General features: G+C 62.8%; 92 protein-coding genes and 5 pseudogenes (2 of these 97 running past the window's edge). 64 read left to right on the top strand and 33 right to left on the bottom strand.

Going from position 1 to position 115,343, the window contains the following annotated elements; all coding sequences use genetic code 11:
- The 14 genes from LQ249_RS18620 to LQ249_RS18555 form a co-directional block, all read left to right on the top strand.
- On the top strand, positions 1 to 8,144 hold the 3' portion of the coding sequence (locus LQ249_RS18620; protein ID WP_232565754.1) for a filamentous haemagglutinin family protein. The gene continues 4,477 nt to the left of window position 1, outside the view; 8,144 of the gene's 12,621 nt are visible here — the last part of the coding sequence; its start codon lies beyond the left edge, outside the window; the stop codon is at positions 8,142 to 8,144.
- Between the two features lie 451 nt (positions 8,145 to 8,595).
- A complete protein-coding gene (locus LQ249_RS18615; RefSeq protein WP_017849144.1) occupies positions 8,596 to 9,189 on the top strand; it encodes a transposase in 594 nt (197 codons plus the stop codon).
- Between the two features lie 59 nt (positions 9,190 to 9,248).
- Positions 9,249 to 10,835, top strand: coding sequence for a ShlB/FhaC/HecB family hemolysin secretion/activation protein (locus LQ249_RS18610; protein WP_046489230.1), 1,587 nt, complete (start codon positions 9,249 to 9,251; stop codon positions 10,833 to 10,835).
- Between the two features lie 24 nt (positions 10,836 to 10,859).
- Positions 10,860 to 12,659, top strand: a complete 1,800-nt coding sequence (locus LQ249_RS18605) for a DUF2341 domain-containing protein (protein ID WP_057004371.1) — start codon at positions 10,860 to 10,862, stop codon at positions 12,657 to 12,659.
- Between the two features lie 11 nt (positions 12,660 to 12,670).
- Positions 12,671 to 13,096, top strand: coding sequence for an ExbD/TolR family protein (locus tag LQ249_RS18600; RefSeq protein WP_017849147.1), 426 nt, complete (start codon positions 12,671 to 12,673; stop codon positions 13,094 to 13,096).
- 3 nt (positions 13,097 to 13,099) lie between these two features.
- Positions 13,100 to 13,804 carry an energy transducer TonB family protein gene (locus tag LQ249_RS18595; RefSeq protein WP_057004370.1) on the top strand — a complete coding sequence of 235 codons (705 nt, stop codon included), beginning with the start codon at positions 13,100 to 13,102 and terminating at the stop codon, positions 13,802 to 13,804.
- A 42-nt stretch (positions 13,805 to 13,846) separates the two neighbouring features.
- The gene (locus LQ249_RS18590; protein ID WP_046383051.1) at positions 13,847 to 15,547 is read left to right on the top strand and encodes a putative porin; all 1,701 of its coding nucleotides are present in this window, start codon (positions 13,847 to 13,849) and stop codon (positions 15,545 to 15,547) included.
- An 18-nt stretch (positions 15,548 to 15,565) separates the two neighbouring features.
- A complete protein-coding gene (locus tag LQ249_RS18585; protein ID WP_017849150.1) occupies positions 15,566 to 16,192 on the top strand; it encodes a hypothetical protein in 627 nt (208 codons plus the stop codon).
- 20 nt (positions 16,193 to 16,212) lie between these two features.
- Positions 16,213 to 16,686, top strand: coding sequence for a YbjN domain-containing protein (locus tag LQ249_RS18580; protein WP_046383052.1), 474 nt, complete (start codon positions 16,213 to 16,215; stop codon positions 16,684 to 16,686).
- Positions 16,683 to 17,633, top strand: a complete 951-nt coding sequence (locus LQ249_RS18575; RefSeq protein WP_232565753.1) for a peptidylprolyl isomerase — start codon at positions 16,683 to 16,685, stop codon at positions 17,631 to 17,633. The genes LQ249_RS18580 and LQ249_RS18575 overlap by 4 nt, the downstream gene beginning before the upstream one ends.
- 51 nt (positions 17,634 to 17,684) lie before the next feature.
- Complete coding sequence (locus LQ249_RS18570; RefSeq protein WP_169864325.1) at positions 17,685 to 18,662, top strand: LysR family transcriptional regulator; 978 nt, start codon at positions 17,685 to 17,687, stop codon at positions 18,660 to 18,662.
- 85 nt (positions 18,663 to 18,747) lie between these two features.
- Entirely contained in the window at positions 18,748 to 19,302 is a 555-nt protein-coding gene (locus LQ249_RS18565) for a histidine phosphatase family protein (protein ID WP_126588320.1), read from the top strand.
- 45 nt (positions 19,303 to 19,347) lie between these two features.
- Complete coding sequence (gene cobF / locus LQ249_RS18560) at positions 19,348 to 20,103, top strand: precorrin-6A synthase (deacetylating) (RefSeq protein WP_108525161.1); 756 nt, start codon at positions 19,348 to 19,350, stop codon at positions 20,101 to 20,103.
- An 11-nt stretch (positions 20,104 to 20,114) separates the two neighbouring features.
- A complete protein-coding gene (locus LQ249_RS18555; RefSeq protein WP_046383057.1) occupies positions 20,115 to 20,834 on the top strand; it encodes an alpha/beta hydrolase in 720 nt (239 codons plus the stop codon).
- A 130-nt stretch (positions 20,835 to 20,964) separates the two neighbouring features.
- On the opposite strand, the gene LQ249_RS18550 is transcribed toward LQ249_RS18555, so the two are convergent.
- From LQ249_RS18550 to LQ249_RS18540, 3 genes are all read right to left on the bottom strand, one after another.
- On the bottom strand, positions 20,965 to 21,519 hold the full coding sequence (locus LQ249_RS18550) for a hypothetical protein (protein ID WP_017849157.1): 555 nt from the start codon (positions 21,517 to 21,519) through the stop codon (positions 20,965 to 20,967).
- 76 nt (positions 21,520 to 21,595) lie between these two features.
- Entirely contained in the window at positions 21,596 to 23,404 is a 1,809-nt protein-coding gene (locus LQ249_RS18545) for a monovalent cation:proton antiporter-2 (CPA2) family protein (protein WP_046383058.1), read from the bottom strand.
- Between the two features lie 143 nt (positions 23,405 to 23,547).
- Entirely contained in the window at positions 23,548 to 24,432 is an 885-nt protein-coding gene (locus tag LQ249_RS18540) for an EamA family transporter (protein WP_232565752.1), read from the bottom strand.
- A 103-nt stretch (positions 24,433 to 24,535) separates the two neighbouring features.
- Between LQ249_RS18540 and LQ249_RS18535 the strand changes: the two genes are divergently transcribed.
- The 3 genes from LQ249_RS18535 to LQ249_RS18525 all read left to right on the top strand — a co-directional run bounded on the left by LQ249_RS18535 (position 24,536) and on the right by LQ249_RS18525 (position 28,327).
- The gene (locus tag LQ249_RS18535) at positions 24,536 to 25,318 is read left to right on the top strand and encodes an AraC family transcriptional regulator (protein ID WP_057004363.1); all 783 of its coding nucleotides are present in this window, start codon (positions 24,536 to 24,538) and stop codon (positions 25,316 to 25,318) included.
- Between the two features lie 94 nt (positions 25,319 to 25,412).
- Positions 25,413 to 26,966 (top strand): DUF726 domain-containing protein, encoded by a 1,554-nt coding sequence (locus LQ249_RS18530; protein ID WP_232565751.1) that lies wholly within the window; start codon positions 25,413 to 25,415, stop codon positions 26,964 to 26,966.
- Positions 26,967 to 27,007: 41 nt separating this feature from the next.
- Positions 27,008 to 28,327 carry an Nramp family divalent metal transporter gene (locus LQ249_RS18525; RefSeq protein WP_046383062.1) on the top strand — a complete coding sequence of 440 codons (1,320 nt, stop codon included), beginning with the start codon at positions 27,008 to 27,010 and terminating at the stop codon, positions 28,325 to 28,327.
- A gap of 26 nt (positions 28,328 to 28,353) precedes the next feature.
- On the opposite strand, the gene LQ249_RS18520 is transcribed toward LQ249_RS18525, so the two are convergent.
- Together LQ249_RS18520 and LQ249_RS18515 are read right to left on the bottom strand one after the other, a co-directional pair.
- Positions 28,354 to 28,731: a type II toxin-antitoxin system VapC family toxin gene (locus LQ249_RS18520; RefSeq protein WP_046383063.1), complete on the bottom strand. Its 378-nt coding sequence runs from the start codon at positions 28,729 to 28,731 to the stop codon at positions 28,354 to 28,356.
- The gene (locus tag LQ249_RS18515; protein ID WP_227778671.1) at positions 28,728 to 29,087 is read right to left on the bottom strand and encodes a type II toxin-antitoxin system Phd/YefM family antitoxin; all 360 of its coding nucleotides are present in this window, start codon (positions 29,085 to 29,087) and stop codon (positions 28,728 to 28,730) included. The genes LQ249_RS18520 and LQ249_RS18515 overlap by 4 nt, the downstream gene beginning before the upstream one ends.
- A 111-nt stretch (positions 29,088 to 29,198) precedes the next feature.
- Between LQ249_RS18515 and LQ249_RS18510 the strand changes: the two are divergent.
- The 5 genes and pseudogenes from LQ249_RS18510 to LQ249_RS18490 all read left to right on the top strand — a co-directional run.
- Positions 29,199 to 29,333, top strand: a pseudogene (locus LQ249_RS18510) (DMT family transporter); the annotation flags it as partial.
- A gap of 89 nt (positions 29,334 to 29,422) precedes the next feature.
- Entirely contained in the window at positions 29,423 to 29,593 is a 171-nt protein-coding gene (locus tag LQ249_RS18505) for a metallothionein (RefSeq protein ID WP_079444133.1), read from the top strand.
- Between the two features lie 76 nt (positions 29,594 to 29,669).
- A complete protein-coding gene (locus tag LQ249_RS18500; protein WP_046383065.1) occupies positions 29,670 to 30,434 on the top strand; it encodes an AraC family transcriptional regulator in 765 nt (254 codons plus the stop codon).
- Between the two features lie 90 nt (positions 30,435 to 30,524).
- Positions 30,525 to 30,698, top strand: a complete 174-nt coding sequence (locus LQ249_RS18495; protein ID WP_017849167.1) for a DUF1427 family protein — start codon at positions 30,525 to 30,527, stop codon at positions 30,696 to 30,698.
- Positions 30,699 to 30,728: 30 nt separating this feature from the next.
- Complete coding sequence (locus LQ249_RS18490; RefSeq protein WP_232565750.1) at positions 30,729 to 31,688, top strand: quinone oxidoreductase family protein; 960 nt, start codon at positions 30,729 to 30,731, stop codon at positions 31,686 to 31,688.
- Positions 31,689 to 31,736: 48 nt separating this feature from the next.
- Here the strand turns inward: LQ249_RS18490 and LQ249_RS18485 are convergent, their stop codons facing one another.
- The 3 genes from LQ249_RS18485 to LQ249_RS18475 form a co-directional block, all read right to left on the bottom strand.
- Entirely contained in the window at positions 31,737 to 32,765 is a 1,029-nt protein-coding gene (locus LQ249_RS18485) for a purine-nucleoside phosphorylase (RefSeq protein ID WP_108525167.1), read from the bottom strand.
- Positions 32,766 to 32,779: 14 nt separating this feature from the next.
- Positions 32,780 to 33,727 (bottom strand): nucleoside-specific channel-forming protein Tsx, encoded by a 948-nt coding sequence (locus tag LQ249_RS18480; RefSeq protein WP_057004359.1) that lies wholly within the window; start codon positions 33,725 to 33,727, stop codon positions 32,780 to 32,782.
- Positions 33,728 to 33,882: 155 nt separating this feature from the next.
- On the bottom strand, positions 33,883 to 34,821 hold the full coding sequence (locus LQ249_RS18475; protein ID WP_057004358.1) for an AraC family transcriptional regulator: 939 nt from the start codon (positions 34,819 to 34,821) through the stop codon (positions 33,883 to 33,885).
- Between the two features lie 268 nt (positions 34,822 to 35,089).
- Here LQ249_RS18475 and LQ249_RS18470 point away from each other — a divergent pair, with 268 nt between their 5' ends.
- Positions 35,090 to 35,863, top strand: a complete 774-nt coding sequence (locus LQ249_RS18470) for an L-iditol 2-dehydrogenase (RefSeq protein ID WP_108525171.1) — start codon at positions 35,090 to 35,092, stop codon at positions 35,861 to 35,863.
- A gap of 1,679 nt (positions 35,864 to 37,542) precedes the next feature.
- Here LQ249_RS18470 and LQ249_RS18465 read toward each other — a convergent pair.
- From LQ249_RS18465 to nirS, 11 genes are read right to left on the bottom strand one after another with little or no spacing between them, the layout of a single operon-like run.
- The gene (locus LQ249_RS18465; protein WP_079444127.1) at positions 37,543 to 38,997 is read right to left on the bottom strand and encodes a cytochrome D1 domain-containing protein; all 1,455 of its coding nucleotides are present in this window, start codon (positions 38,995 to 38,997) and stop codon (positions 37,543 to 37,545) included.
- Entirely contained in the window at positions 38,994 to 39,818 is an 825-nt protein-coding gene (gene cobA / locus LQ249_RS18460) for a uroporphyrinogen-III C-methyltransferase (protein WP_017849359.1), read from the bottom strand. Before cobA ends, LQ249_RS18465 begins: the two co-directional genes overlap by 4 nt.
- Before the next feature lie 44 nt (positions 39,819 to 39,862).
- Positions 39,863 to 41,044 (bottom strand): heme d1 biosynthesis radical SAM protein NirJ, encoded by a 1,182-nt coding sequence (nirJ, locus tag LQ249_RS18455; protein ID WP_017849358.1) that lies wholly within the window; start codon positions 41,042 to 41,044, stop codon positions 39,863 to 39,865.
- Positions 41,045 to 41,056: 12 nt separating this feature from the next.
- Positions 41,057 to 41,557, bottom strand: coding sequence for a siroheme decarboxylase subunit beta (ahbB, locus tag LQ249_RS18450; RefSeq protein ID WP_017849357.1), 501 nt, complete (start codon positions 41,555 to 41,557; stop codon positions 41,057 to 41,059).
- Positions 41,532 to 41,975 (bottom strand): Lrp/AsnC family transcriptional regulator, encoded by a 444-nt coding sequence (locus LQ249_RS18445; protein ID WP_046383070.1) that lies wholly within the window; start codon positions 41,973 to 41,975, stop codon positions 41,532 to 41,534. Before LQ249_RS18445 ends, ahbB (LQ249_RS18450) begins: the two co-directional genes overlap by 26 nt.
- On the bottom strand, positions 41,968 to 42,456 hold the full coding sequence (ahbB, locus tag LQ249_RS18440; RefSeq protein ID WP_057004487.1) for a siroheme decarboxylase subunit beta: 489 nt from the start codon (positions 42,454 to 42,456) through the stop codon (positions 41,968 to 41,970). Before ahbB (LQ249_RS18440) ends, LQ249_RS18445 begins: the two co-directional genes overlap by 8 nt.
- A gap of 23 nt (positions 42,457 to 42,479) precedes the next feature.
- Complete coding sequence (locus LQ249_RS18435; protein WP_057004356.1) at positions 42,480 to 42,938, bottom strand: Lrp/AsnC family transcriptional regulator; 459 nt, start codon at positions 42,936 to 42,938, stop codon at positions 42,480 to 42,482.
- Between the two features lies 1 nt (position 42,939).
- Positions 42,940 to 44,109, bottom strand: coding sequence for a cytochrome D1 domain-containing protein (locus tag LQ249_RS18430; RefSeq protein ID WP_169866072.1), 1,170 nt, complete (start codon positions 44,107 to 44,109; stop codon positions 42,940 to 42,942).
- Entirely contained in the window at positions 44,106 to 44,423 is a 318-nt protein-coding gene (locus LQ249_RS18425; protein WP_017849352.1) for a c-type cytochrome, read from the bottom strand. Before LQ249_RS18425 ends, LQ249_RS18430 begins: the two co-directional genes overlap by 4 nt.
- A 16-nt stretch (positions 44,424 to 44,439) precedes the next feature.
- Complete coding sequence (locus LQ249_RS18420; RefSeq protein WP_046383072.1) at positions 44,440 to 44,754, bottom strand: c-type cytochrome; 315 nt, start codon at positions 44,752 to 44,754, stop codon at positions 44,440 to 44,442.
- A 24-nt stretch (positions 44,755 to 44,778) separates the two neighbouring features.
- Positions 44,779 to 46,320, bottom strand: a complete 1,542-nt coding sequence (gene nirS, locus LQ249_RS18415) for a nitrite reductase (RefSeq protein ID WP_226926353.1) — start codon at positions 46,318 to 46,320, stop codon at positions 44,779 to 44,781.
- 327 nt (positions 46,321 to 46,647) lie between these two features.
- Here nirS and LQ249_RS18410 point away from each other — a divergent pair, with 327 nt between their 5' ends.
- From LQ249_RS18410 to LQ249_RS18355, 13 genes and pseudogenes are all read left to right on the top strand, one after another.
- A complete protein-coding gene (locus LQ249_RS18410; RefSeq protein WP_017849348.1) occupies positions 46,648 to 47,424 on the top strand; it encodes a CbbQ/NirQ/NorQ/GpvN family protein in 777 nt (258 codons plus the stop codon).
- On the top strand, positions 47,408 to 47,971 hold the full coding sequence (locus LQ249_RS18405) for a cytochrome c oxidase subunit 3 (protein ID WP_017849347.1): 564 nt from the start codon (positions 47,408 to 47,410) through the stop codon (positions 47,969 to 47,971). The genes LQ249_RS18410 and LQ249_RS18405 overlap by 17 nt, the downstream gene beginning before the upstream one ends.
- A gap of 7 nt (positions 47,972 to 47,978) precedes the next feature.
- Positions 47,979 to 48,209 (top strand): cytochrome C oxidase subunit IV family protein, encoded by a 231-nt coding sequence (locus LQ249_RS18400; protein ID WP_057004353.1) that lies wholly within the window; start codon positions 47,979 to 47,981, stop codon positions 48,207 to 48,209.
- A gap of 266 nt (positions 48,210 to 48,475) precedes the next feature.
- The gene (locus LQ249_RS18395; RefSeq protein ID WP_232565749.1) at positions 48,476 to 52,819 is read left to right on the top strand and encodes an RHS repeat-associated core domain-containing protein; all 4,344 of its coding nucleotides are present in this window, start codon (positions 48,476 to 48,478) and stop codon (positions 52,817 to 52,819) included.
- Positions 52,804 to 53,478 (top strand): hypothetical protein, encoded by a 675-nt coding sequence (locus tag LQ249_RS18390; protein ID WP_232565748.1) that lies wholly within the window; start codon positions 52,804 to 52,806, stop codon positions 53,476 to 53,478. Before LQ249_RS18395 ends, LQ249_RS18390 begins: the two co-directional genes overlap by 16 nt.
- A gap of 6 nt (positions 53,479 to 53,484) precedes the next feature.
- Positions 53,485 to 53,843: pseudogene (locus LQ249_RS31820) on the top strand (RHS repeat-associated core domain-containing protein); the annotation flags it as partial.
- Positions 53,844 to 53,920: 77 nt separating this feature from the next.
- Positions 53,921 to 54,484, top strand: coding sequence for a hypothetical protein (locus tag LQ249_RS18380; protein WP_232565747.1), 564 nt, complete (start codon positions 53,921 to 53,923; stop codon positions 54,482 to 54,484).
- Between the two features lie 128 nt (positions 54,485 to 54,612).
- Positions 54,613 to 54,711: pseudogene (locus LQ249_RS31815) on the top strand (hypothetical protein); the annotation flags it as partial.
- A 159-nt stretch (positions 54,712 to 54,870) separates the two neighbouring features.
- Positions 54,871 to 56,817, top strand: coding sequence for a type VI secretion system Vgr family protein (locus LQ249_RS18375; protein ID WP_232565746.1), 1,947 nt, complete (start codon positions 54,871 to 54,873; stop codon positions 56,815 to 56,817).
- Between the two features lie 15 nt (positions 56,818 to 56,832).
- Positions 56,833 to 57,267, top strand: a complete 435-nt coding sequence (locus LQ249_RS18370) for a DcrB-related protein (protein WP_057006112.1) — start codon at positions 56,833 to 56,835, stop codon at positions 57,265 to 57,267.
- A 210-nt stretch (positions 57,268 to 57,477) separates the two neighbouring features.
- Complete coding sequence (locus LQ249_RS18365) at positions 57,478 to 57,918, top strand: c-type cytochrome (RefSeq protein ID WP_017849342.1); 441 nt, start codon at positions 57,478 to 57,480, stop codon at positions 57,916 to 57,918.
- A 3-nt stretch (positions 57,919 to 57,921) separates the two neighbouring features.
- Positions 57,922 to 59,343, top strand: coding sequence for a cbb3-type cytochrome c oxidase subunit I (locus LQ249_RS18360; protein WP_046383075.1), 1,422 nt, complete (start codon positions 57,922 to 57,924; stop codon positions 59,341 to 59,343).
- A 65-nt stretch (positions 59,344 to 59,408) separates the two neighbouring features.
- Positions 59,409 to 61,250 carry a nitric oxide reductase activation protein NorD gene (locus tag LQ249_RS18355; protein WP_017849340.1) on the top strand — a complete coding sequence of 614 codons (1,842 nt, stop codon included), beginning with the start codon at positions 59,409 to 59,411 and terminating at the stop codon, positions 61,248 to 61,250.
- Here the strand turns inward: LQ249_RS18355 and LQ249_RS18350 are convergent.
- From LQ249_RS18350 to LQ249_RS18340, 3 genes and pseudogenes are all read right to left on the bottom strand, one after another.
- Positions 61,244 to 61,435 carry a hypothetical protein gene (locus LQ249_RS18350; RefSeq protein WP_057006111.1) on the bottom strand — a complete coding sequence of 64 codons (192 nt, stop codon included), beginning with the start codon at positions 61,433 to 61,435 and terminating at the stop codon, positions 61,244 to 61,246. The two genes, LQ249_RS18355 and LQ249_RS18350, sit on opposite strands and share 7 nt — an antisense overlap.
- The gene (locus LQ249_RS18345) at positions 61,432 to 62,118 is read right to left on the bottom strand and encodes a Crp/Fnr family transcriptional regulator (RefSeq protein ID WP_017849338.1); all 687 of its coding nucleotides are present in this window, start codon (positions 62,116 to 62,118) and stop codon (positions 61,432 to 61,434) included. The genes LQ249_RS18350 and LQ249_RS18345 overlap by 4 nt, the downstream gene beginning before the upstream one ends.
- A gap of 132 nt (positions 62,119 to 62,250) precedes the next feature.
- Positions 62,251 to 62,706, bottom strand: a pseudogene (locus LQ249_RS18340) (hemerythrin domain-containing protein); the annotation flags it as partial.
- A gap of 208 nt (positions 62,707 to 62,914) precedes the next feature.
- Here LQ249_RS18340 and LQ249_RS18335 point away from each other — a divergent pair.
- The 7 genes and pseudogenes from LQ249_RS18335 to LQ249_RS18305 form a co-directional block, all read left to right on the top strand.
- Positions 62,915 to 63,880, top strand: a pseudogene (locus LQ249_RS18335) (sigma 54-interacting transcriptional regulator); the annotation flags it as partial.
- Positions 63,881 to 64,013: 133 nt separating this feature from the next.
- Positions 64,014 to 66,146, top strand: a complete 2,133-nt coding sequence (nosR, locus tag LQ249_RS18330) for a transcriptional regulator NosR (protein WP_232565745.1) — start codon at positions 64,014 to 64,016, stop codon at positions 66,144 to 66,146.
- A gap of 11 nt (positions 66,147 to 66,157) precedes the next feature.
- Positions 66,158 to 68,059, top strand: coding sequence for a TAT-dependent nitrous-oxide reductase (gene nosZ / locus LQ249_RS18325; protein WP_017849334.1), 1,902 nt, complete (start codon positions 66,158 to 66,160; stop codon positions 68,057 to 68,059).
- Positions 68,060 to 68,267: 208 nt separating this feature from the next.
- Positions 68,268 to 69,506: a nitrous oxide reductase family maturation protein NosD gene (locus tag LQ249_RS18320; protein ID WP_057006108.1), complete on the top strand. Its 1,239-nt coding sequence runs from the start codon at positions 68,268 to 68,270 to the stop codon at positions 69,504 to 69,506.
- On the top strand, positions 69,506 to 70,429 hold the full coding sequence (locus LQ249_RS18315; RefSeq protein WP_017849332.1) for an ABC transporter ATP-binding protein: 924 nt from the start codon (positions 69,506 to 69,508) through the stop codon (positions 70,427 to 70,429). Before LQ249_RS18320 ends, LQ249_RS18315 begins: the two co-directional genes overlap by 1 nt.
- Positions 70,426 to 71,256 (top strand): ABC transporter permease, encoded by an 831-nt coding sequence (locus tag LQ249_RS18310; RefSeq protein ID WP_046383080.1) that lies wholly within the window; start codon positions 70,426 to 70,428, stop codon positions 71,254 to 71,256. The genes LQ249_RS18315 and LQ249_RS18310 overlap by 4 nt, the downstream gene beginning before the upstream one ends.
- A gap of 30 nt (positions 71,257 to 71,286) precedes the next feature.
- Positions 71,287 to 71,802, top strand: coding sequence for a nitrous oxide reductase accessory protein NosL (locus LQ249_RS18305; protein ID WP_017849330.1), 516 nt, complete (start codon positions 71,287 to 71,289; stop codon positions 71,800 to 71,802).
- 13 nt (positions 71,803 to 71,815) lie between these two features.
- Here the strand turns inward: LQ249_RS18305 and LQ249_RS18300 are convergent, their stop codons facing one another.
- The 3 genes from LQ249_RS18300 to LQ249_RS18290 all read right to left on the bottom strand — a co-directional run bounded on the left by LQ249_RS18300 (position 71,816) and on the right by LQ249_RS18290 (position 77,957).
- Positions 71,816 to 72,496: a Crp/Fnr family transcriptional regulator gene (locus LQ249_RS18300; protein ID WP_017849329.1), complete on the bottom strand. Its 681-nt coding sequence runs from the start codon at positions 72,494 to 72,496 to the stop codon at positions 71,816 to 71,818.
- 3,014 nt (positions 72,497 to 75,510) lie between these two features.
- On the bottom strand, positions 75,511 to 76,158 hold the full coding sequence (gene narL / locus LQ249_RS18295; RefSeq protein ID WP_017849328.1) for a two-component system response regulator NarL: 648 nt from the start codon (positions 76,156 to 76,158) through the stop codon (positions 75,511 to 75,513).
- Entirely contained in the window at positions 76,155 to 77,957 is a 1,803-nt protein-coding gene (locus tag LQ249_RS18290; protein WP_232565744.1) for a HAMP domain-containing protein, read from the bottom strand. Before LQ249_RS18290 ends, narL begins: the two co-directional genes overlap by 4 nt.
- 350 nt (positions 77,958 to 78,307) lie before the next feature.
- On the opposite strand from LQ249_RS18290, the gene LQ249_RS18285 reads away from it, so the two are divergent.
- From LQ249_RS18285 to LQ249_RS18235, 12 genes are all read left to right on the top strand, one after another.
- Positions 78,308 to 79,525 carry an MFS transporter gene (locus LQ249_RS18285; protein ID WP_017849326.1) on the top strand — a complete coding sequence of 406 codons (1,218 nt, stop codon included), beginning with the start codon at positions 78,308 to 78,310 and terminating at the stop codon, positions 79,523 to 79,525.
- Positions 79,526 to 79,527: 2 nt separating this feature from the next.
- A complete protein-coding gene (locus tag LQ249_RS18280; RefSeq protein WP_169866070.1) occupies positions 79,528 to 80,925 on the top strand; it encodes a NarK family nitrate/nitrite MFS transporter in 1,398 nt (465 codons plus the stop codon).
- Between the two features lie 57 nt (positions 80,926 to 80,982).
- On the top strand, positions 80,983 to 84,756 hold the full coding sequence (locus LQ249_RS18275; protein WP_017849324.1) for a nitrate reductase subunit alpha: 3,774 nt from the start codon (positions 80,983 to 80,985) through the stop codon (positions 84,754 to 84,756).
- Between the two features lies 1 nt (position 84,757).
- On the top strand, positions 84,758 to 86,296 hold the full coding sequence (narH, locus tag LQ249_RS18270; RefSeq protein WP_017849323.1) for a nitrate reductase subunit beta: 1,539 nt from the start codon (positions 84,758 to 84,760) through the stop codon (positions 86,294 to 86,296).
- A 2-nt stretch (positions 86,297 to 86,298) separates the two neighbouring features.
- Positions 86,299 to 87,054 (top strand): nitrate reductase molybdenum cofactor assembly chaperone, encoded by a 756-nt coding sequence (gene narJ, locus LQ249_RS18265; protein ID WP_046383085.1) that lies wholly within the window; start codon positions 86,299 to 86,301, stop codon positions 87,052 to 87,054.
- Entirely contained in the window at positions 87,047 to 87,727 is a 681-nt protein-coding gene (narI, locus tag LQ249_RS18260) for a respiratory nitrate reductase subunit gamma (protein ID WP_017849321.1), read from the top strand. Before narJ ends, narI begins: the two co-directional genes overlap by 8 nt.
- Positions 87,728 to 87,737: 10 nt before the next feature.
- Positions 87,738 to 88,664 carry a peptidylprolyl isomerase gene (locus tag LQ249_RS18255; RefSeq protein ID WP_232565743.1) on the top strand — a complete coding sequence of 309 codons (927 nt, stop codon included), beginning with the start codon at positions 87,738 to 87,740 and terminating at the stop codon, positions 88,662 to 88,664.
- Between the two features lies 1 nt (position 88,665).
- Positions 88,666 to 89,652, top strand: a complete 987-nt coding sequence (gene moaA, locus LQ249_RS18250; protein WP_017849319.1) for a GTP 3',8-cyclase MoaA — start codon at positions 88,666 to 88,668, stop codon at positions 89,650 to 89,652.
- Positions 89,653 to 89,945: 293 nt separating this feature from the next.
- Positions 89,946 to 91,946 (top strand): ribonucleoside triphosphate reductase, encoded by a 2,001-nt coding sequence (locus LQ249_RS18245; protein WP_017849318.1) that lies wholly within the window; start codon positions 89,946 to 89,948, stop codon positions 91,944 to 91,946.
- A gap of 31 nt (positions 91,947 to 91,977) precedes the next feature.
- Positions 91,978 to 92,133, top strand: coding sequence for an anaerobic ribonucleoside-triphosphate reductase (gene nrdD, locus LQ249_RS31535; protein WP_017849317.1), 156 nt, complete (start codon positions 91,978 to 91,980; stop codon positions 92,131 to 92,133).
- Positions 92,130 to 92,825: an anaerobic ribonucleoside-triphosphate reductase activating protein gene (locus tag LQ249_RS18240; protein WP_169850799.1), complete on the top strand. Its 696-nt coding sequence runs from the start codon at positions 92,130 to 92,132 to the stop codon at positions 92,823 to 92,825. The genes nrdD and LQ249_RS18240 overlap by 4 nt, the downstream gene beginning before the upstream one ends.
- A 70-nt stretch (positions 92,826 to 92,895) precedes the next feature.
- On the top strand, positions 92,896 to 94,515 hold the full coding sequence (locus LQ249_RS18235; protein WP_057006082.1) for a methyl-accepting chemotaxis protein: 1,620 nt from the start codon (positions 92,896 to 92,898) through the stop codon (positions 94,513 to 94,515).
- An 873-nt stretch (positions 94,516 to 95,388) separates the two neighbouring features.
- On the opposite strand, the gene LQ249_RS18230 is transcribed toward LQ249_RS18235, so the two are convergent.
- From LQ249_RS18230 to LQ249_RS18215, 4 genes are read right to left on the bottom strand one after another with little or no spacing between them, the layout of a single operon-like run.
- A complete protein-coding gene (locus LQ249_RS18230) occupies positions 95,389 to 96,741 on the bottom strand; it encodes a 4Fe-4S binding protein (protein ID WP_128192651.1) in 1,353 nt (450 codons plus the stop codon).
- Positions 96,738 to 97,577 carry an FTR1 family iron permease gene (locus LQ249_RS18225; protein WP_046383091.1) on the bottom strand — a complete coding sequence of 280 codons (840 nt, stop codon included), beginning with the start codon at positions 97,575 to 97,577 and terminating at the stop codon, positions 96,738 to 96,740. Before LQ249_RS18225 ends, LQ249_RS18230 begins: the two co-directional genes overlap by 4 nt.
- A 15-nt stretch (positions 97,578 to 97,592) precedes the next feature.
- Positions 97,593 to 97,916 (bottom strand): cupredoxin domain-containing protein, encoded by a 324-nt coding sequence (locus LQ249_RS18220; protein ID WP_017849310.1) that lies wholly within the window; start codon positions 97,914 to 97,916, stop codon positions 97,593 to 97,595.
- Positions 97,916 to 98,446: an iron transporter gene (locus LQ249_RS18215; protein ID WP_017849309.1), complete on the bottom strand. Its 531-nt coding sequence runs from the start codon at positions 98,444 to 98,446 to the stop codon at positions 97,916 to 97,918. The genes LQ249_RS18220 and LQ249_RS18215 overlap by 1 nt, the downstream gene beginning before the upstream one ends.
- A 180-nt stretch (positions 98,447 to 98,626) precedes the next feature.
- On the opposite strand from LQ249_RS18215, the gene LQ249_RS18210 reads away from it, so the two are divergent.
- Both LQ249_RS18210 and LQ249_RS18205 read left to right on the top strand, forming a co-directional pair.
- Positions 98,627 to 98,836, top strand: coding sequence for a DUF3079 domain-containing protein (locus LQ249_RS18210; protein ID WP_017849308.1), 210 nt, complete (start codon positions 98,627 to 98,629; stop codon positions 98,834 to 98,836).
- A 76-nt stretch (positions 98,837 to 98,912) separates the two neighbouring features.
- Positions 98,913 to 100,073, top strand: coding sequence for an alpha-hydroxy acid oxidase (locus tag LQ249_RS18205; protein WP_057006080.1), 1,161 nt, complete (start codon positions 98,913 to 98,915; stop codon positions 100,071 to 100,073).
- 193 nt (positions 100,074 to 100,266) lie between these two features.
- On the opposite strand, the gene LQ249_RS18200 is transcribed toward LQ249_RS18205, so the two are convergent.
- Both LQ249_RS18200 and LQ249_RS18195 read right to left on the bottom strand, forming a co-directional pair.
- Complete coding sequence (locus tag LQ249_RS18200) at positions 100,267 to 101,193, bottom strand: alpha/beta hydrolase (RefSeq protein ID WP_057006079.1); 927 nt, start codon at positions 101,191 to 101,193, stop codon at positions 100,267 to 100,269.
- Between the two features lie 122 nt (positions 101,194 to 101,315).
- Entirely contained in the window at positions 101,316 to 102,467 is a 1,152-nt protein-coding gene (locus tag LQ249_RS18195) for a GGDEF domain-containing protein (protein ID WP_046385251.1), read from the bottom strand.
- A gap of 114 nt (positions 102,468 to 102,581) precedes the next feature.
- On the opposite strand from LQ249_RS18195, the gene LQ249_RS18190 reads away from it, so the two are divergent.
- From LQ249_RS18190 to uvrA, 6 genes are all read left to right on the top strand, one after another.
- Complete coding sequence (locus LQ249_RS18190) at positions 102,582 to 103,169, top strand: NUDIX domain-containing protein (RefSeq protein WP_017849304.1); 588 nt, start codon at positions 102,582 to 102,584, stop codon at positions 103,167 to 103,169.
- A 515-nt stretch (positions 103,170 to 103,684) separates the two neighbouring features.
- Positions 103,685 to 104,302 carry a transcriptional repressor LexA gene (gene lexA / locus LQ249_RS18185; RefSeq protein ID WP_017846678.1) on the top strand — a complete coding sequence of 206 codons (618 nt, stop codon included), beginning with the start codon at positions 103,685 to 103,687 and terminating at the stop codon, positions 104,300 to 104,302.
- Positions 104,302 to 104,916, top strand: coding sequence for a translesion DNA synthesis-associated protein ImuA (imuA, locus tag LQ249_RS18180; protein ID WP_126588303.1), 615 nt, complete (start codon positions 104,302 to 104,304; stop codon positions 104,914 to 104,916). The genes lexA and imuA overlap by 1 nt, the downstream gene beginning before the upstream one ends.
- 7 nt (positions 104,917 to 104,923) lie before the next feature.
- Positions 104,924 to 106,339, top strand: a complete 1,416-nt coding sequence (locus tag LQ249_RS18175) for a Y-family DNA polymerase (protein ID WP_057006075.1) — start codon at positions 104,924 to 104,926, stop codon at positions 106,337 to 106,339.
- Positions 106,315 to 109,407, top strand: a complete 3,093-nt coding sequence (locus LQ249_RS18170; protein ID WP_232565741.1) for an error-prone DNA polymerase — start codon at positions 106,315 to 106,317, stop codon at positions 109,405 to 109,407. Before LQ249_RS18175 ends, LQ249_RS18170 begins: the two co-directional genes overlap by 25 nt.
- A gap of 155 nt (positions 109,408 to 109,562) precedes the next feature.
- Positions 109,563 to 112,082 carry an excinuclease ABC subunit UvrA gene (uvrA, locus tag LQ249_RS18165; protein WP_232565740.1) on the top strand — a complete coding sequence of 840 codons (2,520 nt, stop codon included), beginning with the start codon at positions 109,563 to 109,565 and terminating at the stop codon, positions 112,080 to 112,082.
- A 213-nt stretch (positions 112,083 to 112,295) separates the two neighbouring features.
- On the opposite strand, the gene tkt is transcribed toward uvrA, so the two are convergent.
- A complete protein-coding gene (tkt, locus tag LQ249_RS18160) occupies positions 112,296 to 114,350 on the bottom strand; it encodes a transketolase (protein ID WP_232565739.1) in 2,055 nt (684 codons plus the stop codon).
- A 174-nt stretch (positions 114,351 to 114,524) separates the two neighbouring features.
- On the opposite strand from tkt, the gene LQ249_RS18155 reads away from it, so the two are divergent.
- Positions 114,525 to 114,749: a DUF465 domain-containing protein gene (locus LQ249_RS18155; RefSeq protein WP_046383097.1), complete on the top strand. Its 225-nt coding sequence runs from the start codon at positions 114,525 to 114,527 to the stop codon at positions 114,747 to 114,749.
- 174 nt (positions 114,750 to 114,923) lie between these two features.
- On the opposite strand, the gene hglS is transcribed toward LQ249_RS18155, so the two are convergent.
- Positions 114,924 to 115,343, bottom strand: the end of a protein-coding gene (gene hglS / locus LQ249_RS18150) for a 2-oxoadipate dioxygenase/decarboxylase HglS (RefSeq protein WP_232565738.1). The gene runs 957 nt beyond the window's last position; the window shows 420 of its 1,377 coding nt (coding positions 958–1,377); its start codon lies beyond the right edge, outside the window — the gene reads right to left on this strand; it ends in the stop codon at positions 114,924 to 114,926.

Raw genomic sequence — 115,343 nt, 5'->3', positions numbered from 1 at the left:
AGATTTACCCGGCTACGGGGGCCGTTGCCGAGGTCACGGCCGGCTACACGGGGCCTAACAGCGACTTTGACCCGACACGCACCTTGCGCATCGGCCGGGTCGGCAGTGAGGCCCCGGCGCAACCTTATTCAGTGTTTGGCAGCTTACTGCTGAGTGCCTCGACCATCGAACAAGGCGGCGTGTTACGGGCGCCCATGGGCGTGCTGACCCTGGGCATGGATGGCGGCATCGTCCGTTCCACCAAAGTGATCAGCCTGTTGCCTGGCAGCCTGACCTCCGTCAGCGCCGGTGGCCTGGTGCTGCCGTATGGCGGGACAGTCGACGGCGTGACCTGGCAGTACAACGGCAAACAGGTGGAGTTGCTGGGCGTCGGCGGCACCTATAACACGGGCAGTCTGGCCGTTGGTATGCAATTGGTCGGGCGCTCGCTGAATGTGCAGCAGGGCGCGGTGCTGGACCTTGCCGGTGGCGGTGAGTTGCTCGGCGCGGCGTTTGTCTCCGGGCGCGGCGGCTCCACCGATGCGCGCTACAACCCGTTGGTGCAAATCGGTGCGGACGGGCGCTTTACCTTGCCGGGGCTGGCCACCAACCCGATCTATGCGATTGTTCCCGGCGCCCAGCCGGGAGTCGCGCCCAGCGGTGGCGAGCCGGGTGCGACCCAGCCGCTGGTGGGGCAACAAATCAGTATCGGTGCCGGGGTTCCAGGCTTGCCGGCGGGGACCTACACCTTGCTGCCGTCTAGTTACGCCTTGTTGCCGGGGGCGTTTCGGGTCGAGATCAACGGCTTGGCAACGGCGTTTGCCGCAGGTTCGATGCCGAACGCTTCGGCCATGAATAACGGTTCCTGGTCAACCGAGGGCTTCCTGTCGATTGCCCACACCGGCATTCGCGACAGCCTGTCGAGCCAGGTGATCGTCACGCCGGCGGCGGTATTGCGCCGGTATTCCCAGTACAACGAAACCCGTTACGCAGACTTCGTGCGCGCTGACGCTGCGCGCCTGGGCGTCCCGCGTGCGGCCCTTGAAGCCGACGCCAAAACCCTGAAGTTGCAACTGATCGCCGGTCAAAAAGACGTGGGGTTCACCTTTGATGGCGAGGGGCGTTTTAAACCCGCGGAGGGTGGATTCGGTGCCACTGTAACGGTGCAGGGCGACGCTATCGAGGTGATTTCTGACACTGCCCAAGCCAGTACCACGCCGTCGACAGTGGCGGTACGCGCCAGCGATTTGAATGCCTTGGGGGCCGCCCGTTTGGTGGTGGGCGGCTTGACGACGGTGATGTACGGCCAGGGTGGTAATTTTGTCGGGTTCGACACAGGATCCAGCGCGAACTCGGTGGTTGTGCGTCAAGGTGCGAGCTTGGCGGCGCCGGAAGTGTTCTTGATGACGGGTACGTCCTCGGGCGCCATTGAGATCGAACAAGGTGCGTCGATCAACACCCTGGGGCTCGGCAAGGCTGCCTATGACTCGGATGATGGTTTTATCTATCGACCAGGCGCTCATAGTGTCCTGGCAGTGTCCAATGGGCGCTTGCAGATGCTGGCCCCAACCGCTGGCGACAATAATAGAGGACCAGGCAGCATCCTGATCGGCCAGTGCAATCCAGGGGCTTGCAGCGGTGAAACGTCACTGTATTCCGAGGGCTCGATTGCCTTTGCCACCACCAACCGCTTTGCCTTGGGTGACGGTGTGCGCTACGGCACCCGTCATCTGGCGCTGGCGGTGGGTGGGATCAACGTCGGCAGCCCGGAGGCGTTGGCTAAGGCCGCCGCGCGCGGCGTGTTGCCGTCGGGCTTGACCCTCAATCAGCAAGTGATGGATCGCCTGTTGCGCGGCGATACCTCACGCGGCGCACCGGCCCTGAAAAGCCTGGCACTGACAGCTGGGCAATCCTTGAACTTCTATGGCAGCGCCACCCTGAGCACCCTCGACAGCTCGGGTAAGTCACTGCTGGATGAACTGTTACTGACGACTCCGGCGATCTATGGCTATGGCAACGCGGCGGATGTGGCGTTGATCCAGACCGGCACCTTGGTGTGGGGAGGCGATACCAGTGCGCCGCCGGCCGTGATCAACCAAGGTGCGGGCACCGGCAGCGGCACCCTGGAGCTGCAGGCTCGGCGCATCGAATTTGGCTATGGCCGCAATGCCCAGCCCGATGGCCTGACCGAGAATGGCCGCATGACCCTGGGCTTTGCCAATGTCCACCTCAACGCCGACGAACGCATTACGGCCAACCACAAAGGCAGCCTGGCGGTGCATCAGTCCCAGGGCGCTTATGAAGCGGGCAAGGGCTTTGCCTACAGTGGCGGCAACTTGACCATCACCGCGCCGCTGTTGACCGGTGAAGCCGGTTCGGTCAACCGGATCACCGCCGGTGGCGCAGTGACCGTAGTGGCCCCGGCCAACGGTGCGGCCCCGGCGGATGCGACGGCCATCGACGCGTTGGGCGCCGAGTTATTGCTGTCCGGGCGCAGCGTGGCGGTCGATACGGCGGTGGTGTTGCCCAGCGGCAAGCTGACCCTCAGCGCCGATGAAGCGCTGACCCTGGGCGCCTCTTCGCGTCTGGACCTCAGTGGTCGCACCGTGCGGAACAACGACGTGAGCAAATACAGCTGGGGCGGTGACGTCAGCCTGGAAAGCCGCCACGGCAACATTTATCAGGCGGCAGGTGCGCTCGTCGACCTGTCAGCCCGATACAACCAAGGTGGCCTGCTCAAAGCCGTGGCGGTGGACGCCGGAGCAGGGCAGGTCGACTTGCAAGGGCAGATCCGCGCCGGTAGCAGCGGCTATTACGATGCCGGTGGCACCCTGGTACCGTACCAGGCGGGCGGGGTGGACATTCGTGCGCAGCAGATGGGGGATTTCGCCGCGTTGAACCAACGCTTGAACCAGGGACAGGTGTGGGGTTCGCGCAGCTTCCAGCTCAAGCAGGGCAACCTGGTTATCGGCGATGAACTCAAGGCCAATCAGGTCAACGTCTCGGTGGATAACGGCAGTTTGACGGTGGTGGGCACTATCGACGCCAGTGGTGAGCGGGTCGGCAGTATCCGCCTGGCCGGCAAGCAGGGTCTGACCCTCGCCGGCAGTGCGGTGCTGGATGCCCACGGTACGGCGTTGCGGGTCGACAGCTACGGCAAAATCATCGATGCGCCGAACCGGGCGATGGTTGAACTCAACAGCGGTGACGGTCAATTGACCTTGGCCGATGGCGCGCGTATCGACGTGCGCCACGGCACGGCTGCGGTCCTGGGCCGTGGCCCGGGGCAATACGACGGCCTGGCCCGTGGCACCCTGGAACTGAATGCCCCCCGGCTGAATGCCAATGATGTGGCCATCGATGCGCGCGGGCGCGTCGATATCCTTGGCGCTCGCTCCATCGCGCTGAACGCCGTTGCCCGTTACACCGATGCGCCGCCCGGCGTTGAGCCGTCGGTCAGTGGCCGGCCGTATCAGGTGATCGATCAGGAATACCTGAATAAAAAACACGCGCTCAGTGAAACCTTTATCAACAATGCCTTGAACAACCTCGGGTTGACGCAAGGCAAGCTGGCGGGCTTGAACAACAGCCGCTACGCCGACGCCTTCCACCTGCGCCCAGGCGTGGAAATCGTCGCCGAAGGCGATCTGGTGGTCAGTGGCGACCTGGACCTGTCGGGCATGCGCTATGCCAGCCTCAACCGCAATACGCCGAAGACGTCGGTGTATGGTTCGGGCGAGGTCGGCAGCCTGGTGGTGCGTGCCGGTGGCAATCTGGACGTCTACGGCAGCATCAACGACGGTTTTGCCCCGCCGCCGCCCACCCCGGACGACAACGGCTGGGTGCTGACCCCCGGCCTGCAAGGGTTCGGCAGCGATGTGATCGTGCCCGGCCCTGGTGTGGTGCTGGCAGAGGGCAGTGCATTCCCCACTGGCAAGACCCTCAACTACTCGTTACCGATCCAGGCCACCACGCTGGCGCAAGGCACTGTGCTGCCGACGCAGGGCATCCTCGATGCGCCACTGACCCTGCCGGCCAATACCGTGTTGAGCGCGGCGGTGCGCGACAGCGCCGGCAACCTGCTGTATGCCGCCGGCACGTTGTTGCAACAACCTGTGGTGCTCGCTGCCGGTACACGACTGGACGCCGGCACCGTATTGGCGGGCGCTGCCGCCCTGCGCGCGATGACCTGGCCGGCCGGCGTGCCGTTACCCAGCCGAGGGGTGCTGATCGGCAGTGCGACCGACGGTGTTTTGCTGGCTGTGAACCTGGCTCTCAAGGTTGGCGCGCTGATTCCTTATGGCACGGACGTCAAACTGCCGAACGGCGCGATATCGGTGCCGTTGCATACCGTGACCGGCGCCACGGCACGCCAGAACTGGGCTGTGGCGCCGATGTTGGCCGAAGGCTCGCAGTCGTGGTCGTTGCGTCTGGTGTCCGGTGCTGATACCCAGGCGGCCGACACGCGTTCTATCCAGCCGGCCTTTGCCGGCGACCTGACCCTGGCGGACACGCACTACGGCATTTACGAGACTCACAGTAAAACCATCATCCCGGGGCAACCGGCCCGGCCAGGCGGCGCCTGGTACTGGAGTGACTTTGCCGCCGAGCTGTTCGGCGTCACGGCGGGGACTCCGGTGCCGGAGTCCGAGTGGGCTTCTTGCCCGGACTTGTGCGTGCGCGTCAACTACGTGTGGAGCGACTTAGCCGAGTTGTTTGGCTTTACTCCCGGGGCGCCGGTGTCACCCGAAAACGAAAGTATGTGCGACGCAGATCTGTGCGTTTCCTTGGGCGAACCCACTCCAGCAATCCCTGAACAGGTGATCGTCGGTCCGGTCAAACTGGTTTCACCCGTGAGTCAGCATTTCAGTGTGCTGCGCACCGGCACCGGTGATCTGGATCTGATCGCTGCGGGCAACGTCTCAATGCAATCGCCCTACGGCGTGTACACCGCAGGGGCGTCCAGCGCGTCTCGCGCAGGTGGTGCCGCCGCCGACTTCAACCAGGCTCGCGTCACCGCTGAGGATGGGACGGTGCTGGGCAGCGCGGCCAAGGCGTATGAAGCCTTGGTCGATGAAAGCAGCGCCAGCCCTTACGCCGCCTGGTACCCCGACGGCGGCGGCAACGTGTTGCTGCGCACCGGCGGTAGCCTGACGGGCGCTGTCTGGACGTCGATGCAAGATAGGCCAATGGACAATGACGGTCGCAGCCAACTCAACAGTGCGAACCTGGGCAACTGGTTGTGGCGCCAAGGCACAGGCAGCACGGCGGGTGTCACCCCGATACCGACCAGTTGGTGGATCAACTTTGGCACTTATATAAAGGGCAAAAGCGGCACTGCCAACCGGTATTTTGACGACGCTGCACAGATAGACCAGCTGCCACGCCTGGTGGGGTTCACCGGTGTCGGCACGCTGGGCGGCGGCAATCTGACCCTGGACCTGGGCAGCGATGGTGGCATGCAGACGCGCCGTGGCTCCGTGGATGGCTTGAGAGCACCGCGCAGTGAAGGCCTGGTGTTGGCAGTGGGGAGTACCGGGCGGGTGGTGGACGGTCAATTGCTGTTGACGGGGGGCGGCGACCTGGATGTACGCATGGGAGGCGATTTGAACCCTGGGCTGGACGCTCGTGCGACCCGCAGTAATACCGCCAGCTTGCAATCAGTCGACTATAAGGCACAAACACTCAGCCTCAATGGCGTGCTGACCAACCTGCGTGGCGCCTTGAACCTGCAGGCAGGCAGTCTGGGGGGCATTGCCTTGAATTACGGCAGTATGCGTAACGATCAGGATGTCAAGGAAAGCCGAGCCTACTCGCCGTACACCGCAAGCCTGGGCACGGCCACGGGCGGGATCACCTTGATGCTGGGCGACGCCACGGCCACGCTGTCGACGCGAGGTGACCTGGTGTTGGCGGGGACCGGCGACCCTGGACGCGTCTCTACCGAAAATACCCAAGCGTTCAGTTACAACGGTAGCGCTTATGGCAATGGCACCACATGGTTCTCATTATGGACCGAACGTACCGCCATCGACTTGTTCTCCGCAGGTGGCAGTTTGACGCCTAGCGTGCAGAGCATGTCGCTGAGCGCCAATGGCCAGCTGAATCCTCTGCCCGAGCAAAACTACTCCAGTTCGGACGGGCGTTTCATCTTCCCCTCCAAGCTCGGCGTGGTAGCAGCCAATGGCAGTATTTATCTCGGCGCATCCGCGCTGGGTGCTGGCCCGCTGCCTAACAATCCCGCTTATTCGCTGTTATTGGCGCCGTCGAGCAAAGGACGATTGGCCATGTTGGCCGGGGACTCAATTTACGCCAGCGGTTATGCGGTCAACCAGTCGGGTGACAGCCAGGGTGCTATACCGACGCCGTTCGCGCCAGCCTTTGTCGGCAGGAATGGGTTCAGCCTGGTCGTCAACAACCTGGGCAGTGACGCGATACAGGACGACCTTTCCTTGTTCGCCTTCCGCAGCGCGACTGATCTTGCGCGTCCGGCTTCCCAGGCAGAGCCGGCCAGGTTTTATGCCCAGCAGGGCGACATCGTAGGGTTGCGCAGCGGTGAGATCCTGACATTCGGCAGCCCGCGTCAAGGCCAGGTCCGCTATGAGTCCGCAGGCCCGGTCTGGATGCGGGCGGGGCGCGACATTGTCAGTTCAGGTACCGATATGGGCTCGTCGACGGTGCTTCCTAAACTGTTGGGTTACAACGGCGATTACTTGGGTGAAAGCCGCGGCAACCTGTTCGTTCACAGCCGCCCTGAGGACGTGTCAGTGGTTTCCGCCGGGCGCGACATTCTCTACAGCAGCTTCAACGTCGCCGGCCCCGGCACCCTGGAAGTCAGTGCCGGGCGCAACCTGTTGATGGCCGACAAAGCATCCATCACCAGCCTGGGACCGGTGGCGGTGGGCGACTCCCGTCCGGGGGCATCCATCGTGCTGGAAGCCGGGGTCGGGCTCAACGGCCTGGATTACCTGAAGTTCGTCACGCCCTACCTGGACCGCGCTAATCAGGCGGTCGAGGGTGTCGCGCTGGCCGCGCAAGCCGGCAAGGTGGCGAAAACCTACGAGGCCGAACTGTTGCAATGGCTCAACGAGCGCTACGCCTTCAGCGGCGATGCCGAGCAGGCGCGGGCGTACTTTGCAGGCTTGGGCCCCGAGCAGCAACGCATCTTCGCCCGTTCGGTGTACTTCGCCGAAGTGCGCGAAGGTGGTCGCGAATACAACCTGGCCGCTGGCCCGCGTTCCGGTAGCTTTGTCCGCAGCCGCGCGGCCATCAACGCACTGTTGCCGAGCAAGGACGTGGCGGGTAACCCGATCGTGTACAACGGCGACATCACCCTGTACGGCGGTGCCGGGGTGCATACCCTGTTTGGCGGCAATATCCAGATGCTCAGCCCGGGCGGGCAGCAGGTGTTCGGGATTGAAGGCAACGTGCCGCCGGCCAGTGCTGGGGTCCTCACGCAGGGTGCCGGGGATATTCAATTGTATTCCCGGGGCAGCATCCTGCTAGGCCAGAGCCGGATCATGACCACCTTTGGCGGGGCGATTCTCGCCTGGTCCAACGAAGGCGACATCAACGCCGGCCGTGGCTCGAAAACCACCGTGCTGTACACACCGCCCAAGCGGCTCTATGACACCTGGGGCAACGTGACCTTGTCACCCAGTGTGCCAAGCGCCGGTGCCGGTATTGCCACCCTGGCACCGATTGCCGAAGTGCCGGCCGGTGACATCGACCTGCTGGCTCCGGCCGGCACCATCGACGCGGGCGAGGCGGGCATTCGGGTCTCGGGCAACGTCAACATCGCCGCCTTGCATGTGGTCAACGCGGCGAACATCCAGACCCAGGGCAAGTCGTCCGGGGTGCCGGTGACGGCCACCGTCAATACCGGCGCCATGACCTCGGCCAGCGCGGCGGGGGCGGCGGCGTCCCAGGCGGCGGAAGACGCGGCGCGCAGCCAGCAGGCGGCGGCCAAGCAGGGCAGGGCGTCGATCGTGACGGTGGAAGTGTTGAGCTTTGGCTCCGAGCCGGTGCAGCGCGAGCCGCAGGAACAGCAGAAAACCTCGGAGTACAACCCCAACAGCCCGGTGCAGGTGCTGGGCGCGGGGCCGTTGAGCGAACAGGCGCGTGCGCGGTTGACGGATGAGGAGCGCAAGCAGATCACGTTGTAGGTGGAAGGACCTCTCGATGTACGTTTGGGGCAATCAGTGATTGCCCCGTTTTTTTTGCTGTTGGCGCGGCGGCCTAATAGCAGGCTGGTGTTTCATGGCTAACTCGGCTGGAAGGTGGGAGGGGGCTTGCCCCCGATGGCGGTGGATCAGTCATGCATGTAGTGACTGACACACTGCCATCGGGGGCAAGTCGAATCGTCGCACCGCCCCTCCCACATTTTGATCTCCATAGATCAGATATCTCCATGGATCAGAACCCAAAGAAACGGACATGTAGCCGATCACCCCCCTCCCCAAAAAATGCCCCCCACTCAATCCAAAATGAAGCTTTCGTGACAAAAGTTCGGTAGTGCCCGGCCACGCCCGTCTTGCCTATGTAACGCGCTGGAGGCGGCCACAAGTCGTCTCCCCAGCCGTCAGCAGGACGCCAGGAGTGGGGCACATGGGAACTATGGAACGTTACTCGAAAGTCGGCATGCAGGAGCTCGATCAGCGCCTGTCGAAGATCGTCGAAGCCGCGCGCAAGAAGCCGGTTTCGGTGTACCGCTACGGCGCGCCCTGGGTGTGGATCGTTTCGCAGGACGATTGGCAGGGCGCTTTGAAGGAAGTCTCCAGCTACATCCCCGCCGGCCATTCGCTGGTGTTGTTGCGCCCGCAGATCGATGCGGTGTTCGACCGGCACCACGACCTGCTGCAGCCCGCACCCGGGATGCAGATCGCGCCGCGCACCGTGTTGCAGATCCTGCTGCTGCAATTGCTGTACTCCGTGCCCAGCGAACAGCAATTGCACGAACAGCTCAATTACAACCTGCTGTTCCGTTGGTTCGTCGGCCTCGACCTGCACCAGAAGGTGTGGGGCATCCAGGTGCTGCAGCGCGATATCGCCACCCTGTTGAGCAACCCGCGGGCGGTGCAATTGATCCAGACCGTCATCGGTGAAGTGTTTTGTGGCGCCTTGCTGCACATGCCGGAGTTCTCGTTGAACTTCGCCTTGTTGCACACCTGGCTGGCACGGCACAGCCAACTTTCGACAACCCGCAATTGAGCAGGCCAAACGCCGTGCAATCGGCGAGGGCGCAACATTTTAGATATTTAGGGGGCTGTGTGGAGCATCTGTTCAAGTCAACGCTGGCGCTGTGTTGCCTGGCGCTGGGCACCTTGGTGCAGCCGGCGCTGGCCGAAGAGGGCGATGCCCCGGCGCGCCGGGTGGACGTCAACGAGTACTTCGTGCGCGGCAATACCGTGCTCGATGCGGCAACGATCGAAGAGGCGGTGTACCCGTTTCTCGGCCCGCAAAAGACCCTGAACGATATCGAAGGCGCCCGCGACGCGCTGCAGAAGATCTACCAGGCGCGTGGCTACCAGTCGGTGTTTGTGGAGCTGCCGGAGCAGAAGGTCGATGACGGCATCGTCTACCTGCAAGTCAGCGAAACCAAGGTCGGCCGCGTGCGGGTGGTGGGGGCCAAGCATTACTCGCCGGTGGAAATCCGCGAGGAAGTACCGGCGCTCAAGGAAGGCGCCGTGCCGGATTTCGCCAGCGTGCAAACCCAGCTGGCCGGGCTCAACCGCAGTGCCGGGCGCCAGGTCACGCCGCTGGTCCGCGAGGGGCAGCGCCCCGGCACGATGGACGTCGACTTGCAGGTGGAGGACCAGAACCCATGGCACGCCAGTATCGGCCTGAACAACGACTACAGCGCCGACACCGAGAAGCTGCGCTCGGTCGCGACCCTGGGCTACGACAACCTCTGGCAACTGGGCCACAGCATCTCGCTGACGTATTTCACCGCGCCCCAGGACAGCTCGAATGCCAAGGTCTGGTCGGGTTCCTACAGCGCGCCGCTGGATGAGCGCTGGACCGTGCAGTTTTCCGGTTATCAGTCCGACAGCAACATCGCCACTATCGGCGGCAGCAACGTGTTGGGCAAGGGCCATTCCTACGGGGTGTCGGCGATCTACAACCTGCCGCTGGACGGGAACTGGGCCAACTCGTTCTCCTTCGGCATCGACTTCAAGGACTTCGACGAACAGCTGAAATTCGGCGCCAGCAGCGACCAGGTGCCGCTCAAGTATGCCCCGTTCACCTTTGGCTACAACGGCTACCGCTACAGCGAAAAATCCCAGCTGGGCCTGGGCTTGAACCTGGTCGTCGGCACCCGCGCATTCTTTGGCTATGGCAGCGACGCCGAAGAATTCCGTGCCAAGCGCTGGGACTCCAGCCCGAGTTTCGCCGTGCTCAAGGGCGATGCCAATTACACCTACACCTTCGCCAACGACTGGCAGTCGGCGTCCAAGGCCGGCTTCCAGTTGGCCTCGGGACCGCTGGTGTCCAACGAGCAGTATTCCGCTGGCGGCGCCACCTCGGTGCGCGGTTACCTGGCGGCGGAGCGCACGGGGGATGAGGGGTTGCTGCTCTCCCAGGAGCTGCGCACACCGTCTTTGGCCAAGTTCCTCGGCAGTTATGTGCAGGAGTGGCGCTTCTACGCGTTCGCCGAAGGCGCGCGCCTGCGTCTGCACGACCCGCTGCCCGAGCAGGAAGACGAATACAGCCTGGCCAGTGTCGGCCTTGGCACCCGCGCCAGTTTGAGCAAATGGTTGTCCGGCAGCCTGGATTGGGGCTACCCGCTGCTCGACGGACCAAACACCCAGAAACAGGACTCGCGACTGCACTTCAGTGTGCAGGCGACCTTCTGACCCTTTTCCCCGGAGATTCTTCCCATGCAACGCCTATTCCTGAGCCTGTTGATCTGCCTGGGCTTCGCGCTCCCGGCCACCGCCCATGCCTGGTGGCAGGACGATTGGCACTACCGCAAACAGATCAGCGTGGACACCACCGCCCAAGGCGCCGCGATCAACCAGGCCCTGGGCCGCACCGCGCTGCTGGTGCGCCTGCACACCGGCAACTTCACCTTTGACGGGGTCAAGGACGACGGCAGCGACCTGCGCTTTGTCGGTGCCGATGACAAGACCGTGTTCAACCACCAGATCGAAAGCTTCGACCCGCTGATGGGCATGGCGCTGATCTGGGTCGATGTGCCCAAGGTCGAAGGCGCTCAGCGCCAGGACCTGTGGATGTACTACGGCAACCAGAAGGCCCCGGCCACCGCCAACGGCCAGCTGACCTTCGACCCGAATTACACCGCGCTGTATCACTTTGACGGGGCCAGCGGCACACCGCCACGGGACACCACCGCCTACGCCAACACCGCGCTGAATGCCACCGGCAGCAGCATCGACGGCGTGGTCGGGCGGGCCTTGCAGTTCAGTGGCCAGCCCTTGCTGTTGCCGGCCAGCCCGTCGCTGCAACATGCCGCCGGTGGTGCCTTCACGTTCAGCGCCTGGCTGCGCCTGGACCAGGCCAGCGGCGAACAGATCGTCCTCGCCCGGCGTGAGGCTCCGCATAGCCTGTTGCTCGGGTTGAACCAAGGCATGCCGTTCGTGGAAATCGACGGCCAGCGCGCCGTCTCGACCCAGCCGCTGAACCCCGGTCAATGGCAGCACCTGGCGTTCACCGCCGAGGGTGAAAAAGTCACGCTGTATGTCAACGGCCGCGAAACCGCGAGCCTGGCGGTGGCGATGCCGGCGTTCAATACACAACTGGCGATCGGCGCCGATCTGCCGGAAGCAGCCGGCCCGCACTTGCCGTTTGCCGGGGCGATGGATGAGCTGCGCCTGTCCAAGGTGGCCCGCCCGGCGACCGTGTTGCTGGCCGATGCGAGTGCCCAGGGCGCCGAGTCGAAACTGGTCGCTTACGGCGTGGATGAAGAACAGTCGGGCTACGGTTTCGGCAGCCTGGGCTTTCTGCTCAACGCGGTGCCGATGGATGCCTGGGTGATCATCCTGGTGCTGGTGGCGATGATGTTCCAGTCGTGGGTCATCATGATTCGCAAGAACCGTATGGTCAGCCGTGTGAGCAGTGCCAACGAGGCGTTTCGCGAGCAGTTCGCGCAGATCGGCACCCGCCTGGAAATGTTCTACGACGACAACGTACTCGCCGAACGCCTGACCCACTCTTCGCTGTGGCGCCTGTACTGCGTGGCGGTCAAGGAGATCCGCACCCGCCGCGCCCAGGGCGCCGACACCTCGTCGGTGTCGGCGGCCACCATCGAAGCCATCCGTTGCTCCATGGACGGCGTGCGTACCCGCGAAAACCAGGCGCTCAGTTCCAAACTGTCGACGCTGTCCAACGCCATCGCCGGCGGCCCGTACATCGGCCTGCTGGGTACGGTGCTGGGCATCATGGTGGTGTTCCTCGGCACGGCCATGGCCGGCGACGTGAACATCAATGCGATCGCCCCGGGCATGGCGGCGGCCTTGCTGGCTACGGCCATGGGCCTGTTCGTCGCGATCCCCGCGCTGTTCGGCTACAACCGCCTGATCACGCGCAACAAGGAAGTCAGCGCCGACATGCGCGTGTTCGTCGACGAGTTCATCACACGCCTGGCGGAGATGCACGGCGAGAGCCAGTTCAGTGAAACGGCGCACCGCGTGCCGCACCACGCGCCGGTTTCGGCCTGAGGAGAATCGCCATGGCTTCCGTAAATGCCTCCCACGACGATGACGACGATGCCGCCGTCGACAGCATCAACATTACGCCCTTGGTGGACGTGCTGATGGTGGTGCTGGTGATGTTCATCCTCACCGCCACCGCCCAGGTCTCGGGCATCCAGATTCACCTGCCCAAGGCCAGCGCCTCGGTGTCGCTGTCGGAGGCCAAGACCAAGGCCATCTCCGTCAACGACGGCGGCCAGGTGTTCCTCGATGCCTACCCGGTCACCCTCGGCGAGCTGGAGGAGCGCCTGCGCATCGAGAAAGCGCTGAACCCGGATTTCCCGGTGATCGTGCGCGGCGACGCCACGGTGCAGTACCAGAAGGTGATCGAGGTGCTCGACCTGCTGCGGCGGTTGGAGCTGTCCCAGGTCGGGCTGGTCACCGGCAAACCGAGCCAGGGCTGAGTCATGACCGCACAGATCCCGATGCCGCCGTTGCCCGTGAAGAACAAGCCGCCGCTGCGCCCGCTGAAGTGGGGCGCCGGCCTGCTGCTGGGCGCCGTGGCTGCCTGGTTTCTCTGGCAATGGGCCAATGACATGAGTGGGGTACGCCGCGAAGCACCCAAGGTGCCGACCATTATCCCGTTGCCGCCACCGCCGCCACCGCCGCCGGAAAAACCCAAGGAACCCGAGCCCCAGGTGGAAGAAAAAGTACCCGAACCGGTGCCCACGCCGGAGCCCGAAGAGGTGAAACCGGCGGAAGAAGCACCGCCTTCGCCGGCCGACGACTTGGCCAACCCGATGCAGATCGATGGCGATGCGCAGTCCGGTAACGACGGCTTCAACATCGGCGCGGGCAAGGGCGGCGGCATGGCCGGTTCCGGCGGTGGTGGCCTGGGTACCGGCACGTACAAGCAATACCTGGCGGGGGTGTTTCAACGCCTGCTGAGGGAAGACCCGGAGTTACGCAAAAAGGCCTACGCGGTACAGGCGGATGTGTGGTTGAGCGCCGAGGGCCAGGTCACGCGTGTGGAGCTGGCCAAGTCCAGCGGCGACCGCGAGACCGACGCCCAGGTGCTGGCGGCGTTGCGTGTACCGCATGCCGCGCAACGCGTTCCAGCCTCGGTGAGCATGCCGGTGCGCCTGTCCCTCAAGGGTCGGCGTCCGGATTGATCGAACCCATTTTTTGCAGTTTTTTACAGGAGTTGCTTACGAATGATTTCCCCCGTGAATCGCCTGACCCTGGCGGTCGGCATGGTCATCGCGACCCTGGTCGGCCAGGCGACGGCCGCCCCGGTCGCCCCTTCGGAAAACGTCACGATCAACCTGATCCGCCTGCTGGTACAGCAAGGTGTGCTCACCCAGGACACCGCCAATGGGTTGATCGCCCAGGCAGAAAAAGAAGCCCAACAGGCACGCCAGGCCAATGCCGCGCCGGTGGTCGCCAGCGGCCCGACGGCGGCGCCTGGCGACGTGCGCGTGCAGTACGTGCCGCAAGCGGTGCGCGACCAGATCCGCGATCAGGTCAAGGCCGAAGTCATGGCCACCGCCAAGCAGGAAAACTGGGCCCAGCCCAATACCTTCCCGGATTGGGTCTCGCGCATCAGCTTTGATGGCGATATCCGCCTGCGTGACGAGTCGCGCTATTTCTCGGGTAACAACAGCAATGAAATCCTCGATTACGCCAAGCTCAATGAGAACGGGCCTTACGACGTCAACCGCAACTCCAACACCAAGTTGCCGCCGCTGCTCAACACCCGTGAAGACCGCGAAAGCCTGTTCCGCCTGCGTGCGCGCCTGGGCATGAAAGCGGTGATTTCGCCGGAATGGACCGCCGGCATTCGCCTGGGCACCGGCTCTGACAATAACCCGGTGTCCACTACCCAGACCCTGGGCGGTGGCTTCGGCAAGAAGGACATCTGGCTCGACCAGGGTTACCTGAGGTGGAAAACCACCGACTACATGACCTTGACCGGCGGGCGAATCGCCAATCCGTTCTACGCCACCGACATGATGTATTCCAACGAGCTCAATTTCGACGGCGTGGCCGCGATCTTCAACCACAAGCTCAGCAACGAGTGGGGTCTGTTCGGCACCCTCGGTGCATTCCCGGTCGAATACACCGCGGATGCCGCCAGCAGCAACGGCAAGGACAAGGAAGACAGTCAGACCAAATGGCTGTTCGGCGGGCAAATCGGCGCCGATTGGAAGATCAACCGCGGCAACAGCCTTAAGCTCGCCGCGGCCTACTACCAGTTCCAGGACATCCAGGGTGAGCGCTCCAGCCCTTGTTCGCCGTGGGCCGGCGCCCCCGGTTGCGACACCGACGGCACGCGTGTGGCCTTTATGCAAAAAGGCAACAGTGTGTTCCTGCTGCGTAACAACACCACCAACCCGGCTGACCCTGTCAGAACGCCAGACCCGCAGTACGTAGGCCTGGCGTCCAAGTTCGACGTGCTGGACCTCAACCTGGTCTGGGACAGCGAACTGCCCAGCGACTTCAAGTTGCGCACCCAAGGCAACTACATCCGCAACCTGGCCTACGACAAAGGCGAAATGCTCAAGCGCAGCGAAGGCCAGATCGTCAACAACATCAACAGCAAGGGCCAGTTTGAAAGTGGCGGCAACGCCATGATGGTGCAGTTCACCCTCGGCAGTGCGCTGGAGATGCGCAAACGTGGCGATTGGAACGTGCTGGCCGGCTACAAGTACATCCAGCCTGACGCCTTGCCCGACGGTTTCAACGACTCCTCGTATCACCTCGGCGGCACCAACGCCAAGGGCTACTTCATTGGCGGCAACTACGGCATCGACAAGAACATCTACGCCAGTGCGCGTTGGCTGAGTGCGTCGGAAGTGTATGGCGCGCCGTTCGAAGTCGATGTGATGCAACTGGAACTCAACACGCGCTTCTGATGCGCAGGGAGATGCCCCATGAACACGCGAATATGCGCGCTGCTGTTGCTGCTGGTTACCACCGGTGCTTCGGCCGAAGGCATGGAAGAGCGCCTGCGCACGCAACTGCGCAGCACCACCCAGCAGTTGCAGGCGCTGCAAAGCGAGCAGGCCCAGGCCAGTGCCGCGCGCCTGGCGGCGGAAAACCAGGCCAAGCAGGCCCAGGCGCAAATCAAGCAATTGACCGCCGAGCTGGAAAAGGCCCGTGGCGTGGCCGAGCAACTCGCCGGCCAGCAACAGAACCTGCACAGCCAGGCGCAAGCCCAGGCGGCGGCGAGCAACGAGCAGATCGGCAAGTTCAAGAAGGCTTATGACGAACTGCTGGTGTTGGCCAAGGGCAAAGAAACCGAGCGCGCACGCCTGCAGGCGCAACTGAGCGAACGTGACACACAAGTGCAGCAATGTTCAGCCAAGAATCAGCAGATGTACGGCGTGGCTCAGCAGTTGCTTGCGGCCTACGAAAAAATCGACGTGGCCGAGGTGATGAGTATTCGCCAACCCTTCGCCAGCGGTGCGCGGGTCAAGTTCGAGGAACTGGCCCAGGGGTTTGGCGACGATCTGTACAAGACCCGCTTCGATGCGCCCCAGGCGGGCGTCAATCATTGATCCACAAGGAAGAGCAGACCATGAACGAATTGATCACCAGCGTCACCGCCCAGAGCCTCACCGAGTTGCTGCAAGAGGCCGGCTACCGGGTCAACCAGAGCGAGCAGAACGGCATCGTGCAACTGCTCAGCGCCAGCCAGGGCATCGGCTTTGCCGTGCGCTTCGGCAACCCGGCGACGGAGCCGGGCAGCTACGTGGATTTCACCTACAGCTGCGCGCTGCGCGTGCAGGGCGACCTGCCCGAAGGCCTGGCCCAGGTGTGGAACGCCTCGCGCCGTTTTGCGCGGCTGTCGGTGCAGGGTGAATTTTTGCTGATGGAAATGGACGTGGTGGTGGCCGGTGTCGGCGCCACGCACCTGCGCAGCCAGTTGGAACTGTGGGACCGCCTGCTGCAGGAATTTATCGTCTACCTGCGTGAGTACAGCCAGCACGCCGCGCAGTTGCAGGCCCAGGCGGCGGCTGAACCTGTGGCTGAAGAGGTACCGGTGCTGTGAAGAAGCGAACCGTGGTTGTCGGCGCGGGGGCGCTGACGTTGCTGGTGGTGGCGGTGGGGTTGAGCCTGCGACCGGGCAGCGACCCGGTCGCCGCTCAGCAACCGGCGCCTGTCGTCACGTCCTCGCCCAACGAGCGTGGCGCGCCGGCGGTGGCACGCCTGGGCAACCAGCAGATCGACGTGCCTGAACTGAAAAGCGTGCTGGCGAGCCTGCCGGCCGAATCCCGTGAGCAACTGCGCGGCAACCGTGGCGCCCTGGAGGGCTGGCTGCGTTCGCGCCTGGCGCAAAAGGCCGTGCTCGAACAGGCCGACGCCCAGGGCTGGCGCCAGCGCCCGGAGGTGGAGCAACAGACCCGCGCCGCCACCGAACAGATCGTGTTTCGCGACTACATGCTCTCGGTCAGCCAGGTGCCGGCCGACTACCCCAGCGCCGCTGAATTGCAGCAGGCCTACGACGCTGGCAAAGCACAATGGATGACGCCGCCGATGTACCGGGTCAGCCAGATCTTCCTGGCGCTGAATGACCCGCAAAGTGTCGACGCGGTACGTCGCCAGGCCCAGGAACTGAGCCGCAAGGCCCAGGCCGCGCCGGGGGATTTTGCCGCCCTGGCCACGCAATACTCGCAAGACCCGGACACCGCCCAGCGCGGTGGCGACTCGGGCTTGCAGCCGTTGCAGCAACTGGTGCCAGCGGTGCGCGAAGCGGTGTCGCGGCTCAAGGTCGGCGCGGTCTCGGAGGTGGTGCAAAGCCCGGCGGGGTTCCATGTGCTCAAACTCACCGCCCAGCAACCGGCGCGCACCGCCACCCTCGACGAACTGCGCGAGCGCTTGACCCAGGCCCTGCGCGCGCAACGCCAGGAACAGATCGCCAAGGCGTATCTGGAAGGCATGCTCAATACCGCGACCTTGAGCATCGACGGCGCGCAGTTGAACCAGGTGCTGGAGTAACCCGCGTCAACCGCATTGGATGCACAAGACCTACAAGACAGGGAGTCTCCCATGGCATTTCTAGAACCGTCTGGCCCCCAGGGGCCTGCACCCTATCGCGAGCCGAGCCAGTCCCGCAGCGCCTGGTTGGCCCTGGCCAACGACATCGAGCCGGAGGTCGCGCGCTACTTTCTGGTGAGTGCGCGCTGCGGCTGTTTCATGCAGGCGGCGCGCAGCCTGAATATTAAGGCGACGCTGCTGCGCAAACGCCTGGCGCAACTGGAGGAACAGCTGCGCCACGTGTTGTTCAGTTTTCAGGGCAACGGCCTGGTACTCAGCCGCGATGGTCAACTGCTGCAGGCGCAATTGATTGCCCTGGCCCATGCGCGGCGCCTGCCGGTGGTGGAGCAACCGCTGATTCGCCTGGCCGTGGCCGAGCCGATCCTGCACGACATCCTCGGGCGCGACCTGATCGCCTTGCTGCGCCGCAACGCCAGCGTGCGCCTGGAAATCATCTCCATCGACAGCCAATTGTCCCTGCAAGCGGTGGACGTTGACGTGGTGCTGTGGCTCTCCGACGCCGATGGCCCCACGCCCGGCCCGAGTTTCCCCACTGCGCCGCCTCAAGTGCTGGCGCGCTTGGAGTACCTGCCGCACATCGCCAAGCGTTACTCGCGGCTGACAACCCGCCCCGACAGTGTCGAAGACCTGGATGACTACATGCTGGTGCAGTGGCAGCCGGATGGGCAGGTGAACGCCTTACAGCCATGGAACACGGTGGTGGCACAGCGCCTGGCCGCGGTCGTGCATGTGCATGCCTATTCGTTGATGCTCGAGATGATCCGCTGCGGCGCCTGCATCGGTTTGCTGCCGCGCTACATGGGCAGCTTCGACCGTGGCCTGGTGGCCTTGCCGGGATTGCTCGCCGAGCCCATGCAGCGCCAGGTGTGGCTGGCGGTGAAAGCGCAGGTGCAGCATGCCGAGGCGGTGCAGATGATCGTCGAGTTGATCACCAGTACGTTCGAGGGGCGGCGGGAGTGGTTTGATTAGTGCAGGATCCGGCCCCGGACGTTGCGTGATCGCCCCAACTGCGCCAGTCTTGGCGGCCTCATCCTTCCTGTAGCTGCGATCCGCGATGCAAGCCACCCGTTTGACTCTGATCTGCCATGCCGTCACGCCGTTGCAAAAGCGCGGCTGCTTTGCCGATGACGAATCGTTGGCGATGGATTGGCAAAACGCGGCGTTATCCCTGGCCGGTCGCTTCAAGAAAAACGTGCGGCTGCGCTGTGGGCCCGAGGCGCGAACCCGTCAGACAGCGAGCTTGTTCGGCGATCGGGCGCAGATCGAAGAGGCCTTGCGCGATGGCGATGTCGGGCACTGGAAAGGCCAGGACATCGCCGCGCTCGACAGCGCCGAACTGACGACCTGGCTCACCGACAGCGCGAGCGCACCCCACGGTGGCGAGTCGGTGGATCGGCTCTGCGCGCGCGTCGCGCAGTGGATGCAGTCGCTGCAGACCGAATCCGGCCATGTCGTGGCCATCACCCATCCGTTTGTCATCCGCGCCGCGTTGCTCTACGTCATGCAGTTTCCCGTCGCGATGTTTTATCGCATCGATGTGGAGCCGCTGTCTTGCACTGAGCTGCGTTTCAACGGCGTCTGGCGCCTGCGCCTGGAAACTCACGCCTGAGTGCGTGAACATGGCAAAATCCACGCCCCGCAATGAGAGCAACCCATGAAACGCATCCTGATCATCGGCATTGGCGCCGGCAACCCTGACTACATCACGATGCAGGCCGTGAAGGCGCTGAACCGCACCGACGTGTTTTTCCTGATGGACAAGGGCCAGAGCAAAGACAAGCTGATCGACCTGCGCCGTGAGATCTGCGCAACCTACATCACCGAGCCCGGCTACCGCTTCGTCGAGGCCGATTGCCCCGAGCGGGTGCGCGGGGACATCGACTACACCCGCGCCGTGCAGGACCTCAACCGCGATAAGCAGCAGACCTTCGAGCGCATGATCAATGAAGAAATGGCCGACGGCGAAGTGGGGGCTTTTCTGGCTTGGGGCGATCCGGCGTTGTACGACAGCACCATCCGCATTCTGCAGGCGATCCTGGCCAGTGGCCGCTGCGTCTTTGAATTCGAAGTGATCCCCGGCATCACCAGCGTGCAGGCCCTGGCGGCCCAGCACAAAGTGCCGCTGAACCGCATCGGCCGCTCCATCGAGATCACCACCGGGCGCCGCTTGGCGGCGGGGCAGGCGAGCGATGCCGACACCCTGGTGGTGATGCTCGACGCCGAAGACTCCTACCGCACCGTGGCCGATCAGGATCTGGACATTTATTGGGGGGCCTACCTCGGCACGCCGGATGAAATCCTCATCAGCGGCAAGGTGAGTGAAGTCGCTGAAGACATCCAACGGGTGCGCAAGGCTGCGCGTCTGGCCAACGGCTGGATCATGGACACTTATTTGCTGCGCAAACCCTGAGGTCGATCTCCATGTTCAAACTGTTCGCGCTGGTGCTGACCCTGGTGGCCGGTGCCGCCCACGCCGATTCCGACCTGCACACCGACTTGCCGTTGTTGTACCTGGAACAGACCCAGGGCGATGCGCGCAACCAGCCGCTGGTGATTTTCCTGCACGGTTTTGGCAGCAACGAGGAAGACCTGTTCGGCATCAAGGATGCGCTGCCGTCCACCTGGACCTACCTGTCGGCGCGCGCGCCGATGCCGGTGGACGCCCAAGGGTTCCGCTGGTTCACCAAGACGCCGGGTGACGGCGATTACGATGGGATGACCGACGACCTGCAGAGCAGCGCCAGGCTGATCAAGGCGTTTGTCGCCAAGGCTACCGTCAAATACCACACCCAGCCTGACCGGGTGTTCCTGGTGGGGTTCAGCCAGGGCGCGATCATGTCTTACGAGGTGGCGTTACGTGACCCTGAGTTGGTGCGCGGGATTGCGGCGCTCAGTGGCAGCGTGTTGCCGGTGCTCAAGGCGCAGCTCAAGCCGGATGAGCGATTGGGCCAGCTGGCGATTTTCATCGGCCACGGCACGTTGGACCAAGCGCTGCCGTATGCCTCGGCGACGCGGGCGAACGAGGTGTTGTCGGGGTTGGGGCTCAAGCCGCAGTTTCATACTTATCCGGGCATGAACCACACCATCAGCGCAGCGGAAGTGCAGGACTTGAAGGCCTGGCTGGAAACCAATGTGAAGTGAACACCGTTAAAAATGTGGGAGGGAGCTTGCTCCCGATAGCAGTGTGTCAGCCAACACATGCATGACTGATGCACCGCCATCGGGAGCAAGCCCCCTCCCACAGTTGATCGGTGTGGTTTTAACGGTCGGTTTACTTGCCGCCGGTGATCAGTTTCACCAACTGCGCATGCCCCTTCACATCATCCGCCCGCGAAATCGCCTGGATCACCAGTAAGTGATTGCCGGAACCGCCGAGGAAGGTGGAGTTCAAGGTTTTGCCGCCGCCTTGGGTGGCCGTGCTGTCCACCTGGCGCAGGCCGAGGCCTTTGAAGGTCAGTTTCTTTTCGTTCTGTTTCTTGAAGTCGGGCAGGGCGGCGCTCTGGTCCTTGACGAAGCCGGCGACTGCGCCGTCGAGAAACTGCGGGTCATTATCTTTAATGGTCACCCCGTCGTTGCGCACGGTTTCGGCGACGATGACCACACTTTTCGTGGTTTGGTTCGCGTACATCGTACCTTGGGTATCCCCGGTGCCGTCTGCTGCCTTGCCGGCTGGCAGGGTGTCGGCGACATAGGCCTTGGGCAGGTCGAAGCTGAACTTGCCGCCCAAGGTGGAGATGGTCTGATCCGCCGGCTTGGCCGCGGCGAATACGCTGCCGGCGCTAAGCGCCAGGGCCAGCAGGACGGCGGTCTTGGTGAAAGTGGCCATGAAGAAACGCTCCGGTAGATGAACGAAATTGCGCCGTATTCTGTCAGAAAATTCGCAAGATCGTTCATCCGCACCATCACACCTTGTCGGACTCTTCCTCAAGACGGTCCATTTCAAACAACCGCGCCAGTTCCGCACGGGCTTCCTGGGCGGTCTGCATGACCTTGGCCGCGTCGTCGTACACCGCGTGCTGGGCGGCGAGGACCTGCAGGTCGTGGTTCTTGAACCGGGTGATGCGCGCGTCGGCCTGGGCTTGGCTCAGGCCGAGACCCACCAGGGTGCGGCGGCTCATTTCCAGGCTGGAATAGAAGGTTTCGCGCACCGGTGACGCGTCGAGGTCCACCAAACGGTGGACGTGCTGGCGGTTACGGGCGCGGGCGATGATCTTCATGTGCGGATAGAGGCTGCGCACCAGTTCGGCGGTTTTGATGTTGATCTCCGGGTCATCCATCGCGATGACGAAGAACTCCGCCCGGTCGACCTTGGCCGCGTGCAGGATCTCCGGACGTTGCGGGTCGCCGTAGAACACCGGCATGCCGCCGAAACTGCGGGTCAGCTCGATGGTTTCGACCGAGGTGTCCAGGGCGATAAACGAAATGTTCTGCGCGCGCAGGATTCGCGCGACGATCTGCCCCATGCGGCCCATGCCGGCGATGACCACGCGCGGCGCATCGCTTTCGATGGTGCGGTATTCCTCGGGGACTTCCACGGGTTTGACCTTGGGCTTGAACAGCTTCGGGCAGACCAGCAACAGCAGCGGCGTCACGGCCATCGACAGGGTGATGGTCAGCACCAGGATGTCGTACAGGTGCGGTTCGAACAGGCCCTGATCGCGGCCGATCTTGAACACCACGAAGGCGAATTCACCGCCTGCCGCCAGCACCACGCCCAGGCGCAAGGCGCTCTCGCGGTTGAGATCGCCCACCAGCCGGCCGACGGCATACAGCAGCGGCAGTTTCAAACCGATCAACAGCAGGGTCAGGCCGATCACCACCAGCGGCGAGCTGAGCAGCAGGCTGAGGTTGGCGCCCATGCCCACGCTGATGAAAAACAGGCCGAGCAGCAGGCCCTTGAACGGTTCGATCTGGGATTCCAGTTCGTGGCGGTATTCCGAGTCCGCCAGCAGCAGGCCGGCGAGGAACGCGCCCAGGGCCATGGACACGCCGACCAACTCCATCAGCCAGGCGGTGCCGATCACTACCAGCAACGCGGTGGCCGTGGACACTTCGCGCAGGCCGGTCTTGGCGACGACGCGAAACACCGGGCGCAACAGATAGCGCCCGCCGATGATCACCACGGCGATGCTGCCGAGGATCTGCAACACGTGCTGCACGCCCTGGGCCTGGGTGCTTGGGTGATCGCCCCCGGCCAGCAACGGCACCATGGCAATCAGCGGGATCGCCGCAATGTCTTGGAACAGCAGAATCGCAAAAGCCAGGCGCCCGTGGGGCTGGTTCAGCTCCTTGCGCTCGGCCAGGCTTTGCAGGCCAAAGGCGGTGGACGACAGCGCCAGGCCCAGGCCCAGCACGATTGCGCTGTTCCACGACTGGCCGAACAGCCACAGCGCGACCCCGCCCATCACCAGGCCGGTGAGCAGCACCTGGGCCAGGCCGACACCGAATACCGCCTTGCGCATCACCCATAAACGTTTCGGCGACAGCTCCAGGCCGATGATGAACAGCAGCAGCACCACGCCCAACTCCGAGAACTGCGCGACGCTTTGCGGGTTGCCGATCAGGCCCAGTACCGACGGGCCGATGATCACACCGGCGAACAGATAGCCCAGCACCGCGCCCAACTGCAGGCGCTTGGCCAGGGGCACGGTCAGCACGGCGGCGAGCAGGAACACCACGGCTGCTTGTAACAGGTTGCCTTCATGGGGCATTGCGAACTCCAAAATCTTTAAAGCCAATCAACAGGTGGCTATTAGAGCGCTTTTTACATGTCGATAATTGTGTTTTTGCAGTGTGGGATCGTGCTTGGCAGGTGATTTTTTGCTGGGCGACTGCGTTCTCGCGGGCGTGTCTTTCACTGGCTGAGTGTTTTTCCAGGCGCACTGGCGGGCGTGCGGTACAACCCCACGGCCAGTCCCGTGATGATGAGCGCAATCGAGAGCAGGTTGGGCGTGGATATGCGCTCGCCGATGATCAGCATCGAACTGGTCATGCCGAACACCGGAATCAGCAGGGACAGCGGCGCTACGGTGGATACCGGGTATGCCTTGAGCAGTGAGTTCCAGCCCCAGTAGGCAAAGTGCGTGGCCAGGTAGACCTGGAACAGGATGGAACCCGCCGCCGTCAGGTCGAGGTTGGCGCCCACGTTGGCGAACGCTGCGCTGCCGTGCAGCCACCAGGCCATGAGCCACAGCGGAATCGGTGGGAACAGACTGGCCCACACCATGAACGAGAAGATCTCTTTCACGCCCGATTGCTTGATGATCACGTTGCCGACACTCCAGGCCAGCGCGCTGAAGACGATCAACAGAATACCCAGCAGCGCGTGGTCGCCGTGTTGCGTCGCGATAATCCCCGCCAAGCCGGTCATCGCGAGCACGGCGCCGAGCACTTGGGCCCTGCGGATTTTTTCCTGGAACAGCACATAGCCCCAACCCATGCTGAAAAACACGCTGAGTTGGATGATCAGCGAGGCGATTCCCGGGCTGACGCCGACCTGAATGCCGTAGTTGATCACGCCCCACATCCCCAGCCCGAAGATAAGCCCGTAAGCCGCCACATAGTGGAAGCGCACGGCGGGGCGCTTGATGAAAAACACCAGCGGCAGGGCGGCGAGGGCAAAGCGTATGCCGGTGAGGACAAAGGGGTCGATTGCACGCAGGCCCAATTTTGTCAGGGGGAAGTTCACCCCCCAGACCAACGTAACCAGCACAGCAAGCACCAGGTGTTTTTTCTGCATGGGGTTTCCTTTTAGGCAGAGTGCAGCTTCAAAGGCGTCGATGTTAGGCGGCAGGGCAATGGCCCGCTTGCTATGTCAGGTCAACTTTTGACAGAATCGGGCCATGATGCCGACTTTTGATTCCGACAGCCCCGACGCGCTGGTGACGCTGCGCGAATACCCCTCTGGCACCGTGTTTGCGCGGCACACGCACCCGCGAGGTCAGTTCGCCTACGCTTCCACCGGCGCGCTGAAAATGTTTACCGACCTGGGCAACTGGGTGGTGCCGCCGCAGCGGGCGATCTGGGTGCCCGGCGGCGTGCCCCATGAAATGCAGATGCGCGGCGATGTGGTGATGCTCAATACCTACCTGGACGCCGGCGCCGCCGCACGGGCGGGGTTGCAGGCACGCTGCCAGGTGTTTGAAGTGTCGCCCCTGCTCAGGCATCTGTTGCAGGCGGCGCTGGCCATCGAGCCTTCGACCTTACCCAATGCCAGGCAGGCCTGCGTGCTGACGCTGCTGATCGACGAGATCGGAGCGATGCCCGAGTTGCCCCTCAGCGCGCCGTTGCCCCGCGAGCCACGGCTGGCGAGCGCCTGCCAGCGTTTTCTGGAGGCCCCTACGCAACACACTTCGATTGACGAAATGGCCGCGTGGTCGAGCATGAGCCGGCGCACCTTTACCCGTCATTTCCTTGAGAGCACGGGCATGACGTTCGTCGCCTGGCGCCAGCAAGTCTGTCTGCTGGAAGCCACTGCCCGGCTCAGCCACGGCGTGTCCGTCACCGAGGTGGCGTTTGAGTTGGGCTTCAGCAGTGCCAGCGCCTTCACCGCGCTGTTCCGGCGCAACCTGGGCGATACCCCGGCGCGTTATCTGACTAAATCAAAGGCCGCGTCGTTGTTCTGAGGGGGTTGTGGCGTCCGCGCCCGTCAGGATTCACCTTCCTGCGGCTCGCCCTTTGTTACTATCGGCGTCCTTCGTCACCAGGAGTCACCGGCCCATGCAGCACCAGTGGGATGAAATGCACCGTACCCGCAAGCCTACGTTCGTACTGTGCGGCGAGCCTCAGGGGGACGTGCTCAATCTCTATGTTCACGGTTACTCGGCGTTCTTCAACCGGCAGCAACTGGGCAACTTCACGGCGCAACTGGCAAGTATCGAAGGTTCGACCAACCTGATGCTGTTCTGGCCGGCCGGGCATTTTCTGGAAAACCTGTTCGCACCGTTCAAGGACGTGATCACCGCGATGCTCGGCGGCGGCGGCCTGGGAGCGGCGACGGTAGGGGTGGGCAAGGCGATCGGGTATTTTCTCGACCATTACAAAAGTGTCGAGGCGCGGGTGGATGAAGTGGCCCGCAGCCTGTTGCCGGAATTGGCCGAGTTCCTCCACGGCGAGTCGCTGCAGGTGCGGCGCATCAACCTGATCGGGCATTCCCTCGGCGCGCGCATCCTGGTCAAGAGCGTGTTGGCCAACCCCGACACTGCGCGCGAACTGCCGTTGAACCATTTGCTGTTGATGGGCGGGGCGATCTGTACGTCGAGCCCTTGGGATGAAGTGTGCGCAGCGCTTTCGGGGCGGGTGATCAACTGTCACTCCAGTAAGGATTGGGCCCTGGCGATGAAACCGGATACCGAGCGTTGCATCGGTCGCTACGCCATCCCGATCACGCCCGCGCTCAAGGCCAAGGTGACCAACGTTCACCTGGCCAGCTTCGATCACGCGGCCTATTGGCCGCAGTTGCAGACGGTGGTGCAGTACACCGACCTGCTGCAGGAGCGACGCGGCATGATCCGCGCCGACCAGCGCAGTAGCGAGGTGCGCTTTGCCGAAGAAGATGACGAACTGTTCCCGGTGCTGGTGCGGGCGCGCCCGGACGAGCTGAAATTCCTCGCCGAATTGATCGCGCAAAAGCGCAGTGCCTCGATTGATGCCACGGTGCGCGAGCCGCTGAAGTTGGCCATCGAGTTGCAGCGCATGGGCGGCGACAGCTTCATGAACCTCGCCCGGGGGCACGGCGTGGGGTATCGCCAGATCGCCGAGGATGTGGCGCAGCGGCTGGGGATCAAGTTCGATGAGCCGATGGAGACTGTCGTGCTGGCGGACATCGAAGCGCAAGTCGCGGAAAAACTCATCGAACAATACAAGGACAAACTCAGCCACGCCGACCGACAGGCGTTCGACGCCGAGCTTCAGGCGGCGGCGCAAAAGGAGCAGGGCCTGTTCCAGCGCATCGATGTCGGCCGTTCGGCCGCCACGGCGTTGAGCGGTACGGCGTTGGCGGGGCTGACCGGGTTCATCCTGCGGCGCGGCGCGGCCACGGCGATTCCGCTGGTGGGCCAGGCGCTGGCGGCGGCGATGTTGCTGGTGAGCGGGGTGCGTGCGTTTTCCGGCCCGGCTTATTCGATCACGACCTTGGCGGTACTGGTGATCGGGGTGATCCGCCAGCGCATGGAGCGCGAAGCGTTGAACCAGGAAATGGACCTGGTGGTGCAAGTGGTCGAAGCGTTTGACCTGCCGCGGGACACGGTGATGCGAACGGTTGCATCCGACTGATAAGCTACGGGCTTGTCTAGAGTGTTTGCCTGGGATACTGCGTGAAATTCAGCCTGCCGAAAATCGCTACCGCTCCGTTTTGCCCGCCGGAAGTGGCTGGCTCTGTCATCGTCGACCCCAAGGCGTCGTTTTTCAAACGAATGCTGATGTTTGCCGGCCCCGGCTTGCTGATTTCCATCGGCTACATGGACCCGGGCAACTGGGCCACGGCGATCGAGGCCGGCTCGCGCTACGGCTACAACCTGCTGTTTGTGGTGCTGCTGGCCAGCCTGGCGGGCATGGTGGTGCAGTGCCTGTGCTCGCGCCTGGGCATCGCCACCGGCAAGGACCTGGCGCAACTGTGCCGCGAACGCTACAGCCAACGCTCGGCCCGCACCCAGTGGGTGCTGGCGGAAATTTCCATCATCGCCACCGACCTCGCCGAAGTGCTCGGCTGCGCCCTGGCGTTTCACCTGCTGCTCGGTGTTTCGTTGACCACCGGCATTGTCATCACCGCGTTTGACACGCTCTTGGTGCTGGCCCTGCAAAATCGTGGTTTCCGTCGCCTGGAAGCAATCATGCTGGCGCTGGTCGCCACCATCGGCGTGTGTTTCTTCATCGAACTGGTGCTGATCAAGCCCTATTGGCCGGACGTGTTCAGCGGCTTTGCGCCGTCGTTGTCGGCCATCAGCGATGCCGCGCCGTTGTACCTGGCGATTGGTATCCTCGGTGCCACCGTGATGCCGCATAACCTCTACCTGCACAGCTCGATCGTGCAAACCCGGCTGATCGGCAAAGACCTCGCCAGCAAGCAGGACGCGGTCAAGCTGGCGCGTATCGACACCATCGGCTCCCTGGCCCTGGCCTTGCTGGTCAACGCCGCGATCCTGGTGCTTGCCGCCGCTGCGTTCCATAAAACCGGGCATACGGATGTGGTCGAGATCCAGGACGCCTACCATTTGCTCGATCCTCTGGTCGGCGGCGCCTTCGCCAGCATCCTGTTCGGCATCGCCTTGCTGGCCTCCGGACAGAGTTCCACGTTCACCGGCACCATCGCCGGGCAAGTGATCATGGAGGGCTACCTCGACCTGCGCATTCCTTGCTGGCAGCGACGCCTGATCACCCGTGGGCTGGCGCTGATCCCGGCGTTCGTGGGCGTGTGGCTGATGGGCGACGCGGCCATTGGCAAGTTGCTGATTCTCAGCCAGGTGGTGCTCAGCCTGCAGTTGCCGTTTGCGTTGTATCCGCTGATTCGCATGACCGGCGACGCGCGACTGATGGGCCCGTTCGTCAATCGCCTGCCGACGCGCTTGCTCGCGTGGTTTCTGTTTGCGCTGATCAGTGGCGCGAATGCGTGGTTGATCGGGCAGTGGTTGTTTTGATCCAAGGCCCGCGGTGCTGGGGCGATCTACACCAGGACCGCCAGCGATGTGTATTGGGCAACCTGCGGATCGGCCGTCAATAGCTTCATTGGTTCGCTCAGGGCGGTTGCAGCGATGAGCCGATCGAAAGGGTCTTTGTGATGAGGCTCGAGATCCTTGACCGCAATGGCGTGTTCTGACGTGATGGGGAGTTCGACGAAACCGCTTTGCAGGCAGCACTCACGGACTTCATCCAGATCGACAGTGAGTTTCCCCAGGCCGACCTTGATCGCCAGTTCCCAGAATGTGGCGGCACTGACGTAGATCTCTGCGGCATGTTCAATCAGCTTTCGGGCTTTGCTGGAGAGCTTGGGGTCATCGTTCAACGTCCACAATAGGATGTGGGTATCCAGCAGCACTCTCATGAATGAGTGCCCTGGAACGCCGCGATGAGGTCGTCGGACAAAGGCGCGTCGAAGTCATCCGGAATCACCAGCTTGCCTTGCATGGCGCCAATTCGCCGGCCTTTGGATTTTCCAACAGGGACAAGCTGCGCCATCGCTCGCCCATGCTTGGCGATGGTGATGATTTTGCCGGCAGCTGCCTCATCAACCAGTTTTGACAGCGTGTTTTTGGCTTCGCCCAACGGCACTGTAATCATGGGGCTCTCCGCATATTTTGGCCAAATATAGCCAGAACTGCTGGCGCTATCAAAGACAGCCTGACCGCTGGTTGACGCCAACCGTTTTGAGCGCGACGGGTTGCGGTATATGACATCCATGGCATTGCTCCAAACAAGGATTTCGTCGAAGTCTGTCGCAGCGTGCCGGGCTTAGGAATAGTGGCCCGAAAAATCGGAATGGACCTACTTTAACCGCGAGGCGTTTTCCCCATGAGCGTGCTGATCGACCATTTCGGCTGGCTGGGCCACCCGGCCATCGAGCTGTCGGGCAGCCGGATCGTGGCAATGGCCTGCCTGGCGCTAGCGCTGGTGTTCATGTACCGCAGCAACGCCCGCACCGACTGATGGGAGGAACCATCCGCGCCGGCCCGCAGTCACTGCTAAAGGTGTCGGCGCCCGCCGCACCGGGACGACCATAACGAAGGAGTCTGACCATGCCAGATACAACCTGTGCCTGCCCACACTGCAAATGTGTGCTGGGAGTGGAGGCGGTGATGAAAGACGGTAAGGGCTATTGCTGCCAGGGCTGTGCCGAACACCATGCCCATGGTGAGCCGTGTGTGGCGCCGACGGGCTGCGAATGCGCCAAGTCGGCTAAAGGCTGAGCGCGGTAAAAATTCGCTCGGCTTGTCGGGCGCTGGTCATTACCATGGCCGCTCACCCTTGCCGGATGTGTTCCCCATGGCCCTGGCCACGCCCCCCGACCTCAGTGATCACGCCGTGCCCGTGCAGCCGCTGGCGCGGACCTACCCGCGTGGTTGGTATGTAGAGCCCCATCGGCATGACTGGGGCCAGTTGCTCTATGCCATGAGCGGGGTGATGTGGGTCGAGACGCCACGCGAAGCGCTGGTGGTGCCGCCCCAACGCGCCGTCTGGCTGCCGCCGGGCGTGGAACACGGGATACGCGTGGTCTCGGATTTGCAGATGCGCAATATCTACCTGCGCCCGGCGCTGGCCGCGACGCTGGACAGCCAGGTGCAGGTGATTGAAGTCGGCGGGCTGCTGCGCGAGTTGATCGTGACCCTGGTGGAGCAGGGCGACAGTGGCGATGCCGGCTATTACGACGCGGTGGTCGGCCTGGCCCTGCTGGAGCTGCAGCGCGCACGCCGCGCGTCAATCCGCATCGCCATGCCGCTGGAGGCCGACCGCCGCCTGGTCAATGCCTGCCAGGCGGTGATGGCGGCGCCATCCCTGGCGATTCCCTTCGAGCATCACGCCGAGGCCGCCGGTGCCAGTGTGCGGACCTTGGCGCGGCTGTTCCAGAACCACCTTGGCATGGGCTTCGCCGAATGGCGCCGCCAGGTGCAACTGGCCACGGCGGTGGCCGAGTTGATCCAAGGCCAGTCAGTCAGCGCGATCGCACGGTCCCTGGGTTACTCACCCAGCAGTTTCAGCGACATGTTCCGTCGTGAACTCGGCGTGGCACCGTCGCAGTATCGCGGTTGAAGGTTTGGCCGAAATCCTGAAGCACTTGGCCGATGAGGTGGGCGGCGGCTTCCTACACTAAGCGCCATCCAACCACCAGGCGCTGCCCCCATGAGTTACTTGATCTCCCTTGCCATTGGCCTCTTCGTCGGCGTGATCTACGGTGCGCTGGATTTCCGCTCGCCCGCGCCGCCGGCCATCGCGCTGGTAGGCCTGATGGGCATGTTGCTCGGCGAAAAACTGTGGCCGATGGGGCGTCAGTTGGTCAGTGGTTGGTTGTCCTGAATGTCCTTTCCCCTTTGATGGATGCCGCTCATGAAAGCGCTGCAATTTTCCGCCACCGGCGACCTCTCCACCCTGCGTTTCGTCGACGTCACCACCCCGGTGCCCGCCGCCGGGGACGTGCTGGTACAGATCAAGGCCGCCGGTCTCAACCCCAGCGACGTGAAGAATGTGCTCGGTCGCTTTCCCTACACCACGCTGCCGCGCATTCCCGGTCGCGACTTCGCCGGCGTGGTGGTCGAAGGCCCGCAGGAATGGGTCGGGCAGGCGGTCTGGGGCACCGGACGTGACCTCGGTTTCTTCGCCGACGGTTCCCACGCCCAGTACCTCACTGTGTCGGCCAAGGGCGTGGCGCACAAACCCAACCACCTGAGTTTTGCCCAGGCCGCCAGCCTCGGTGTGCCGTACACCACCGCGTGGGACGCCCTGCAGCGCAGCGCGGTCGGCGAGGGCACGCGGGTGCTGGTCATCGGTGCGAACGGGGCCGTCGGCAGTGCGGCGTTGGCCTTGGCGAAAATCCTTGGGGCGCAGGTACTGGCGGCGGTGCGACGCCCTGAGCAGGCCGAAGTGTTGCAGGCGCAAGGTATCGCCGCGATTACCCTGGGCCGACCGGAGGATTTGGGCGCGCAGGTCAATGCCGTGTTCAAGGGCGGCGCCGATGTGATCTTCGACACCACGGGGTTCTGGTTGCCCGCCGCCGTGGCGGGGCTGGCGCCGTTCGGGCGCATCGCGATCATCGCCGCGCCGGTCGACGGTCAGGTGCAACTGCCGGCCCTGGCCCTGTATCGCAAGGGCGGTTCGGTGGTGGGGATCAATTCGTTGCTCTACAACTGCGAACAATGTGCGGTGATGCTGGAGCAGTTCGGGCACTTCTTTGACGAAGGGTTGCTGCCGCTGCCGAGCGGCCTGCGCGAAGTGGCGTTGGCCGAGGGTGTGAAATGCTTCGAGGAGGTGAATGTGGGCAGCGCCGATAAGATCGTCTTGCTGCCCTGACGCGCTTGAACAGGTGGGAGCAAACCCGCTCCCACCGGTGGTTTTTGGCTAGGCGTCGGGCACGCCTTTTTCCCACGCCGACCAGTGCTTCAGGATCGCCTGGACCAACGGGTTGCCCGTGCGGTACAGGTTCTCCAGCGCCGGCACGAAGCCGCCCTGGTCCGCATATTTGAGCAGGTTATCCACCTCGCTGTAGCCCGGATAAGGTCGGTCGAAATCCGACCCGGCGCGCACCACCGCCAGGCGCTGGATATCCACCAGCCCTTCGCGACTGGCGCGCAGCAGGGCTTCATAGGTGGAGTTGTCTTCCTGCTGGGTGGTGCAGTATTCGCCTTGGTTGTCGGTGAGCAACCGCGTCCAGACTTCGGCGCGCTCGCTCAGGCGCGTGCCGGAGAACCAGGTATTGCCCGCCAGGGTGTCGCAGCGGGTGACTTGCGGCGGTTGGTTGGCCGGTGCCGCAGGGTAGTGTTTGCGCCAGGCGCTGGATTCCGGGCTTTCCGTCAGCTCAACCTTCTGCGACAGGGCAAACGCCTTGGCCTGCAGTTTCGGGTTCAGCTCGAACACTTCGGTCTTGTAGTCCAGCGGCGGTTTTTCGTTCGGACCCTTGGTGTTGATACCGATGTAGCCGGTCGGCCAGTCTTTGGGCGCGTCCCGCGAATCGATTTCCCACTGGGTGCCGAACTCCACCAGGTAATGCGCCCAGGCGGTGGTGCCGAGGGTGCCGTGTTTGGGGCTGATGCCAGCAATCCCGGCGATCAGAAAGTAGCTCTGGCGCAAGTCGAATTTGGGTGACAGCGCCAACGCCAGGGTGGAGGCGGCGGCGTTGGTCTGGCCCATGCCGGTCACCAGCAGGCAGACGTCTTCGGTATTGCAACGAATCACCGGGTATTCGGCAGACAAGCCCGGCACGCGGACTTCCTGCTTGAGCGCCAGGCGATCGATCCAGGTTTGCGCCTCGGGGGCGAACATGGTGATCAGCATCACCTTGGGCTTGATCGGCGCAGGCGGCTGCGCCAGTACCAGGTGGGGCAGCAGCGCCAGGCCGACGGCCAGCGAGACACGGGTAAACAGACTCATCTAAAACTCCTTGATCAGAATTGGTAGCCTACGCCGGCGTAGTATCCCCAGCCGTTGGAGCGTGCGCGGAAGTTACCGTCGCCGAAATTCAGCTCGCTGCCATCCTCCCAGTTACCGCCGTTGTGAAAGTAACGACCGACCAGAGTGAAGCGCAGGTGGGTGAACGAGTACAGCAGCACGTTGGTCGCCACCAGCGCGTTGGCGGTGCGCGCCGGGTTGTCCTTGTGCAGGTCCGAGCCGAAATCGTAGTTAGTGAAGCCGATATAGGTCAGCGAGGCGCCGTTGTCGAACGTGTCGATGGGCACAATGTACTTCATCTGCGCGCGGTAGCCGTCCCATGCGTATTCATTGCTGGCGCCATAGTTTTCCCATTGGTAACGCCCATAAAAGTTCGCCGACAGGTTGACCCGCGAGTGGGTGTCGATGTCGGTGCCGAGGCCACTGTATAGCGTGTTGGCACGGTTGGCGGTGTTACTGCCGTGGTCGTAGATCCAGTCAAAGGCCACGTACCATTCCTTGAACGGGCCGATGGCCAGGCTGCGCCCCGCCAGGTAGTCGATGGAGATCCGTGGCTCGTGCTCCATGAACAACGGCGAGCCATGATCCCATGCGCCTTTGTCATTACTGTTACCGATGCCGAGAATCTTCGGCACGTCGATATAACCGTACAGCTCGAAGGGACCCTTGCGGCCGAAGTACTCGTATTCCAGGTAGACGTCATCGGCCGGCTTGGGGCCGAAGCTGATGTCTTTGCTGCCGATCAATGTCAGGTCCTGGTTGAACCAGTCCGACAGGTACACGCCTTTTTTCGCCGGGCTGGCTTCAGGGCTCAGGGTTTCGCCCTGTGCTGAGTCATCGACGGGTTGTTCCTGCGCCAGAATGGGCGGGCTGAGTACTCCCGTAACGGCGCTCAATAGCAGGGAAACACCAAAGGAAGCGGAATGCCTTGAGGTGGAGTGCATTGAAAATCCCTATTCAGTTGCGGTTTAGACCCGATTCTTCGGGTTCAGGTGAACTTGGCGGCCAAGTTCGTTCCGCAAACGTTTGCACAAGCTGTACCAACTTTACTCAATGGGCTGAATAGCTTGGGAAAAATCCTAATTAATCGACCATTTGGTCAGTATTGACGCGGTGTCATTTTTTCGCTGCGCTGGAACAGGTGCATGGCCGTTTCGCGCCGATATTCGCTGGGCGTCTGGTGAATTTCGATGCGAAAGTGCCGGTTGAAATTGGACAGGTTGGCGTAGCCCACTTCAAAGCAGATCGCCGCCACGGACAGCTCGCTTTGCAGCAACAGCCGGCACGCCCGCTGTATGCGGAACTTGCGCATCAGGTCGATAAAGCCGTGGCCGGTGTTGCGCTTGAAGAAGCGTGAGAAGCCCGCTTCGCTCATCTCCAGTTGCCGGGCGATTACCGACAGGCGCACATCGCCGGTCAATTCGCGCATCAGGTAGTCGAACGCCTTGTTGATGCGCTCGGCGCTGCGCGCGTCCAGGGTCGGCGCATAGCACGGGCTGGCCAGGGCCTGCACCTGCGGCGGCGGGGCGTTCTTGAGGGTGTCGAGCAGTTGCAGGAACAGGATCAGGCGTTGCAGGCCGTGGGCGCTGCCGATGTCTTCCAGCAGGCGGGCCGCTTGCACAGCGGTTTCGCCGCTGAATGCCAGGCCGCGCCGGGCCTGTTCGAACAACGGCTGCACGTCGCCGAGTTCCGGCAGGGTCTTGCGCAGGGCGAGGAGGGCGCTGCCATCGAATTGCAGCACCACATCGCGGCCGTTCAGGTGTTCGCCGGGGGCCAGGTCGCCGATCCAGTCGTGGGGCAGGTCCGGGCCGATCAGCGCAACATGCCCGGCACCGAATGCGCCGATGTAATCGCCCGCCACCAACTTGCCGCTGCCTTGGCGGATCAGGTGGATCTCGAATTCCGGGTGGTGATTCCAGCGCGCCAGTTCGTAGGGGTAGTCATGTTCGAACCAGCGAAAACAGTGTTCCGGCTCGGGCAGGATCACTTCGAGTTCGGCGGGGCGGTGTTCGAACAACTCGGCGCGGCTGATGGGCATGGTGATGCCTCTTGTACTTGGGGAATTGCGCCAAAATACGCGTGTTGGCGACAGCCGCGCTACCGAAGCTTTCGCCCGACACTGATACTTTTTTGATTCCGGGCCTGCGGTTAAAAAAGTATCGGTCGGGCATTCGCCACGGGTTTGTGAGGGCCCGGCCAAGCTGCTGTAATCGGCCCTCGACCATAAAAACAAGCGGTGGACACCGCCGAGCACGAGATCAAACGCGCCGGTTATCCCCCATCAATGCCCGAGGGACACGCACCCCATGAAACGACTGGAAGGTAAGAGCGCGCTGATCACCGGATCGGCGCGAGGCATCGGTCGCGCCTTTGCCCTGGCCTATATCCATGAAGGCGCCACGGTTGCCATCGCCGATATCGACCTGCAGCGGGCCCAGGCCACAGCAGCCGAACTGGGCCCGCAGGCTTACGCGGTGGCAATGGACGTCACCGACCAGGCGTCGATCGACGCCGCGATTGCCGCCGTGGTGGCCCATGCCGGCCAGCTGGATATTCTGATCAACAACGCGGCGCTGTTCGATCTGGCGCCGATTGTCGACATCACCCGCGAGAGTGTCGAGCGGCTGTTCTCGATCAACGTCGCCGGCACCCTGTTCACCCTGCAGGCCGCGGCTCGGCAGATGATCCGCCAGGGCCACGGCGGCAAGATCATCAACATGGCCAGCCAGGCCGGACGGCGCGGCGAGCCGCTGGTCGCGGTGTACTGCGCGAGCAAGGCGGCGGTGATCAGCCTCACCCAATCGGCGGGGCTGAACCTGATCAAGCAGGGCATCAACGTCAACGCCATCGCCCCGGGCGTGGTCGACGGCGAGCATTGGGACGGGGTGGACGCACTGTTCGCCAAGCACGAAGGCCTGGCGCCGGGCGAGAAGAAGCAGCGAGTAGGCGACGAGGTGCCGTTCGGACGCATGGGCACCGCTGAAGACCTCACCGGTATGGCGATCTTCCTCGCGTCGAAGGACGCCGACTATGTCGTCGCCCAGACCTACAACGTCGATGGCGGGAACTGGATGAGTTAGGTCATACACCGATCAACATGTGGGAACGAGCATGAGGCTGCGATAGCGGGCTGTCAGCCAGCAAAACTGTCAGCAGTACCGGCCCCGTCGCAGCCTCGCCAGGGCTCGACACCTCCCACAGTAGATCGCCATGTCCGCCCGCACCGCGGTCCCCTTGTGGGAGCTGTCGAGCTTCAGCGAGGCTGCGATAGCGGGCTGTCAGGCAGCAAAAAAGTCAGCAGTACCGGCCCCGTCGCAGCCTCGCCGGGGCTCGACATCTCCCACAGTAGATCGCCATGTCCGGCCGCAGCGCGGTCCCTTTGTAGGAGCTGTCGAGCTTCAGCGAGGCTGCGATAGCGGACGGTCAGGCAGCAAAAAAGTCAGCAGTACCGGCCCCGTCGCAGCCTCGCCGGGGCTCGACACCTCCCACAGTAGATCGCCATGTCCGCCCGCACCGCGGTCTCCTTGTGGGAGCTGTTGAGCTTCAGCGAGGCTGCGATAGCGGACGGTCAGGCAGCAAAACTGTCAGCAGTACCGGCCCCGTCGCAGCCTCGCCGGGGCTCGACACCTCCCACAGTAGATCACCATGTCCGCCCGCACCGCGGTCCCCTTGTGGGAGCTGTCGAGCTTCAGCGAGGCTGCGATAGCGGGCTGTCAGGCAGCAAAAAAGTCAGCAGTACCGGCCCCGTCGCAGCCTCGCCGGGGCTCGACATCTCCCACAGTAGATCGCCATGTCAGCCTGCAGCGCGGTCTCCTTGTGGGAGCTGTCGAGCTTCAGCGAGGCTGCGATAGCGGACGGTCAGGCAGCAAAACTGTCAGCAGTACCGGCCCCATCGCAGCCTCGCCAGGGCTCGACACCTCCCACAGTAGATCGCCATGTCAGCCCGCAGCGCGGTCTCCTTGTGGGAGCTGTCGAGCTTCAGCGAGGCTGCGATAGCGGGCTGTCAGCCAGCAAAACTGTCAGCAGTACCGGCCCCGTCGCAGCCTCGCCGGGGCTCGACACCTCCCACAGTAGATCGCCATGTCAGCCCGCAGCGCGGTCTCCTTGTGGGAGCTGTCGAGCTTCAGCGAGGCTGCGATAGCGGGCTGTCAGCCAGCAAAACTGTCAGCAGTACCGGCCCCGTCGCAGCCTCGCCGGGGCTCGACACCTCCCACAGTAGATCGCCATGTCAGCCCGCAGCGCGGTCTCCTTGTGGGAGCTGTCGAGCTTCAGCGAGGCTGCGATAGCGGGCTGTCAGCTAGCAAAAAAGTCAGCAGTACCGGCCCCGTCGCAGCCTCGCCAGGGCTCGACACCTCCCACAGTAGATCGCCATGTCCGCCCGCAGCGCGGTCTCCTTGTGGGAGCTGTTGAGCTTCAGCGAGGCTGCGATAGCGGACGGTCAGGCAGCAAAAAAGTCAGCAGTACCGGCCCCGTCGCAGCCTCGCCAGGGCTCGACACCTCCCACAGTAGATCGCCATGTCCGCCCGCAGCGCGGTCTCCTTGTGGGAGCTGTCGAGCTTCAGCGAGGCTGCGATAGCGGGCTGTCAGGCAGCAAAACTGTCAGCAGTACCGGCCCCATCGCAGCCTCGCCAGGGCTCGACACCTCCCACAGTAGATCGCCATGTCCGCCCGCAGCGCGGTCCCTTTGTGGGAGCTGTCGATTTCCATTTCAACCCATGCCGGGGGTTCCTCGCTGACGGGCAGGTCCCCAGCGCGAGGTTCAGTGTGATGTGCCTTCGGCAAATTCGACTTTGTTGCCCACGTTGTACTTGCCCGAGGGTTTGTTCATCGGGATGCGCTTGATCTCCTTGAGTGTCTGGCTGTCATAGACGATCAACGCCCCATCGTTGGCCCAGATGCTCAGCAACAGGTAGCGGCCGTCGCGGGTGAATTCCACGTGGGCGGCGGTCTTGCCCGGCATTGGGCGTAGGGTGTGGGCGATTTCCAGGGTCTGTTTGTCGATCAGGTGAATCGCATCGTTGTCCGGCCCGAAAAACACATCGCTCCACACATAGCGCGAATTGGCATGGCTGCGCATGAAAAAGCCCGGGCCGAGGGTGGGGATCTGCTTGATCAGCGTCCAGGTCTTGAGGTCGATCACCGAGATTTGCCCCTTGCTGATATTGGGCGTGGCAAACACCCACTCACCGTTGCGCTGCCAATACGTCCCCGAGCCCAGGTGCGGCATGCCGGACAGTGGGATGTCGGTGACCACGTGGCCGGTGTCCAGATCGATTACCTGGCCGCCGCCGGCCTTGCGTGAGGTGGCGACCAGTTGGCGATAATCCGGGGAAAACGAAAAGTCATCGAGCACGTCCTGGGCCTGGATGCGCCGCGGTTCGAAGCTGGGTCGGGCGGCGGCATAGGACAGTTCCCAGACTTCATTCACGTCCTTGAGTGCCACGATAAAGCTGTTGCGCGGCGGGGCGGTGTACACCGCGCTGACCCGCGACGCGGTGTCGAGGGTCTTGACCAGCGACAGGTCGCGGGCATCCAGCACCACCAGGTTGCCCGGCAGGTAATTGCCCACCAGCACCCAGCGCCCGTCCTTGCTCACCGCGAGGTTGCGGGTGTTGAGCGCCACGCGGGTTTCGGCGATCAGCTTGAGGTTGTGCAGGTCGTACAGGCTGATCCAGCCGTCGCGCGAGGCGAAGTACACAAAGCGCCCATCGGGGGAAAATTTCGGCCCGCCGTGGACCGCGAAATGGGTCGGGAAGCGGTCCAGCACGGCAAAGGTGTCACCGTCGAGAATGTCGATGTGATGGTCGCCGGACTCCACCACCACAAACAGGTTGAGCGGGTCGGCGTGATGCTGAGGCGTAGTCGGCAAGCGGCTCAGGTCTGCCAGCAGGGTGTGGCTGTTATGGATGTCCTGCTCGTTCCAGGTCGCCGGTGTGGCAGGCGGTTGCTGCAGGAAATTCGCCAGGCCGTCGATCTGCGCAGCGCTCAACTGTGGTGCAAACGCCGCCATCTGACTGGCCGGGCGCCCTTGCTCGATGACCTTGCGCACTTCCTCCGGCTTGATCCGCCCCAGGCTTTCCGGCAGTAACGCCGGGCCGCTGGCGCCGATGCGGTTGACGCCATGGCAGCTCGCGCAGTGACGCTGGTAGTCCTCGGCCGGCGTGCCGTGGGCGGCGGCGGCCCAGAGCAAGGGCAGCAGTAGCAGGCGTTTCATACCGCCACCGCTTCGCGGGCCGGCGACAGGCTGGCGGGGAAGTGCAGGGCGGCTCCGGCGAACAGGTTGACCACATGGCCGATCACCGTCAGGGTCGGCACACCGGGTTCGCAGTCGGCGGCCATCGTCGGCAACTGGCGCAGGGTGCCACGGGCCACCTGCTGGTCGGCTCGCGCGCCGTTGCTGATCAGCGCCGCTGGGGTGTCCGCCGGCAGGCCCGCCGCCACCAGGTGTTCGGCGATCAGCGCGAGGTTCGACAGGCCCATGTAGAACACCAGCGTCTGGCTCGGCTCGGCAAGGCTGGCCCAAGGCAGCTTCAACGCGCCGTCGCGTTGCAGGTGCCCGGTGACGAAGCGGCAGGAGTTGACCAGATCGCGGTGGGTCAGGGGGATGCCGGCATAGGCGCTGCACCCGGACGCGGCGGTGATGCCCGGCACCACCTGGCAGGGCACGCCTCGGGCCAGCAGGTATTCCAGCTCTTCGGCGCCACGGCCGAAGATAAACGGGTCGCCGCCCTTGAGGCGCACCACCCGTTGCCCCTGGTCGGCCAGTTCGGCCAGCAGTTCATTGAGTTGATCCTGCGGCAGGCTGTGACAGCCGCTGGCCTTGCCCACGTAATGGCGCGCGCAGGTCAGCGGGATCAGCGCCAACATCTCGGCGCTGATCAACCGGTCGAAGACCACCGCATCGGCCTGCATCAGCAGGCTCCAGGCCCGCAGGGTCAGCAGGCGCGGGTCGCCGGGGCCGGCGCCCACCAAGGCGACTTCGCCGGGGTGGAAGGGGCTGTGCAAACTGGCAGGTAAGGTGGTCGGAGTGTGCATGAGACGTCCTTGATACATCATCAGGTAGGCTGCCCCCGGTTGTGTCACCGGGTGGTCGAGCAAGGGATCAGGTTGCGAGGCTGCAGGGCGATCTCGGCGTCGCTGAGGTGGCAACCCGGATCGGGGCCCCAAAGGTCGCCGTTGGCCCAGGCGCGGGTGCGTGTGTTGCCGTTGCAGATCGGCAGCCAGCGACACTCGGCACACCGCCCGCCGATGGTCCGCGGGTGTTCGCGCAGGCGCAGCAGCAACGGGTCGGGCCGGTCCAGCCAGAGCTGGCGGAACGTGGTGTTGCGCACATTGCCCACCGAGTGCTGCCACCAGTACGTGTCGGGGTGTACCTCGCCGGTGTTGTCGATATTGGCGATGCCACTGCCCGACGCATTGCCGCCCCAGCCGTGCAGCAGGTGTTCCAACTGCGGGTAATGCTCGGGCAGATGCTGGTGGACCCACTGCAGCAACAGCACGGCGTCGGCGTCGTTGTTGCCGCTGACGAAGTCACTGTCGACGCCGTTTTCGATGTCGTGCCAGGCCTGCTGGAAAATCAGCGTCATCGCATCGCGGCTCATCTGCCGGTGCGCGTCCAACTGCCGGCTGCGTTTGCCGCGCCCGCTGTAGTTGAGGTGCGACAGGTAGAACTTCTGCACATCGTAGTCACGCATCAGCGCCAGCAGTTGCGGCAACTGCCCATGGTTTTCCTGGGTCAGGGTGGTGCGCAGGCCCACGCGAATGCCGGCCTCGCGGCACAGACGGATGGCGTGCATCGAGCGCTGGAAGCTGCCCTGCAACTGGCGAAACGCATCGTGGGTCGCCTGCAGGCCGTCGATGCTGATGCCCACATAGTCGAAGCGCGCGTCGGTGATCTGCTGGATATTGTGTTCGTCGATCAGCGTGCCGTTGCTCGACAGCGCGACGAAAAAACCTTTGTCCCGGGCATAGGCGCTGAGCTGGAACAGGTCTGCGCGCAGCAGCGGTTCGCCGCCCGACAGAATCAGCACACGCACCCCGGCCGCGTGCAAATCGTCGATCACCTGGAGCGCCGCCGGGGTGTCCAGTTCATCGCGGAACACGCTGTCGGCGCTGGTGGCGTAACAGTGTTTGCAGGTGAGGTTGCAACGCCGCAGCAGGTTCCAGATCACCACCGGCGGCCGCTCCTTGCCGGGCGGCGAGGTGCGGGGCGGCGGGCATTTTCCGGCCAGGGTACGCAGGTACTGACTGATCCGTAGCATAGGACGCTCCTTCTAAGGTGCCGGCGTCAGGCGCAGGCCGGTTTTTTTCAGGATGCGGCTGCTCACCAGCATCTCGTCGCCGCGGCAGGCATCGCCGAGCAGGAACCGCAGGTGTTCGCGGTAGCTGTCGATTTCCTCGCGGCTACGCCCATGCACCATGGCGAACAGGTTGTAGGGCCAGTCGGGACGGCGCGGGCGGCGGTAGCAATGGCTGACAAACGGCTGCGCACCGATCAATTCGCCCAGGCGCGGCATCTGCACGTCGGCCACGTCCCACACGGTCATGCCGTTGTGGCGATAACCCAGGCGGTAATGGTTGGGCACGGCGGCGACACGCCGGATCGCGCCTTCAGCCTGCAGGTGCTTGAGCAAGTCGAGGGTCGACTCGACGCTGATGCCCAACTGCTCGGCGAGCCAGGCCCAGGGATCGTCCAGCAGCGGCAGGCCACCCTGGGTGAGGGCGACCAGGCGCAGGGCCAGGTGGTGGTCAGACCGGGAAATACAGACCGACATGGTAGGTTTGCTCCTTCGGCAGATTGAGCACCGCCAACCCCGTCAGGGTCTCGATGCGGGACAGCGTGGCGGCCAGTTCGGCCTCGGTGCCGCAGGCCAGCACGAACCACATGTTCCAGCGGTGTTCGCGGCGGTAGTTGTGGGCCACCTGGGGCAGCGCGTTGAGTTGTTCGGCGACCGCGTCAAAGCGCGCGTCGGGTACGGCCAGCGCGGCCAGGGTGAAGGCGCCGCCGAGGCGCTCGACATCGAACATCGGCCCGAAGCGCGTCAGCACCCCGTCTTCGAGCAGGTCGTGCAGGCGGTCGAGCACTTCACTCGGGTGGCTGTGCAGTTCCTGCGCCACCTGCCGCCAGGGTTCGCGCACCAGCGGCAGGCCGTGTTGCAGGCGATTGATCAGGCGCCGGTCGAGATCATCCATGGGCCCATACCTGCGACGACGGCGGCGTAAAGCGCCCGCCGCATTGCTTGAAGGCGTGGGTGCTGAACAGCAACTGGTGCGGCAGGTCACTCAGTTGCTGCTGTTCCAGCATCCGCTGGATATGCGCCGTGACCTCCTCGCGTTCGCGGCCATGCACCATGCAGAACAGGTTGTAGCGCCACTGCGGCAGGCGGCGTGGGCGCTGGTAACACAGGTTGACACCGGGCGCGCGGCCCAGGCGGTTGCCCACTTCGTCCACCAGCGCATCGGGCACGTCCAGCACCAGCATGGCATTGGCGACAAAGCCCAGGGCGCGGTGATTGAGCACCAGGCCGACACGGCGGAACAGGCCCTGGTCCTGCCATTGCTGCATCTGCTGCAACACCTGGTCGTGATGCGCGCCGATCTGTTCGGCGAGGTTGTCGTAGGGCCGCGAGACAAGAGGCAAGCCGCGTTCCAGGCATTGGCGCAGGTCGAGCATTTGCTCTTGGCTCAGCGGGATGATCACGGATGCGCTCCCAGGGAGAACCCGAGGTCGATGCGATAGGCGGTGAGCATCGGCAGATCCAGGGGAATGAGGCCGGTGTCTTGTTCCAGCTCGTCGAGGATCTGTCGCAGGTGCTGACGGTGTGGGCCGGTCAACACGAACCACAGGTTGTACTGATGCTCGCGCGCATAGTTGTGGTTGACTTCCGGGTACTGGCTGACGCGCCGTGCCACCTGTTCCAGGCGTTCGACCGGCACCGCCAGGGCAGCCAGGGTGCTGGCGCCGGCGCGGGTGTGTTCGAACACCGGGCCGACCCGCGACAGCGAACCGGCCAGTTCCAGGCGGTGCAGGCACCTCATCAATTGGGCCTCGCTGCAGCCCAGCACCTGGGCCATTTCGCGATAAGGTTCGGCGCACAGCGGCATGCCGTGCTGGTAACGTTCGATCAATTGACGGCTAAGCAGGTCAAGGTCCATCTCAATACCCCATTTTTTGCGCGCGGCTGCTGAAGAAAATTCCACTGGGACTCAAGGCCGGCAAGGTCTTGAGCAAGGTCATGCGGTACGGGTCCCAGACCTGCACCTGCTCACCGTCGCGCACCGACAGCCAGAGCTGTTCGCCACGCCCGGTGAACTCCATGTGCAGCACCCCGGGACCGGGGCGCAGGTCGGCCACCACTTTGTGGGTCTCGGTGTCGATCACCTGTACGCGGTCGTTGTCCGGGTAGGCGAAATTGACCCACAGCTGGCGCCCGTCGGGGCGTGCGGTGACGAAAATCGGTTGGCCGGCGACATCGATGGCGGCGGTCTGCTGCCAGCTGCGCGCATCCATCACCAGCACCTGGTGATGGCCGACGGCGGGCACGAAGGCTTGGTTGTCGGCCACGGCCCAGCCTTCGAGGTGGGGCATCTTGTACACCGGCAGTTTTGCCTGGCCGCGCCCGTAATCCGCGAGCACGCGTTTGACCCCGTGCTCGGGATGCCACAGGTCGAGCTGGGCCATGCCGTCCTCACCGAACAGCCCGGCCATGTAGTAACGGCCATCGGCAGTGATCAGCGCGTCGTAGGGTTGTTCGCCGATGCCGCGGAACCGGGTGATCTGCGGGGTGTTGCCCTGGCTGAAGTCGGCGCTCCAGATCTCGCCGGTGTCGAACAGGCTGAACACGAAGCGCTGGCCGGGCGCATCCACCAGGCCCACCACCCGCGAGCGTTTGCCGTCGGCCAGGGGCGTGGCGGGAATGTCGGCCAGCTGGGCCAGGGTCTGCGCATCGAACACCTTGACCCCGCCGGGTTGGTAGTTGGACACGGCAATCAGGCGGCCATCCTGGCTGATGGCGCCGCCGATGCTGTTGCCGCCCTGGATGATGCGTTTTTCAACGCGTTGGCGCAGCAGGTCGACTTTGGTCAGGCCGCCATCGCGGCCGAAAATGTAGGCGTAGCGCTGGTCGCGGGAAAACACCGCCGAGGCGTGGGACAGGTCGCCCAAGCCGTCGATCCGGCCCAGCTCCGTCATCCCGCTGGTCTCGATGATTTGCACACTGGCGCTGGCGCGTTCGATCACCAGGCCCAGGTCGCCAGTACCGCGCAGCGGCGGTTGGGCACAGGCACCGAGCAGCAGGCACAGCGATAGAAGAGTGGGGCGCATCATGGTGCGGGGCTTCCTTGCAAGAGGCGTTCGACCAGCCAGGCGATCTCGCTGGAACTGAGCAACGGCGCCCAGCCGGGCATCGCGCGGGCAGGGCGGCCGTAGGTAATGGTGGCGGTCAGGCTGTCGCGGCTTTGCCCGGCGAGGGCCGCCGGGGTGAGGGGCGGGCCCAGGCCGCCGGTGAGGTACAGGCCGTGGCAGGCGCCACAGTCCTGGGTCAGCAGGTGTTCGAGGCGGGCGGCGTCCGGTGTGGCCAGCGCCCACGTGGGAATCAGCAGGAACAGCGCCATGGCCGTACCGATCATCGATGCATTCATGGCGCGCTCCTTGTGCTTATTTCAAGGTCAGGACCCATTCGGCCAAGACCTTGGCTTCGTCTTCCGTCACCATATTCGGTGGCATCGGAACCGGCCCCCAGTTGCCTTGGGTGCCGTTTTTGATGTGGCTGGCGAGGGTCACGGCGGCGTCTTTCACCCCGGCGTTCTTGGCCGCGACGTCCTTCAAGGCCGGCCCCACCAGTTTGCTGTCAACCATGTGGCAGCCGACGCAGGGTTTGCTGCTGAACAAGGCCAGCCCGTCTTGGGCGAAGGCCGGTTGCAGGCTGAATGCGGCGGCACAGGTCAGCAGTGCGAGGAGAGTATTTTTCATCGGAAGTCCTTGTGTTGATGGGGCTCAATAAATGTCGTGTTGGGTGTTGTAGACGTTGAATTTTCCGGTTGGGGTGATCAGGCGCTTGTCCTTGATAACAGCTTTGAGCTTCAGGGACTTGTCGTCGATCACAACCAGCGCCGATTCCTCGGTCTGGCCGTTCCACACCGAGAACCACACCTCGTCGCCGGCCTTGTTGTATTCCGGCTGCACCACGCGCAGCGCGCCTTGCTTGATGCCGGCGTATTCGGCGATCGGCAGCACCGTGTAACCCTTGTCCAGATGGTCGATGTCAAACACCGCGGCCGACTGGCTCAGCTTGGCGTCGGGGTTGAGGGTGGTGTCGACATACAAATGCCGGGAGTTGGGATGGGTCTTGATGAACAGCGAGCCGCCGCCCTGGCCCTTGAGCGATTCCACCTGTTTCCAGGCGTATTGCGGGTGTTTGATCGGGTCGGTGCCGATCACCGAAATACCGCCGTCGCCCAAGTGGCTGGTGGCCCAGACCGGCCCGTAGGTAGGGTGCACAAAGTTGGCGCCACGGCCTGGGTGCGGGGTCTTGCCGACCTCGACCAACGCAGTGAGCTTGCGCTCCTTGGAGTCGATCACCGCGACCTTGTTCGAGTTGTTGGCCGCCGTCATGAAGTAGCGGTGCGTGCTGTCCCAACCACCGTCATGCAGGAACGGCGCGGCGTCGATGGTGGTGATGGTGAGGTTCTTGATGTCCTGGTAATTGACCAGCATCACCTTGCCGGTTTCCTTGATGTTGACGATGAACTCCGGCCATTCGTGGGAGGCGATGATCGCCGCGACACGGGGCTCGGGGTGATATTCCTGCTTGTCGACGGTCATGCCGCGGGTGGACACGATCTGTTTGGGCTCCAGGGTCTCGCCGTCCATGATGGTGAATTGTGGCGGCCAGTAGGAACCGGCGATGGCGTACTTGTCTTCGTAGCCCTTGAATTTCGAGGTCTCCACCGAGCGCGCCTCGATGCCGACCTTGATCTCGGCGACCTTGGTCGGTTCGGCGGGCCATAGGTCGATCATGTCGATCTTGGCGTCGCGGCCGATCACCAGCAGGTAGCGGCCCGAGGCGGAGATCCGCGAGATGTGTACGGCATAACCGGTGTTGATCAGTTTGACGATTTTCTTGCTGTCGCCATCGATCAGCGCAATCTTGCCGTCGTCGCGCAGGGTGACGGAGAACAGGTTTTCCAGGTTCAGATCGTTCAGCTGTTTCTTCGGACGGTCTTCGGGCTTGACCAGCACTTTCCAGGTCTTGAGGGTTTCGGCCATGCCCCATTCCGGCGGGGTTGGCGCGGTGTGCTGGATAAAGCTGGCCATGTGGCTGATCTGGGTTTTGGTCAACGCATTGGAGGTGCCCCAGTTCGGCATGCCGGCGGGGGAACCGTAGGTGATCAGCGCTTCCAGATAGGCCTGGCCACGGGCCTGGGTGATGTCCGGTGTCAGCGGTTTGCCGGTGGCACCCTTGCGCAGCACGCCGTGGCAACCGGCGCAGCGCTCGAAGTAAATCTGTTTGGAGGTGTCGAAGTCGGCCTGACTCATGTCTGGCGCGCCGGCGGTTTTCACTTCGGCCGGCTGGGGTGCGCCATGGGCGCTCAAGGGCAGTGCCAAGGCCAACGCGCAACTCAGTGCGGCGAGGCTCAGGGTGAAGGGTTTTCTGTTGCGAGTCAGCATTCCATTTACTCCTCAGGCGGGACCTTTGCGTTGCCTCGCAACACGGTGCGGGGCGCAGGTTCTTCGTGCGGGGCCAGACTAGGGGGCAGCACCGCAAACTTCGCTTGATCACGATCAAGTTTGTCTCGGGCGGTGCTTGCCAGGTTGTCGCAGGCGCCCTTAGCGTGGCCATCAAACCCGCTGTGGATGCCTGTCATGACTGAGCCCTTCTACCAACCCCTGGACAATGAACACCTGCTGTTCGAACACGCCTGGCGCCACCGCATGCCGGTGCTGATCAAGGGCCCCACGGGCTGCGGCAAGACCCGTTTCGTGCAGCACATGGCGCATCGTCTGAACTTGCCGCTGTACACCGTGGCCTGCCACGACGACCTGAGTGCCGCCGACCTGATCGGCCGTCACCTGATCGGCGCCGAGGGCACCTGGTGGCAGGACGGCCCGCTGACCCGTGCCGTGCGCGAAGGCGGCATCTGCTACCTGGACGAAGTGGTCGAGGCGCGCCAGGACACCGCCGTGGTGCTGCACCCGGTGGCCGACGACCGCCGCGAGTTGTACCTGGAGCGCACCGGCGAAGTGGTCAAGGCGCCGCCGTCGTTCATGCTGGTGGTGTCTTATAACCCCGGTTACCAGAACCTGCTCAAGGGCATGAAACCCAGCACCCGCCAGCGTTTCGTCGCGATGCGCTTCGATTACCCGGCCGTCGAGGGCGAAGCGCGCATCGTGGCGCGCGAGGCCCAGGTGGACCTTGCCCTGGCGACCCAGGTGGTGCGCCTCGGCCAGGCCTTGCGCCGCCTCGATCAACACGACCTGGAAGAAGTGGCCTCCACGCGTCTGCTGATTTTCACCGCGCGCCTGATCGCCGCCGGCATGCCCATTCGCGAAGCCTGCCTGGCATGCCTGGCCGAGGCGCTGACGGACGACCCGCACACCGTGACCGCCTTGATGGACGTGGTCGATGTGTACTTTGCCTGAACCGCGCCGCCTGCCGGGCGACCTGGCGATGTGGTTTTTCATCCTTGCCGAGTTGTCGGTGTTCGCGATTCTGATCCTCGCGTTCGCCGTGACCCAGGTGCTCAAGCCCGAGGTGTTTGCCGAAGGGCGCGCGCAACTGGACACCTCCACCGGGCTGGCGATGACCTTGAGCCTGTTGACCGCCGGGCTGCTCGCGGCGTTGGCATTGCAGCAGGTGCGATTGCAGCGCTGGCGGCGCGGCGCCGGCTTGTTCGTCGCGGCGCTGTTGGTGGCGCTGGTCTACGTGGCGATCAAACTCACCGAGTACGCCCACCTCGGCGCTGCCGGGTTGGGCCTGGAGCACAGCACGTTTTTTACCTTGTACTGGCTACTGACCGGGTTCCATTTCCTGCATGTGCTGCTGGGCATGGTGATTCTCGCGTGGCTGGCGCTGGGCTGCTGGCGCGGCGGGCTGTCGGTCGGCGGGCTGGAGTCGGGGGTGCTGTATTGGCACATGGTGGACCTGGTGTGGGTGGTGCTGTTTCCGTTGGTTTACGTGATTGGATGAGGTACCGATGTCCATTTCCCAAGGGCTGATCGTGTGTTGGGCCACGTTGGTCGTGCTCAGCGTCGGCACCGTGCTCGCTGGCGGCTCCGGGCTGTGGCTGGCGGTTTTGCTGCTGGCGGTGGTCAAGGCGTGGCTGATTGCCGATGGGTTCATGGAGTTGCGGCATGCTCCCAGGTTTTGGCGCGCTTTGGTGCTGGGCTGGCCGGTGGTTCTGGTGTTGGTGGTGGGGCTTGTCTAGGCTCGGGGCGCCCAAGATCAAAAGCCAAAGCGAGGCGGCCTTATAGCCGACTTGATCCTAGAAACCGGGCCCGGTCACGTGTGGGAGCTGGCTTGCCTGCGATGGCATCGCCTGGGTGGACCTGATGGACTGAGATGTCTGCATCGCAGGCACCTCCGCTCCGCCTGCTTTGGGAAAATTCTTACGCCTCCCTCGGAAAGTCTCACCTGAGCAACACGTTAGTCGCGTGATTTGATTCCGGCCTTTTCAGGCAGGGATTGCTGGTCATGACTGACGCGTTTTGGGCCGCCCGCGAAGGCGACGCGCTGCTGCACACCTCAATGATGGTCGATGTTCTCGGCGGTGTGCTGGAAGTCGCCGCCTATGCCGCCATCACGTCCGTGGGCTGCCTGGCCGCTGGCGCGCTGATTACCGCAGCGACCGGCGTGACCATTGCCACAGGTGGCGTTGGATGCGTCGCCCTGGGACTGGCGGTCGGCGCGGTGGTGGGGATCAGCGCCGGGCTCTCGGGGGCTGACGTGAAGATCTCCAGTTGGTGCGAAACCGCCGCCAACTGGGTTTTTCCGCCGGTGATCGAGGCCTTTATCACCAGCGGCTCAAACGACGTTTTCATCAATGGCAAACCAGCGGCCCGGGCCGCCGGACAGATGATGGCTGTGCCGATCGCGCCCAGTGAGCCACCGGCCCCCCGTTTTCTGGACATCGCACAGGGATTTTTCTCACAACTGTGGCGCCCGACGGTCGCCACACCCGCTGCCGGTACCGTGCCGTGTCCGCTGGACACGGTCGCCTGCACCAAGCACCCGCCCATGCCCGAGCAATTTATTGCCGAGGGTTCCAGTTCGGTCTTCATCAACGGGCAACCGGCCGCACGCAGCGGTGACCGCAGCACGTGTGACGCCAAGATCGGCAGCGTCGAGGGGCTGATTTCTGCCGATGTGCGTATCGGTGGCGACCCCGTCGTGGTGCGCGAAATTCGCAGTGGCAAGACACCGGGCGTCGGCTTGGCGATTGCCGCGCTGCTTGCGCTACGCGGCAATGTGAAAGGCTTTTGGAGCAAATTGCCGTGCCTGGCCGGCGGCGCGCTGGCGGGCGGGGCCGTGGCGTATGGAACCGGCAAGCTCACCTCGGCACTCAACAGCGCGGTCAACGGTTCGCCCAACCCGGTGCATAGCCCGACCGGGGCCAAAATCCTCGGCGCCGAAGAAGAACTGGACTTCGTCCTGCCAGGCCTGCTCCCCATCGACTGGCAGCGCTTCTACAGCAGCCTCGATCAACGCCACGACGGCCTTTTCGGCGCCGGCTGGAGCGTTGCCTATGAGGTCGCCGTCGAGATCGATCAAGATGAACACCTCACCTACATCGACGAACAGGGGCGCCGCGTAGACATCGGCTACATCCCGTTGTCAGGCGGCGCCTTCAGCCCCGGCGAAGGCCTTGCGGTCAGGCGCAGCGCCGACGGCGCCATCCTGATCGAAAGTATCGACGGCCTGTATCGGCTCTTCGAGCCCGACCCTCTGAACTCCTTGCGGATGCGCCTGCATTTGCTGGGTGATCGTAACGAAGGGCGCATCTTTCTGGATTACGACGTCCAGGGGCGCCTGTGTCGCCTGCGCGACAGCCATGCGCTGATGCATGTCGACGTGAGCTACACCGTCGAGCATCCGCGGCGCGTGAGCCATATCGAGCGCCGTTACCTGCATCGGCAACATTTTGCTGGGCGCAGCGACGTGCTGGTCAGCTATCGCTACGACACCCACGGCGACCTGGCTGAAGTCCTCGACGCACAAGGCACGAGCCAACGACGTTTTGCTTACGACCGCGCGCGGCGCATGGTCGAACACCAACTGCCGAGTGGCTTGCGTTGCTTCTACCAATGGCACGCAGTGCCTGGCCCGCATGGCGAGGAATGGCGCGTCAGCCGGCATTGGACCGATGCCGGCGATGAATTCACCTTCGACTACGACCTCGATGCCGGTATCACGCGCGTCACCGATGGCCTGAAACGGGTCAGTACCCGCTATTGGAACCCGCAGTACCAGATCACCCGCTACGTCGATAACCTGGGCCATGCCTGGCAGTTCGAATGGAGCGAAGATCGCCAATTGCTCGGCGCGATTGATCCGCAAAACGGTCAGTGGCGCTTCAGTTACGACGAATCCGGCAACCTGAGCGCAGTGACCGATCCACTGGCCAGGATCAGCAACACACAGTGGCTGGCGCATTGGGCATTGCCCGAAGTGGAAACCGACCCGGCGGGTAACCGTTGGCATTACCGCTACGACCGGCATGGCAACTGCATCGAAGAGATCGATCCGCTGGGCAACCGCACCCGCTATGTCTACGACGATTTCGGCCAGCCGGTGCAGATCATCGATGCCACCGACAAAATCCGGAAGCTGCACTGGGACGAGTGGAGCCAACTGATCGAGGAAGTGGATTGCTCGGGCCACGCCACCGGCTACCAGTACGATGCGTTCGGCAATGTGCTGGTGCACACCAATGCTGAAGGTGAGTCGGTGCGCTATCAGTACAGCCCGCAAGGGTTGTTGCTGGAATGCCGACTTTCGGACGGGCGCCTTGAGCATTTCCAGCGCAACGCCAGTGGTTATCTGACGGGCTATGTCGACCCCGCCGGCAACACGTCCCGCTATGCCTACGACCGGCGCGGCCAGGTCAAACAGCGCTGGGACGCGCACAACCGCTGCGTCACCTTCGATCACGACGCCTACGGGCGACTGCTGAAACTGACCAATGAAAATGGCGAAAGCTATCGCTTTGAGTGGGACGCGGCCGATCGCCTGGTGCAGCAACAAGACCTCGACCACAGTCGGCGCTGCTATACCTATGACCCGCTGGATAACGTCGTCGCCGTCGGTTACCTGCCGGGAAGGGAAGGCGAGCCGGTAGACGCGCTGACACACCAGTTCCAACGCGACCCGCTCGGGCGCCTGGTCAGCAAAGTCACCGCCGACGGCACCACCGTTTATAAGCACGACCTGAACGACCAACTGGTCGCGGTTACCTTCACCGCTCTCGACGGTCGCGAGCAAGCACTTGGCTTTAGCTATGACGCGCTGGGGCAACTGCTTGAAGAACACAGCTCGGCGGGGTGTCTGCAACACCATTACGACGAATTGGGCAACCTGACTCAAACCCACTTGCCTGACGGACGCTGGCTCAATCGCCTGTACTACGGCAGCGGCCATCTGCATCAGCTGAATCTCGACGGCCACGTCATCAGCGACTTCGAACGCGACCGCCTGCACCGCGAACTGCAACGCACTCAGGGTCAACTCAGAACAAATACCGACTATGACCGCAGTGGCCGGGTCCGCTCACGCCAGCGGCGCAGCATCGACCAACCGTGGCAGTTGCCGCCCTTGGTCGAAACCCACTACAGCTACGATCCCAGCGACAACCTGATCGGACGCCGCCGTACCGACCGCCAAGAACACCTGGCCTACGACAGTAGCGGACGTATCCTCGTCAGCCAACAGATAGGCCGGATCGAAACCTATGCCTACGATGCGGCGGCCAACCTGCTCGACGGGCCACAACAAGGCGGCCTGGTACGGCATAACCGGCTGCTGACGTATCAAGACAAGCGCTATACCTACGACGCTTTTGGGCGAATGGTTGAAAAGCGCAGCGCTGTGCGAGGTTTGCAGCGCTTTGCCTACGACGCCGAAAGCCGGTTGATTGAAGTGCGCAATGAAAACGGCAGCGTGGTCAGGATGGCCTACGACCCGCTGGGTCGGCGCATTGAAAAAACTGAACATGACAGCGATGGCCATCCGCTGGGCGAAACCCGGTTCACCTGGGATGGCCTGCGGTTGTTGCAGGAGCATAAACACAGTCAGACCAGCCTTTATCTCTACGATGGCGACAGTTACGAGCCTCTTGCCAGGGTCGACGGCGAAGGTGAATACCAACGCGTGCGGTATTACCACAACGACCTGAACGGCTTGCCGGAGCAACTCACCGAGGCCGACGGCCATGACGTCTGGCGAGCGACTTATCGGGTGTGGGGCAACACGCTGGAGGAGGTGCGGGAGCCTTACTTCATTGAAGAGCAGAATTTGCGGTTTCAGGGGCAGTATCTGGATCGGGAGACTGGGCTGCATTTTAATACGTTTAGGTTTTATGATCCGGATGTGGGTCGCTTTACAACAACCGACCCTATTGACTTGATGGGTGGGTTCAACCTTTATCAATACGCTCCTAATCCTTCGGGATGGATAGACCCATTGGGTTGGGCATGCTCCGCTGCACAGCGACGGCAGAATAAGGTCAATGGTTTAGCAGCGGAGAACCTGGTTTATCAGAGGCTCATGAAAAACCCTAATGTTACCGTGCTCGGTAGGCAGGTTTATGTAAGAACGCCAGGCGCAGGGCGGGGCCGCTACGTAGATATTTTAATAAGAAATAACAAAACACAAAAAATCATTTCTGTCGAAGTTAAATCAGGCCGTGCAATACGCTCTAAAGCCCAGCTTGCAAAAGATAAAGTCATCACTAATGGGCAGGGGGTATTTGGGCATTCCGGGAAAAAAGCAACAGGTGTTACTGTGAGTGAGGCTAGGGTGCCACTATGGAGGCTGCCGTAATGATTGGAAGTGTCGAGAATATGTTGAAATTACTGACCTCAGGTATAGCTGAGACGTTTGAAAACCATGGGTTCACGCAAAAAAAAGACCGTTTTTTTGAAAAAGCCGACAATAAGGGTCGAATCAGGCGCTACTCAATGGGGCTTTCCAAGCAAAAAGGATGGTTTTCTCTCCACTTGACGCTGCAGCTTCTCGATCCGACACTGATGGTGCATGTGAATACAGTCCTTGAAAAGGCACTGAGAGATGACAAGTTCGAGTATCCGGAAAGTTGGTCAAAATCAATTATAGAGAAATCTATAAAAACTCGCACATCCAATCAGGTTGTCGCCGAACTGACCGATTGGCGGATACTGAAGGAATCCAGCGAATCACTTCAGCACTTCAATGAGAGGTTTTCGATATGGCTATATTCATTCGAAACTCCGGATGAAAAGCCGGGCTGGAAAGAGCAGTTACTGACCAGCGTTGAGTTAGCACTCAAGTGGTTTGATGAAGTAGATTCAAATGAATGGATTCGCTCCAATACCGTGTACCCTGCTCTATACTTACTCGCTACTGAGGGGCTCAAGCAGAGAGTTGAGGAGCACTACAAGGCGGCGTTAAAATCGCTTGAAGATCCGCATGAGGTCGAGCTTTTTTATCGATATTTAGTTTAAAGGTAACACAAGCACACCCAGACCAGCCTCAATATTTACGAAGACGAAGGCCATGTCCTCCTGGCTCGCATCGACGGTAGTGGGGCGCTGTAGAAAGTCCGCTACTACCCACCGATCTCAACGGGCTGCGTGAACAACTGACCGAGGTCGACGGCCACGACATCTGGCGGGCGACTTATCGAGTGTGGGGCAATACGTTGGAGGAAGTGCGTGAGCCATATTACATTGAAGAACAGAAATTGCGGTTTCAGGAGCAGTATCTGGATCGGGAGACGGGGCTGCATTTTAATATGTTTAGGTTTTATGATTCGGATGTGGGGAAGTTTACCACAATCGACCACATTGACTTGATGGATGGGTTAAATTTTTCCGACAAAAGGAAAGGTGCATAATACAAAGATGCTATTTTTGACTTCTTCACACAACACCAGGGGCTAAAGTAGTGACTCAGTTCTTAACCATTGCCTACAACTTAAGCGCTATAGATAATCACGCGTACTTTTTTGATGGAGCACCTGATAGTATTTTTTGCAAAACCTGTGGTTGCTGCATTGATCAAAGCTATCTGCCTAGAGAACTGAAAACACCAAACAAGGCTGATATTGGTGCAACTTATGATGGGCGCTTCATCGCGTCGCTACGTTTCAAGGAATACATCGAAAATTTAAAATTGAGTGTTGGATTTTCATTAGTCAATGAAAAAAATCAGCTATTCATGATGCGGCCTCAAAAAAACATCAAATACAGTGCTCAACAGTTGGAAAATCTCTGTAGTACGTGTGGTCAATATTTTGACTGTGTGGTTCCCATCCCGAGTTTCTATCAAGAAACTGGGAGGCGTCTAGAATATGGAATGTTTTTCACAAGTATTGGCTTCGGTAGCGGGAAAGAAAAAAGCCCGGCCATTATTCTCGGCATCGAAACCGCACTTGAAATAAAGAGCGCAATAAAATCATTAAAATTAAGAGGCGCTGATATTAGTGAGGTTCTTATGCCTAATGACTAAGACTATCACTCAGCGCTTATCGCCCAGGCGCGTAAGACGGGATAGGTCTATTTGTTATTTAGTCTGTTTATTTTTCGGCCACTTAAGCTAGTGCAAAAAGGCATAAATAAGACGGTTCTGAATTGCATGAATTCCTCACGCGCATGCTCGAAGGCAAGGCGCTGGCAAGTGTGCGGATCAGTAGCCGGGATAATGAATTGCACTACGACTTCAGCGACACCGAATAACGACTGTTGGAATGCGGTTTAAATGTGGGAGGGGGCTTGCCCCCGATGGCGGTGAATCAGTCACCAGATGCATCAACTGACACACTGCTATCGGGGGCAAGCCCCCTCCCACATTTGCAGCCGGTTTCTTCAGCTATTACGCAATTTACGGGTTAACCGATGCTATTCAACCAAACCTCACGCCTGGCCAAGATCACCAGCCCCCTCGGGCCGGACGTGCTGTTGCTCAATCAAATGGGCGGCGGCGAAGAGTTGGGTCGGCTGTTCGCCTATGAGCTGCAACTGACCTCCCTGGACGCCAACATCGACCTCAACCAGTTGCTGGGCAAGCCGATGAGCGTCGGCGTGCAACTGGCGGACGGCGGCGAGCGGCACTTTCACGGCATCGTCGCGCAGTGCAGCCAGAGCATCGACCAGGGCCAGTTCGCCAGCTACCAGGTGACGCTGCGCCCGTGGCTGTGGCTGCTGAGCCGCACGTCGGACTGCAGGATTTTCCAGAACCTGAGCATCCCGCAGATCATCAAGCAAGTGTTCCGCGACCTCGGCTTTTCCGACTTCGAAGACGCCCTGAGCCGGCCGTATCGCGAGTGGGAATACTGCGTGCAGTACCGCGAGACCAGCTTCGATTTCGTCAGCCGCTTGATGGAACAGGAAGGCATTTACTACTTCTTCCGCCATGAACAGGACCGCCATGTGCTGGTGCTGGCCGATGCCTACGGCGCCCACACCACGGTGCCGGGCTATGCGTCGATTCCGTACTACCCCAAGGACGAGCAGCAACGCGAACGCGACCACATGCACAACTGGCACCTGGCCCAGCAAGTGCAGCCGGGCTCGCTGGAGCTCAACGACTACGACTTCCAGCGCCCCAGCGCGAGCATCGACGTGCGCTCGGCGATGCCGCGCCCGCACGCCGCCGGCGACTACCCGCTGTACGACTACCCCGGCACCTACGTGCAAAGCGCGGACGGCGAACACTACGCGCGCACCCGCATCGAAGCCCTGCAAACCCTGCATGAACAAATCGAATTCAACGGCAACGCCCGCGGCCTCGGTTCCGGCCATCTGTTCAGCCTCACCGGCTTCAGCCGCCAGGACCAGAACCGCGAATACCTGATCGTCGGCTGCCGCTATTACATCGTTCAGGAAAGCCTGGAAAGCGGCGGCGGCTCCAACTCGGCGCAGTTCGACAGCAGCCTGACCTGCATCGATGCCCAACAAAGCTTCCGCCCGCTGGCCAACACCTATCGCCCCATCGTCAAAGGCCCGCAGACCGCGCTGGTGGTCGGCCCCAAAGGCGAGGAAATCTGGACCGACCAGTACGGCCGCGTGAAGGTGCATTTCTACTGGGACCGCCACGACCAGTCCAACGAAAACAGCTCGTGCTGGATACGCGTATCGCAATCCTGGGCCGGCAAGAACTGGGGCTCGATGCAGATCCCACGGATCGGCCAGGAGGTGATTGTGAGCTTTCTGGAAGGCGACCCGGACCGGCCGATTATTACTGGGCGGGTGTACAACGCGGAGCAGACGGTGCCCTACGATTTGCCGGAGAACGCGACCCAGAGCGGCATAAAAAGTCGTTCGAGCAAGGGCGGCACGCCAGCCAACTTCAATGAAATCCGCATGGAGGACAAGAAGGGGTCGGAACAGGTGTATATCCATGCCGAGCGCAATCAGGACGTCGTCGTCGAAGTGGACGAAAGCCACTCGGTGGGGCATGACCGCAACAAGCGCATCGGGCACAACGAGACGGTGACGATTGGCGCTAATCGCCTGCGCGTAGTGCGCAACAACGACACCCTGCTGGTGGGCGGCGCCAAGTCTGACAGCGCCGCCACGCGCTATACCATCGAAGCTGGAGACAGTATTCGCCTGGTGTGCGGCGACAGTGTGATTGAGCTCACGGCAGACGGAGCCATCAACCTGACCTGTGGCTCGTTCAATCTGTTTTCCTCCGGCAGCGGCAAGATCCAGACCAAAGGCAAACTGGATATCAACCAGGGCAGTGACAAGGGCACATCACCCGGTCAGCAGGGGGTGCGAACCACTATTCATAACGCCGTCGAATCAACATTTGCGGACAAGCCGGGCGCCGGCCAATAACGAGATGCTTGCACCATGAACTACTTGATCAATGAAGCCCAATTCACCTTGCCCGATGCAGCCGTACAGGATGCCTCGATCAATATTCTCAAGTTCGCCCACCTGGGCACCACGCTGGTCGTCAGCCGTAGCCCGCTGGCGGACGGCGAAACGTTGCAAAGTAACTTCGAAGCGCAGCTCAAGACGCTCGAACAACAGGAGAAGTACCTTCGTTACTCGCCAGTGCAAGCCATAAAGGTGGGGGCCGCACTGGATGTCGATGCCTATGAAGTGCAGAACAGTTTCAACAAAGGCAGCGACAGCTTTTACCAGTACCAGTTGGCGCTGCAACTACCGGGCACACGCCGCCTGATCGCGTTGAGTTACGTCAAGACCCAACCCCTCGGGCCCGCCGAAGCGGCTCACTGGGCAACGCTAAAGAGCACGCTTAGTTTCTTCGCCACACCCTGAATCACACGGAGCCAAACGGGACGGATTTATTCAATATTTTTGAGCCAATGAAAACCCGCTTTAAAAAGGCACTGTCACCGCCGCAACCGACCCAGACTCAATTCCCCAAGAATACTTGACCACCCCGATCAACAATTCTTGATCGCCATCAAGCGGTTTTCACCCCCCACCTTCCTATCATGACCCCCGCCAAGCCATGAGGAAGCGACCATGTCAGAGACCTTCACCAAGGGCATGGCCAGGAACATCTATTTCGGAGGAAGCGTGTTCTTCTTCCTGATTTTCCTGGCCTTGACCTACCACACCGAACAAACCTTTCCCGCCCGTAGCAATGTCGACCAGCTCACTGAATCGGTGATCCGCGGCAAGAGCGTCTGGGAGCGTAATAACTGCGTCGGTTGCCACACCCTGTTGGGCGAAGGCGCGTACTTTGCGCCGGAGCTGGGCAATGTGTTCAAGCGTCGTGGGGGTGACGAAGGGTTCAAGCCGTTCCTGCACGCCTGGATGAAAATGCAGCCCCTTGGGGTGCCGGGGCGTCGCGCCATGCCGCAATTCAACCTCAGCGACCAGGAGGTGGACGATATGGCCGAGTTCCTCAAATGGAGCTCGAAGATCGATACCAATAACTGGCCACCCAACAAGGAGGGCTGAGCCATGCGCAGCGCCAATCCCTATCTGAAATTCCAATCCCAGGCCGTGGCCAAACCCTACTTTGTGTTTGCCTTGATCCTGTTCGTCGGCCAGGTGCTGTTTGGCCTGATCATGGGCCTGCAATACGTGGTGGGCGACTTTCTGTTCCCGTTGATCCCCTTCAACGTGGCGCGGATGGTCCATACCAACCTGTTGATCGTCTGGCTGTTGTTCGGCTTCATGGGCGCCGCCTATTACCTGATACCCGAGGAGGCCGACCGCGAGCTGCACAGCCCCAAACTGGCGATCTTGCTGTTCTGGGTGTTTGCTGCAGCCGGGGTGTTGACCATCCTCGGTTACCTGTTGGTGCCGTATGCGGCACTGGCCAAGCTGACCCATAACGAACTGCTGCCGACCATGGGCCGCGAGTTCCTCGAGCAACCGACCATTACCAAAATGGGCATCGTGGTGGTGTGCCTGGGCTTTCTCTACAACATCGGCATGACCCTGCTCAAGGGCCGCAAAACCACGGTCAGCATGGTGATGATGACCGGCCTGATCGGCCTCGCGGTGTTCTTCCTGTTCTCCTTCTACAACCCCGGTAACCTCGCACGTGACAAGTTCTACTGGTGGTGGGTGGTGCATCTTTGGGTAGAAGGCGTGTGGGAACTGATCATGGGCTCGATGCTGGCGTTCGTGCTGATCAAGGTCACCGGCGTCGACCGTGAAGTGGTGGAGAAATGGCTGTACGTGATCATCGCCATGGCTTTGATCACCGGGATCATCGGCACTGGGCACCACTTCTTCTGGATCGGCGCACCCGAGGTGTGGCTGTGGGTCGGCTCGATCTTCTCGGCCCTGGAGCCGCTGCCGTTCCTGGCGATGGTGATGTTCGCCTTCACCATGGTCAAGCGTCGGCGGCGCCAGCACCCGAACCGCGCGGCGACCTTGTGGGCCAAGGGCACCACGGTGACAGCGTTCTTCGGCGCCGGGGTCTGGGGCTTCCTGCATACGCTGGCACCGGTCAACTTCTACACCCACGGTACCCAGCTCACGGCGGCCCACGGTCACCTGGCGTTCTTCGGGGCCTACGCGATGATCGTGATGACCCTGATCAGCTACGCCATGCCACGCTTGCGCGGCCTCGGCGAAGCGCCCGATGCGCGTTCGCAGACCATTGAAATCTGGGGCTTCTGGCTGATGGTGCTGTCGATGGTGATGATCACCTTGCTCCTCACCGCAGCCGGTGTGGTGCAGGTGTGGTTGCAGCGCTGGCCGGCGGACGGTGTGGCCTTGCCGTTCATGGCCACGGTCGAGCATTTGACCGTCTTGTTCTGGGCCCGGTTGGCCAGTGGCGTGGTGTTCCTGCTGGGGCTGCTCTGCTACCTGTACAGCTTCCGCCAACGCCAAGCCGTCGCCGGTGCGCCGGCGCCGATTGTGTATTGATCGTCAATCCCTAAGAGGGCGGCCCGGCTGGTACAGCGGGCCGTTTTACGTTTGGAGCACGGCTCATGGCCTTTACCCTGGAATTGGAAGAGTGGGTCGGCAGCGTCTGGCACCGCTTCATCACCCGCCGTGCCAATGTCGATTTCCCCGAGGCGCAGGTCGCGCTGACGGACCATCAGCGCAGCCTGGCCCTGTTGTTCCGCGCCCTGGGCGGCGCTGGCGGGATGGCGTTGGAGGCGGCCTGCGAGCGCGACCTGTTGCTGCGCCGCAACCTGTTGATGCGTATCGCCGGCACCTGCAAGCAAGCCCCCCTGGCGTCCTGCGACGGTAACCGCTTGCGCTTGCCGGCACGCCTGGCGGTGTTTCCCGACGCGGCGCTGAATCACGAGTTGTACCGCTGGCTGGCGCTGCTCGCGGCCCACGCCGGGCCGATGAGCCACTGGGCGCGCGACAACCAACGCTGGACCTGGCTGCTGTTGCAGCGCTACCCGGCGATGCTGCCGCGCTACCAACGCCTGGTGGAGGCGCACCTGCAACTGCGCCCCGACCCCGCCAGCCTCAAACCCGACGAAGCCGCCCTGGAGCGGGCCTTGCGCAAGGCCCTGCGCGAACCCGGCAGCGTGCGTCACTTGCCGCGCAGTTCACGGGCCGCCTGGCCGTTGCCGTTATGGCTGTACCCGGCGCTGCAGTTGGACACCGCGCAAAATACCGACCTGGAAGAGGAGGGCGACGACCTCTCAGCCCCGCCCGGCGAGCAGCAAGGCGGGCCCAAGCGTGCCACCCGCGTTGACGACGCGAGTCGCGATGGCGGCCTGCTGGTGGTGCGCCTGGAAAACCTGTTCAGTTGGAGCGAACACGTCGACCTCGATCGCTGGTCCGACGATAGCCAGGACCCGGACGCTGCCCGCGTCGCCGAAGACCTCGACCAGTTGAGCCTGTCGCGCCAGCGCGTGCGCAAGAGCGGCGGGCTCAAGCTGCACCTGGATCTGCCGCCCGCCGATGTCGACGACATCCCCTTGGGCGACGGCATCAAGTTGCCCGAGTGGGACTATCGCCGGCAGTGCTTGCAGGAAGGCTTCGTCAACCTGCAATTGATGCAGCCGCGTTGCGACGCCCCGCAACCCTTGCCCGCGCGGTTGCAGGCCCAGGCCCAGCGCTTGCGCCGGCAATTCCAGAGCCTGCGCACCGACCGCCAATGGCAGCGCCAGCAGCCCCAGGGGTCAGAGGTCGACCTGCAGGCCTGGCTGGATTTTCATGTGCAGCGCCAGCAGGGCGCCTGCGCCGAACGCGGGCTGTTCCTTGAACAACGCCACACCCACCGCGACCTGGCGTGCCTGTTGCTGGCCGATCTGTCGATGTCCACCGATGCCCATGTCAACGATGAGCAAAAGGTCATCGATGTGATACGCGACAGCCTGCTGCTGTTTGGTGAAAGCCTGGCCGGGGCAGGGGATCGCTTTGCGTTGTATGGGTTTTCTTCACTGCGGCGGCACCAGGTGCGCTTGCAGGTGCTCAAAACGTTCCAGCAAGCCTATGACGACCGCACGCGCGGCGCGATCCAGGGCCTCAAGCCGGGCTACTACACGCGCATGGGCGCGGCTATCCGTCAGGCTACCCAGTTGCTGGGCGCCTGCCCGCAGCGGCGTAAGTTGCTGTTGTTGATCACCGACGGCAAGCCCAATGACCTGGACCTGTATGAGGGACGTTACGGCGTGGAGGACACGCGCCAGGCGGTGGTCGAAGCGCGGCGCCAGGGCTTGATTCCGTTCTGCATCACCATCGACAAACAGGCCGGCGACTATCTGCCGTACATGTTCGGCGCCCATGGTTTCACCCTGATCCATCGCCCGGAACAATTACCGCAACGCCTGCCGCAGCTGTATCGGCAGTTGACCGAGACTCAGTAAAAGTCCCTGGGCAACCAGAAGAACATCACCACGCAGAACAGCGTCAGGCCCAGGCAGAACCACTGGAAACGCTTCAGTCGGCGCGCCTGGGTGCTGGCGTGGGCCTCGGGCAGCGGTGTGGCGCAATGCTCGCACAGGTCGCGCTCCACGGCATTGCCGTGCTGGCAGACCAGGCAGGTTTTCACTCGAATTGCTCCAGGCGCGGGCGGTCGAGAATTGCGATCTGCCGGCCGTCCTGGGTGATGATTTTCTCGTCGATCAAGCGTCGGATAATCCGCGAAAACGTCTCCGGCTGGATCGACAGGTGCCCGGCAATCAGTTGCTTGGCCATCGGCAGCTCGAAGCTGCAGTCGGTAGTGCTTTGCAAGCGCACCAGTTGCGTGAGCAGGTAGCGCACCACGCGGTGGGTGGCGTTTTTCAGCGACAGGGTTTCGATCTCGTTGACCCGCTGGTGCAGGCGCACGCACAACTTGCCGAGCAGGGCGAAGGTCAGGCGGCTGTTGCTCTGCAGCAAACGCATGTAGGTGGCATTGGACAGCCGGTACAACTGCGTGGGGCACACCGCTTCGGCGCACGCCACGTAGTTGGGCGTATCCATCAGCATCATGGCTTCGGCGAAGGTCTGCCGTTCGCCAATCACCTCGAACACCTTCTCCTGGCCGTCCGGGGTGAGGCGGTAGATTTTCACCGCGCCGGCGATCACGAAGTAGAACGCATCGGCCGGTTCGCCCTGGCGGAACAGCGGTTCGCCTTTGTCGACACTGAGCAATTGGCTGCTGCTCATCAGCTCGTTCAACTGCGCCTCGTCCAGGGGTTCGAACAAGTGGTGGCTGCGCAGGATCTGGTGATGAACACGATGGAGCACCATCTTGACCTCGGGGAATATCGGGAAGGGATACCCAAGGTTAATCCTGTTGGCGTCGGCCGTACTTGATCTACGACAAGGGCAGCGCACAGGCAACGCTGCACGATCGTCGCAGTGAACGCTTGTGAAAGTGCGCTATGCGCGGGCCGCGGCGAGGCTGGGCGCGGCCCGGGCAAACAATATGTCGTTCTCCAGGCGGATGTGTTCGCGCAGGTCGGCATGAAAGGCGCTCAGCTCGCGGTACAGGCTGCGCCAGGTATTACAGGCCTCGGCCGGCGGGGTGATCTGGTTCGTCAGGCTCAACAGCTGCTCCAGGGCCTCGGCGTGTTGGTCGTGCTCGTAGCGCATCACCTGGATCGGCGTCGACGCCTGCGGCCCCATGCCCATTTGCAGCATCGGGAACAATACCTGTTCCTCCTTGAGCATATGGCTCTCCAGTTCCTGCTGCATGTCGAGCAGCAGGTCGGCCAGGCCGTTGGGGCATTGCAGGTGCTGACCGTGGACCTGTTCGACGCGGCTCGCCATGCGGACCAGTTCCGGCAATTGCTCGCGATGACGTGCGTGGTAGCGCGCCAGCAGATGGTCGATCAAGTGGTCCTGGGTTTGGGTGTTCCAGTCGCTCACGGTCATCGGGCTTTCCTCATCGGCAATACGGGTATGAACCAGTGATTGCAGGCAGCGTGCCAATTTTAACGCATTGAAAAGTAACGATTTATCCCGGAGTAAGGTAATCATGACCACACGCTTCCAGGGTGCTCTGAACCCCAGGAGGGTCGAAATGACCGCGCCGCTCGACGGCATCCTCGGCCAGAGCGCGGTGTTGCAGGAGTTGCTCGACGAGCTGGCGCTGCTGGCCGAAACGCAGTTGCCGGTGTTGTTGCTCGGCGAAACCGGGGTCGGCAAAGAGCTGTTCGCGCGGCGCCTGCATCGTCTGTCGCAACGCGGCAACAAACCTCTGGTGCAGGTCAACTGTGCGGCGCTGCCGGAGGCGTTGGCCGAAAGCGAGCTGTTCGGTCACGTCAAGGGCGCCTTCTCCGGCGCCACCCACGACCGCGCCGGGCGGTTCGATGCGGCCAACGGCGGCACCTTGTTCCTCGATGAGGTCGGCGAATTGCCGTTGAGCATCCAGGCCAAGCTGCTGCGTACCCTGGAGAATGGCGAGATCCAGCGCCTGGGCGCCGATCGGCCATTGCATGTGGATGTCCGCATCATCGCCGCCACCAATCGCCACCTGCCCGACCGCGTGCGTGACGGCCTGTTTCGCGCCGACCTGTATCACCGGCTGTCGGTGTACCCGCTGCCGATCCCGGCGTTGCGCGAGCGTGGCGAGGATGTGTTGCTGCTGGCGCGTCATTTCGCTGAGCTCAGCCGCGAGCGCCTGGGCTTGCATGACCTGCAACTGTCGCCGACGGCGCAACAGGCGCTGCTCGAGTACGCCTGGCCGGGCAATGTGCGTGAGCTGGAGCATGTGATCAGTCGCGCCGCGTTGAAGCAGCTCAGTCGTGGCGAACCGCGCACTTCGGTGATCCGCCTGGAGCCGCACGCCCTGGGCCTGGACACGGCCGCCGTCGCGGTGGAACGAGCCATGCCCGCGTCATCGATCGAGGCCTTCCAACCCTTGGCGGTGGCGGTGGACGAGTGCCAGCGCTGGAACATTCGCCACGCCCTGGAACACTGCGCCGGCAATTGGGCGAGTGCTGCGCGCCTGCTCGGCGTGGACGCGAGCAACCTGCACAAGCTGGCGCGGCGCCTGAAGCTCAAGTAAGAGGTGCGACAACGCGCCAGCCGTGCGTATGCGCCGCACCCTCATCGGACTCGACTTGATCTCGATCAAGGGCCACTTGCCATCGTCGCCCCACTATCGGGGCCCTCTTCAGCCCGACGCCTCAAGGGACTCCATGACTCGCTCCGCGCGCTTGACACGCCACTGGCTGACGCTGCTGGTGGTGTTGCTCATCACCAGCTTCACCGCCCAGGCCCGGCCTTACGGCGAAATCGAACAGCAGCGTATCGAACGCGCTTTCCCCGCCCAGGATGCGGTCTCCGCGCCAGACGGGCCGTTCAAGGTGCGGACCATTTCGACTGCCGGCAAGCCCATCGGCTACGTGTTCCAGAGCCTGGATGTGGTGGCGATCCCGGCGTATTCGGGCAAGCCGATCAACACCCTGGTGATCCTCGACGCCGCCGGGGTGATCCGCGATGCCTACGTGCTGGAACACCACGAGCCGATCCTGTTGATCGGTATTCCCGAGATCAAACTGCACGAATTCACCGCGCACTATTCCGGCGTCGATGTGCGCCAGCGCGTGGTGGTCGGGCGTTCCAGCGATCCGAAGGCGGTGACGGTGGACGCGATTGCCGGTGCGACCGTGACCGCGATGGTGGTCAATGAAGTGGTGATGCGGGCGGCCCATGACGTGGCGGTGTGGCTCAAGCTGATCGACGGCAAGGCCGCGACCGCGCAGAAAGTCGCGCTGATCCGCACCGACCGGTTTGACCCCGCCACCTGGGCACAATTGACCGGCAACGGCGCGATCCGCCGCCTGCATTTGACCCGGGGCCAGGTCGACGCGGCCTTCAAGGACACCGCCGCCGAAGGCGCCGAGGCCGCGGATGAGACCTTCATCGACCTCTATGTGGCCGACATCAACCCGCCGAGCATCGGCCGCAACCTGTTGGGCGAAGAGCACTACCGCAACCTGATGCAGGGGCTCAAACCCGGCGAACAGGCCATCGCCGTGCTCGGCCGTGGGCTGTTTTCGTTCAAGGGTTCGGGTTATGTGCGCGGCGGGATTTTCGACCGGGTGCAGTTGCGCCAGTTCGGCAACGTGATCAGCTTCCGCGACCTCGACCACCAGCGCGTCGACGATGTCTACGCCGAGGGCATCCCGGCCTTCGACGAGATGTCGGTATTCATCGTGCGCCCGCAGGCCGGCTTCGACCCAGGCTCGCCCTGGACCCTGGAACTGCTGGTGCGGCGCCAGACCGGCCCGGTCAGCGGCACGTTCAGCAGCTTCGAATTGCCTTACCAGATGCCCGAACAGTACCTGGAACGGCCGCTGCCCACCGCCGCCGAACAAGCCGCGCTGGATGAGGCCAGCCGCCCACTGTGGTTGAGCATCTGGTACCAGAAACAGGTGCAGGTCATGGTGCTCGGCGTCGCGCTGCTGCTGCTTACCGCGATCCTGTTCCTGCAGGACAGCCTGGCCCGGCGCCCGCGCCTGCTGCACTGGCTGCGCCGCGGCTACCTGGTGTTTACCGTGGGGTTCATCGGCTGGTATGCGCTGGGGCAGTTGTCGGTGGTCAATGTGCTGACCTTCGTGCATGCGCTGGTCCAGGACTTCCGCTGGGAACTGTTCCTCACCGACCCGCTGATCTTCATGCTCTGGGTCTTCACCGCCGCCAGCATCCTGCTCTGGGGGCGCGGGGTGTTCTGCGGCTGGCTGTGCCCGTTCGGGGCCTTGCAGGAACTGCTCAACGAGGCCGCGCGCCGCCTGAAGATCCGCCAGTTCGAATTGCCCTTCGCGGTGCATGAACGGCTGTGGGCGATCAAGTACCTGATCCTGCTGGTGCTGTTCGGCCTCTCCCTGGAATCCATGGCCACCGCCGAACGCTTTGCCGAAGTGGAACCGTTCAAGACCGCCATCACGCTCAAGTTCGACCGCCAGTGGTGGTTCGTGCTCTACGCCGTGGCGTTGCTGGTGATCAACCTGTTCACCCGCAAAGTCTACTGCCGCTACCTCTGTCCCCTCGGCGCCGCCCTGGCGATCCCCAGCAAGTTCCGCCTGTTCGACTGGCTCAAGCGGCGCCAGGAATGCGGTAACCCGTGCCAGCTGTGCGCGAAGGAATGCGAGATCCAGGCGATCCACCCGGACGGCCATATCAACGCCAACGAATGCCACTACTGCCTCGACTGCCAGATGACCTGGCACAACGAAAACAAATGCCCGCCGCTGATCAACAAACGCAAGAAGCGCAACAAGGCGGCGCCCGAACAGATTCCCGTAGTGCAGATCAATCCCAACGCTTGAAGGAGCAACCCATGAACGATACAGACGATAAACATGACGGCCTGACCCGGCGCAGTTTCCTCGGCACCGGTGCGGTGACCGGCGCCGTACTGGCGGGTGCGTCGGCCCTCGGCGGCGCGGTGTTTACCCGTGAATCCTTCGCGGCGGCGGCCAAGGACGCCAAATCGAAAATCCATGTGGAACCTGGCCAGCTCGACGATTACTACGGCTTCTGGAGTGGCGGTCACCAGGGCGAAGTGCGGGTGATGGGCGTCCCGTCGATGCGCGAGCTGATGCGTATCCCGGTGTTCAACGTCGATTCGGCCACCGGTTGGGGCCTGACCAACGAGAGCAAGCGCATCCTCGGCGAGGGCGCCAAGTACTCCAACGGCGATTGCCATCACCCGCACTTGTCCACCACCGACGGCCACTACGACGGCAAGTACCTGTTTATCAATGACAAGGCCAACAGCCGGGTGGCGCGCATCCGCCTGGACATCATGAAGTGCGACAAAATCCTCACCGTACCGAACGTCCAGGCCATCCACGGCCTGCGCCTGCAAAAGGTGCCCTATACCAAGTACGTGTTCTGCAACGCCGAATTCATCATCCCGCACCCCAATGACGGCCGAAACTTCGACTTGCAGGATCGCAACAGCTTCACCATGTTCAACGCCATCGATGCGGAAAAAATGGAGATGGCCTTCCAGGTGATCGTCGATGGCAACCTCGACAACGCCGACATGGACTACACCGGCAAGTACGCAGCGGCCACCTGCTACAACTCGGAAAAGGCCACCGACCTGGCCGGCATGATGCGCAATGAGCGCGACTGGGTGGTGGTGTTCAACATCCCGCGCATCGAAGCGGCGATCAAGGCCGGCAAGTTCATCAATGTGGACGGCGTCAAGGTGCCGGTGGTGGACGGACGCAAATCCGAGGACGGCAAGGACAGCGAGTTCACCCGCTACATTCCGGTGCCGAAAAACCCCCACGGCTGCAACACCTCGCCGGATGGCAAGTACTTCATCGCCAACGGCAAGCTGTCTCCGACCTGCACCATCATCGCCATCGACAAACTCGACGACCTGTTCAGCGGCAAGATCAGCGACCCGCGCGGTGTGGTGGTCGGTGAACCGGAGCTGGGCCTGGGCCCGCTGCACACCACCTACGACGGACGCGGCTTTGCCTACACCACGCTGTTCATCGACAGCCAGGTGGTCAAGTGGAACATCGCCGAGGCCATCCGTGCCTATGGCGGCGAGAAGGTCAACTACATCAAGCAGAAGCTCGATGTGCAGTACCAGCCCGGTCACAACCATGCGTCGCTGACCGAAACCCGCGACGCCGACGGCCAGTGGCTGGTGGTCTTGAGCAAGTTCTCCAAGGACCGCTTCCTGCCCACCGGCCCGCTGCACCCGGAAAACGACCAGTTGATCGACATCTCCGGCGATGAAATGAAACTGGTCCACGACGGCCCGGCCTTCGCCGAGCCTCATGACTGTGTGATGGCGCGTCGCGACCAGATCAAGACCAAGAAAATCTGGGAGCGCAACGATCCATTCTTCGCCGAAACGGTGGCCATCGCCAAGAAGGACGGGATCAACCTGGAAACCGACAGCAAGGTGATCCGCGACGGCAACAAAGTGCGCGTGTACATGACCTCCATGGCCCCGGCCTACGGGCTTTCGGAGTTCACCGTCAAACAGGGCAATGAAGTCACCGTGACCATCACCAATATCGACATGATCGAAGACGTGACCCACGGCTTTGTCATGGTCAACCACGGCGCGAGCATGGAGATCAGCCCGCAGCAGACCTCGTCGATCACATTCATTGCCGACAAGCCCGGGCTGCATTGGTACTACTGCAGCTGGTTCTGCCATGCCCTGCACATGGAAATGGTCGGGCGGATGAAGGTCGAGCCCGCCTGACACGCTGTTTGAGAAACGACACAAGGCAAATGTGGGAGGGACGGTGCGACGATTCGACTTGCTCCCGATGGCGGTGAATCAGTCACAGATGCATCAACTGACACACCCTCATCGGGAGCAAGTCGAATCGTCGCACCGTCCCTCCCACTTTTAGCCGCATTTCCTTTAAGAGGACATCATCGTGGCTCGATCACTCGTCATCCTGGTGATGCTGATAGTGGCTTCGGCGGGAGCGGTCGCCGCCGTTCGCCCCATCACCGACTTACCCCTGCAAGCCGACGGCCCCAACCGTTGGCGCTTGCCTGCCGGCGAGTACCGGGGCTCGTTCCGCATCGACCAACCGCTGCAATTGACCTGCGCCCCCGGCGCCATCTTCCAGGCCGAAGGGCAGGGCAACGGCCTGCTGATCAGCGCGCCGGATGTCAGCGTCCAAGGCTGCACGTTCCTCGATTGGGGCGACGACCTCACGGCCATGAACGCCGCTGTGTTCATCCAGCCCCAGGCGCGCGGCGCGCAAGTGCTGGGCAACCGCCTGCAAGGCCAGGGCTTTGGCATCTGGGTCGATGGTACCCAGGACGTGAGCGTGATCGGCAACCGCATCCAGGGTGACACCTCGGTACGTTCGCAGGACCGTGGCAACGGCATTCACCTGTACGCGGTACACGGTGCCCGCGTCATCGATAACCACGTGCGCGACACCCGCGACGGCATCTACATCGACACCTCCAACGGCAACCTGCTGCAAGGCAACACCCTGGAAGACCTGCGCTACGGCATCCACTACATGTTTGCCAACGACAACCAGGTCCTGGGCAACACCACCCGCCGCACCCGCACCGGCTATGCGTTGATGCAAAGCCGCAAGCTGACGGTGATCGGCAATCGCTCCGAGCAGGACCAGAACTACGGCATCCTGATGAACTACATCACCTATTCGACCTTGCAGGACAACGTCGTCACCGATGTGCGCGACGGCTCCACCGGCGACACCATGATCGCCGGCGGCGAAGGCAAGGCACTGTTCATCTACAACTCGCTGTTCAACCGCATCGAAAACAACCGCTTCGCGCGCAGCGCGGTGGGCATTCACCTGACCGCCGGCTCCGAAGACAACCGCATCGCCGGCAACGCCTTCATCGACAACCAGCGCCAGGTCAAATACGTCGCCAGCCGCTTGCAGGAATGGTCGGCGGACGGCCGGGGCAACTACTGGAGCGACTACCTCGGCTGGGACCGCAACGGCGATGGCCTTGGCGATGTGGCGTATGAGCCGAACGACAACGTCGACCGCCTGCTGTGGTTGTACCCCCAGGTGCGGCTGTTGATGAACAGCCCCGGCATCGAGTTGCTGCGCTGGGTGCAACGTGCGTTTCCGGTGATGAAGTCGCCGGGTGTGATGGACAGCCACCCCCTGATGCAAGCCCCCACTCAGAAGGAACCTGCATGATGAATGTCGTCGAGATCGAAGGCGTCAGCCAGCGCTATGGGCGTGCCACGGTGCTGCACGACCTGAACCTGAGCCTGGCCCCCGGCGAAGTCCTGGGGTTGTTCGGGCACAACGGCGCGGGCAAGACCACGGCGATGAAACTGGTGCTCGGCCTGCTGCGCGCCAGCGCCGGCGAGGTGCGGGTGTTCGGCCGTGCGCCGAGCGATCCCCACGTGCGTCGCTGGCTCGGTTACCTGCCGGAAAACGTCACGTTCTATGCACAGTTGAGCGGCGTCGAAACCCTGCGTCACTTTGCCCGGCTCAAGGGCGCGCCGATGCATCAGGTCGACAGCCTGCTGGATGACGTCGGCCTGACCGCGGCGGCAGGGCGGCGGGTCAAGACCTATTCCAAGGGCATGCGCCAGCGCCTCGGGTTGGCCCAGGCCTTGCTCGGCGAGCCGCGGCTGTTGCTGCTCGACGAACCTACCGTGGGCCTCGACCCGTTCGCTACCCAGGACTTGTATCGCCTGCTCGACCGCCTGCGTGCGGCCGGCACCAGCACCATCCTGTGCTCCCACGTGCTGCCGGGCGTCGAGGCGCACATCAACCGTGCGGCGATCCTGACCCAGGGCCGCCTGCTGGCCTTGGGCAGCCTGGCGCAGTTGCGCGCCGAGGCCGGCTTGCCGACGCTGATCCGCACCTGCGGCTTGCAGCGCGTCGAATCGCTGCAACAACGCTGGAGCGCCGCCGGCCATGTCACCCGGCGCTGGGGCGTCGAAGGGCTGCAAGTGGCGGCGCACAACGGCAGCAAGGTGCAACTGCTGCGCCAACTGCTGGCCGAGGACAGCCCCAGCGACGTGGAAATCCTGCCGCCGTCCCTTGAAGACATCTACCGGCATTACATGGACAGCGCGATGGTCACGGCACAGGAGGCGGCCTTATGAACCCGATCTGGAACATGGCCCGCAAAGAGTTCTGCGACGGCCTGCGCAACCGTTGGCTGTTGGCGATCAGCCTGTTGTTCGCGGTGCTGGCCATCGGCATCGCCTGGCTGGGCGCCGCCGCCGCCGGGCAACTGGGCTTCACCTCGATCCCGGCGACCATCGCCAGCCTGGCCAGCCTGGCGACGTTCCTGATGCCGCTGATCGCGCTGTTGCTGGCCTACGACGCGATCGTCGGCGAAGACGAGAGCGGCACCTTGTTGCTGTTGCTCACCTATCCGTTGGGGCGCGGGCAGATCTTGCTCGGCAAGTTCGTCGGCCATGGGCTGATCCTCGCGCTGGCCACGGTCCTCGGCTTCGGCTGCGCGATGCTCGCCATTGCGTTGCTGGTCGACGACGTGGACTTCGCCATGCTGCTCTGGGCCTTTGGCCGGTTCATGCTGACCTCGGCCCTGCTTGGCTGGTGCTTTCTCGGGCTGGCTTATGGTCTGAGCAGCCTGTGCGCGGAAAAATCCACCGCCGCCGGGCTGGCGCTCGGCGTGTGGTTCTTCTTCGTGCTGGTCTTCGACCTGGCGCTGCTGGCCTTGCTGGTGCTCAGCAAAGGCCAGTTCAACCCGCAGGGGCTGCCTTGGCTACTGCTGCTCAACCCCACCGACGTGTATCGGTTGATCAACCTCTCGGGTTTCGGTACGGGCACCCAGTCCGTCGGGGTCATGGCCCTGGGTTCAGACCTGGACGTGCCGCCGCTGGCCCTGTGGGCGTGCCTGCTGGCGTGGGTGGCCGTGCCGCTGGCGCTGGCCTACGGGCTGTTCCGCCGCCGTGCGGCGTGAGGATTTTTTATGACTGCTGGAGTGAGTGAAATGGGTTTCAAGACACGGGTAGTGGCGGCCTTGTTGGTCGGCTTGTTGATGAGCGCCTGCGACAAGGCGCCGGAGTCGAGCTTCAGTGACGCGCCGGTGGCGTTTCATCCCAACGACGAGTGCCACGTGTGCGGTATGGTGATCAACGAATTCCCCGGGCCCAAGGGCCAAGTGGTGGAGCGGGGCGGGGTGAAGAAATTCTGCTCTACCGCCGAAATGCTCGGCTGGTGGCTGCAACCGGAAAACCGGCACGACGACGCGAAGCTGTACGTACACGACATGGGCCGCAGCCAATGGAATGCTCCGGACGACAAGCACCTGATCGACGCCCGCACCGCGTACTACGTGATCGGCACCGGGCTCAAGGGCGCCATGGGCGTGGTACTGGCTTCGTTTGCCGATGAGGCCAAAGCGCAGAAAGTCGCGGCGGACACCGGTGGTCGGCTGTTGCGTTTCGAGCAGATCGACCTGGCGTTGTTGCAGCAACCGATGCCGATGATGCACAGCGGGCATTGACCGCGAGGGGGTATCAACCGGCTTGATACCCCATCAACTGTTCTGCGTTCAGGATTCGAATGGTGCGTTGGCGCACCTCGATCAACCCGCCTTCCACCAGCCGATGCAGAATCCTCGAAAACGTCTCCGGCTGAATCCCCAGCTTCGACGCCACCAGGCGCTTGGGCACCTGCAACACCACCTCACCGCTGACGTCGTCGCGCTCCTGGAACAGGAAATTGATCACCCGGCGACTGGCATTGGCCAGGGTCAGGGTGTCGATGTCCTGGAGGCGCTGATGCAGGTGAATACTCATGCTCGCCAGAATCGCCAGGCAAATGGCCGGTTGGTCTTCCAGGGCGCGGCGATAGTGTTGGCCTTCGATACTCACCAGCACGCTGTCCTTGAGCGCGGTGCCACTTACCGGGTACGCCTTGGCCTGGGTGAACAGCAGCGCTTCGGCAAACGTCTGGCCGGGGCGGATGACTTCCACCAGATGCTCCTGACCTTCGCCAGTGACCCGGTGCAGCTTGATCTGGCCGCTGACCAGCAGGAAGAACCGATCGGCGGGATCGCCCTGGTGCATGAGCGGGGTGTGATTGGGCAAACGCTTGAGACTGGCCAGGGTGCAGACATCCTGGAAGGTTTTTTCAGGCAGCCGGCTGAACAGGTGATGCCTGCGCAGGGTTAGAACGATGTGGGGATGGGTGAGCATAAGGGCCTCCGCGGTTCATCAGGGTAGGGCGGCCCGGGGTTTGGGGATATGCCTCGAAGGGGGTACCTCTTCCCATGTTCGGTCAGCTTGGGTTAAAGATGTGGCCTTAATGTGGGAGGGAGCTTGCCCCCGATGGCGGTGGATCACTTATGCATGTAGTGGCTGACACACTGCCATCGGGGGCAAGCCCCCTCCCACATTTGGATCTCCATGGGTCAGATAGACCTCATTCTGTATTTGCTCTTGCTCTTAGGCGCGGCCTATAGCCAACCTGATCTTGCAAGCCGAACGCGGTCAAAATGTGGGAGGGGGCTTGCCCCCGATGGCGGTGGATCAGTCATGCATGTAGTGGCTGACACACTGCCATCGGGGGCAAGCCCCCTCCCACATTTGGATCTCCATGGGTCAGATAGACCTCATTCTGTATTTGCTCTTGCTCTTAGGTGCGGCCTATAGCCAACCTGATCTTGCAAGCCGAACGCGGTCAAAATGTGGGAGGGGCTTGCCCCGATGGCGGTGGATCAGTCATGCATGTAGTGGCTGACACACTGCCATCGGGGGCAAGCCCCCTCCCACATTTGGATCTCCATGGGTCAGATAGACCTCATTCTGTATTTGCTCTTGCTCTTAGGCACGGTCTTATAGCCGACCTGATCCTGCAAGCCGAACGCGGTCAAAAATGTGGGAGGGGGCTTGCCCCCGATGGCGGTGGATCAGTCATGCATGTAGTGGCTGACACACTGCCATCGGGGGCAAGCCCCCTCCCACATTTGGATCTCCATGGGTCAGATAGACCTCATTCTGTATTTGCTCTTGCTCTTAGGCGCGGCCTATAGCCAACCTGATCTTGCAAGCCGAACGCGGTCAAAATGTGGGAGGGGGCTTGCCCCCGATGGCGGTGGAGCAGTCATGCATGTAGTGGCTGACACACTGCCATCGGGGCAAGCCCCCTCCCACATTTGGATCTCCATGGGTCAGATAGACCTCATTCTGTATTTGCTCTTGCTCTTAGGCGCGGTCTTATAGCCGACCTGATCCTGCAAGCCGAACGCGGTCAAAATGTGGGAGGGGGCTTGCCCCCGATGGCGGTGGATCAGTCATGCATGTAGTGGCTGACACACTGCCATCGGGGCAAGCCCCCCCACATTTGGATCTCCATGGGTCAGATAGACTTCATTCTGTATTTGCTCTTGCTCTTAGGCGCGGCCTTATAGCCAACCTGATCCTGCAAGCCGAACGCGGTCAAAATGTGGGAGGGGGCTTGCCCCCGATGGCGGTGGATCAGTCATGCATGTAGTGGCTGGCACACTGCTATCGGGGGCAAGCCCCCTCCCACATTTGGATCTCCATGGGTCAGATAGACCTCATTCTGTATTTGCTCTTGCTCTTAGGCGCGGCCTATAGCCAACCTGATCTTGCAAGCCGAACGCGGTCAAAATGTGGGAGGGGGCTTGCCCCCGATGGCGGTGGATCAGTCATGCATGTAGTGGCTGACACACTGCCATCGGGGGCAAGCCCCCTCCCACATTTGGATCTCCATGGGTCAGATAGACCTCATTCTGTATTTGCTCTTGCTCTTAGGTGCGGCCTATAGCCAACCTGATCTTGCAAGCCGAACGCGGTCAAAATGTGGGAGGGGGCTTGCCCCCGATGGCGGTGGATCAGTCATGCATGTAGTGGCTGACACACTGCCATCGGGGGCAAGCCCCCTCCCACATTTGGATCTCCATGGGTCAGATAGACCTCATTCTGTATTTGCTCTTGCTCTTAGGCACGGTCTTATAGCCGACCTGATCCTGCAAGCCGAACGCGGTCAAAAATGTGGGAGGGGGCTTGCCCCCGATGGCGGTGGATCAGTCATGCATGTAGTGGCTGACACACTGCCATCGGGGGCAAGCCCCCTCCCACATTTGGATCTCCATGGGTCAGATAGACCTCATTCTGTATTTGCTCTTGCTCTTAGGCGCGGCCTATAGCCAACCTGATCTTGCAAGCCGAACGCGGTCAAAATGTGGGAGGGGCTTGCCCCGATGGCGGTGGAGCAGTCATGCATGTAGTGGCTGACACACTGCCATCGGGGGCAAGCCCCCTCCCACATTTGGATCTCCATGGGTCAGATAGACCTCATTCTGTATTTGCTCTTGCTCTTAGGCGCGGTCTTATAGCCGACCTGATCCTGCAAGCCGAACGCGGTCAAAATGTGGGAGGGCTTGCCCCCGATGGCGGTGGATCAGTCATGCATGTAGTGGCTGACACACTGCCATCGGGGGCAAGCCCCCTCCCACATTTGGATCTCCATGGGTCAGATAGACTTCATTCTGTATTTGCTCTTGCTCTTAGGCGCGGCCTTATAGCCAACCTGATCCTGCAAGCCGAACGCGGTCAAAATGTGGGAGGGGGCTTGCCCCCGATGGCGGTGGATCAGTCATGCATGTAGTGGCTGGCACACTGCTATCGGGGGCAAGCCCCCTCCCACATTTGGATCTCCATGGGTCAGATAGACCTCATTCTGTATTTGCTCTTGCTCTTAGGCGCGGCCTATAGCCAACCTGATCTTGCAAGCCGAACGCGGTCAAAATGTGGGAGGGGGCTTGCCCCCGATGGCGGTGGAGCAGTCATGCATGTAGTGGCTGACACACTGCCATCGGGGGCAAGCCCCCTCCCACATTTGGATCTCCATGGGTCAGATAGACCTCATTCTGTATTTGCTCTTGCTCTTAGGCGCGGTCTTATAGCCGACCTGATCCTGCAAGCCGAACGCGGTCAAAAATGTGGGAGGGGGCTTGCCCCGATGGCGGTGGAGCAGTCATGCATGTAGTGGCTGACACACTGCTATCGGGGGCAAGCCCCCTCCCACATTTGGATCTCCATGGGTCAGATAGACCTTGCTCTGCTTTTGATCTGTTCTTGCCCTTGCCCGAGCATTAGTGAGGTGCCGAGTGTTGGGGCAAGAGCGGAGCCACCAGCCGCCGCTACCGAAGAAACAGATATGTACCCAACCCCCCGAAAAACCATCAACCCGCCTGCCGCAAGTGCTCCATCGCCCAAACCGCCGCCTCCACCCGTGACCGCAACCCCAACTTATGCAGCAGATTCTTCACATGCACCTTCACCGTCCCTTCGGTAATCCCCAACTTATGCCCGATCACCTTATTGCTGTAGCCACTGGCAATCGTGCGCAGCACCTGCCGTTCCCGCTCCGTCAAGTCCACTGCCGCATGGGGTTGCGGCGAGCGCAGTGCCTGGGCCAGCACCCGCGTCAACCCGGGGCTGATCACCAGCGCTCCGTGCAACGCATCACGGATGAACTCCACCACCAACTCCGGCTCCATGTCTTTGAGCAGATACCCGTTGGCATCCAGGCGCAGTGCATCGCGAATGTCATCCTCGGCATCGGACACGGTAAACAGCAGCACCTTGCCCGCATAGTTCATGGCGCGCAGGCGGCGCAGGGTTTCCAGGCCGTTCATCTGCGGCATGTTGTTGTCCAGCAGCACCAGGTCCGGTTGCAGGGTTTCGATCTGGTCCAGGGCTTCCTGGCCATTGCCGGCTTCGCCGACCACCTGCAGATCGTCTTCGAGTTCGAGTATCTGACGCATGCCATGGCGCATCATCGGGTGATCGTCGACCAGCAAAATGCGGTGGCGGGGGAGTGTGCTCATGGGAGGTTACCTTGTAGAGGTTGCCCGAGAAATTCCGGTTGAAAACGTAAATGCACCCGCGTGCCCTGGGGCTCGCGGGGGCTGATGTCGAGTTGGCCGTGCAGGCTGCGCGCGCGTTCGTCCATGATGGTCAGGCCGTGGTGTTCGCGTTGGTCGACGGCGCCGCAGAAGCCACGGCCGTCGTCCTCGATGCTCAGGCTCACGGTCTCGCCCTCCTGGCGCAGTTGCAGCCAGGCGTTTTGCGCATGGGCGTGGCGCAGGCAGTTGGACAAGGCCTCGCGGGTGATCTGCAGCAAGTGGATCTGTTCGCTGGCCGACAATTGGAAGGCGAGGGCGTCGACGTGCAGGTGGACCTGGAATTCGCCGCGCCGGGAGAACTCTTCGGCGGTTTCCGATAGCTCCTGTACCAACCCGGCATCGTGGATTTGCAGGCGGAAGGTGGTCAGCAGCTCGCGCAGTTGGCGGTAGGCGTTGTTCAGGCCGTCGCGCAGTTCGGCGGTGACGGTGGCCAGGGTTTCCACGGGTTCGCCCCGGCGGATCAGGGTTTGCATGCGGCTGACTTGCAGCTTCATGTACGACAGCGCCTGCGCCAGGGAGTCGTGCAGTTCCCGGGCGATGATGGTGCGCTCGTCGAGCAGCAGCAAACGATGGTCCTGTTCGCGCTGGCGTTTGAGCGACAGCGAAGTGCCGATCAGGTTGGCCAGGGCCTGGATCAATTGCTTTTCCCAGTCTTGCGGAGGGTGGCCATCGTCGAAGTGGGCCTTGAGTTCGCCCAGTTCCGAGCCCTGGTTGCTGATGCTGAATATCTGCGGCGGCGCCACTTTGTGTTTATGGCAGCTCGCGCAATCGCCGATGGCGCAGATGTTACGGCTGTCGCCGCCGTGCAAGGCGAGCATCTGCTGGGCCGGTGCGAGGAAGTGGCCTTGCAGGCACAACGACAGGCGCAACCCCGGCAGGCGTTTCTGGAAGCGCCGGATCAATTCGTCCAGGCCCTCGGCATTGGCCAGGCGCGTGGCCAGGCTGCTGCTGCTCTGGTACAGCAGTTCGAGGGCGGCGTTGGCTTGTTGCAGGTTGAGGGTCTTGAGGCGCACCTGGCTTTCCAGGGTGCGGTGGGACGCCTCGATGGTCTCGGCCATGGTGTTGAAGCTCAGGGCCAGTTGCCCCAGCTCATCGTCGGAACGGTGGTTGACCCGGGTCTTGAAGTCGCCGTCGCGAAAGCGCCGGGTGGCCTGTACCAGTTCCTGCAAAGGGTTGACCACGCCGTACTGCAATTCATACAGGCCGATCAACAGGATGATCAACGTGCTGAACAGCGCCAGGCCCTGGATGCCTTGCTGCCAGCTTTGTTTGCGTTCGCTCTGTTGCTGCAACAGGCTGACGAATTGATTCATTTGCTCGACGAATGTCGGCGCGCTGGCCTGGAATTGCGCCGTATCACCGCGCGTCAGGGCCGGGTGCAGCTCGTCGTTCCAGCGTTGCTGGATCTGTTGGTAGCTCTGCAGCAGGGCGCTGTTCGGGCCGTCTTCCAGCACCGCCTTGAGCGAGTCGCTGTCGAGGCGCCTTTGCAGGCTCTGGGTGATGGTGTCGATCTCTTCGGCCGGCGCGGCGGCGGCGAGCCGCCAGCTGAGGTGGTAGGTCTCCATACGCACGGAGCCGGCGGTGTTGATTGCGGCGGCGTCGCCCTGGCTGAACCAGGCGATCAGCCCCGCACTCAAGGAACTGGCAAGGGCCAGGATAGCGATCAGGATCACAGCCAAGCCGGCGCGTGCGGGCAGGGAGCTGCGTAGCCAGTTAAACATCACGGCGTAGTCGGAGGGGGGAGAAAGCCTGCATGGCGGCACCTGAAAAGGAAAAACGAGCTGGAAAACGGCGATCCCTGGCGCACTACCTCTAAAGAGTTGCCGGCAAACCCTCCCACGGGAAAACGCCGGCACAAGAGATCAATCCATTGATAAATAAAGACTTTCTCTTGTTATAGGGACTACCTCCTTAGAGGTATATGGGATCAGCATAGCCTTATACCCCCCTGGCCGACGTTGATCTGCGTCAAGTTCCAAGGGGGTGTCGCCCCTAACCTGCGCTCATGAAATCACCTTTTGGAGCGCATACCGTGACTCAACCCCGTATAAGACAAGGCTTGGTGCTGGGCATGAGCACGCTGGCCTTCACCGTCTGCTTTATGGTGTGGATGATGTTCGCCGTGTTGGGCGTGCCCATCAAAGAGCTGCTGCAACTCAACGAAACCCAGTTCGGCCTGCTGGCCGCCACGCCGGTCTTGACCGGTTCCCTGGTGCGCCTGCCACTGGGCTTGCTGACTGACCGCTTCGGCGGGCGCATCGTGTTCTTCCTGTTGATGCTCGCCTGCGTGCTGCCGCTGTACCTGATCACCTACGCCACCGCCTATTGGCAGTTCCTGGTGCTGGGCCTGTTTGTCGGCCTGGCCGGCGGTTCGTTCTCGGTGGGCATCGCCTACGTCGCCAAGTGGTTCGACAAGGACAACCAGGGCTTCGCCATGGGCGTGTTCGGCGCCGGTAACGCCGGGGCCGCGGTCACCAAGTTCCTCGCCCCGGCGCTGATCGCCCTCGGCACCTGGCACCTGGTGCCCAAGGTGTTCGGCGCGATCCTGTTCATCACCGCGCTGTTGTTCTGGTTCCTCACCAGCGAGAACAAGGCCCACCGCAGTGCCGGCGGCGCCACCTTGCGCGAGCAACTGCGGTGCCTGAAAGACCCGGCCGTGTGGCGCTACTGCCAGTACTACTCGATTGTCTTCGGCGGCTACGTCGGCCTGGCATTGTGGATGACCAAGTACTACGTACAGGAATACGGTTTCAGCCTGCAAAGCGCGGCGCTGCTGGCCGCCTGTTTCTCCCTGCCCGGCGGCGTGCTGCGCGCAGTCGGCGGTTGGATGTCCGACCGCTGGGGCGCCCAGAGCGTGACCTGGTGGGTGTTGTGGGTGAGCTGGGTCTGCCTGTTCCTGCTCAGCTACCCGCAGACCCAATTGCAGGTGCAGACCGTCAACGGTCCCCTGGATTTGCACATCGGCCTCAACCCCACCCTGTTCACCGTGCTGCTGTTCGTGATGGGCATCGCCTTCGCGTTCGGCAAAGCCTCGGTGTTCAAGTACATCGCCAATGACTACCCACAGAACATGGGCGCGGTGTCCGGCATCGTCGGCCTGGCCGGTGGCCTGGGGGGCTTTGTGCTGCCGATTCTGTTTGGCGCCCTGGTGGACCTCACCGGCGTGCGCTCGTCCTGCTTCATGTTGATGTACGGCGTGGTCTGGGTGTCCCTGACCTGGATGTACCTCAGCGAAATCCGCAAACAACCGCTGCTGGGCAACACCGCCCAACGTCTCCAAGGAGAATGAACATGTCCATCGCGCAAAAGCCCGATTCGGGCCCGGTGATTCACGACTGGCGCCCCGAGGACCCCGCGTTCTGGGGGGCCAGCGGCAAAAAAACCGCTACCCGCAACCTGTGGATCTCGATTCCCGCGCTGCTGCTGGCTTTCGCCGTGTGGATGGTGTGGAGCACGGTGATCGTGCGCCTCAACGCCATCGGCTTCAGCTTCACCACCGACCAGCTGTTTTGGCTGGCGGCGTTGCCCGGCCTGTCCGGCGCGACCTTGCGGGTGTTCTATTCGTTCATGGTACCGATCTTCGGCGGGCGCCGCTGGACTGCCCTGAGCACCGCGTCGCTGTTGCTGCCGGCGCTGTGGATGGGCTTCGCGGTGCAAGACCCCAACACCCCTTACAGCGTGTTCGTGCTGATCTCGTTGTTGTGCGGCTTCGGCGGCGGCAACTTCGCCTCCAGCATGTCCAACATCAGCTTCTTCTACCCTAAGTCGCAGCAAGGCACGGCCCTGGGCCTGAACGCCGGCCTCGGTAACCTGGGCGTGTCGGTGATGCAGTTCTGCGTGCCGCTGGTGATCACCTTCGGGGTGTTCGGCATGGTCGGCGGGCAAGCGCAAACCCTGCCCGACGGTAGCCAGCTGTGGCTGCAGAACGCCGGGTTCATCTGGGTGCCGTTCATCCTCACCGTCACCGTGGCGGCCTGGTTCGGCATGAATGACCTGTCCAGCGCCCGCGCTTCGTTCAGCGAGCAGGCGGTGATCTTCAAACGCAAGCACAACTGGCTGATGTGCTGGTTGTACCTGGCGACCTTCGGTTCGTTCATCGGCTTTTCGGCGGCGTTCCCGCTGCTGATCAAAACCTCGTTTCCGGACGTAGTAGCGTTGAAGTTTGCCTTCCTCGGCCCGCTGGTTGGCGCTCTGGTGCGCCCACTGGGCGGCTGGCTGGCGGACAAACTGGGCGGCGCGCGGGTGACCCTGTGGAACTTCGTGCTGATGATCGTGATGGTATTCGGCGTGCTGCACTTCCTGCCGCAGAACGGCCAGGGCGGCAACTTCTACGGCTTCCTCGGCCTGTTCATGTTGCTGTTCATCACCACAGGCGTGGGCAACGGCTCCACCTTCCGCATGATCCCGGTGATCTTCCGCACCCAGCACGAGAAAGCCAGCGCCGGTAAATCCGCCGCCGAGCGCGAGCAGGCCATCAAGAATGCCGGCAAGGAATCCGCCGCCGTACTGGGGTTCAGTTCGGCCATGGGCGCCTTCGGTGCGTTCTTCATTCCCAAGTCCTTCGGCACCTCCATGGCCGCCACCGGTAGCCCGGCGATGGCCTTCTACATGTTTGTCGGTTTCTACCTGAGCTGCATTGTCGTGACCTGGTGGTGGTATGCCCGCAAAGGTTGCGCCACCCCCTGCTAGTCCGACCTGAATTCGCGGGGCAACGCACCCCGCAGCACGCCTGATGAGGAAAGCACCATGAGTCATTTGTTGGATCAACTGCGGTTCTTCAACCGCAAACAAAACGAATTTTCCGACGGCCACGGCGAGACCCGTAAAGAGTCCCGCGACTGGGAAAACGTCTACCGTTCGCGCTGGCAGTACGACAAGATCGTGCGTTCCACCCATGGCGTGAACTGCACCGGCTCCTGCTCGTGGAAGATCTACGTGAAGAACGGCCTGATCACCTGGGAAACCCAGCAGACCGACTACCCGCGCACCCGCAACGACCTGCCCAACCACGAACCCCGTGGCTGCCCGCGCGGTGCGAGCTACAGCTGGTACATCTACAGCGCCAACCGGCTCAAGTACCCGAAGATCCGCAAGCCGCTGCTCAAGCTGTGGCGTGAAGCGCGCCAGACCCTGGCGCCGGTGGAAGCCTGGGCGAGCATTGTCGAGGACAAGGCCAAGGCCGACTCCTACAAGAGCAAGCGCGGCATGGGCGGTTTCATTCGCTCGAACTGGGAGGAGGTGAATGAAATCATCGCCGCCTCCAACGTCTACACCATCAAACAATACGGCCCGGACCGCATCGTCGGCTTCTCGCCGATCCCGGCCATGTCGATGGTCAGCTACGCGGCGGGTTCGCGTTACCTGTCGCTGATCGGCGGCGTGTGCCTGAGCTTCTACGACTGGTACTGCGACCTGCCACCGGCCTCGCCGATGGTGTGGGGCGAGCAGACCGACGTGCCGGAATCGGCCGACTGGTACAACTCCAACTACATCATCGCCTGGGGTTCCAACGTCCCGCAGACCCGTACCCCGGACGCGCACTTCTTCACCGAGGTGCGCTACAAGGGCACCAAGACCGTGGCGATCACCCCCGACTATTCGGAAGTGGCCAAGCTCACCGACCTGTGGCTCAACCCCAAGCAGGGCACCGACGCCGCGTTGGCCCAGGCTTTCAACCATGTGATCTTCAAAGAATTTCACCTGGACAAGCCGAGCGCCTACTTCACCGACTACGCCAAGCGCTTCACCGACTTGCCGGTGCTGGTGATGCTCAAGCCGATGACCGGTTTCGCTCCCGGCGCAGGCTTCCAGCCGGACCGCTTCCTGCGCGCCTCGGACCTCACCGGCAACCTCGGCCAGGACAACAACCCGGAATGGAAAACCATCGCCCTCGACGAGAGCGGTGAACTGGTCTCGCCGCAAGGCTCCATCGGCTATCGCTGGGGCGAGAAGGGCAAGTGGAACATCCTCGCCAAAGAGGGCGGTGAAGGCCGCGCGATCGACCTGAAACTCAGCCTGATCGGTGACGACGTCGCCGAAGTGGCGTTCCCGTACTTCGCCGGCGAAGTCCAGGAGCATTTCCAGCACGTCGCTGGCGAGGCGGTGCAGTACCGCCGCGTGCCGGTGCATAACGTGACCCTGGCCGACGGCAGCGTGGCCAAGGTGGCGACCGTGTTCGACCTGTCGGCGGCCAACCTGGCCATCGACCGTGGCCTGGGCGGCCACAACGTGGCCAAGGACTACGACGACGCCAGCGTGCCGGGCACCCCGGCGTGGCAGGAAGCGATCACCGGCGTCAGCCGCGAGAAAGCCATCCAGATCGCCCGTGAGTTTGCCGACAACGCCGACAAGACCAAGGGTCGCTCAATGATCATCGTCGGCGCGGCGATGAATCACTGGTACCACATGGACATGAACTACCGCGGGCTGATCAACATGCTCATGCTCTGCGGTTGCGTCGGCCAGACCGGCGGCGGCTGGGCCCACTACGTCGGCCAGGAAAAACTGCGTCCGCAGTGCGGCTGGCTGCCCCTGGCCTTCGGCCTGGACTGGAACCGCCCACCGCGCCAGATGAACGGCACCAGCTTCTTCTACGGCCACAGTTCGCAATGGCGCCACGAGAAAATGAGCATGCACGATGTGCTCTCGCCTCTGGCCGACAAGTCGCAGTTCCCCGAACACGCCCTGGACTACAACATCCGCGCCGAACGCGCCGGCTGGTTGCCCAGCGCGCCGCAGCTCAACACCAACCCGCTGCACATCTGCCGTGAGGCGGCCGCAGCCGGCATGACGCCGAAAGACTACGTGGTCAAATCCTGGCAGGACGGCAGCCTGCGTTTTGCCTGCGAACAGCCGGACAGCCCGGTGAACTTCCCGCGCAACATGTTCATCTGGCGCTCCAACCTGCTCGGTTCGTCGGGCAAGGGCCATGAGTACATGCTCAAGTACCTGTTGGGCACCAAGAACGGCGTGATGAACGAAGACATCGGCCACAGCACCGAATGCAAGCCCACCGAGGCCGAATGGGTCGAGGACGGCGCCATCGGCAAGCTCGATCTGGTGACTACGCTGGACTTCCGCATGTCCTCCACCTGCGTGTATTCCGACATCGTCTTGCCGACCGCCACCTGGTACGAAAAAGACGACATGAACACCTCGGACATGCACCCGTTCATCCACCCGTTGTCGGCGGCTATCGACCCGGCGTGGGAATCGCGTTCCGACTGGGAAATCTACAAAGGCATCGCCAAGGCGTTCTCGGCCATGTCGGTCGGTCACCTGGGTGTGGAACAAGACCTGGTCACCGTACCGCTGATGCACGACAGCGTCGGCGAACTGGCCCAACCGTTTGGCGGCACCGACTGGAAAAGCGCACGCGTGGCCCCGGTACCCGGCAAAAACGCGCCGAACATCGCAGTGGTGGAACGCGACTACCCGAACATCTACAAGCAGTTCTCGTCGCTGGGCCCGATGCTGGAAAAACTCGGCAACGGCGGCAAGGGCATCAACTGGAACACTGATGAAGAAGTCGAGTTCCTCGGCGAACTGAACCATCACGAAAACGATGCCGGGATCAGCCATGGCCGGCCGAAAATCGACACCGCTATCGACGCGGCCGAGGTGATCCTGTCCCTGGCCCCGGAAACCAACGGCAAGGTGGCCTTGAAAGCCTGGGCCGCGCTGTCGGAATTCACCGGCATCGACCACAGCCACCTGGCGATTTCCAAGGCCCATGAAGCGATCCGCTTCCGCGATATCCAGGCGCAGCCGCGCAAGATCATCTCCAGCCCGACCTGGTCCGGCCTGGAAGACGAACACGTGAGCTACAACGCCGGCTACACCAACGTCCATGAAAACATCCCATGGCGCACCATCACCGGCCGCCAGCAGTTCTACCAGGATCACCCGTGGATGCAGGCGTTCGGCGAGCAGTTGATGAGCTACCGGCCACCGGTCAACACCAAGACCATCGAAGGCGTGAAGGGCAAGCGCAGCAATGGCGAAACCGAGATCGTGCTGAACTGGATCACTCCGCACCAGAAGTGGGGCATCCACAGCACCTACAGCGACAACTTGCTGATGCTCACCTTGAGCCGCGGCGGGCCGATTGTGTGGCTCTCGGAGATCGACGCCAAGCGCGCCGGGATCGAGGACAACGACTGGATCGAGTGCTTCAACGTCAACGGCGCACTGACCGCCCGTGCGGTGGTCAGCCAGCGCGTCAAGGAAGGCATGGTGATGATGTACCACGCTCAGGAACGCATCGTGAACGTGCCGGGTTCGGAAACCACCAAGACCCGCGGCGGCCACCACAACTCGGTGACCCGCGTGGTGCTCAAACCGACCCACATGATCGGCGGCTATGCCCAGCAAGCCTACGGTTTCAACTACTACGGCACGGTCGGTTGCAACCGCGACGAGTTTGTCGTAGTGCGCAAAATGGCCAAGGTCGACTGGCTCGATGGTTCCACCGGCGATGACTTGCCGCGCCCATTGCCGACTGATATCGAGGAGAACTGAGATGAAGATTCGCTCACAGATCGGCATGGTCCTGAACCTGGACAAATGCATCGGCTGCCACACCTGTTCCATCACCTGCAAAAACGTCTGGACCAGCCGTGAAGGCATGGAATACGCCTGGTTCAACAACGTCGAGTCCAAGCCCGGCATCGGTTACCCGAAAGAATGGGAAAACCAGGACAAGTGGAAGGGCGGCTGGGTGCGCAACGCCAACGGCTCGATCAACCCGCGCATCGGCGGCAAGTTCCGCGTGTTGGCGAACATTTTCGCCAACCCTGACCTGCCGAGCCTGGACGACTACTACGAGCCGTTCGACTTCGACTACCAGCACCTGCACACCGCGCCTTTGGGCGAGCACCAACCGACCGCGCGTCCGCGCTCGCTGGTGTCCGGCAAGCGCATGCAGAAAATCGAGTGGGGCCCGAACTGGGAAGAAATCCTCGGCACCGAGTTCGCCAAGCGCCGCAAGGACAAGAACTTCGACCAGATCCAGGCCGACATTTATGGCGAGTACGAAAACACCTTCATGATGTACCTGCCGCGCCTGTGCGAGCACTGCCTCAACCCGGCGTGCGCGGCCTCGTGCCCGAGCGGTGCGATCTACAAGCGTGAAGAAGACGGCATCGTGCTGATCGACCAGGAAAAGTGCCGCGGCTGGCGCATGTGCATCAGCGGCTGCCCGTACAAGAAGATCTACTTCAACTGGAAGAGCGGTAAATCCGAGAAGTGCATCTTCTGCTACCCGCGCATCGAAGCCGGCATGCCCACCGTGTGTGCCGAAACCTGCGTCGGCCGGATTCGCTACCTCGGTGTGCTGCTCTACGACGCCGACCGCATCAGCGAAGTGGCGAGCACCGCCAACGAGCAAGACCTGTATGAGAAACAGCTGGAAATTTTCCTCGACCCGAATGACCCGGCGGTGATTCGCCAGGCCCTGGCCGATGGCGTGCCGCAGTCGGTGATCGACTCGGCCCAGCGCTCGCCGGTCTACAAAATGGCCGTCGATTGGAAACTCGCACTGCCGCTGCACCCGGAATACCGCACCTTGCCGATGGTCTGGTACGTACCGCCACTGTCGCCGATCCAGAACGCTGCCGCCGCCGGCACCGTGGGCATGAACGGGGTGATCCCGGATGTCGACAGCCTGCGCATTCCGCTGCGTTACCTGGCCAACCTGCTCACCGCTGGCGATGAAAAACCGGTCAAGCGTGCGCTCAAACGCCTGTTGGCGATGCGTGCCTACAAACGCTCCCAGCAAGTCGACGGCGTGCAGGACCTGCAAGTGCTCGAAGACGTCGGCCTGAGCGTGGAACAGGTGGAAGAGATGTACCGCTACCTGGCGATCGCCAACTACGAAGACCGCTTTGTGGTGCCGAGCGCGCACCGTGAAGACGCCATGAGCGACGCGTTCGCCGAACGCTCCGGCTGTGGCTTCAGCTTCGGCAGCGGTTGCAGCGGCAGCTCCGACACCAACATGTTCGGTGCCAAGAAGGCCAACCGTCGCGACGTGTTGAAAACCGTACAGATCTGGGAGGACTGAGCATGCGTATTCTCAAAGTGATTTCGTTGCTGCTGGACTACCCCACCGAAACCCTGGTGAGCGGCCGCGACGAACTGGAACAGGCGATCATCGAGTCGCGGGAGATCAGCCCCAAGCAGCGCGGCGCGTTGTTCGAGTTGCTCGAGCTGATCTGCGCCAATGACCTGATGGACGGCCAGGAACACTACGGCGCGCTGTTCGGCCGTGGGCGCTCGCTGTCGTTGCTGTTGTTCGAACACGTCCACGGCGAGTCCCGCGACCGTGGCCAGGCCATGGTCGACATGATGGCCCAGTACGAAGAGGCCGGGTTTGCCATCGGCGTCAAGGAACTGCCGGACTATATCCCGCTGTACCTGGAGTTCCTCTCGACCCGCGAAGACATCGAGGCCCGCGAGGGCCTGGCGGATGTCGCGCATTTGCTGGCGCTGCTCGCCGCACGCCTGGACGAGCGCGAGAGCGCCTACGCCAGTTGCTTCCGTGCGTTGCTGCAGATCTCGGGTGCCGAGCCGCACCAGGCCGTGGCCGAACTGCGCGCGCAGGTCGCCGCCGAGCCGCGTGACGACTCCCTCGAAGCCCTGGACAAGATCTGGGAAGAGGAAGCGGTGGACTTTATGCAGGCCGAACAACAAGACCGTTGCAGCTCGATGCCCAGCGCACCGGGCAAAGCCCGCGAAGAAAGCGCGGTGCCGTTGCACTGGGTGGATTTTCAGCAAGAAGGGCAGGCCGCAGTGCCGGCCACGGAGGTGGGTAATGTCTAAGTGGAATTTGCTGGTATTCGGGGTGTACCCCTATGTCGCCCTGGCGATCTGCCTGTTGGGCAGTTGGGCGCGGTTCGACCTGTCGCAGTACACCTGGAAGGCTGGCTCCAGCCAGATGCTCAACAACCGTGGCATGCGCGTGGCGAGCAACTTCTTCCACATTGGCGTGCTGTTCGTGCTGGCCGGGCACTTTGTCGGCCTGCTGACCCCGGCGTCGGTCTATCACCATGTGATCAGCACTGAACACAAGCAGTTGCTGGCGATGGTCTCCGGTGGCGTCTTCGGCCTGCTGTGCCTGGTGGGTTTGCTGATGCTGGTCAAGCGCCGCCTGGGCGACCCGCGTGTGCGGGCCACGTCGAGCCCGTCGGACATCCTGATCCTGCTGGTGCTGCTCGCGCAGTTGGTGCTCGGTTTGCTGACCATCGTCGCGTCCACCGGGCATATGGACGGTTCGGTCATGGTGATGCTCGCCGACTGGGCGCAGAACGTGGTGCTGTTGCGGCCAGTGGACGCGGCGGCGTCGATCGAGCCGGTCAGCCTGATCTACAAGGCGCATGTGGCGCTGGGCTTGACCCTGTTCGTGCTGTTCCCGTTTACCCGCTTGGTGCATATGGTCAGCGCGCCGATCTGGTACCTGGGGCGTCGTTATCAAATCGTGCGGCAGAAGTATTGAGGAGAGCGTCATGACAACTGGATGCGGATGTGGTGGCGGTAATGGCGGCAGCGGCGGTTGCGGCTCGTCGGTCAAAGAACCGGTGGTGGCCGAGGTTGCGGCCCCGGCTCTGTTCGAGGAACTGAAGACGCCTGAGTTGATCGCCAGCAGTGAACAGGAATGGCCGATCATCAGCGTCAACGGCGTGCCCGTCACGCCGGAGGCCATGGCCCTGGAGTTGCAATATCACCCGGCCGAAAGCCGCGAGGAGGCGGTGTATCTGGCCGCCCGTGCGCTGGTGATCCGCGAGCTGTTGCAGCAGCGGATCGCCGAGCTGGGCCTGGCGGTGGAGATCGCCGCCGGCGAGAACGAAGAAGAAGCCGCCACGCGCTTGCTGCTCGAGCGTGAGGTCAAGGTGCCTGAGTGCGACGAGGCCACCTGTGTGCGCTACTTCGAGAACAACCGCGGGCGCTTTCACAGCGCGCCGTTGCTGGCGGTGCGGCACATTCTGCTCGAATGCGCGCCGGACGACGCCGAGGCGCGCCATCTGGCGCACGGCCAGGCGGAAGTGCTGCTGCTGAACCTGAACGAGCAGCCCGGCCAATTCGCCGAGCTGGCCCTGCAGTATTCGGCGTGCCCGTCCAAGGCCCAGGGCGGTTCGCTGGGCCAGGTGAGCAAGGGCCAGACCGTGCCCGAGTTGGAGCGTCAGTTGTTCACCCTCGCGCCGGGCCTGGCCGGCAAGCCGCTGGAGAGTCGTTATGGTTGGCATGTGATCTATGTCGATCAGCGTATCGAAGGCCAACCGCTGCCGTATGAAGCGGTGGCGGTGGCGATCCGCACCCAGTTGCAGCAAGGCGTGTGGCAAAAGGCATTGGTGCAGTACCTGCAAACCCTGATCGGCGCGGCGGACATTCGTGGCATCGCGCTGCAGGGCGCCGACTCGCCGCTGGTGCAGTGACATGAGCCTGGTGGATGGGGTGGGCCGTTCGATCGATTACCTGCGCTTGTCGGTGACCGACCGTTGTGATTTCCGCTGTGTGTACTGCATGGCGAAAAACATGACGTTCCTGCCGCGCCAGCAGGTGCTGACCCTGGAAGAGCTGGAACGCCTGGCCGCGCTGTTCGTCGGCCAGGGCGTGCGCAAGATCCGCCTGACCGGCGGCGAGCCGTTGATCCGCCCGGGCATTGTCGGGTTGTGCCGCAATATCGCGGCACTGCCGGGCTTGCGCGAACTGGTGATGACCAGCAACGGCTCGCAGTTGGCGCGCCTCGCGCAGCCGCTGGTGGACGCCGGGGTCAAGCGCATGAACATCAGCCTCGACAGCCTGGATGCGCAGCGCTTTCGCGCGATCACCCGCAACGGTGATCTGCGCCAGGTGCTGGACGGTATCGAGGCGGCGCGAGAGGCCGGGTTCGAGCGGGTCAAGCTCAACTGCGTGGTGATGAAAGGGCGCAACTTCGATGAAGTGCCGGCGCTGGTGCAGTACGCGATCGACCAAGGCATCGACATCAGCTTTATCGAGGAAATGCCCCTGGGCGACGTGGGCCGCTCCCGCGGCGAGACGTTCTGTGCCAGTGATGAAGTACGCAGCGTGATCGCCCGTCACCATGCCTTGCTCGACAGCACCGAAAACAGCGGCGGCCCGGCGCGCTATGTGCGCCTGGCGCGGCATCCGGGCACGCGCATCGGCTTTATCTCGCCCAACTCCCACAACTTCTGCGGCAGTTGCAACCGCGTGCGGATGACCGTCGAAGGGCAGTTGCTGCTGTGCCTGGGGCAGGACAACGCGGTGGACTTCCGCGCTTTGCTGCGGCGTTACCCGTTGGACGACGCGCCGTTGATCGAGGCGTTGCACAAGGGGTTGCGGGGTAAGCCGCTGCGCCATGATTTCACCGGGGCAGGGGAGGTGCAGGTGGTGCGCTTCATGAATATGAGCGGCGGTTGAATGTGGCAGGGGACTTGCTGTAGCAGGGAACTTACTGTGGGAGGAGGCTTACTGTGGGAGGGGGCTTACTGTGGGAGGGGGCTTGCCCCCGATAGCAGTGTGTCAGCCAGTACATGCATGACTGATCCACCGCTATCGGGAACAAGCCGAATCGTCGCACCGCCCCTCCCACATTTTGATCTTCGTTCAGACTTGACCTTGATCAATGGCAGCCCAAACGCTTGACCGTAATATCACTGCATATTGTGTTTCAAAGATTTATTAAATCTATATGTAGTGTCTGGAGCCTTCCAATGCAAAGTATGCTCAGCCCGCTGGTCAGTAACCGCCTGCACAAACGCGACGGTAGCCTCGTTGCCTTCGACGCCGAAAAAATCCGTCAGGCGCTGATCGCCGCCGGCAATGCCACCGGCGAGTATCGGGAGGCCGAGGTCGACCTGTTGCTCGGTGCGGTACTGGCGCGGCTGCGCGGCATCGAACGGCTGGATGTGGAGCAGATCCAGGACAGCGTCGAGCGGGTGTTGATGGACGCCGGTTACTTCCTGTCGATGCGCGCGTATATCGTCTACCGCGAACAGCACGGTCGCTTGCGCCGCGACCGCAAGACCCTGGTGGAAGTCGCCACCTCGATGAACGAATACCTCGACCGTGAAGACTGGCGCGTGCAGGCCAATGCCAACCAGGGGTATTCCCTCGGCGGGCTGGTGCTGAACGTGTCGGGCAAGGTCACTGCCAATTACTGGCTGGACGAGGTCTACAGCCAGCAGATCGGCCGCGCACACCGTGAGGCGGATCTGCATATCCACGACCTCGACATGCTCGCCGGCTACTGCGCCGGTTGGTCGCTGCGTTCGTTGCTGCACGAAGGCCTCAATGGCGTGCCGGGTCGCGTCGAAGCGGGGCCGCCCAAGCATTTGAGCAGTGCCCTGGGGCAGATGGTCAACTTCCTCGGCACCCTGCAAAACGAATGGGCCGGCGCCCAGGCGTTCAGCTCGTTCGACACCTATCTTGCGCCTTATGTGCGCAAAGATCAGTTGAGCTATCCCGAGGTGCGTCAGGCGGTGCAGGAGTTCATCTACAACCTCAACGTGCCGTCGCGCTGGGGCACCCAGACGCCATTCACCAACCTGACCTTCGATTGGGTCTGCCCGGAAGACTTGCGCGAGCAGGTGCCGGTGATCGGTGGTGAGGAAATGCCGTTTGCCTATGGCGACCTGCAAACGGAAATGGAGCTGATCAACCGCGCCTACATCGAAGTGATGCAGGCCGGGGATGCCAAGGGGCGGGTGTTCACCTTCCCGATTCCGACCTACAACATCACCCATGATTTCCCCTGGGACAGCGAGAACGCCGACCGCCTGTTCGAGATGACCGCGCGCTATGGCCTGCCGTATTTCCAGAACTTCCTCAATTCGGACATGCAACCCAACCAGGTGCGCTCCATGTGCTGTCGCCTGCAACTGGACGTGCGTGAGCTGCTCAAACGCGGCGGCGGGCTGTTCGGTTCGGCGGAGCAGACCGGCTCGCTGGGCGTGGTGACAATCAACTGCGCGCGCCTCGGTTACCTGTTCAAGGGCGACACCAGCGGCTTGCTGCAACGCCTGGACAGCCTGATGGAAATGGCCATGGAAAGCCTGGAGGTCAAACGCAAGGTGATCCAGCACCACATGGACGCCGGGTTGTACCCCTACACCAAGCGTTACCTGGGGACGTTGCGCAACCATTTCTCCACTATCGGCCTCAACGGCATGCACGAGATGCTGCGCAATTTCACGGATGACACGCAGGGCACGCACACCGAAGAAGGCCGCGCGTTCGCCCTGCGCCTGCTCGACCATGTGCGCGCCACCTTGCTGCGCTTCCAGGAAGAAACCGGTCACCTCTACAACCTCGAAGCCACACCGGCGGAAGGCACCACCTACCGCTTCGCCAAGGAAGACCGCAAGCGCTACCCGGACATCCTGCAAGCCGGCAGCCTGGATGCGCCGTACTACACCAACTCGTCGCAACTGCCGGTGGGCTTCACCGAAGACCCCTTCGAAGCCCTCGAGCTGCAAGACGAACTGCAATGCAAATACACCGGCGGCACCGTGCTGCACCTGTACATGGCCGAACAGATTTCCTCGGCGCAGGCCTGCAAGCAATTGGTGCGCAAAGCGCTGGGGCGTTTCCGCCTGCCGTACCTGACCGTGACCCCGACCTTCTCGATCTGTCCGGTACACGGCTACCTCGCCGGCGAACACGAGTTCTGCCCCAAGTGCGATGAGATCCTCGCGCTTGCCGCCCAGTCTTGAACCTGTTTTTCAACCCGCAAGGAGATTCACCATGCAAACATCCCAGCCACAACGTCAGCGCTGCGAAGTCTGGACCCGGGTGATGGGTTACCACCGGCCGGTGTCCGCGTTCAACCCCGGCAAACAGTCCGAACACAAGGAGCGTGTTCACTTTACCGAAGCGGCTTGCGCGGCCGGGCGCCAATGAGTCGAATGCTACGGGTTGGGGGCATGGTGCCCCTGACCACCCTCGACTACCCCGGCATGCTCGCTTGTGTGCTGTTCTGCCAGGGTTGTGCCTGGCGCTGTCGTTACTGCCATAACCCGGACCTGATTGCACCGCGCGGTAGCGCGGAGATCGATTGGCGCCGGGTTTTGCTGTTTTTGCAGCGCCGCCAGGACCTGTTGGACGCAGTGGTGTTCAGCGGCGGTGAGCCGACCTTGCAGGAAGGTTTGCCAGCGGCGATGGACGAGGTACGCGCCATGGGCTTTCGCGTGGGCCTGCACAGTGCGGGGATCAAACCGGCAGGCTTTGCCAATGCGCTGCGCCATGCCGACTGGGTGGGCTTCGATGTGAAGGCCCTGGTCGAGGACTATCAACTGGTCACCCAGGTCAAAGGCAGCGGCGTCGCCAATTGGCGCAGTTTGGAGACCTTGCTGGCCAGTGGCGTGGACTACGAGTGCCGCACCACGGTGCATTGGCATCTGATTGATACGTCGCGCCTGCTGCGCCTGGCCCAGCGTTTGCAAGCCAGTGGTGTCAAGCGCTTCGCCGTGCAGATGGTCCGCACGGCAAGCATGCTCGATGAGCAACTGCCGATTGCCCCGGCACAGATGGCATTGCCGGAGTTATGGGGCTGCATGCGCGAGTTGTTTCCGGCTTTTGTATTACGAGGGTGACCGATCGCCCTCCCAGGATTTTTAAAGATGCTGCCCGTTTCGGGCAGGTATTCATCAAGGAATGTTTAGAATGACGCAGTTAACCACGGCACAACGCATTGTCATCGGCTTCGCGATTGCGCCGCTGGCTCTGGTCGGTTTGGTGTTTTACGCCTTGCACGACCTGGCAACCCTCAAGCAACAGTCCGAACAGATCGTGCAGCAGGACTGGCCGAAAATCGCACCGATCATGGTGATCGCCACCGGCGTGCGCGATAACGGGCGCCACACCCGCGACCTGCTGATCGACCAGGATAACCAGCAGGCCCAAGAGGCCATTGGCACCACCCGGCAACGTATTACCCAGGCGTTCGCCGCCCTGGAGCCACTGTTCGATACCGCCGAAGGCAAGGCGGCCTATGCCGCGTTGAAAACCCATCGGGAAACCTACGTCGCGGCCTTTACCCAGGTGCAGGCGCTGATCAAGCAGGGCGCCCGCGAGCAGGGCCTGGCCCAGCTCAAACAGCAGGTGGTGCCGGCCGAGCTTGAGGTGTTCAAGAGCCTCGATGCGTTGATGGCCATGCAAGGCCGACTGTTCGTCGAGCGCGAGCAGGCTGCGCAAATTCTCTACGACGATGCGCGCCGCACGATGATCGGATTATTCCTGCTATGCGTGAGCCTGGTCGTGGCGGCCGCCGTGATCGTCACGCGCAGCGTCACCCGGCCTTTGGGCGGCGAGCCGGACGAGGTGGCGCGGGTGCTCAGCCATATCGCCCAGGGCGACCTGACCATCGAGGTGCCGCTGGGCAACAGTGCCGACGGCAGCGTGATGCGCAACCTGCACCAGATGCAGCAGAACCTCAACCAGATGGTCCGGCAGATCGCCGCCTCGGTGGATGGCGTGGCCAGTTCATCCGAAGAGTTGAGCGCAGTCAGCAGCCAGACCAGCAGCAGCCTGCAGTTGCAGGGCCAGGAAATCGAACAGGCCGCCACCGCAGTGAACGAAATGACCGCCGCCGTCGATGAAGTCGCGCGCAACGCGGTGAGCACCAGCGAAGCCTCACGCCTGTCGGAACAGACCGCCCAGCTTGGGCGGGCGCAGGTGCAGGAAACCGTGGCCTCGATCAACACCCTGGCCACCGGCGTGGTGGAAACCTCCGAACGCATCCAGCAACTCGCCGGCCGCGTGCAAGACATCAGCGGCGTGCTGGATGTGATCCGCAGCATCGCCGACCAGACCAATCTGCTGGCTCTCAACGCCGCGATCGAAGCGGCCCGGGCCGGCGATGCTGGGCGCGGTTTTGCGGTGGTCGCCGATGAAGTGCGCGCCCTGGCCCATCGTACCCAGACCTCGACCCAGGAGATCGAGCAGATGATCGGCAACATCCGCCAGGACACCGAACACGCCGTGGCCGCCATGCACAGCAGCAGCGAACGGGTGCAGGCGACCTTGGGCGTGGCGCAACGCTCGGGGGAGGCGCTGGATGAAATCACCCGCTCGATTTCGCAGATCAATGAGCGCAACTTGATGATTGCCAGCGCCACCGAAGAACAGGCACTGGTGGCGCGGGAAGTGGATCGCAACCTGGTGGGGATTCGGAACCTGTCGCAACAGGTATTGCAAGGGGCCTTGCATACCGAAACGGCGGGGCATGATCTGGCGGGGATGGCGGGGGAGCTGCATCAGACGGTAGCGCGGTTTAAGGTTTAGACGGTGTGCATGTCTGTTATTTAGGTAACGGCGGCTGCTGAGTACATATCCGTTTTTTAGGTAACGGCGGCTTATGGTTCCGCTCTTACAGCGGGTCACTTTTGGCAAACGCCCCAAAAGTAACCAAAAGGTCTTTGCCCCACCACTCGGTGCCTCGCCTAGGCTCGGCATGCCCGAACGCAGGCTTTGGAGCGTGGGCCGCCGTCATGGGCCATCCCTGGCCCAGGACGGCTAACCCGGCGTCCTGCCGGGTTACCCACGCTCCAAAGCCTGCGTTCGGCCAGCGTGGTTAACGGGGCGCCCCAGATCAAAAGCCAAAGCAAGGCGGCCTTATAGCCGACCTGATACTGGAAGCCGAACTCGGTCAGAAATGTGGGAGGGGGCTTGCCCCCGATAGCAGTGTGTCAGCCAATACATGCATGACTGATCCACCGCCATCGGGGGCAAGCCCCCTCCCACATTTGGATATCCATGGATCAGATAGACCTTATTCTGCTCTGGCTCTGGCTCTGGCTCTGGCTTTTGATCTTGATCTTGATCTTAGGCGCCCCGTAAAACCACGCTGGCCGAACGCAGGCTTGAATCCGTGGGCAACCCGGCAGGACGCCGGGTTAGCCGTCCTGGGCCAAGGATGGCCCATGACGGCGGCCCACGGATTCAAGCCGGAGTGAGGGCACACCGAGCACTAGCGAGGTGCCGAGTGGTGGGGCAAGAGCCCTTTGGTTACTTTGGGGCTTTTCCAAAGTGACCCGCTGTAAGAGCGGAACCATAAGCCGCCATTACCTAAAAAACGGATATGTACTCAGCCGCCATAAGCCGCCATTACCTAAAAAACGGATATGCACTCAGCCGCCATCACCGAAAAAACGGCACTCAACCCCACCCCCAAAACTGCAACCACCACCCACACCCCACCAACCCCGTACTCAGCACCACGCACAACCCCGCAAGGCAACGCGACCAGCGCCCAACCCCCCGAAGCTGCCGCCACCCCAACCACAAACACCACCCAACCGCCGCAATCAACAACACCGCCCGCGCCGATTGCACCCAAGCCAACCCCAACCCCTCATACCGCAACAACTTCACCGTGGTCGCCGACAACCCCAGGAACAAACCCGCACCACCGAGGGGCGTCAGCGTCAGCGCCAAGGGCCGAAACAGTGCACGATCACCCGCCACCCACGCGGCCAACCGCAGCAGCAGCCAACAGCCGCCCCCCAATACCAACGAACTCCCCCCCAGATACAACACAATGCACAAGCCATCCAACCAACTGAAGCTGTCATTGAGCTGCGGATAATGAGTGAGCAGCCACCACGGCGCGTTGTCTTGCAGCGGCCACAGCCAGTCATGGCCGACCAGCCACGTCGCCAGGGTTTGTTTGAGCGCGATAAACCACGGACTGACGGTCCATTGAAACGCCCCCATCGCCAGGCCGATCACACCAAACAGCAACAGCCGCGCGTCCCACGCCGAGCCTTGCTGATGGGGCGCCTGCAGGATCTCCTGATTGCACGAGCGGGCGATCAGTTGCACCGCGCCGCGTTGCCCGCTGCAACGGCCGCAGGCATGGCACTCGCTGGCCCCTTGCAGGCGGCGGATATCCAGCAGCGGCGCGCAGTTGGGCAGCGGCAGGCGGGGCGCGTCGTTGGCTTTCCAGCGTTGCTCATCCACCGCGAAATGCACCGGCGCCAGGCGGGCGAGCAGGGCGAAGACGCCGCTGACCGGGCACAGGTACCGACACCACACGCGCTTGCCGCGCACGAACAACAGGCCGACGATCACCGCGCCGAGGGTCGAGCCGCCGAGAATCAACAGGGCCGCCTGGGCGTAGTCATACACGCTGATCAATTGGCCATAGAGGGTGGTCAGGCAAAAGCCCAGCGTCGGCCAGCCGCCCCAGCGCAGCCAGCGCGGAATGCCGAGGCCGCGCCCGTGCTGGCTGGCCCATTCGCTCAGGGAACCTTCCGGGCAGAGCACGCCGCACCACAGGCGCCCGAACAACACCATCGACAGCAACACGAACGGCCACCAGAGGCCCCAGAAGATGAATTGCGCGAGCAGCGTCAGGTTGTTCACCAGGCGCGCCTGGCTGTCCGGCAACGGCAGCAGCGCCGGCAGCACCAGCAGCACGGCGTAGACCAGCACCACCGCCCATTGCACGGCACGGATCAAGCGCCCATGGCGGCGCATGCCATCGCCCAGGCGCTGCAGCCAGCTCATGCCGCGTGCCGCGAACGGCGCAGGCCGTTGCCCACCCACAGCCAATAACCGAGCAGCACCAGCACGGTCACCAGGCTCGGCGCGGCGCGGTAGCCGACAAAGTCAGCCAACATAGCGCCCAGGCCGTGGCTGTCGCTGAGCAGGGTACTGCTGTCCCAGCGGCTTTCACCGAAGCTTGAATAGACCCACTCGGGCATGTCCATCGCCAGCAATTGCCCGCTGATACGGTCCACGGCCGCCACCAGCAAAGCCCCGCCGAGCAGCAGCAACAGCGCTTCGCTGAGGGCGAAAAACAGCGACCAGGAAATGAAGCGCCGCGTACTGCGCAACAACAGCACCGTGAGCCCCGCCAACACCAGGCCCAGCACGCCGCCGATCGCGAACAGGTTCAGCGCCGGGCCCTGCAGACGCGCGCCGGCACCGTACAGAAACACCACGGTTTCACTGCCTTCGCGGCTCACCGCCAACAGCGTCAGTAGCAACACGCCCCAACCGCCCTGGCGCGCCAGGCGTTCATCGGCTTCGCGTACCAGGGTGTTTTTGAGTGTGGCGGCGTGGCGATGCATCCAGAACACCATCTGCACCATCAGGCCGCTGGCCAATAACGTCAGCGCCGCTTGCAGCCATTCGCCCTGGGGGCCGGTCATGGCCTCACCGGCCCACAGCATCAAGCCGGCCAGGCCGGCGGAGCAGAACAAGCCCAGGACCACCCCGGCCCACAGGAAACGCCCCAGGCGCGAGTGCGCGGTCTGGCGGCTGATCCAGACCTGCAGAATGCCGATCACCAGCAGCGCCTCGACGCTTTCGCGCCAGACAATAAACATCGATTGATTCATCAACGGCTCCCGGGGCTATTGGGCGAGGATGCTGCCTTCGGGCAACTGTGGGTTGAACTCGTCAAAGAATGGATACAACCCCGGCGTGAGCGGGTGGATCACGACGAAGGTGGTCACGCCGGGCGATAAGACTTTCTCCACGCGCAGCGGCGTGCTCTCGAATTCGGCCGGGCCTTGGCCGAGGTTGTGCAGCACGATCTTGAAGCGCTCGCCGGCCTTGACCGTGAGTTGCGGCGGGATGAAGTGGCCGTCCTGCAGGGTCAGTTCATAGGTCGGCAACGGCGCCGCCAGGGCCGCGCCGCTCAGCAGCAAGCTGCCCAGCAGCAAGGCGCGCCGCATCAGTAACCGCCTTTCTTGCCGATGCCGGCATAGACGAATTCGTAGTGGACTTCGCAGCGTTCGAACCACGGTGCGACCCCGGTTTCCTTGTCGGTATGGCGGCCCAGGGACTGGTGGCCGCTGGGCGGCAATACGCTGAAGGTCAGGGTGTATTTGCCCGGGCCTTGCAGCTTGACGTTGTCGCCGTAGTGCGGCCCGTCATTGGCGACCATGGCGTGGAAATCACCGGTGATCGGCGTGTCGCTGCCTTGCTTTTTCAACGTAAAGGACAGGTTCAGGTACGGCACGAAACTGCCTTCCTGGAAGCCTTGGGCATTGTCCGCCGTGGCGCGCACATCGGCTTCAAGGTGGACGTCGGAGTCGGCCGTGGCGCGCATCATGCCGGCGGGTGCCATCTCGATCGGTTGCAGGTACACCGCGCCGATTTCCAGGCCTGGGCAGTGCTGCGGCTCGCCGATCGGGTACTCCTTGGCGAACGCCGCAGAGGTGGACAACAGCAGGACCAGGGACACAGTAGAAGGAATACGCATGGAGGCTTCCTGACGGGTGAGGGGGAAAGAACCCGAGTCTAGGAAGGTTGATCGTAAATAATAATGATTCTTGTCAAGTTTCTGCGATATTTCATGTTGGCCAATCTTGACCGCAGTCAAGGCCATGCCCCCTCGAGCAGGTTAGGTTGACTCTATTGTTCGCCGGTAGGGAACCTCATCATGGCCAAGCCTTTTCCGCTGCACCCCAAGCACCCCGAACGCATTTGCTGGGGCTGCGACCGTTATTGCGCCACGACCGATCTGGCCTGTGGCAACGGCGCCGACCGTACCATGCACCCGGCCGAGATGATCGGCGATGACTGGTACGAGCACGGCGACTGGGGACTCACCCCCGAGCCACCTGCCACGGACGAGCCGTCAGCGGCTTGATCAATCAACGCAATGGCTGGTTGTACGGCGGATGGGCGGTTACTCTTCCTACTCAGTTCAGGGAGAGGTGACGCAGATGTCGTTGATCACAACCATCGAAGACTTACGCAAGCTGGCGCAAAAACGTGTTCCAAGGATGTTTTACGACTACGCCGATTCCGGCTCTTGGACTGAAAGCACTTACCGGGCGAATGAAAGCGATTTTGCCCAGATCAAATTCCGCCAACGGGTGGCGCGCAATATCGATAAACGTTCGATCCGCGCCACCATGATCGGCCAGGACATGGCCATGCCAGTCGCCCTGGCGCCCACCGGTCTGGCCGGGATGCAGCATGCCGATGGTGAGATTCTCACCGCCCGTGCCGCTGCTGCCTTTGGCCTGCGCTACACCTTGTCGACCATGAGCATCTGCTCCCTGGAAGACATCGCCGAACAGGTCGGCCAGCCGTTCTGGTTTCAACTCTATGTGATGCGCGACCGCGCTTTTATCGAGCAATTGATCGAGCGCGCCAAGGCCGCCGGTGTCGATGCGTTGGTGTTGACCCTGGACCTGCAGATCCTCGGCCAACGTCACAAGGACCTGATCAACGGCCTGTCGGCGCCGCCCAGACTGACCCTGCCGAATATCCTCAACATGATGACCAAGCCGCGCTGGGTGATGGGCATGCTCGGCACCAAGCGCCATGGCTTCGGCAATATCGTCGGGCATGTCAAAGGTGTGGCGGACATGAGTTCGCTGTCGGCATGGACCGCCCAACAGTTCGACCCGCGCCTGAGTTGGGACGATGTGGAATGGATCAAGAAATGCTGGGGCGGCAAGTTGATCATCAAGGGCATCCTCGATGTGGAAGATGCGCGCCTGGCGGCGAATGCCGGCGCCGATGCGTTGGTGGTGAGCAACCACGGCGGTCGTCAGTTGGATGGCGCGCCATCGAGCATCAGCCAATTGCCGGCGATCGTCGATGCGGTGGGCGAGCGTATTGAAGTGTGGCTCGACGGCGGTATCCGTTCCGGCCAGGACGTGCTCAAGGCCGTGGCATTGGGCGCCAAAGGCACCCTGATCGGTCGCCCGCATTTGTACGGCCTGGGCGCGATGGGTGAAGCGGGGGTGACCAAGGCGCTGGAGATCATCGCCCGCGAGTTGGACGTGTCGATGGCGCTGTGCGGGTATAACGATATACGCGATGTGAATCGCGAAATTTTGCTGCCTGGCACCTTTCCCCAAGGCGCGGGCTGAGCAAAAAAATCGTAAAAAAATAAAAAGAGTTGTCCACGAAAACCGTGGGTATCTCTGTGGATAACTTTGCGAGGGCCCGGCAGGGGTTGGCGATTCAACCCAAGATCAATATTTGATCAACTTCTGGCGCGGGCCAGCATAGGCTGGGTTTGCGCTTGACAGCCCCGCGCGAACCCAGTGCCGAAAACACATTTTATGAGTCGTTGGCGCGCCCGGTTGAGTGGGTGACAACCTGTGTCGGCATCTTCGCTTGCATCAGGTTGTCCAGCGCTTTGCGATAGCTGCGCCCGGCCAGGCTCATGCTGTTGTTGTGGCTGGCGCCGGGCACCAGCAACAGGCGCTTGGGTTCCTGGGCGGCGGCAAATAATTGCTCGCTGAACCGTGGGGGGACGTAGCGGTCGTCCAGGCCGTGGACCACCAGCAGCGGCATATGGATGTCGGCAATCTTGTCGATGGAATCGAATTTCTGCGACAGCAGCCAGCGCACCGGCAAGGCGGTATCCGCCACGGCGGTGGCCACATCCGCCAGGGAAGTGAACGTGGATTCGATCACCAGCCCGCGCACGGGCAAGGGGACCTGCCGGCCCAGTTCAGCGGCCAGGTCGATCGCCACCGCGCCGCCCAGGGAATGCCCGTAGATCAGGCGTTTGCTCGGGTCGGGTTGCAACAGCTGGAAGCGTTCCCAGGCGATGCGTGCGTCCTCGTACACCGTGGTTTCCGAAGGCAGGTCGCCCTGGCTTTGGCCGAAGCCGCGGTAGTCGATGGCCAGCACCGAGTAGCCCAGCGCGTGTAATTGCTCGATGCGGAACAGCTGCCCGGTGAGGTTCCAGCGCACGCCATGCAGGTACAGGATGGCCGGCGCGTCCTTCTTGTCCGCCGGCCACCACCAGCCATGAATGTTCTGTCCCGACTTGAAACTGGCGGGCGTGAGTTCGAACTCCTGCACCGCCTTGGGCAAGCCGCTGTACCAGCTCGCGGTGCCCGGTTCGATGCGAAACACCAGCTCGCGCTCCTTGTGTTGCAGCACGGCGCAACCCACCGGCAACCCGAGGATCAGGATGGCCATGCACAGCAGGGGAAACCAGCGCAGGCCCAGGCGGGAGAGGAAACGAGAAGGCATAAAGGGTCCAGGGCAAAGACGAAGCACGGGTTTTACCAGATGGCCTACGGAGGCAGGAATTATTTCGACGGCCGTCAGTGGGGATTGCTTGCAAAGTATTGCGGCATTCAAGCGTCGTCCGCTCAGGCGAGCGCCACCACCTGCACGCGATTGCGTCCATAGGCCTTGGCCTGGTACAGCGCCTGGTCGGCCTGGGACAGTAAGTATGAGAGGTCGTGGCCTGCCGCCGTGGTGGTGACGATGCCGATGCTCACGCTCAAGAACCCCGGCGTCAGCAGGTCCAGTTCGGCAAACCCGCGGCGGATGCGCTCGGCCACTTCAAACGCCCCGGCCGCATCGCTGTCGGCCAGCAGGCAGGCGAACTCTTCACCGCCGATACGCGCAAACACATCTCCGCTGCGCAGCATGGCCCGCGTCATCTGGCTGAAGGCGATCAGCGCCTGGTCGCCCATGGGGTGGCCGAAGCTATCGTTCAGGCGCTTGAAGTGGTCCAGGTCGCACAGCAGCAGGGCCGCGCTGCGCTGGCGACGGCTGCAGTCGGCCAGCAGTTTTTCGCCCTTGAGCATAAAGGCGCGGCGGTTGCCGGCGCCGGTCAGCGCATCGCTGAAGGCGGCGGCCTTGAAGCGCAACTCGGCACGCTCCTTGACCATCGCCAGCGTGATGTAGGCAATGCCGATGGCATACAGCATCGATTCAAACAGCATGAACGAGAAAAACGGCACGCCTTCACCCCCCGAGGCCTGGGCGTTTTTCAGCGGCAGGCCGGCGTCGGTGATTGCGCGTATGCCATAGAACGCGGTGTGCCAAAGGATCAGCGCCAGCGCGGGAGCGTAGGCAACTTCCAGGGTCGCGCGGTTGCGCCACAGCTCCAGGGCCGACAGCACGCCATAACCGGCCGCCAGCAGCGAATACAGGGTGACCCGCGCCGACAGCGAACCATAGAACTGCGGCAACAGGCACATCAACAGCCACACGCCACACCCGGCAAAGATCCCCGGCAGGCTCGGCTTGCGCTGCACGAAAGCGCGCATGGCGGTCCAGTTCATCGCGGCGCTGAGCAACAGCACGACATTGCCGAGGATCAACGCGACAAAGTCCAGGCCCACGCCGCGCACCGCGATCAGCCCGGTGCCCAGGGTGGCGAGCAGCAGCATGATGCCGAGATAGCCCAGGGTCGGTTCACGGCCACGGCTCCAGGCATGCACGGTGAGCAGGCCCATCAGGCAGAACACGAACACGGCGACTATCAGTAGCGTCGGGATATGCAGCGACATTGCCTTGCCCTTGCAGAGACTTTTTATGGGGCCCGATTGTAGCGGTATGCGACCGGCTTGACGTTGGCGTTGCTGGCGCGACATGCTCCTGCTCCTTTGAGCAAAGGCCCGACCATGGACAACAGCCCCGTTCGCATCACCGCCGAAGAGACGCTCTCGGAGAATTGGTACCTGCTGAAAAAATACAGCTTCGACCTGCGCCGCCGCGACGGCAGCTGGCAGGCCCAGACCCGCGAAGTGTACGACCGGGGCAACGGCGCGACCATCCTGCTGTACAACCGTGCCCAGCGCACTGTGCTGCTGATCCGACAGTTCCGCATGCCCACCTTCGTCAACGACTACCCCGGTTACCTGATCGAAGCCGCGGCCGGGTTGCTGGACAACGCCAGCCCCGAGGAACGCATTCGCCTGGAAGCCGAAGAAGAGACGGGCTATCGCGTGGGGCATGTGGAGAAGATCTATGCGGCATTCATGAGCCCAGGATCGGTGACGGAGCGGATTCACTTTTTCCTCGGCGAATACCAACCGGAGGATCGGGTTGGAATGGGCGGCGGGATCGAAGAGGAAGGCGAGGACATCGAGGTGCTGGAACTGGGGTTCGAGCGGGCGTTGGCGATGGTGGCGAGCGGTGAGATCGTGGATGGGAAGACCATCATGCTGTTGCAGCATCTGGAATTGCGGATGTTGAAAGAGGGATGGTGAGAGTGGGGCGTGTCGATATCCGTTTTCTCAAAAGTAGCCAAAACTAGGCTCGGTGTGCCTCAGATCAAAAGCAAAGCGGCCTTGTAGCCGACCTGACTCGGCGAGCCGAACTCGGTCAAAAATGTGGGAGGGGGCTTGCCCCCGATGGCAGTGTGTCAGTCACTACATGCATGACTGATCCACCGCCATCGGGGGCAAGTCGAATCGTCGCACCGCCCCTCCTACATTTTGATCTCCATGGATCAGATAGAACTCGTTCTGCTCTGGCTCTGGTTTTTGATCTTGATCTTAGGCGCCCCGTCAAACCACGCTGGCCGGAGTGAGGGCATGCCGAGCCTAGGCGAGGTGCCGAGTGGTGGGGCAAGAGCCCTTTGGTTACTTTGGGGCTTTTCCAAAGTGACCCGCTGTAAGAGCGGAACCAATAGCTGCCGTTACCTAAATAACGGATATACACACAACCCCAACCCCGACCCCCGACTACCGGCTCTTGTCAGAAATTTCCCACAAGAGTACAAATGTACTCCATGACAACCCTAACCCCCCGCCGCACCGCCATCCTGACCTTCATCCGCGACCGCATCGCGCAACAAGGCCAATCTCCCAGCCTCGCCGAGATCGCCGAGGCATTCGGCTTCGCCTCCCGCAGCGTCGCCCGTAAACACGTTGTGGCCCTGACCGAAGCCGGCTTCATCGAAGTCAACCCCAACCAGGCCCGTGGCATTCGCCTGCTCAACCCGCCAGCGCGGCCCGAATGGCTGGACGTCCCGGTCCTGGGCCGTGTCGCCGCCGGCTTGCCCATCGGCGCCGATGCCGAAGTCCACAGCCGCCTGCAACTCGACCCGGCCACTTTCGCGAAAACCCCGGACTATCTGTTGCGGGTGCAGGGCGACTCAATGATCGAAGACGGCATCCTCGACGGCGATTTGGTGGGCGTGCGCCGCAGTGCCGAAGCCGTGAACGGGCAGATTGTGGTGGCGCGCCTGGACGGTGAAGTCACCATCAAACGTTTCGAACGCAATGGCGACAGCGTGCGGCTGCTGCCGCGCAACCCCGCGTATCAACCCATCGTGGTCGGGCCCGATCAGGACCTGGCCATCGAAGGCGTGTTCTGCGGCCTGGTGAGGCAAGGCTGATGGGCGCCGTCGTTGCCCTGGACGCGCTGTTCAATGGCGGGCGCGTGTGGAAGGGCCGGCCCGCCGCGCCACCGGCCAGTGTTCACCCCACGGGGCTGGCGGCGCTGGATGCGGTGCTGCCCACGGGCGGCTGGCCGGAGTCGGCCCTCAGCGAAATCCTCATGGCCAAGGACGGCGTGGGCGAACTGCAACTGGTGTTGCCGACCCTGGCGCGTTTGTCGGCGGCGGGGGAGCGCATTGTGTTGGTGGCGCCGCCCTACACGCCGTACCCCCACGCCTGGCAGAACGCCGGGGTGGATTTGCGTCAGCTCGCGGTGGTCCGGGCCGAGGAGCGGGATGCGTTGTGGGCGGTCGAGCAGTGCCTGCGTTCGGGCAGTTGCGGTGCGGTGTTGTGCTGGCCGCGCAAGGCCGATGATCGTGCCTTGCGGCGCTTGCAGGTGGCGGCGGAAACCGGGCAGACCCTGGCGTTTGCCTGGCGCGCCCTGAGTGACGCGCTCAACGCCTCGCCGGCCGCTCTGCGCCTGGCGGTCGACGCCCGGCCCGCGCAAGTGCGGGTGCTCAAGTGCCGGGGCGGGCTGGCCCACCCGGCGCCGATTGCGCTGGCCGGGTACTGAGGTTGGCATGCGCTGGGTGTGTATTGTCTTCCCGCAATTGGCGCTGGACGCGGTGCAGCGTATGCATCCGACGCCGCACGAGCCGCTGGCGCTGCTGGCCGGCACGCCGCAGCGGCGCGTCCTGCAAACCGTCAACGCGGCCGCGCACGCCTTGGGCCTGCGCTCCGGTCAATCGCTGACGGCGGCGCATGCGCTGGTCAAAACCTTTGCCTGCGCCGAATACGACCCCGTGGAGATCGAACGCTGGCAGCAGTTTCTGGCGGCCTGGGCCTACCAGTTCAGTTCCCAGGTCAGCGTGTTTTACCCGCGCGCATTGCTGTTTGAGATCGAGTCGAGCCTGGGCCTGTTCGGGCCCTGGCCGCGCTTCGAGGCCCGCCTGCGCAAAGAGCTGAGCGAGCTGGGCTTTCGTCATCGCATCGTCGCCGCGCCCAACCCGGCGGCGGCGCGGGTTCTGGCGAACCGCTACGATGGCCTGGCCGTGGCCGATGATCACGCGTTGATGCAGGCCTTGGCGCCACTGCCCATCGACCGCGCCGGCCTGGACCCGCAGGCCGCTATCGCCTTGTCGCGGATGGGCTTGCGCAGCCTGGCCCAGGTGCAGGCGTTGCCCCGGCACACACTGGCGCGGCGCTTCGATGCGGCGTTGCTCAAGCATCTGGATGCCCTGAGCGGGCAGCGGCCGTTGGCGCTGGGCTTCTATCAGCCGCCGGACCGCTTCGATGTACGCATCGAGCTGAACTACGACGTGCAATCCCACCAGGCCCTGTTATTCCCGCTGCGCCGCCTGACCGGCGACCTGTCCGCCTTCCTCTGTGGCCGCGACAGTGGCGTCCAGCGTTTCGCCCTGCACCTGGAACACGCCCAGGCCCCCGACAGCGTGATCCCGGTCGGCCTGCTCAGCGCCGAGCGTGAAGCGCCGATGCTGTTCGAACTGGCCCGCGGGCGTCTGGAGCAGGTGCAAGTGACGTCCCCCGTGCGCGGTGTTCGCCTGGTGGCCCAGGACCTGCCGGTGTTCGTGCCGCAACGCCAGGACCTGTTCGACGACCGCCCGCAACAGACCCTGCCCTGGGCGCAACTGCGCGAACGCCTGCGCGCCCGGCTTGGCGATGAGGCGGTACACGGCCTGCGCTTTCACGCCGACCACCGCCCCGAATGTGCCTGGCAAGCGGCGACCGATAAAAACCCGTGCCCCACTTTGAACAACGTGCAACGCCCCGGCTGGCTGCTCGCCGAGCCGACCTTGCTGGCCGAGGCGGGCGTGCAGATCCTGAAGGGCCCGGAGCGCATCGAATCGGGTTGGTGGGATGGCGCCGATATCCGCCGCGACTATTACCTGATCCAGACCCGCGCCGGCCAGCAAGGCTGGGCCTACCGCACCGTGGGGCAATGCGACGGGTTGTGGCTGCAAGGCTGGTTCGCATGAGTTACGCCGAGCTGCATTGCCTGTCCAACTTCAGCTTCCAGCGCGGCGCCTCCACGGCGCTGGAGTTGTTCGAGCGGGCCAAGCGCGAGGGCTACAGCGCCCTGGCGATCACTGACGAATGCACCCTGGCTGGCATCGTGCGCGCCTGGCAGGCGGCGAAAGCGGTGGGTTTGCCGCTGATCATCGGCAGTGAGATGCGCGTCGAAAACGGCCCGAAACTGCTACTGCTGGTGGAAGACCTCAGCGGCTACCAGCACCTGTGCCGCTTGATCACCCTGGCCCGACGACGGGCGGAGAAGGGCCGTTATCGCCTGCTGCCAGAAGACTTCGACCAACCGCTGCCCGGCCTGTTGGCGCTCTGGATTGCCGAAGACAGCGACACCCAGGCCTCGATCCAATGGCTGCGCCGTACCTTCGCCGAGCGCCTGTGGCTGGCGGTGCACCTGCATTGCGGGCAGGACGATGCGCGTCACCTGGAGCAACGCCTGGCCCTGGCCGCCAGCCTGCAGCTCCCGGCGGTGGCCTGCGGCGATGTGCATATGCATGCCCGCGGCCGCCGCGCCCTGCAAGACACCATGACCGCCATCCGCCATCACGTACTGGTGGCCGAAGCCGGCACGCGCCTGCATCCCAATGGCGAGCGGCATCTGCGCAGCCTGCCGGCGTTACAGGCGTTATATCCGCCGTCGTTGCTCGACGAAACCCTGGCCATCGCGCGCCGTTGTACCTTCGACCTCAGCCAACTGCGCTACCACTATCCGCGTGAGCTGGTGCCCGCCGGCCATGACGCCCGATCCTGGCTGCGCGCCGTCACCGAAGAAGGCATCGCCCGGCGCTGGCCGCAAGGGGTCGACGCCAAGACCCGGCAGCAGATCGACCGCGAGTTGGAACTGATCAGCGAGCTGGGCTATGAAAGCTATTTCCTCACGGTACATGACATCGTGCGCTTTGCCCGCAGCCGTTCGATCCTGTGCCAGGGCCGGGGTTCGGCGGCCAACTCGGCGGTGTGTTTTGCCTTGGGCATCACCGAGATCAACCCGAGCCTGATGAACATGCTGTTCGAGCGCTTCCTGTCCCGGGAGCGTAACGAGCCGCCGGACATCGACGTCGACTTCGAACACGAACGCCGCGAAGAGGTGCTGCAATACGTGTTCCAGCGCTACGGCCGCACCCGTGCGGCACTGACGGCGGTGGTCAGCAGCTACCACGGTGCCGGCGCGGTGCGCGATGTGGCCAAGGCCCTGGGTTTGCCGCCGGACCAGGTCAATGCCCTGGCCGAGTGCTGCGGGCGCTGGAGTGACCAAGCGCCACCCCTGGAACGCCTGCGCGAGGGCGGTTTCGACCCCGACAGCCCGGTGTTGCGCCGCATACTCGCGCTGACCCAGCAACTGATCGGCTTCCCCCGGCACCTGTCCCAGCACCCCGGCGGCTTCGTGATTTCCGAACACCCGCTGGACACCCTGGTGCCGGTGGAAAATGCGGCGATGGCCGAGCGCACCATCATCCAGTGGGACAAGGACGACCTCGACGCCGTCGGCCTGCTCAAGGTGGATATCCTCGCCCTGGGCATGCTCAGCGCGATCCGCCGCTGTTTCGACCTGCTGCGTCGCCACCGTGGCCACGACCTGTGCCTGGCGACGATCCCCAAGGAAGACCCGGCCACCTACGCAATGATCAGCAAGGCCGACACCCTCGGCGTGTTCCAGATCGAGTCGCGGGCGCAGATGTCGATGTTGCCCAGGCTCAAGCCGCAGACCTTTTACGACCTGGTGATTGAAGTCGCCATCGTGCGCCCGGGGCCGATCCAGGGCGGCATGGTGCATCCGTACCTGCGGCGGCGGAACAAAGAGGAGCCCACCACCTATCCGTCGCCGCAGCTTGAAGCGGTGCTCGAACGCACCCTCGGCGTGCCGTTGTTCCAGGAACAGGTGATGCAGATCGCCATGGTTGCTGCCGATTACAGCCCTGGCGAAGCTGATCAGTTGCGCCGTTCCATGGCGGCCTGGAAGCGTCACGGCGGCCTTGAACCGCACCAGCAACGCTTGCGCACCGGCATGCTCAAAAACGGCTACAGCGAAGCCTTCGCCGCGCAGATCTTCGAGCAGATCAAGGGTTTTGGCAGCTATGGCTTCCCGGAATCCCACGCCGCCAGTTTTGCCTTGTTGACCTACGCCAGTTGCTGGCTCAAATGCCATGAACCGGCGGCCTTCGCCTGTGCGTTGATCAACAGTTGGCCCATGGGGTTCTACAGCCCGGACCAGATCCTGCAGGACGCGCGGCGCCATCGTTTGCAGATCCGCCCGGTGGACGTGCAGGCCAGTGACTGGGATTGCAGTCTGGAACCCATCGCTGGCGCGCAACCGGCGATTCGCCTGGGGTTGCGCATGATCGCGGGGTTTCGCGAAGAGGATGGGCGACGGATCGAAGCGGCGCGCGAGCACCGTGCATTCAGCGACATTGCCGACCTCGACCGACGCGCCGGGCTGGATCCCCGCGCCCAAGCCTTGCTGGCGGATGCCGGAGCCTTGCGGGCGTTGGCCGGCAACCGGCACACGGCGCGCTGGGAAGTGGCGGGGGTACACAAACAACTCGGGCTGTTCGCCGGCCTGCCCAGCCCCGACGAAGCGCGGGTGGAGTTGCCGACACCCACGGTGGGCGAAGACCTGCAGGCCGATTACGCCACGCTCGGCACCACCCTGGGCCCGCATCCATTGGCGTTGTTGCGCGATGAATTGCGCAAACGGCGCTGCCACAGTTCCCGTGAGCTGATGGCGGTGGAGCATGGCCGCACTGTCAGCGTCGCCGGCCTGGTGACCGGTCGCCAGCGCCCCGGCACCGCCAGCGGTGTGACCTTTGTCACCTTGGAGGATGAATTCGGCAACCTGAATGTGGTGGTCTGGCGTGACCTGGCAGAACGTCAGCGCCAGGCCCTGGTCGGCTCGCGCCTGCTCAAGGTGGACGGGCGCTGGGAGGCGGTGGGCGAGGTGCGGCACCTGATCGCTGGGCGCCTCACCGACCTGTCGCCGTTGCTGCAAGGCATCGCTGTGCGCAGCCGGGATTTTCACTGAGCGCAGTTGCTCCGGCCTGCGTGGATAAGCTATATGCAATGAAACGAAATCCCGCACCTGCTGAGCCCCGACATTCATCTGCTGAGCAAGCCCTATAACCCCGAAACCCAGACGCATCGGGTGCGCCGCGTGCTTGCCGCGCCACAAGGTTGACCATGACTTCATCGCGCAACATCCCTCAGATCACCACCCAACAGCTTGGGTTCGTCCGGGTTCGCGGCGCTCGCGAACATAACCTGCGTAACGTCGATGTGGATATCCCACGGGATGCCCTGGTGGTGTTTACCGGCGTGTCGGGTTCCGGCAAGTCGTCCCTGGCTTTTTCCACGGTGTATGCCGAGGCCCAGCGGCGCTATTTCGAATCGGTGGCGCCCTATGCGCGACGCCTGATCGATCAGGTCGGCGTGCCCGATGTGGACTCCATCGAAGGCCTGCCGCCTGCCGTGGCCCTGCAACAACAGCGCGGCACGCCGAGTGCGCGTTCGTCGGTGGGCAGTGTCACGACGTTGTCCAGCCTGATCCGCATGCTCTATTCGCGCGCCGGCAGTTATCCGCCGGGGCAGGCGATGCTGTATGCCGAGGATTTTTCGCCGAACCTGCCCCAGGGCGCCTGCCCGCAATGCCACGGACTGGGCCGCGTGTATGAGGTGACCGAGGCGCTGATGGTGCCCGATCCCTCGCTGACCATCCGCCAGCGTGCGGTCGCGTCCTGGCCCTTGGCGTGGCAAGGCCAGAACCTGCGCGACATCCTGGTGACCCTGGGCTATGACGTCGACATCCCGTGGCGTGATTTGCCGAAAAAGCAGCGCGACTGGATCCTGTTTACCGAAGAAACCCCGACCGTGCCGGTGTACGCCGGTTTCACCCCGGAGCAGACCCGCGAGGCGCTGAAACGCAAGCTGGAGCCGAGCTACCAGGGCACGTTCAGCGGCGCGCGGCGCTATATCCTGCACACCTTCAGCCACACCCAAAGTGCGCTGATGAAAAAGCGTGTCGCGCAGTTCATGCAGGGCAGCGCCTGCCCGTTGTGCGACGGCAAGCGGCTGACCCAGGCGGCGTTGTCGGTGAAGTTTGCCGGGGTGGACATCGGCGAACTCTCGCAACTGTCGCTGACTCAATTGGCCGAGCTGCTGCGGCCGGTGGCGGCGGGGCAAGACACGATGAAACTGTCGCTGGAAAAGCGCCTGGCCGCCCAGCGCATCGCCGAGGATCTGCTCGAACGGGTCAGCACCCTGACCGAGCTGGGGCTGGGCTATCTGTCCCTGGAGCGCAGCACGCCGACCTTGTCGTCTGGCGAGTTGCAGCGCTTGCGCCTGGCTACGCAACTGGGCTCGCAGTTGTTCGGCGTGATCTATGTGCTGGATGAGCCGTCGGCGGGGCTGCACCCGGCGGATGGCGAAGCGCTGTTCACTGCGCTGGCGCGTTTGAAAGCCGCCGGCAATTCGTTGTTTGTGGTGGAGCACGACCTGGAAACCATGCGCCGCGCCGACTGGCTGATCGACGTCGGCCCGGCGGCCGGTGAACACGGCGGGCAAGTGCTGTACAGCGGACCGCCGGCGGGTTTGGCGCAGGTTGAAGCGTCGCAGACCCGTGAGTACCTGTTTGCCGAACGGCGCCCGGCCAATCCCCGGCGCCGCGAACCGACCGGCTGGCTGAGCCTGGAGGGCGTCACACGTAATAATCTCAAGGATTTGAGTGTCGATTTCCCGCTGGGCTGCTTCACTGCGGTGACCGGTATTTCCGGCTCGGGCAAATCCAGCCTGGTCAGCCAGGCGCTGCTGGAGTTGGTGGGCAGCGGCCTCGGCCGCGTGCCGGAAAGCGACGACGAACCGAGCCTGGAAGACGATGCCCCGCCCACCAGCGGCGGGTGCATCAGCGCCGGGCTGGAACGGATTCACCGGCTGGTGCAGGTGGACCAGAAACCCATCGGCCGCACCCCGCGCTCCAACCTGGCGACCTACACCGGGCTGTTCGACAACGTGCGCAAACTGTTCGCTGCCACACCGGCCGCGAAGCAGCGTGATTACGATGCGGGGCAGTTTTCTTTCAATGTCGCCAAGGGCCGCTGCGCGAATTGCGAGGGCGAAGGGTTCGTCAGCGTTGAGTTGCTGTTCATGCCCAGCGTGTACGCGCCGTGCCCGACCTGCCACGGGGCGCGCTACAACCCCGAGACCCTGGCGATCCAATGGCAAGGTTTGAACATTGCCCAAGTGCTCGGCTTGACCGTCGAGCAGGCGGTGGCGGTGTTCGCCGAGCAGCCGGGGGTGCTGCGGTCGTTGCTGGTGCTGCGCGACATCGGCCTGGGCTATCTGCGCCTCGGCCAACCGGCGACGGAACTGTCCGGGGGCGAAGCACAGCGCATCAAACTGGCCACCGAACTGCAACGCAATGCCCGGGGCGCCACCTTGTATGTGCTGGACGAACCGACGACCGGCCTGCACCCACGGGATGTGGACCGCTTGCTCCGCCAGTTGAACCATCTGGTCGACGCCGGGCATACGGTGGTTGTGGTGGAGCATGAAATGCGCGTGGTGGCCCAGAGTGACTGGGTGATCGATATCGGGCCGGGCGCTGGGGACCTGGGCGGCAAGGTGGTTGCCAGCGGCACGCCGCGACAGGTGACGAAGAGCAAGAAAAGCCGCACCGCGCCGTTCCTCGCCCGAGAGCTGGTCTGACCATCAATGGGGCGCACTTCAGTGGTTCAGGTACTCATGCAGTGACTGATGCACCGCTATCGGGGGCAAGCCCCCTCCCACATTGACCGCATTCCCTTGGTTGATCGGCGGGGTTAGTGGCATTTGCTCATGCTCGGGTGCCGGCGGTGAGCCCCACTCTCCCATGTGGGAGGGGGCTTGCCCCCGATAGCGGAGTGTCAGTCACCGTTGTGATCAATGTTCCTGCCGTTGGATCTGTTGCTTGGCCAGCTTCACCACATTCTCCACGGTAAACCCGAACTTCTCCTGCAACTTGGCCAGGGGCGCCGATGCGCCAAAGCTGTTCATCACCACTTTGGCGCCGGTCTGTCCGACATAGCGGTCCCAGCCCAACGGACCGGCCTGTTCCACCACCACCCGCGCGGTCACCGCTGGCGGCAGTACGCTGTCGCGGTAGGCGGTGGGCTGCTCTTCGAACAGCTCCCAGCTGGGCATCGAGACCACCTGCGCGGCAATGCCTTCGCCTTTGAGCTGTTCATACGCCGCCACCGCCAGGCTGACTTCGCTGCCGGTTGCCAGCAGGATGACCTCGGGGTGTGCGGCGCCGGCCAGCACATAGGCTCCCTGGGCGGCACCGGACGCGGCTGCGTACTGCGTGCGGTCCAGAGTCGGCAGCGGTTGGCGCGACAACACCATGCAGCTCGGCCGGTGAGTCTGGGCCAGGGCAACCTTCCACAGTTCCAGGGTTTCATTCGCGTCGCCGGGACGCAGGGTCAGCAACCCCGGCGTGGCGCGCAGTTGGCTCAGGTGTTCGATCGGCTGGTGTGTCGGGCCGTCTTCGCCGACGCCGATCGAGTCATGGGTAAACACGAACACCACCGGCAATTCCATGATTGCCGCGAGGCGGATCGGCGGCTTCATGTAGTCGCTGAACACCAGGAACGTCGAGGTGTACGGGCGCAGGTAGGACAGCGCCATGCCATTGGCGATCGCCCCCATGGCATGTTCACGGATGCCGAAGTGCAGGTTGCGTCCGCTGTAGTCGTCGGCACTGAAACGTCCGGCGCCGTCGAAGGTCAGGTTGGTTTTGGTCGACGGCGACAAATCCGCCGAGCCGCCCAGCAGCCAGGGAATCTGCCGGGCGAAGGCATTCAGCACCGCGCCGCCGGCGGCACGGCTGGCCACGCCCTTGGCGTCGGGGTCGAAGCTGGGCAGTTCAGCTTGCCATTGCTCGGGCATGTTCCCGGCGCGCATGCGTTGCAGTTCGTCGGCCAGTTGCGGGTCGAGGGACGCCAGGGTTTGCTGCCACTGTCGGTACAACGGCTCGGCCCGCGCGTGCAATGCATCACGCAACACCGTGCGCGCCTCCTCGGGCACCAGGAAGCTGGCGTCTTCCGGCCAGCCATACGCGGCCTTGGTCAGGCGGATCTCCGCCTCGCCCAGCGGCTCGCCATGGGCGGCGGCGGTGTTGTGTTTGTGCGGCGAGCCGTAGCCGATCACGCTGTCGACCACGATCAGGGTCGGCGCACCGGTATTGCGCTGGAAGGTTTCCAGCGCCGTGCTCAGGGCGTGCAGGTCGTTGGCATCGGTCACGTGCAAGGTGTGCCAGCCATAGGCCTGGAAGCGCTGGATCACGTCCTCGCTGAAGGCCAGTTCGGTGTGGCCTTCGATGCTGATGGTGTTGTTGTCATAGATCCAGCACAGGTTGTCCAACCGCAAATGCCCGGCCAGGGAGGCGGCTTCGCTGCTGATGCCTTCCATCATGTCGCCGTCGCCGCACAGGGTGTAGACGTTGTAGTCGAACAGCACCTGGCCGTCGCGGTTGAAGCGCTCGCCCAGCCAGCGCCCGGCCATGGCCATGCCGACGCTGTTGGCGCACCCCTGGCCGAGGGGGCCGGTGGTGGTTTCTACGCCGGTGGTCATGCGGTACTCGGGGTGGCCTGGGGTCTTGGAACCCATCTGCCGGAACTGCTGGATATCGTCCAGGCTGATCGCCGGCAGCCCCGAGCGCTGGCCCTGGGCGTCGATCTCGACCACGCCGGCCAGGTGCAGCAACGAATACAGCAGCATCGATGCATGCCCCACCGACAACACAAAACGGTCGCGGTTGGGCCAGTCGGGATGCTCCGGGTGATAACGCAGGAAGCGACTCCACAGCGTATACCCCACCGGCGCCAGGCCCATGGGCGTGCCGGGGTGGCCGGAATTGGCCTTCTGCACGGCATCCATGGCCAGGGTGCGCAGGGTGTTGATGCATTGGGTGTCGACAGCGGTGGCGGCGTGATTCATGAAACCGGTCTCCCTCGGGTGGCGATCTACAGTGGAGGGCAGGGCGCGGCAAAGGTTTGATTCCATCGCCGGTGTAGCGACGAACGGAACTGGTTTGCCCGCAAACATGACAAGACCCCTTGGAATGGGCTAGCTTCAAGGGCGTAATCATTGATCAACTTGCGGAGGTAGGCCATGCCAGTGAAACACGACCTGTATCAGGACTTGGGTTTGAGCAAGGACGAAGTCGATGGACACCGGGCGAAAAATCCGCGTCTGAACGCGCTGTTTGATAAATACAACGCCGTCGACGAACTGGTGGTGAGCGCTGAAAAGGCGGCCGGCAGCGATGAGGAGCTGAAGAAGTTAAAGGAAAAACGCTTGTTGGTTAAAGATGAGATCAAGGGTTTGCTGGAGTAAAGCGCGCGATCCATTCACCCCGCAGGGAGCGCGTCAGTCGCTCCCTTGCACATTTTTTCAGATTTGGCTGAACGACATCCTTCCCTCCGATACTTATGATGCCCGCCGTCCACCCGGCTCTGGGGGGTTATAGGGCGCGAGGATTGCGCTGCTGAGCCGGGCGGGCAGTTTGTTTCAGGCCAGTAGCGTGTGAGTGCATTCATCCATCGAGCGCTGTTGCGTCTCGGCATACAGCGCCAACTCATCAAGGGTCTTGCGCCCCAGTGCCTGTTCGAATTCGGCCTGGTTCGAATTGGCTGCGTAGTGACTTTGCGCGGCATCCCCCAGGTTCGACTGGAAAATCCCTGCGGCACTCACCGGCAGAAAATCCTCATACACCAGCGGTTCTACATCGACGTGACCGGCGGCGATCAGCGCGTCCAGCGTGCGCGGTTGGTCGGCTTGGCCGCGTGCCGCGAGGCCTTTGTCGGTGGCGAAGTAGCGGAAGTAGGCCAGGCCTTGTTCGCGCATTTGTGTGTGGTCGTCCGGAAAGGCCTGGAAGTGCTGTTCCATCAAGTGCATGTAATGCGCGGCGTTGGCTTCGTTGGGGAAGGC

The sequence above is a fragment of the Pseudomonas sp. 7-41 genome, from assembly GCF_021233075.1.
In the GTDB taxonomy this organism is placed as follows: domain Bacteria; phylum Pseudomonadota; class Gammaproteobacteria; order Pseudomonadales; family Pseudomonadaceae; genus Aquipseudomonas; species Aquipseudomonas veronii.
This window is presented reverse-complemented; position numbering and strand designations above follow the sequence as displayed.

What these genes read in the sequence shown, in the direction of transcription:
- LQ249_RS18220 (WP_017849310.1), bottom strand. Translation starts at nt 97,916, where the DNA reads ATGCGGCGCGCCTTGCTGCTGGGCAGCTTGCTGCTGAGCGGCGCGGCC.
- LQ249_RS18410 (WP_017849348.1), top strand. Translation starts at nt 46,648, where the DNA reads ATGACTGAGCCCTTCTACCAACCCCTGGACAATGAACACCTGCTGTTC.
- LQ249_RS18205 (WP_057006080.1), top strand. Translation starts at nt 98,913, where the DNA reads ATGTCGTTGATCACAACCATCGAAGACTTACGCAAGCTGGCGCAAAAA.
- LQ249_RS18595 (WP_057004370.1), top strand. Translation starts at nt 13,100, where the DNA reads ATGACCGCACAGATCCCGATGCCGCCGTTGCCCGTGAAGAACAAGCCG.
- narL (WP_017849328.1), bottom strand. Translation starts at nt 76,158, where the DNA reads ATGAGCACACTCCCCCGCCACCGCATTTTGCTGGTCGACGATCACCCG.
- LQ249_RS18400 (WP_057004353.1), top strand. Translation starts at nt 47,979, where the DNA reads ATGTCCATTTCCCAAGGGCTGATCGTGTGTTGGGCCACGTTGGTCGTG.
- LQ249_RS18445 (WP_046383070.1), bottom strand. Translation starts at nt 41,975, where the DNA reads ATGGATGATCTCGACCGGCGCCTGATCAATCGCCTGCAACACGGCCTG.
- LQ249_RS18395 (WP_232565749.1), top strand. Translation starts at nt 48,476, where the DNA reads ATGACTGACGCGTTTTGGGCCGCCCGCGAAGGCGACGCGCTGCTGCAC.
- LQ249_RS18225 (WP_046383091.1), bottom strand. Translation starts at nt 97,577, where the DNA reads ATGAATCAATCGATGTTTATTGTCTGGCGCGAAAGCGTCGAGGCGCTG.
- LQ249_RS18465 (WP_079444127.1), bottom strand. Translation starts at nt 38,997, where the DNA reads ATGAAACGCCTGCTACTGCTGCCCTTGCTCTGGGCCGCCGCCGCCCAC.
- LQ249_RS18555 (WP_046383057.1), top strand. Translation starts at nt 20,115, where the DNA reads ATGTTCAAACTGTTCGCGCTGGTGCTGACCCTGGTGGCCGGTGCCGCC.
- LQ249_RS18230 (WP_128192651.1), bottom strand. Translation starts at nt 96,741, where the DNA reads ATGAGCTGGCTGCAGCGCCTGGGCGATGGCATGCGCCGCCATGGGCGC.
- LQ249_RS18430 (WP_169866072.1), bottom strand. Translation starts at nt 44,109, where the DNA reads ATGATGCGCCCCACTCTTCTATCGCTGTGCCTGCTGCTCGGTGCCTGT.
- LQ249_RS18600 (WP_017849147.1), top strand. Translation starts at nt 12,671, where the DNA reads ATGGCTTCCGTAAATGCCTCCCACGACGATGACGACGATGCCGCCGTC.
- LQ249_RS18545 (WP_046383058.1), bottom strand. Translation starts at nt 23,404, where the DNA reads ATGCCCCATGAAGGCAACCTGTTACAAGCAGCCGTGGTGTTCCTGCTC.
- LQ249_RS18485 (WP_108525167.1), bottom strand. Translation starts at nt 32,765, where the DNA reads ATGAGTCTGTTTACCCGTGTCTCGCTGGCCGTCGGCCTGGCGCTGCTG.
- LQ249_RS18475 (WP_057004358.1), bottom strand. Translation starts at nt 34,821, where the DNA reads ATGCCCATCAGCCGCGCCGAGTTGTTCGAACACCGCCCCGCCGAACTC.
- LQ249_RS18495 (WP_017849167.1), top strand. Translation starts at nt 30,525, where the DNA reads ATGAGTTACTTGATCTCCCTTGCCATTGGCCTCTTCGTCGGCGTGATC.
- LQ249_RS18515 (WP_227778671.1), bottom strand. Translation starts at nt 29,087, where the DNA reads ATGGATGTCATATACCGCAACCCGTCGCGCTCAAAACGGTTGGCGTCA.
- LQ249_RS18570 (WP_169864325.1), top strand. Translation starts at nt 17,685, where the DNA reads ATGGCATTTCTAGAACCGTCTGGCCCCCAGGGGCCTGCACCCTATCGC.
- LQ249_RS18615 (WP_017849144.1), top strand. Translation starts at nt 8,596, where the DNA reads ATGGAACGTTACTCGAAAGTCGGCATGCAGGAGCTCGATCAGCGCCTG.
- LQ249_RS18255 (WP_232565743.1), top strand. Translation starts at nt 87,738, where the DNA reads ATGACAACTGGATGCGGATGTGGTGGCGGTAATGGCGGCAGCGGCGGT.
- cobF (WP_108525161.1), top strand. Translation starts at nt 19,348, where the DNA reads ATGAAACGCATCCTGATCATCGGCATTGGCGCCGGCAACCCTGACTAC.
- LQ249_RS18405 (WP_017849347.1), top strand. Translation starts at nt 47,408, where the DNA reads ATGTGTACTTTGCCTGAACCGCGCCGCCTGCCGGGCGACCTGGCGATG.
- narH (WP_017849323.1), top strand. Translation starts at nt 84,758, where the DNA reads ATGAAGATTCGCTCACAGATCGGCATGGTCCTGAACCTGGACAAATGC.
- imuA (WP_126588303.1), top strand. Translation starts at nt 104,302, where the DNA reads ATGGGCGCCGTCGTTGCCCTGGACGCGCTGTTCAATGGCGGGCGCGTG.
- nirS (WP_226926353.1), bottom strand. Translation starts at nt 46,320, where the DNA reads ATGAGTCAGGCCGACTTCGACACCTCCAAACAGATTTACTTCGAGCGC.
- LQ249_RS18535 (WP_057004363.1), top strand. Translation starts at nt 24,536, where the DNA reads ATGATGCCGACTTTTGATTCCGACAGCCCCGACGCGCTGGTGACGCTG.
- nrdD (WP_017849317.1), top strand. Translation starts at nt 91,978, where the DNA reads ATGCAAACATCCCAGCCACAACGTCAGCGCTGCGAAGTCTGGACCCGG.
- LQ249_RS18550 (WP_017849157.1), bottom strand. Translation starts at nt 21,519, where the DNA reads ATGGCCACTTTCACCAAGACCGCCGTCCTGCTGGCCCTGGCGCTTAGC.
- LQ249_RS18190 (WP_017849304.1), top strand. Translation starts at nt 102,582, where the DNA reads ATGGACAACAGCCCCGTTCGCATCACCGCCGAAGAGACGCTCTCGGAG.
- LQ249_RS18200 (WP_057006079.1), bottom strand. Translation starts at nt 101,193, where the DNA reads ATGCCTTCTCGTTTCCTCTCCCGCCTGGGCCTGCGCTGGTTTCCCCTG.
- LQ249_RS18490 (WP_232565750.1), top strand. Translation starts at nt 30,729, where the DNA reads ATGAAAGCGCTGCAATTTTCCGCCACCGGCGACCTCTCCACCCTGCGT.
- LQ249_RS18420 (WP_046383072.1), bottom strand. Translation starts at nt 44,754, where the DNA reads ATGAAAAATACTCTCCTCGCACTGCTGACCTGTGCCGCCGCATTCAGC.
- LQ249_RS18315 (WP_017849332.1), top strand. Translation starts at nt 69,506, where the DNA reads ATGAATGTCGTCGAGATCGAAGGCGTCAGCCAGCGCTATGGGCGTGCC.
- LQ249_RS18175 (WP_057006075.1), top strand. Translation starts at nt 104,924, where the DNA reads ATGCGCTGGGTGTGTATTGTCTTCCCGCAATTGGCGCTGGACGCGGTG.
- ahbB (WP_057004487.1), bottom strand. Translation starts at nt 42,456, where the DNA reads ATGCTCGACCTGCGCCAATGCCTGGAACGCGGCTTGCCTCTTGTCTCG.
- nirJ (WP_017849358.1), bottom strand. Translation starts at nt 41,044, where the DNA reads ATGCTACGGATCAGTCAGTACCTGCGTACCCTGGCCGGAAAATGCCCG.
- tkt (WP_232565739.1), bottom strand. Translation starts at nt 114,350, where the DNA reads ATGAATCACGCCGCCACCGCTGTCGACACCCAATGCATCAACACCCTG.
- LQ249_RS18480 (WP_057004359.1), bottom strand. Translation starts at nt 33,727, where the DNA reads ATGCACTCCACCTCAAGGCATTCCGCTTCCTTTGGTGTTTCCCTGCTA.
- LQ249_RS18210 (WP_017849308.1), top strand. Translation starts at nt 98,627, where the DNA reads ATGGCCAAGCCTTTTCCGCTGCACCCCAAGCACCCCGAACGCATTTGC.
- LQ249_RS18365 (WP_017849342.1), top strand. Translation starts at nt 57,478, where the DNA reads ATGTCAGAGACCTTCACCAAGGGCATGGCCAGGAACATCTATTTCGGA.
- narI (WP_017849321.1), top strand. Translation starts at nt 87,047, where the DNA reads ATGTCTAAGTGGAATTTGCTGGTATTCGGGGTGTACCCCTATGTCGCC.
- LQ249_RS18370 (WP_057006112.1), top strand. Translation starts at nt 56,833, where the DNA reads ATGAACTACTTGATCAATGAAGCCCAATTCACCTTGCCCGATGCAGCC.
- LQ249_RS18425 (WP_017849352.1), bottom strand. Translation starts at nt 44,423, where the DNA reads ATGAATGCATCGATGATCGGTACGGCCATGGCGCTGTTCCTGCTGATT.
- LQ249_RS18375 (WP_232565746.1), top strand. Translation starts at nt 54,871, where the DNA reads ATGCTATTCAACCAAACCTCACGCCTGGCCAAGATCACCAGCCCCCTC.
- LQ249_RS18580 (WP_046383052.1), top strand. Translation starts at nt 16,213, where the DNA reads ATGAACGAATTGATCACCAGCGTCACCGCCCAGAGCCTCACCGAGTTG.
- LQ249_RS18520 (WP_046383063.1), bottom strand. Translation starts at nt 28,731, where the DNA reads ATGAGAGTGCTGCTGGATACCCACATCCTATTGTGGACGTTGAACGAT.
- LQ249_RS18235 (WP_057006082.1), top strand. Translation starts at nt 92,896, where the DNA reads ATGACGCAGTTAACCACGGCACAACGCATTGTCATCGGCTTCGCGATT.
- nosR (WP_232565745.1), top strand. Translation starts at nt 64,014, where the DNA reads ATGACTCGCTCCGCGCGCTTGACACGCCACTGGCTGACGCTGCTGGTG.
- LQ249_RS18290 (WP_232565744.1), bottom strand. Translation starts at nt 77,957, where the DNA reads ATGTTTAACTGGCTACGCAGCTCCCTGCCCGCACGCGCCGGCTTGGCT.
- LQ249_RS18360 (WP_046383075.1), top strand. Translation starts at nt 57,922, where the DNA reads ATGCGCAGCGCCAATCCCTATCTGAAATTCCAATCCCAGGCCGTGGCC.
- LQ249_RS18275 (WP_017849324.1), top strand. Translation starts at nt 80,983, where the DNA reads ATGAGTCATTTGTTGGATCAACTGCGGTTCTTCAACCGCAAACAAAAC.
- LQ249_RS18245 (WP_017849318.1), top strand. Translation starts at nt 89,946, where the DNA reads ATGCAAAGTATGCTCAGCCCGCTGGTCAGTAACCGCCTGCACAAACGC.
- LQ249_RS18565 (WP_126588320.1), top strand. Translation starts at nt 18,748, where the DNA reads ATGCAAGCCACCCGTTTGACTCTGATCTGCCATGCCGTCACGCCGTTG.
- LQ249_RS18355 (WP_017849340.1), top strand. Translation starts at nt 59,409, where the DNA reads ATGGCCTTTACCCTGGAATTGGAAGAGTGGGTCGGCAGCGTCTGGCAC.
- LQ249_RS18310 (WP_046383080.1), top strand. Translation starts at nt 70,426, where the DNA reads ATGAACCCGATCTGGAACATGGCCCGCAAAGAGTTCTGCGACGGCCTG.
- lexA (WP_017846678.1), top strand. Translation starts at nt 103,685, where the DNA reads ATGTACTCCATGACAACCCTAACCCCCCGCCGCACCGCCATCCTGACC.
- LQ249_RS18155 (WP_046383097.1), top strand. Translation starts at nt 114,525, where the DNA reads ATGCCAGTGAAACACGACCTGTATCAGGACTTGGGTTTGAGCAAGGAC.
- moaA (WP_017849319.1), top strand. Translation starts at nt 88,666, where the DNA reads ATGAGCCTGGTGGATGGGGTGGGCCGTTCGATCGATTACCTGCGCTTG.
- LQ249_RS18530 (WP_232565751.1), top strand. Translation starts at nt 25,413, where the DNA reads ATGCAGCACCAGTGGGATGAAATGCACCGTACCCGCAAGCCTACGTTC.
- LQ249_RS18240 (WP_169850799.1), top strand. Translation starts at nt 92,130, where the DNA reads ATGAGTCGAATGCTACGGGTTGGGGGCATGGTGCCCCTGACCACCCTC.
- ahbB (WP_017849357.1), bottom strand. Translation starts at nt 41,557, where the DNA reads ATGTCGGTCTGTATTTCCCGGTCTGACCACCACCTGGCCCTGCGCCTG.
- LQ249_RS18320 (WP_057006108.1), top strand. Translation starts at nt 68,268, where the DNA reads ATGCTGATAGTGGCTTCGGCGGGAGCGGTCGCCGCCGTTCGCCCCATC.
- uvrA (WP_232565740.1), top strand. Translation starts at nt 109,563, where the DNA reads ATGACTTCATCGCGCAACATCCCTCAGATCACCACCCAACAGCTTGGG.
- LQ249_RS18585 (WP_017849150.1), top strand. Translation starts at nt 15,566, where the DNA reads ATGAACACGCGAATATGCGCGCTGCTGTTGCTGCTGGTTACCACCGGT.
- LQ249_RS18435 (WP_057004356.1), bottom strand. Translation starts at nt 42,938, where the DNA reads ATGGACCTTGACCTGCTTAGCCGTCAATTGATCGAACGTTACCAGCAC.
- LQ249_RS18540 (WP_232565752.1), bottom strand. Translation starts at nt 24,432, where the DNA reads ATGCAGAAAAAACACCTGGTGCTTGCTGTGCTGGTTACGTTGGTCTGG.
- LQ249_RS18590 (WP_046383051.1), top strand. Translation starts at nt 13,847, where the DNA reads ATGATTTCCCCCGTGAATCGCCTGACCCTGGCGGTCGGCATGGTCATC.
- LQ249_RS18195 (WP_046385251.1), bottom strand. Translation starts at nt 102,467, where the DNA reads ATGTCGCTGCATATCCCGACGCTACTGATAGTCGCCGTGTTCGTGTTC.
- LQ249_RS18280 (WP_169866070.1), top strand. Translation starts at nt 79,528, where the DNA reads ATGTCCATCGCGCAAAAGCCCGATTCGGGCCCGGTGATTCACGACTGG.
- LQ249_RS18305 (WP_017849330.1), top strand. Translation starts at nt 71,287, where the DNA reads ATGGGTTTCAAGACACGGGTAGTGGCGGCCTTGTTGGTCGGCTTGTTG.
- LQ249_RS18605 (WP_057004371.1), top strand. Translation starts at nt 10,860, where the DNA reads ATGCAACGCCTATTCCTGAGCCTGTTGATCTGCCTGGGCTTCGCGCTC.
- nosZ (WP_017849334.1), top strand. Translation starts at nt 66,158, where the DNA reads ATGAACGATACAGACGATAAACATGACGGCCTGACCCGGCGCAGTTTC.
- LQ249_RS18300 (WP_017849329.1), bottom strand. Translation starts at nt 72,496, where the DNA reads ATGCTCACCCATCCCCACATCGTTCTAACCCTGCGCAGGCATCACCTG.
- cobA (WP_017849359.1), bottom strand. Translation starts at nt 39,818, where the DNA reads ATGCACACTCCGACCACCTTACCTGCCAGTTTGCACAGCCCCTTCCAC.
- LQ249_RS18390 (WP_232565748.1), top strand. Translation starts at nt 52,804, where the DNA reads ATGGAGGCTGCCGTAATGATTGGAAGTGTCGAGAATATGTTGAAATTA.
- LQ249_RS18505 (WP_079444133.1), top strand. Translation starts at nt 29,423, where the DNA reads ATGCCAGATACAACCTGTGCCTGCCCACACTGCAAATGTGTGCTGGGA.
- LQ249_RS18470 (WP_108525171.1), top strand. Translation starts at nt 35,090, where the DNA reads ATGAAACGACTGGAAGGTAAGAGCGCGCTGATCACCGGATCGGCGCGA.
- LQ249_RS18285 (WP_017849326.1), top strand. Translation starts at nt 78,308, where the DNA reads ATGAGCACGCTGGCCTTCACCGTCTGCTTTATGGTGTGGATGATGTTC.
- LQ249_RS18215 (WP_017849309.1), bottom strand. Translation starts at nt 98,446, where the DNA reads ATGCGTATTCCTTCTACTGTGTCCCTGGTCCTGCTGTTGTCCACCTCT.
- LQ249_RS18500 (WP_046383065.1), top strand. Translation starts at nt 29,670, where the DNA reads ATGGCCCTGGCCACGCCCCCCGACCTCAGTGATCACGCCGTGCCCGTG.
- narJ (WP_046383085.1), top strand. Translation starts at nt 86,299, where the DNA reads ATGCGTATTCTCAAAGTGATTTCGTTGCTGCTGGACTACCCCACCGAA.
- LQ249_RS18345 (WP_017849338.1), bottom strand. Translation starts at nt 62,118, where the DNA reads ATGGTGCTCCATCGTGTTCATCACCAGATCCTGCGCAGCCACCACTTG.